The organism is Dyella sp. 333MFSha, assembly GCF_900102405.1.
GTDB lineage: Bacteria > Pseudomonadota > Gammaproteobacteria > Xanthomonadales > Rhodanobacteraceae > Luteibacter > Luteibacter mycovicinus.
Genome location: NZ_FNBR01000004.1, coordinates 169,738 through 285,080, shown reverse-complemented (window position 1 = coordinate 285,080; position 115,343 = coordinate 169,738). Strand labels below are relative to the sequence as shown.

92 protein-coding genes, 1 pseudogene and 2 riboswitches (1 of these 95 running past the window's edge) are annotated in these 115,343 nt (G+C 65.3%); of the genes and pseudogenes, 47 read left to right on the top strand and 46 right to left on the bottom strand.

The features are described 5' to 3' along the window. The 9 genes from BLT40_RS16295 to BLT40_RS16250 all read right to left on the bottom strand — a co-directional run. Positions 1-32 carry the 5' end (the start) of a DUF4142 domain-containing protein gene (locus BLT40_RS16295; protein ID WP_051944070.1) on the bottom strand. The gene continues 466 nt to the left of window position 1, outside the view, so only the first 32 of its 498 coding nucleotides appear in the window; it begins with the start codon at positions 30-32; its stop codon lies off the left edge, out of view. Between the two features lie 98 nt (positions 33-130). Beyond that, entirely contained in the window at positions 131-304 is a 174-nt protein-coding gene (locus tag BLT40_RS16290; RefSeq protein ID WP_036116509.1) for a DUF1328 domain-containing protein, read from the bottom strand. A 257-nt stretch (positions 305-561) separates the two neighbouring features. Next, positions 562-1,155, bottom strand: coding sequence for a hypothetical protein (locus BLT40_RS20355; protein WP_176809198.1), 594 nt, complete (start codon positions 1,153-1,155; stop codon positions 562-564). A gap of 129 nt (positions 1,156-1,284) precedes the next feature. After that, complete coding sequence (queF, locus tag BLT40_RS16275) at positions 1,285-2,112, bottom strand: NADPH-dependent 7-cyano-7-deazaguanine reductase QueF (RefSeq protein WP_090354979.1); 828 nt, start codon at positions 2,110-2,112, stop codon at positions 1,285-1,287. An 87-nt stretch (positions 2,113-2,199) separates the two neighbouring features. Beyond that, the gene (locus BLT40_RS16270) at positions 2,200-3,192 is read right to left on the bottom strand and encodes an aldo/keto reductase (protein WP_090354921.1); all 993 of its coding nucleotides are present in this window, start codon (positions 3,190-3,192) and stop codon (positions 2,200-2,202) included. Further along, positions 3,189-3,668, bottom strand: coding sequence for a MerR family transcriptional regulator (locus tag BLT40_RS16265; protein WP_043691804.1), 480 nt, complete (start codon positions 3,666-3,668; stop codon positions 3,189-3,191). The genes BLT40_RS16270 and BLT40_RS16265 overlap by 4 nt, the downstream gene beginning before the upstream one ends. Before the next feature lie 47 nt (positions 3,669-3,715). Next, complete coding sequence (locus tag BLT40_RS16260; protein ID WP_090354919.1) at positions 3,716-4,111, bottom strand: acyl-CoA thioesterase; 396 nt, start codon at positions 4,109-4,111, stop codon at positions 3,716-3,718. A gap of 54 nt (positions 4,112-4,165) precedes the next feature. Further along, on the bottom strand, positions 4,166-5,194 hold the full coding sequence (locus BLT40_RS16255) for a ribonucleotide-diphosphate reductase subunit beta (RefSeq protein ID WP_036116501.1): 1,029 nt from the start codon (positions 5,192-5,194) through the stop codon (positions 4,166-4,168). A 116-nt stretch (positions 5,195-5,310) separates the two neighbouring features. Next, complete coding sequence (locus BLT40_RS16250) at positions 5,311-7,827, bottom strand: ribonucleoside-diphosphate reductase subunit alpha (RefSeq protein WP_090354917.1); 2,517 nt, start codon at positions 7,825-7,827, stop codon at positions 5,311-5,313. Between the two features lie 156 nt (positions 7,828-7,983). Further along, a riboswitch (cobalamin riboswitch) is annotated at positions 7,984-8,195 on the bottom strand. Positions 8,196-8,389: 194 nt separating this feature from the next. Between BLT40_RS16250 and BLT40_RS16245 the strand changes: the two genes are divergently transcribed. Next, positions 8,390-11,227, top strand: a complete 2,838-nt coding sequence (locus BLT40_RS16245) for a hybrid sensor histidine kinase/response regulator (RefSeq protein WP_218124572.1) — start codon at positions 8,390-8,392, stop codon at positions 11,225-11,227. A gap of 42 nt (positions 11,228-11,269) precedes the next feature. Here BLT40_RS16245 and BLT40_RS16240 read toward each other — a convergent pair whose 3' ends face one another. After that, complete coding sequence (locus tag BLT40_RS16240; RefSeq protein ID WP_043691809.1) at positions 11,270-12,175, bottom strand: SDR family oxidoreductase; 906 nt, start codon at positions 12,173-12,175, stop codon at positions 11,270-11,272. A gap of 81 nt (positions 12,176-12,256) precedes the next feature. Next, the gene (locus tag BLT40_RS16235) at positions 12,257-12,766 is read right to left on the bottom strand and encodes a DUF2501 domain-containing protein (protein ID WP_090354915.1); all 510 of its coding nucleotides are present in this window, start codon (positions 12,764-12,766) and stop codon (positions 12,257-12,259) included. 122 nt (positions 12,767-12,888) lie between these two features. Between BLT40_RS16235 and BLT40_RS16230 the strand changes: the two genes are divergently transcribed. The 4 genes from BLT40_RS16230 to BLT40_RS16215 all read left to right on the top strand — a co-directional run bounded on the left by BLT40_RS16230 (position 12,889) and on the right by BLT40_RS16215 (position 21,562). After that, positions 12,889-15,441 (top strand): alpha-L-rhamnosidase, encoded by a 2,553-nt coding sequence (locus BLT40_RS16230; RefSeq protein ID WP_090354910.1) that lies wholly within the window; start codon positions 12,889-12,891, stop codon positions 15,439-15,441. 129 nt (positions 15,442-15,570) lie between these two features. Continuing rightward, the gene (locus BLT40_RS16225; RefSeq protein ID WP_090354907.1) at positions 15,571-17,262 is read left to right on the top strand and encodes a methyl-accepting chemotaxis protein; all 1,692 of its coding nucleotides are present in this window, start codon (positions 15,571-15,573) and stop codon (positions 17,260-17,262) included. 43 nt (positions 17,263-17,305) lie between these two features. After that, on the top strand, positions 17,306-18,985 hold the full coding sequence (locus tag BLT40_RS16220) for an AMP-binding protein (RefSeq protein WP_090354906.1): 1,680 nt from the start codon (positions 17,306-17,308) through the stop codon (positions 18,983-18,985). Positions 18,986-19,102: 117 nt separating this feature from the next. Next, complete coding sequence (locus BLT40_RS16215; RefSeq protein WP_090354905.1) at positions 19,103-21,562, top strand: membrane-bound PQQ-dependent dehydrogenase, glucose/quinate/shikimate family; 2,460 nt, start codon at positions 19,103-19,105, stop codon at positions 21,560-21,562. A gap of 92 nt (positions 21,563-21,654) precedes the next feature. On the opposite strand, the gene BLT40_RS16210 is transcribed toward BLT40_RS16215, so the two are convergent. Then, positions 21,655-22,860, bottom strand: a complete 1,206-nt coding sequence (locus tag BLT40_RS16210) for an MFS transporter (RefSeq protein WP_090354903.1) — start codon at positions 22,858-22,860, stop codon at positions 21,655-21,657. A gap of 70 nt (positions 22,861-22,930) precedes the next feature. On the opposite strand from BLT40_RS16210, the gene BLT40_RS16205 reads away from it, so the two are divergent. Further along, on the top strand, positions 22,931-23,719 hold the full coding sequence (locus BLT40_RS16205) for an AraC family transcriptional regulator (protein WP_079520710.1): 789 nt from the start codon (positions 22,931-22,933) through the stop codon (positions 23,717-23,719). A gap of 28 nt (positions 23,720-23,747) precedes the next feature. Here BLT40_RS16205 and BLT40_RS16200 read toward each other — a convergent pair whose 3' ends face one another. After that, complete coding sequence (locus BLT40_RS16200) at positions 23,748-24,245, bottom strand: gluconokinase (protein ID WP_079520709.1); 498 nt, start codon at positions 24,243-24,245, stop codon at positions 23,748-23,750. 86 nt (positions 24,246-24,331) lie between these two features. Between BLT40_RS16200 and ltaE the strand changes: the two genes are divergently transcribed. Beyond that, the gene (gene ltaE / locus BLT40_RS16195; RefSeq protein ID WP_090354901.1) at positions 24,332-25,345 is read left to right on the top strand and encodes a low-specificity L-threonine aldolase; all 1,014 of its coding nucleotides are present in this window, start codon (positions 24,332-24,334) and stop codon (positions 25,343-25,345) included. On the opposite strand, the gene BLT40_RS16190 is transcribed toward ltaE, so the two are convergent. The 4 genes from BLT40_RS16190 to BLT40_RS16175 form a co-directional block, all read right to left on the bottom strand. Next, on the bottom strand, positions 25,339-26,154 hold the full coding sequence (locus BLT40_RS16190) for an N-acetylmuramoyl-L-alanine amidase (protein WP_254857220.1): 816 nt from the start codon (positions 26,152-26,154) through the stop codon (positions 25,339-25,341). The genes ltaE and BLT40_RS16190 overlap by 7 nt on opposite strands. After that, on the bottom strand, positions 26,118-26,558 hold the full coding sequence (locus tag BLT40_RS16185) for a hypothetical protein (protein WP_043691826.1): 441 nt from the start codon (positions 26,556-26,558) through the stop codon (positions 26,118-26,120). The genes BLT40_RS16190 and BLT40_RS16185 overlap by 37 nt, the downstream gene beginning before the upstream one ends. A gap of 91 nt (positions 26,559-26,649) precedes the next feature. Continuing rightward, positions 26,650-27,765, bottom strand: coding sequence for a cell division protein ZapE (zapE, locus tag BLT40_RS16180; protein ID WP_079520746.1), 1,116 nt, complete (start codon positions 27,763-27,765; stop codon positions 26,650-26,652). Then, the gene (locus BLT40_RS16175; RefSeq protein ID WP_090354899.1) at positions 27,762-28,460 is read right to left on the bottom strand and encodes an alpha/beta hydrolase; all 699 of its coding nucleotides are present in this window, start codon (positions 28,458-28,460) and stop codon (positions 27,762-27,764) included. Before BLT40_RS16175 ends, zapE begins: the two co-directional genes overlap by 4 nt. A 48-nt stretch (positions 28,461-28,508) precedes the next feature. Here BLT40_RS16175 and BLT40_RS16170 point away from each other — a divergent pair, with 48 nt between their 5' ends. Further along, positions 28,509-29,111, top strand: coding sequence for an acyl carrier protein phosphodiesterase (locus BLT40_RS16170; RefSeq protein ID WP_079520706.1), 603 nt, complete (start codon positions 28,509-28,511; stop codon positions 29,109-29,111). A 10-nt stretch (positions 29,112-29,121) separates the two neighbouring features. On the opposite strand, the gene BLT40_RS16165 is transcribed toward BLT40_RS16170, so the two are convergent. The 3 genes from BLT40_RS16165 to BLT40_RS16155 all read right to left on the bottom strand — a co-directional run bounded on the left by BLT40_RS16165 (position 29,122) and on the right by BLT40_RS16155 (position 31,311). Then, positions 29,122-29,949, bottom strand: a complete 828-nt coding sequence (locus BLT40_RS16165) for a DUF3037 domain-containing protein (protein ID WP_090354896.1) — start codon at positions 29,947-29,949, stop codon at positions 29,122-29,124. Beyond that, positions 29,946-30,701 (bottom strand): HipA family kinase, encoded by a 756-nt coding sequence (locus tag BLT40_RS16160; RefSeq protein ID WP_079520704.1) that lies wholly within the window; start codon positions 30,699-30,701, stop codon positions 29,946-29,948. The genes BLT40_RS16165 and BLT40_RS16160 overlap by 4 nt, the downstream gene beginning before the upstream one ends. A 112-nt stretch (positions 30,702-30,813) precedes the next feature. After that, positions 30,814-31,311 (bottom strand): c-type cytochrome, encoded by a 498-nt coding sequence (locus BLT40_RS16155; protein WP_036118559.1) that lies wholly within the window; start codon positions 31,309-31,311, stop codon positions 30,814-30,816. Positions 31,312-31,667: 356 nt separating this feature from the next. Between BLT40_RS16155 and BLT40_RS16150 the strand changes: the two genes are divergently transcribed. The 4 genes from BLT40_RS16150 (at position 31,668) to BLT40_RS16135 (ending at position 41,997) form a co-directional block, all read left to right on the top strand. Further along, positions 31,668-32,927: an efflux RND transporter periplasmic adaptor subunit gene (locus BLT40_RS16150; protein ID WP_079520703.1), complete on the top strand. Its 1,260-nt coding sequence runs from the start codon at positions 31,668-31,670 to the stop codon at positions 32,925-32,927. Between the two features lie 71 nt (positions 32,928-32,998). Beyond that, complete coding sequence (locus BLT40_RS16145) at positions 32,999-36,247, top strand: efflux RND transporter permease subunit (RefSeq protein WP_090354894.1); 3,249 nt, start codon at positions 32,999-33,001, stop codon at positions 36,245-36,247. A gap of 133 nt (positions 36,248-36,380) precedes the next feature. Next, the gene (locus BLT40_RS16140) at positions 36,381-39,503 is read left to right on the top strand and encodes an efflux RND transporter permease subunit (RefSeq protein ID WP_036116486.1); all 3,123 of its coding nucleotides are present in this window, start codon (positions 36,381-36,383) and stop codon (positions 39,501-39,503) included. Positions 39,504-39,759: 256 nt separating this feature from the next. After that, on the top strand, positions 39,760-41,997 hold the full coding sequence (locus BLT40_RS16135) for an NADP-dependent isocitrate dehydrogenase (RefSeq protein ID WP_090354892.1): 2,238 nt from the start codon (positions 39,760-39,762) through the stop codon (positions 41,995-41,997). A 119-nt stretch (positions 41,998-42,116) separates the two neighbouring features. Here BLT40_RS16135 and BLT40_RS16130 read toward each other — a convergent pair whose 3' ends face one another. Both BLT40_RS16130 and BLT40_RS16125 read right to left on the bottom strand, forming a co-directional pair. Further along, positions 42,117-43,064, bottom strand: coding sequence for an aldo/keto reductase (locus BLT40_RS16130; RefSeq protein WP_090354888.1), 948 nt, complete (start codon positions 43,062-43,064; stop codon positions 42,117-42,119). Between the two features lie 64 nt (positions 43,065-43,128). Then, positions 43,129-43,326 (bottom strand): hypothetical protein, encoded by a 198-nt coding sequence (locus tag BLT40_RS16125; protein WP_090354886.1) that lies wholly within the window; start codon positions 43,324-43,326, stop codon positions 43,129-43,131. A 120-nt stretch (positions 43,327-43,446) separates the two neighbouring features. On the opposite strand from BLT40_RS16125, the gene BLT40_RS16120 reads away from it, so the two are divergent. The 20 genes and pseudogenes from BLT40_RS16120 (at position 43,447) to BLT40_RS16030 (ending at position 68,862) form a co-directional block, all read left to right on the top strand. Continuing rightward, positions 43,447-44,355: a LysR substrate-binding domain-containing protein gene (locus tag BLT40_RS16120; RefSeq protein WP_079520699.1), complete on the top strand. Its 909-nt coding sequence runs from the start codon at positions 43,447-43,449 to the stop codon at positions 44,353-44,355. 276 nt (positions 44,356-44,631) lie between these two features. Continuing rightward, positions 44,632-44,805: a hypothetical protein gene (locus tag BLT40_RS20345; RefSeq protein ID WP_176167716.1), complete on the top strand. Its 174-nt coding sequence runs from the start codon at positions 44,632-44,634 to the stop codon at positions 44,803-44,805. A gap of 159 nt (positions 44,806-44,964) precedes the next feature. After that, positions 44,965-47,592 carry a magnesium-translocating P-type ATPase gene (mgtA, locus tag BLT40_RS16115; RefSeq protein WP_090354883.1) on the top strand — a complete coding sequence of 876 codons (2,628 nt, stop codon included), beginning with the start codon at positions 44,965-44,967 and terminating at the stop codon, positions 47,590-47,592. A gap of 118 nt (positions 47,593-47,710) precedes the next feature. Continuing rightward, positions 47,711-48,190: a hypothetical protein gene (locus BLT40_RS16110; RefSeq protein ID WP_043691844.1), complete on the top strand. Its 480-nt coding sequence runs from the start codon at positions 47,711-47,713 to the stop codon at positions 48,188-48,190. Positions 48,191-48,453: 263 nt separating this feature from the next. Next, positions 48,454-48,930, top strand: a complete 477-nt coding sequence (locus BLT40_RS16105; protein WP_090354880.1) for a Cif family virulence factor — start codon at positions 48,454-48,456, stop codon at positions 48,928-48,930. A gap of 72 nt (positions 48,931-49,002) precedes the next feature. Continuing rightward, positions 49,003-50,019, top strand: coding sequence for a sensor histidine kinase (locus tag BLT40_RS16100; RefSeq protein WP_176809197.1), 1,017 nt, complete (start codon positions 49,003-49,005; stop codon positions 50,017-50,019). After that, positions 50,016-50,732: a LytR/AlgR family response regulator transcription factor gene (locus BLT40_RS16095; protein ID WP_090354875.1), complete on the top strand. Its 717-nt coding sequence runs from the start codon at positions 50,016-50,018 to the stop codon at positions 50,730-50,732. Before BLT40_RS16100 ends, BLT40_RS16095 begins: the two co-directional genes overlap by 4 nt. An 84-nt stretch (positions 50,733-50,816) precedes the next feature. Beyond that, positions 50,817-51,893, top strand: a pseudogene (locus BLT40_RS16090) (acyltransferase); the annotation flags it as partial. Between the two features lie 23 nt (positions 51,894-51,916). Next, positions 51,917-52,152: riboswitch (cobalamin riboswitch) on the top strand. 122 nt (positions 52,153-52,274) lie between these two features. Then, a complete protein-coding gene (btuB, locus tag BLT40_RS16085; protein WP_090354873.1) occupies positions 52,275-54,152 on the top strand; it encodes a TonB-dependent vitamin B12 receptor in 1,878 nt (625 codons plus the stop codon). A gap of 28 nt (positions 54,153-54,180) precedes the next feature. Next, the gene (locus BLT40_RS16080) at positions 54,181-54,762 is read left to right on the top strand and encodes a hypothetical protein (RefSeq protein ID WP_090354870.1); all 582 of its coding nucleotides are present in this window, start codon (positions 54,181-54,183) and stop codon (positions 54,760-54,762) included. Positions 54,763-54,788: 26 nt separating this feature from the next. Then, positions 54,789-55,391 (top strand): cob(I)yrinic acid a,c-diamide adenosyltransferase, encoded by a 603-nt coding sequence (gene cobO / locus BLT40_RS16075; RefSeq protein ID WP_090354869.1) that lies wholly within the window; start codon positions 54,789-54,791, stop codon positions 55,389-55,391. Further along, positions 55,388-56,677 (top strand): cobyrinate a,c-diamide synthase, encoded by a 1,290-nt coding sequence (locus BLT40_RS16070; protein ID WP_255364040.1) that lies wholly within the window; start codon positions 55,388-55,390, stop codon positions 56,675-56,677. Before cobO ends, BLT40_RS16070 begins: the two co-directional genes overlap by 4 nt. A gap of 14 nt (positions 56,678-56,691) precedes the next feature. Then, positions 56,692-57,582: an adenosylcobinamide-phosphate synthase CbiB gene (gene cbiB, locus BLT40_RS16065; RefSeq protein WP_218124573.1), complete on the top strand. Its 891-nt coding sequence runs from the start codon at positions 56,692-56,694 to the stop codon at positions 57,580-57,582. Then, positions 57,575-58,555 (top strand): threonine-phosphate decarboxylase CobD, encoded by a 981-nt coding sequence (gene cobD / locus BLT40_RS16060; RefSeq protein WP_090354864.1) that lies wholly within the window; start codon positions 57,575-57,577, stop codon positions 58,553-58,555. The genes cbiB and cobD overlap by 8 nt, the downstream gene beginning before the upstream one ends. Beyond that, positions 58,552-60,024, top strand: coding sequence for a cobyric acid synthase (locus BLT40_RS16055; protein ID WP_090354860.1), 1,473 nt, complete (start codon positions 58,552-58,554; stop codon positions 60,022-60,024). Before cobD ends, BLT40_RS16055 begins: the two co-directional genes overlap by 4 nt. Continuing rightward, positions 60,012-60,533 (top strand): bifunctional adenosylcobinamide kinase/adenosylcobinamide-phosphate guanylyltransferase, encoded by a 522-nt coding sequence (gene cobU / locus BLT40_RS16050; protein WP_090354858.1) that lies wholly within the window; start codon positions 60,012-60,014, stop codon positions 60,531-60,533. Before BLT40_RS16055 ends, cobU begins: the two co-directional genes overlap by 13 nt. Then, the gene (cobT, locus tag BLT40_RS16045; protein ID WP_090354856.1) at positions 60,530-61,573 is read left to right on the top strand and encodes a nicotinate-nucleotide--dimethylbenzimidazole phosphoribosyltransferase; all 1,044 of its coding nucleotides are present in this window, start codon (positions 60,530-60,532) and stop codon (positions 61,571-61,573) included. The genes cobU and cobT overlap by 4 nt, the downstream gene beginning before the upstream one ends. Beyond that, a complete protein-coding gene (locus tag BLT40_RS16040) occupies positions 61,570-62,109 on the top strand; it encodes a histidine phosphatase family protein (protein WP_090354854.1) in 540 nt (179 codons plus the stop codon). Before cobT ends, BLT40_RS16040 begins: the two co-directional genes overlap by 4 nt. Beyond that, a complete protein-coding gene (locus BLT40_RS16035; RefSeq protein WP_090354851.1) occupies positions 62,109-62,825 on the top strand; it encodes an adenosylcobinamide-GDP ribazoletransferase in 717 nt (238 codons plus the stop codon). Before BLT40_RS16040 ends, BLT40_RS16035 begins: the two co-directional genes overlap by 1 nt. A gap of 394 nt (positions 62,826-63,219) precedes the next feature. Then, positions 63,220-68,862, top strand: a complete 5,643-nt coding sequence (locus tag BLT40_RS16030) for an autotransporter-associated beta strand repeat-containing protein (protein ID WP_090354849.1) — start codon at positions 63,220-63,222, stop codon at positions 68,860-68,862. 122 nt (positions 68,863-68,984) lie between these two features. Here BLT40_RS16030 and grxD read toward each other — a convergent pair whose 3' ends face one another. From grxD to BLT40_RS16010, 4 genes are all read right to left on the bottom strand, one after another. Continuing rightward, complete coding sequence (gene grxD, locus BLT40_RS16025; protein WP_090354847.1) at positions 68,985-69,908, bottom strand: Grx4 family monothiol glutaredoxin; 924 nt, start codon at positions 69,906-69,908, stop codon at positions 68,985-68,987. A 70-nt stretch (positions 69,909-69,978) separates the two neighbouring features. Then, the gene (locus BLT40_RS16020) at positions 69,979-70,848 is read right to left on the bottom strand and encodes a UDP-2,3-diacylglucosamine diphosphatase (protein WP_090354845.1); all 870 of its coding nucleotides are present in this window, start codon (positions 70,846-70,848) and stop codon (positions 69,979-69,981) included. Positions 70,849-71,015: 167 nt separating this feature from the next. Beyond that, positions 71,016-71,630 (bottom strand): SGNH/GDSL hydrolase family protein, encoded by a 615-nt coding sequence (locus tag BLT40_RS16015; RefSeq protein WP_090354843.1) that lies wholly within the window; start codon positions 71,628-71,630, stop codon positions 71,016-71,018. Positions 71,631-71,633: 3 nt separating this feature from the next. Continuing rightward, the gene (locus BLT40_RS16010; RefSeq protein ID WP_036116445.1) at positions 71,634-72,878 is read right to left on the bottom strand and encodes an aminotransferase class I/II-fold pyridoxal phosphate-dependent enzyme; all 1,245 of its coding nucleotides are present in this window, start codon (positions 72,876-72,878) and stop codon (positions 71,634-71,636) included. Between the two features lie 118 nt (positions 72,879-72,996). On the opposite strand from BLT40_RS16010, the gene rsgA reads away from it, so the two are divergent. Together rsgA and BLT40_RS16000 are read left to right on the top strand one after the other, a co-directional pair. After that, positions 72,997-74,052: a ribosome small subunit-dependent GTPase A gene (rsgA, locus tag BLT40_RS16005; protein WP_090354841.1), complete on the top strand. Its 1,056-nt coding sequence runs from the start codon at positions 72,997-72,999 to the stop codon at positions 74,050-74,052. Positions 74,053-74,141: 89 nt separating this feature from the next. Further along, positions 74,142-76,664 carry an autotransporter outer membrane beta-barrel domain-containing protein gene (locus tag BLT40_RS16000; RefSeq protein WP_079520682.1) on the top strand — a complete coding sequence of 841 codons (2,523 nt, stop codon included), beginning with the start codon at positions 74,142-74,144 and terminating at the stop codon, positions 76,662-76,664. Positions 76,665-76,676: 12 nt separating this feature from the next. On the opposite strand, the gene BLT40_RS15995 is transcribed toward BLT40_RS16000, so the two are convergent. Genes BLT40_RS15995 through BLT40_RS15980 form a run of 4 tightly spaced genes read right to left on the bottom strand, consistent with a single transcriptional unit; the run spans position 76,677 to position 81,241 of the window. After that, positions 76,677-77,696, bottom strand: coding sequence for a Csu type fimbrial protein (locus BLT40_RS15995; RefSeq protein ID WP_079520681.1), 1,020 nt, complete (start codon positions 77,694-77,696; stop codon positions 76,677-76,679). Continuing rightward, positions 77,693-80,002, bottom strand: a complete 2,310-nt coding sequence (locus BLT40_RS15990; protein ID WP_176809196.1) for a fimbria/pilus outer membrane usher protein — start codon at positions 80,000-80,002, stop codon at positions 77,693-77,695. Before BLT40_RS15990 ends, BLT40_RS15995 begins: the two co-directional genes overlap by 4 nt. Position 80,003: 1 nt before the next feature. Then, positions 80,004-80,732, bottom strand: coding sequence for a fimbrial biogenesis chaperone (locus BLT40_RS15985; RefSeq protein ID WP_255364044.1), 729 nt, complete (start codon positions 80,730-80,732; stop codon positions 80,004-80,006). A 2-nt stretch (positions 80,733-80,734) separates the two neighbouring features. Further along, on the bottom strand, positions 80,735-81,241 hold the full coding sequence (locus BLT40_RS15980) for a Csu type fimbrial protein (RefSeq protein WP_090354835.1): 507 nt from the start codon (positions 81,239-81,241) through the stop codon (positions 80,735-80,737). Positions 81,242-81,535: 294 nt separating this feature from the next. Between BLT40_RS15980 and BLT40_RS15975 the strand changes: the two genes are divergently transcribed. Genes BLT40_RS15975 through BLT40_RS15955 form a run of 5 tightly spaced genes read left to right on the top strand, consistent with a single transcriptional unit; the run spans position 81,536 to position 85,604 of the window. Next, positions 81,536-81,946 carry a hypothetical protein gene (locus tag BLT40_RS15975; RefSeq protein ID WP_255364039.1) on the top strand — a complete coding sequence of 137 codons (411 nt, stop codon included), beginning with the start codon at positions 81,536-81,538 and terminating at the stop codon, positions 81,944-81,946. Beyond that, positions 81,943-82,137: a helix-turn-helix transcriptional regulator gene (locus tag BLT40_RS15970; RefSeq protein WP_036116425.1), complete on the top strand. Its 195-nt coding sequence runs from the start codon at positions 81,943-81,945 to the stop codon at positions 82,135-82,137. Before BLT40_RS15975 ends, BLT40_RS15970 begins: the two co-directional genes overlap by 4 nt. Before the next feature lie 4 nt (positions 82,138-82,141). Continuing rightward, positions 82,142-83,701, top strand: coding sequence for an alpha/beta hydrolase (locus tag BLT40_RS15965; protein ID WP_090354833.1), 1,560 nt, complete (start codon positions 82,142-82,144; stop codon positions 83,699-83,701). Continuing rightward, positions 83,698-84,432, top strand: coding sequence for an ABC transporter ATP-binding protein (locus BLT40_RS15960; protein ID WP_079520676.1), 735 nt, complete (start codon positions 83,698-83,700; stop codon positions 84,430-84,432). Before BLT40_RS15965 ends, BLT40_RS15960 begins: the two co-directional genes overlap by 4 nt. Then, complete coding sequence (locus BLT40_RS15955) at positions 84,429-85,604, top strand: ABC transporter permease (protein WP_036116420.1); 1,176 nt, start codon at positions 84,429-84,431, stop codon at positions 85,602-85,604. Before BLT40_RS15960 ends, BLT40_RS15955 begins: the two co-directional genes overlap by 4 nt. A gap of 12 nt (positions 85,605-85,616) precedes the next feature. Here BLT40_RS15955 and BLT40_RS15950 read toward each other — a convergent pair whose 3' ends face one another. Continuing rightward, complete coding sequence (locus BLT40_RS15950) at positions 85,617-87,728, bottom strand: TonB-dependent receptor family protein (protein WP_090354831.1); 2,112 nt, start codon at positions 87,726-87,728, stop codon at positions 85,617-85,619. A gap of 172 nt (positions 87,729-87,900) precedes the next feature. Here BLT40_RS15950 and BLT40_RS15945 point away from each other — a divergent pair, with 172 nt between their 5' ends. Together BLT40_RS15945 and BLT40_RS15940 are read left to right on the top strand one after the other, a co-directional pair. Next, on the top strand, positions 87,901-88,749 hold the full coding sequence (locus tag BLT40_RS15945) for a class I SAM-dependent methyltransferase (RefSeq protein ID WP_090354829.1): 849 nt from the start codon (positions 87,901-87,903) through the stop codon (positions 88,747-88,749). A 1-nt stretch (position 88,750) separates the two neighbouring features. Then, the gene (locus BLT40_RS15940) at positions 88,751-89,299 is read left to right on the top strand and encodes an rRNA large subunit pseudouridine synthase E (RefSeq protein WP_090354826.1); all 549 of its coding nucleotides are present in this window, start codon (positions 88,751-88,753) and stop codon (positions 89,297-89,299) included. 36 nt (positions 89,300-89,335) lie between these two features. Here BLT40_RS15940 and BLT40_RS15935 read toward each other — a convergent pair whose 3' ends face one another. From BLT40_RS15935 to BLT40_RS15895, 9 genes are all read right to left on the bottom strand, one after another. After that, positions 89,336-90,442: an ATP-binding protein gene (locus BLT40_RS15935; RefSeq protein ID WP_090354824.1), complete on the bottom strand. Its 1,107-nt coding sequence runs from the start codon at positions 90,440-90,442 to the stop codon at positions 89,336-89,338. A 71-nt stretch (positions 90,443-90,513) separates the two neighbouring features. Further along, a complete protein-coding gene (dgoD, locus tag BLT40_RS15930) occupies positions 90,514-91,665 on the bottom strand; it encodes a galactonate dehydratase (RefSeq protein WP_036116413.1) in 1,152 nt (383 codons plus the stop codon). Between the two features lie 2 nt (positions 91,666-91,667). After that, on the bottom strand, positions 91,668-92,279 hold the full coding sequence (locus BLT40_RS15925; RefSeq protein WP_090354822.1) for a 2-dehydro-3-deoxy-6-phosphogalactonate aldolase: 612 nt from the start codon (positions 92,277-92,279) through the stop codon (positions 91,668-91,670). A gap of 5 nt (positions 92,280-92,284) precedes the next feature. Then, complete coding sequence (locus tag BLT40_RS15920) at positions 92,285-93,094, bottom strand: SDR family oxidoreductase (protein ID WP_255364038.1); 810 nt, start codon at positions 93,092-93,094, stop codon at positions 92,285-92,287. Next, positions 93,091-93,984 (bottom strand): SMP-30/gluconolactonase/LRE family protein, encoded by an 894-nt coding sequence (locus BLT40_RS15915; protein WP_079520669.1) that lies wholly within the window; start codon positions 93,982-93,984, stop codon positions 93,091-93,093. The genes BLT40_RS15920 and BLT40_RS15915 overlap by 4 nt, the downstream gene beginning before the upstream one ends. Next, entirely contained in the window at positions 93,984-94,985 is a 1,002-nt protein-coding gene (gene araH, locus BLT40_RS15910; RefSeq protein ID WP_079520668.1) for an L-arabinose ABC transporter permease AraH, read from the bottom strand. Before araH ends, BLT40_RS15915 begins: the two co-directional genes overlap by 1 nt. Next, entirely contained in the window at positions 94,982-96,514 is a 1,533-nt protein-coding gene (gene araG / locus BLT40_RS15905; RefSeq protein ID WP_090354968.1) for an L-arabinose ABC transporter ATP-binding protein AraG, read from the bottom strand. Before araG ends, araH begins: the two co-directional genes overlap by 4 nt. A gap of 2 nt (positions 96,515-96,516) precedes the next feature. Next, positions 96,517-97,509: an arabinose ABC transporter substrate-binding protein gene (locus BLT40_RS15900; protein ID WP_090354817.1), complete on the bottom strand. Its 993-nt coding sequence runs from the start codon at positions 97,507-97,509 to the stop codon at positions 96,517-96,519. A 16-nt stretch (positions 97,510-97,525) separates the two neighbouring features. Then, positions 97,526-98,530: a 2-dehydro-3-deoxygalactonokinase gene (locus BLT40_RS15895; RefSeq protein WP_079520666.1), complete on the bottom strand. Its 1,005-nt coding sequence runs from the start codon at positions 98,528-98,530 to the stop codon at positions 97,526-97,528. A 105-nt stretch (positions 98,531-98,635) separates the two neighbouring features. Between BLT40_RS15895 and BLT40_RS15890 the strand changes: the two genes are divergently transcribed. Continuing rightward, positions 98,636-99,511 (top strand): LysR substrate-binding domain-containing protein, encoded by an 876-nt coding sequence (locus BLT40_RS15890; RefSeq protein WP_176809192.1) that lies wholly within the window; start codon positions 98,636-98,638, stop codon positions 99,509-99,511. Between the two features lie 52 nt (positions 99,512-99,563). Here the strand turns inward: BLT40_RS15890 and BLT40_RS15885 are convergent, their stop codons facing one another. From BLT40_RS15885 to rpsU, 6 genes are all read right to left on the bottom strand, one after another. Then, positions 99,564-107,195: a Tc toxin subunit A-related protein gene (locus BLT40_RS15885; RefSeq protein ID WP_090354814.1), complete on the bottom strand. Its 7,632-nt coding sequence runs from the start codon at positions 107,193-107,195 to the stop codon at positions 99,564-99,566. 120 nt (positions 107,196-107,315) lie between these two features. Then, positions 107,316-107,930 (bottom strand): DedA family protein, encoded by a 615-nt coding sequence (locus tag BLT40_RS15880; RefSeq protein WP_079520664.1) that lies wholly within the window; start codon positions 107,928-107,930, stop codon positions 107,316-107,318. A gap of 91 nt (positions 107,931-108,021) precedes the next feature. Then, complete coding sequence (gene dnaG / locus BLT40_RS15875) at positions 108,022-109,764, bottom strand: DNA primase (protein WP_036116393.1); 1,743 nt, start codon at positions 109,762-109,764, stop codon at positions 108,022-108,024. 61 nt (positions 109,765-109,825) lie between these two features. Continuing rightward, a complete protein-coding gene (locus tag BLT40_RS15870; RefSeq protein ID WP_036116391.1) occupies positions 109,826-109,999 on the bottom strand; it encodes a DUF1328 domain-containing protein in 174 nt (57 codons plus the stop codon). A 174-nt stretch (positions 110,000-110,173) separates the two neighbouring features. Beyond that, entirely contained in the window at positions 110,174-110,617 is a 444-nt protein-coding gene (locus tag BLT40_RS15865; RefSeq protein ID WP_079520662.1) for a GatB/YqeY domain-containing protein, read from the bottom strand. Between the two features lie 135 nt (positions 110,618-110,752). Further along, positions 110,753-110,968 (bottom strand): 30S ribosomal protein S21, encoded by a 216-nt coding sequence (rpsU, locus tag BLT40_RS15860; protein WP_029213735.1) that lies wholly within the window; start codon positions 110,966-110,968, stop codon positions 110,753-110,755. Between the two features lie 83 nt (positions 110,969-111,051). Between rpsU and tsaD the strand changes: the two genes are divergently transcribed. From tsaD to BLT40_RS15835, 5 genes are all read left to right on the top strand, one after another. Continuing rightward, a complete protein-coding gene (gene tsaD, locus BLT40_RS15855) occupies positions 111,052-112,074 on the top strand; it encodes a tRNA (adenosine(37)-N6)-threonylcarbamoyltransferase complex transferase subunit TsaD (RefSeq protein ID WP_079520740.1) in 1,023 nt (340 codons plus the stop codon). A gap of 107 nt (positions 112,075-112,181) precedes the next feature. Beyond that, entirely contained in the window at positions 112,182-112,541 is a 360-nt protein-coding gene (folB, locus tag BLT40_RS15850) for a dihydroneopterin aldolase (RefSeq protein WP_036116385.1), read from the top strand. Positions 112,542-112,567: 26 nt separating this feature from the next. Beyond that, complete coding sequence (locus tag BLT40_RS15845) at positions 112,568-113,821, top strand: mechanosensitive ion channel family protein (RefSeq protein ID WP_156108808.1); 1,254 nt, start codon at positions 112,568-112,570, stop codon at positions 113,819-113,821. Between the two features lies 1 nt (position 113,822). Further along, entirely contained in the window at positions 113,823-114,323 is a 501-nt protein-coding gene (gene folK / locus BLT40_RS15840) for a 2-amino-4-hydroxy-6-hydroxymethyldihydropteridine diphosphokinase (protein ID WP_079520661.1), read from the top strand. A gap of 107 nt (positions 114,324-114,430) precedes the next feature. Continuing rightward, positions 114,431-115,285: a DUF6159 family protein gene (locus tag BLT40_RS15835; protein ID WP_079520660.1), complete on the top strand. Its 855-nt coding sequence runs from the start codon at positions 114,431-114,433 to the stop codon at positions 115,283-115,285. Positions 115,286-115,343: the final 58 nt, after the last annotated feature.

Sequence of the window (115,343 nt, the reverse complement as noted above, 5' to 3'; positions counted from 1 at the left end):
AACGCAAGCAGCGTCACGAGAATGCGATTCATGGCCTGGGCCCTCAGTGTGGGAAATCCGTACCGCGGACAGAACAACGCCCCGGTCTGGGGCCGGGGCGCTCTTCTTTCTTACCTGGGTGTGTCGAGGCTTATATCCTCGGCCCGCGACGCAGGCCGCCGAACAGCAGCGACAGAATGAACAGGATCAGGAAGACCACGAACAGGATCTTCGCAATGCTGGCTGCGCCGGCAGCGATGCCGGTGAAACCGAAGATCGCTGCGATCAGCGCAATGACGAAGAAGATAACGGCCCACTGAAGCATGATGTTTCTCCTAGGGATGCGGGTTGGTTGATGGCGCCCCGCCGGGCGTCCATCGCCGCGTCGAGTCGGATGCCATTCGACCATCGCCGGTCTGAAAGGAGCGTCTTCACGCGGTGAGGCGGGTTCTCACCGCTCGCTGACACGGTCTACACGCATCCGGGCGGGCGCGCGACCCTGTTGCCTCATCGGCAATGCACGCCGGACCCAAAAAAAGGGCAGCTTTCGCTGCCCTTTTCCATCGCATCGGGGTCGATGAATTACTTCTTCTTGACCTCGAAGGCTTCGTTGCCCACGGCCTGGCCGTTGAGCGACACGGTGACCTTGTACTTGCCTTCCGGCCACTCGTTCGGATTCTGGATCTTGAAGGTGGTGACGGCCGGGCCGTCGGTGCTGATGGACTGGCTGATGTCGCTGACCGTGGTGGTGGTCTCGCCGTCCTGGAAGGTCCACTTCGCGTTCAGCGTAGCGCCGGCAGTGGTGCCTTCGGTGGCGACCGAAGCGTAGATGGTCTTGTCGCCCGGGGCGAAGGCGTTCTTCGCCTTGGCAACCTTCTTGTCGGCGCCGACGGCGCTGCCGAGGGTGACCGAACCGACCTTCAGCGACTCGCTGGCGGCGGCGGGCGCAGCCGGGGCGGCGGCCGGAGCAGCCGGAGCGGCAGCGGTGGTGGGCGAGGTGGCAGGCGCGGCCGGCGCCGTGGTCGCCGCCGCAGGGGCGGCAGCCGGAGCCGGGGCGGTCGCGGCAGCGGCCGGCGCGGTGTTCTGCTGCTCTTCCTTCTTGCCGCAGGCGGTGAGGACCAGCAGGCCGGCGACGGTGGCCGTGCAGAGGGCGTACGAGCGGAAGGAAAGCTTCATGTCTGGATTCCGGAATGACGAGTCAGGTTCGAACGGGGCGGTATCGGGGCCGATCCCCTTGGCCGCCGCAGAGTACAGGCTACACAACTAAAGGCAAGACCAATGAAGAACGCATGAATGTGTCATTCATTATTGGCGGGCGCCGCGCGGGTTGGCCGGCACGGCGGCCGGGTCCGTGCTGCGGAACGGATTGATGTCCAGGCCGCCACGACGGGTGTATCGGGCGTACACGGACAACTCGCGGGGCGCGCAGCGGGCCGTGACGTCCATGAAGATGCGCTCGACGCACTGCTCGTGGAATTCCGTGTGGTTACGGAAGGAGACAAGGTAGCGAAGCAGGCCCGCGCGGTCGATCGGCTTGCCGGTATAGGCGATCTGCACGCTGCCCCAGTCCGGCTGGCCGGTGACCGGGCAGTTGGAGCGGAGCAGGTGCGAAACCAGTACTTCGCGGGCGTCCCCGTCGTTCGTGACGAGAAAATCCGCCCTGGGCGGGCCGTAGCTGTCGAAGTCCAGCTCCTGCGTGTCCAGCAGCAGGCCTTCCGGCTCCGAGATCGGAGTGCCGTCCAGCTCGCCGGGCGCGTGCAGGACGATGCCGACCGGACCACCCGCGGCGGCTGAGAGATCGCGGACCAGTGTCTGGCGCAGTGTCGCCGCATCGGCCACGCGTTCCTGGGCAAAGCTGTTCAGATACAGCTTGAACGACTTCGATTCAACGATGTTGGGCGTCGTCGCCGGAAAGCGGAATTCAGCCACCGCCACGTGCGGCTTGCCGCGTTTATCCAGCCACGAAAGCTCGTAGCCGTTCCACACGTCCACGCCGTGGAAGGGCAACGCGGCTTCCGCCACGCCGATCTCATCGCGCTTGCCCTGGCGGGGAATGGGAAACAGCAGGCCGGCGTCATAGCGATCCGCGTAGACGGTGGACTTGCCCAGGGGCGAATGTTCGGGGGACGACATGGCGGCAACGGCGGCGGTAAAGGCCGCCATTATAAGGGACGACCGCCCCGCGACCGGGTACCGGTATCGGGGCGGCTGTCCGGGCGTTCAGGCGTTGACGAAGCCCATCATGCTGCTCTGATAACGATCGCCAAGCGCCGCATCCGGCGGGAACACCGCGTCGATCTCGGCGATCTCGGTAGCCGTAAGGCTGACGTCATCGGCGCCGGCGTTTTCCTTCAGGTACTTCACACGCTTGGTGCCTGGGATCGGCACGATGTCCTCACCCTTCGCCAGCACCCACGCCAGCGCCAGCTGACCCGGCGTGCAGCCCTTGTCGGTGGCGAAGCGGCGGACCTTTTCGACGATCTCGAGGTTCTTCGTGAAGTTCTCGCCCTCGAAACGCGGATTGTTGCGGCGATAGTCGTCCTCGGCGAAGTCGTCCGGCGAGGTGATCGCACCGGTGAGGAAGCCTCGGCCCAGTGGGCTATACGCGACCAGCCCGATGTCGTGCTCGCGGCAGGCGGCCAGCGTGCCGGTGGTTTCCGGATCGCGCGTCCACAGGGAATATTCGCTCTGCAGGGCGGTGATCCGGTGTACGCCCGCCGCCTTGCGGATCGACTCGGCCGAGGCTTCGGAAAGACCGAGGTAACGCACCTTGCCTTCCTCGACCAGCCGCGCCATGGCGCCGACGGTTTCCTCGATGGGCACGTTGGCGTCCACGCGGTGCTGGTAATACAGGTCGATGTGATCGGTCTTCAGGCGGCGCAGGCTGCCTTCCACCGACTCGCGCACGTATTCCGGGCGACCGCTGATGCCGCGCTTCGACGGGTCGTTCGGATCGCGCACGATGCCGAACTTGGTGGTGAGTATTTTCTTGTCGCGGCGACCGCCGAGAAAGCGGCCAATCAGTTCTTCATTGGTGTGCGGGCCGTAGGCGTCGGAGGTGTCCCAGAAGGTGATGCCCAGATCCAGCGCCGTTTCCAGTGTCGCGATGGACTCTTTCTCGTCGCCGGGGCCGTAGAACTCGCTCATGCCCATGCAGCCGAGGCCCTGAGCCGATACGTCCGGGCCGTTCTTACCGAGTTTGCGTGTCTTCATGCCTGTTTCCTGCGCGGGGAGGTGGGGGTCTTTTCGCGGGGCCGCGCCGTGGGCGGCGGGGGCGCCGTCACGGCGGGAGGCGCCGGTTCGGGGAATGACACACCTTCCTCGCCATACGCGGAGCGGTACATGGCGATCTTCTTGTCCAGCCGCGCGATCGTCTCGGTCAGGGTGACCAGTTCGTCGCGCAGAAAGGCGGCGTGGCGTGCCAGCAGGTCGCCGCGCAGGCGGATGCTGTCGGGCGTCTCACCCTGGCGGCGCAGCTCGGAATACTCCTGCAGCGTACGCATCGACATGCCGGTGGCGCGCATGTGGACGACGAAACGCAGCAGGGCGAGCTCGTGCTCGCCGTATACCCGCTGGCCGCTGCGGCGCGGCACCGGGTCGATCAGGCCGATCTGCTCGTAATAACGCAGGGTATGGACGGTCAGGCCGGTCGCCAGGGCGGCCTCGGCGATGGTCAGGTAGGTGGTCATGCCGAAAGCCTACGCCTTCGAGTGCGCTCTAGGTCAAGCGCCGTTTTTCAGGCGGTCGCGGGCAGCGGCTGCACGGGCGTCGGCTTGTACTCGCTGTCCAGCGCGATCATCGTGAACGTGCCCCGCGTGCACAGCTCGCGCGCGCCGGTGATCAGATCCTCGGTGTACATCGCCACGTCGATCTTCATCGACGTACGGCCCACCGAAATCACCGTGGCGATCAGCTCGACCATCTGGCCTTTACGGACGGGCACGTGGAAGTCGACCTGCTCCGAACGGGCGGTGACGACGATCTGGCGGGAGTAACGCGAGGCCGCCAGAAAGGCGGCCTTATCCATCCACGCCAGCGCCTGGCCGCCGAACAGCGTGCCGAGGTGGTTGGTGTGGTCGGGGAAGACGATTTCGAGGACGCGAGCCTCGGTGGGGCGGTCGATAGCGGTCATGGGGGACGATTCCTGTTGCAGTGCAGCATGCATCATACAGGGTCCCCCGTTTCCTCAGAACGACTGGTCGAACGCGACCTCGCCCTGCACGCCGACCTGGTACGACGACACGCGCCGCTCGAAGAAGTTGGTCAGTTCCTGCACGTCCTGCAGGTCCATGAAGTCGAACGGATTCTTCGAGCCATACTTCTTGGGCATGTCCAGCTGGACCAGACGCTGGTCGGCACAGTATTCGAGGTACTGGCGCATGTCGTTGACCGACAGGCCGGCCACGCCGCCCGAGAGCACGTCGGCGGCGAACTGGGTCTCGCAGGCGATGGCGTCCTCGAGCATCGCTTCGACTTCCTGGCGCATCTGGTCGTCGAAGAGGTCCGGCTCCTGCTCGCGCACGGTGCGCACGACCTCGAAGGCGAACGCCATGTGGCCGGACTCGTCGCGGAACACCCAGTTGGTGCCCGAGGCCAGGCCGTGCAGCAGCCCGCGCGAACGCAGGTAGTACACGTAAGCGAAGGCGGCGAAGAAGAACAGACCTTCGATGCACGCGGCGAAGCAGATCAGGTTGAGCAGGAACTGGCGACGGTGCTCGCGCGTCTCGAGACGGTTGAGGTTCTGGATCGAGTCGATCCACTTGAAGCAGAACTCACCCTTCTGACGGATCGACGGGATGCTCTCGATCGCGGCGAAGGCCTTGTTGCGCTCGGCCGGTTCCGGAATGTAGGTGTCCAGCAGCGTGAGGTAGAACTGCACGTGCAGCGCTTCTTCGTACAGCTGGCGCGAGAGGTACATGCGCGCTTCGGGCGAGTTCACGTGCTGGTACAGGTTGAGCACCAGGTTGTTCGACACGATCGTGTCGCCGGTGGCGAAGAACGCGACCAGACGATGAATCAGGTGACGGTCCGCATCGGACATCTTCGACTTGAGGTCGGTGGTGTCGAGCGAGAAATCCACTTCTTCCACGGTCCAGGTGTTGCGAATCGCCGCGCGATACATCTCGTAGAACTGCGGGTACTTCATCGGCCGCAGGGTCAGCTCGAAGCCGGGATCGAGAATGTGGGTATCGCGGGTGACGGGAGAAGCGGACATCGGGCTACCTCAAATTAAATACGTGTAGGAGCGCGCCCTGCGCGCGATGCTCTGGCTTTTCGCGCGCGGGGCGCGCTCCTACAGGGGTGCTGCGCCCCTTGCGGGGCGCGTTGCTTTTATTGGCAGGCTTCGCAGTACTCGGGGTTCTCGAGCGAGCAGAACACCGCGGCTTCGGCCTGTTCCTGCGCATCGGCGACCGGAGCGGCCGGCGTGGGCAGCGAGGCCGACGACGAGCTCACCGTGGTCTTCGCGATGCGGGTGGCGGGACGCGAACGCAGGTAGTACGTCGTCTTGATGCCCGACTTCCACGCGTACATGTACATCGAGGACAGCTGACCGATGTTCGGGTTTTCCATGAACAGGTTCAGCGACTGGCTCTGGTCGATGTACGCACCGCGCGCGGCGGCGAGATCGATCAGTGCCTTCTGCGGCAGTTCCCACGTCGTGCGATAGACCTCGCGCAGCGCGGCCGGAATCGCGGCGATGCCCTGCACCGAACCTTCGGCGAGCTTGATCTGATCGCGCACGTCGGCGGTCCACAGGCCCAGCGTCTTCAGCTCGTCGACCAGATAACGGTTGACGACGAGGAAGTCGCCCGAGAGCGTCTCGCGCTTGAACAGGTTGGACACCTGCGGCTCGATGCACTCGTAGCAGCCGGCGATCGAAGCGATCGTGGCGGTCGGAGCGATGGCGATGACCAGCGAATTGCGCAGGCCCTTGGCCTTGATCTTCTCGCGCAGCTCGGCCCAGCGGCCCTCGACGCCGTTCGGCGTGGCGGCCGGCCAGTAGTCGAACTGCAGCTCGCCGTTGGCGGCGCGGGTTTCGTCGAAGCCCGGGTGGGCACCGTCGCGCTCGGCGATCTCGTTGGACATCGACAGCGCGTGGAAATAGATCTCTTCCTGGATGCGCGTGGACAGCGTGCGCGCTTCTTCGGAGTCGAACGGCAGGCGCAGCTTGAAGAACACGTCTTGCAGGCCCATCACGCCCAGACCCACCGGACGCCACTTCATGTTGGCCGTCTTCGCCGTGGCGATCGGGTAGAAGTTGAGGTCGATGACGCGGTTGAGCTGACGCACGGCGGTGCGCACCGTGGTACCGAGTTTCTCGTAGTCGAACTGACCGTCCACCACGTGGCGGGCCAGGTTGACCGAGCCGAGGTTGCACACGGCGGTCTCGCCCTCGGAAGTGACTTCAAGGATCTCGGTGCACAGGTTGGACAGGTGAATGACGTTTTCCGGACGCGCGGTCTGGTTGCTCGTGGCGTTCGAGCGGTCCTTGAAGGTCATCCAGCCGTTGCCGGTCTGTGCCAGCGAGCGCAGCATGCGGGCGTACAGCTCGCGCGCCTTGATCGACTTGGCAGCCAGGCCCTCGGCCTCGGCCTTCTCATAGGCGGCCTCGAACGTCGCGCCCCAGGTGTCGACGAAGTGCGGCACGATCTTCGGATCGAACAGCGACCAGTCGCCGTCGGTCTCCACGCGGCGCATGAAGAGGTCGGGTACCCAGTTGGCCAGGTTGAGGTTGTGCGTGCGGCGCGCGTCGTCGCCGGTGTTCTCACGCAGCTCGAGGAATTCCTCGATGTCGGCATGCCAGGACTCGAGGTACACGCAGGCGGCGCCCTTGCGCTTGCCACCCTGATTCACCGCCGCGACCGAGGCGTCCAGCGTCTTCAGCCAGGGCACGAGGCCGTTGGAATGACCGTTGGTGCCCTTGATCAGCGAACCGCGCGAACGGATGCGCGAGTAAGCCAGGCCGATACCGCCGGCGAACTTGGACAGCTGGGCCACGTCGCCGTACTTGGCGTAGATCGACTCCAGGGCATCCTGCGGTGAGTCCAGCAGGAAGCACGACGACAGCTGCTCGTGCGCCGTACCGGCATTGAACAGGGTCGGCGAGCTGGCCAGGTATTCCAGCGACGACAGCATGCGATACAGCTCGAGCGTCTCGGCCACGTCGTTGCCGCCGAGCGCGCAGGCGATGCGCATGAAGAAATACTGCGGCGTTTCGATGACGAAGCGCTTCGTCGGGTGACGCAGCAGGTAGCGGTCATAAACCGTGCGCAGGCCGAAGTACTCGAAGCGGCGCGAACCGGTCGTGTCGATGGCGTCGTTGAGCTTGCGCGCATTGACCTGGACGAAGTCACGCAGACGCTCGTTGAGGATGCCCAGGTCGAAACCGGTGGAGATCGACTGCGAGAACGACTGGATGTCCTGACCGGATACTTCCTTGTCGACGAAGGCGGCGAGCAGGCGTGCGGCCAGTTGGCCGTACTCCGGTTCCTCGGCGGTGAGCGCCGCGGCGGTACGGATCGACAGCTGGTCGAGTTCCTGCGTGGTGGCGCCATCGTAGAGGCCGCCGATCGTCTTCAGGGCGACGCGCATGGGGTCGACCGCGAACAGGCCGTCGGCGCTGCGGGTCACCGCGCGCACGATCTTGTTCACGTCGACGACTTCCTGGCCGCCGTTGCGCTTGGTGACGCGCATCTGGCCAGGGTTGTGCGGGGGCGTCAGCGCGAAGGCCGGCGGCGGGTCGTTGCGGTAGCCGGCGGCAGGCGCCTTGTCCGTGGTGTTATTGGCGGAGACGGCGGCATCGGCCGTCTCGGTGCGCTCGCGCGCGGAAGAATCCATCGTGGTCATTGTCTTGGCTCGCCCCAGGTTCTATCACCCGTTCCCGGTCGGCTGGCTCGTGAGGGATGGGGCTGATGCGGGAAACGGCCGGGGACGGAGCGCGCCGCGAAGGGGCTCCGGTCCGCGACGTGCTTCCCCGCGGAAGCCGTCACCACTATCGAGGCCGCCCGGGCACCGATTGCTGGCAGGTCTTCGGACTCATGGACATGGACCTTTCGGTCCGCCTACCCGTCGCTTCCCAGCCCCTGAAGGACCAGTGCATTGAACGGGATCGTTTCCATTTACCGCTGCGGGGCAGTTCCGGATTCGCACCGGATTCCCTATTAAGTCCGACGGGCAGTCGCGCCTCTCCGGACACCAACGGGACACACCATATAGGCGGGGGTTGGCAGCGTCAACACAAGATGTAGGGTGTCGCCGCTATGTGCTTGATCCTTCGCAAGTGATTTTTTGCAACCCCTTTCCCGCGGCGCGACGGAGGGGATCATGAGGATTTTGTGAAGACCTTCTACACAAAGCTTATGACCACTAACCGATAACATCTGCGTTCTTTCATAGGATCGCTCGCTAGATGACCTCGACGTTCGCGCTGCAGGAACATGCCCTGGTCACCGATGCGTTCGATGCGCTGCCCTACGGCTTCACCGCCGTCACGGCGGATGGCGAGCTCCTGTATGCCAATGCCTGGATGACGGCACGTCTCCGCGACGCGGGTGCCTGCGGCTTTCTGACCTGGTGGAACGAGGAAAGCCGGTCTCGCCTCGAGACCGCCTTGTCGCTCGCTGACGCCGCGGGCGTCCGTGAGCTGGCCCTGGGTTCCGTGGAGGGCGCCACCTGGCGCGTCTCGATCGAGCCGTGGCGCGCTTCGGCGCTGGGCCGGGCGTCCTTCGTCGTGAGCGTCCGACCGCTGTCCGGGGAGACCGAGGCCGCGCGCACCATCGAAGAGCGCCGCATCGCGCTGATCGAGGTCAGCGACATACTCCGCGAAGTCGAAGATCCCGCCGAGATCGCCTACCGCGTGGCCGAGGTACTCGGGCGAGCGCTCCGTGTCAGCCGTGCGGGCTATGGCTCGGTGGACACGATCGCGGAAACCATCACGATCGAGCGCGACTGGAACGCGCCGGGCATCGTGACGATCGCCGGTGTCCTCAACTTCCGTGAATACGGCTCCTACATCGACGATATCAAGGCCGGCCGTACCGCGGTCGTCTCCGATGCGTACAAGGACCCGCGCACGATCCATACGGCGGACGCGCTGGCGTCGATCAGCGCCACGTCGTTCATCAACATGCCGGTGACCGAGCGTGGCGGCACGGTGGCGCTGCTCTATCTGAATCACGAGAGCCCGCGGGAGTGGCCGGAAGAAGAGATCGACTTCGTCCGCGAGGTCGCCCATCGCACCCGAGTCGCGGTGGAGCGACGTCGCGCCGAGGCCGAGCTGCTCGAGTTCGCGCACAGCCTGGAGCGTCAGGTTGCCGAACGTACGCTGGAGCGGGACCGCATCTGGCGCCTGTCGAGCGACATCCTCGTCGTCGCGGACACCGACACCCGCCTGCTCTCGGTCAACCCGGCGTGGACCGCGATCCTCGGCTGGAGCGAGCGCGACTCCATCGGCCGCTCCTATCTGGACTTCGTGCACCCGGACGACACCGGGCGCACCGGTGAGGAAACCGAGCAGCTGGCCGACGGTGTGGCTACGCTCCGTTTCGAGAACCGCTACCGCACCGCGGACGGTGGCTTCCGGCACCTGTCCTGGCGGGCGGTGCCCAGTGAGGGCATGATCTTCGCCGTGGCGCGTGACGTCACCAGCGAGCGCGCACGCGACGCTGAACTCGGCGCCGCCCAGGAACAGCTGCGTCAGGCGCAGAAGATGGATGCGATAGGCAACCTGACCGGTGGCGTCGCGCACGATTTCAATAACCTCCTGCAAGTCATCAGCGGCAATCTGCAGCTGCTTGGCGCGGATGTGTCGGGCAACGAACGGGCCGAGCGGCGCGTCGCCAATGCGATGGCCGGCGTCACCCGTGGCTCCAAGCTGGCCGCCCAGTTGCTCGCCTTCGGCCGGCGTCAGCCGCTCGCGCCCAAGGTCGTCAACATCGGTCGCTTCATCCGCGACATGGACGAACTGTTGCGCCGCGCGCTCGGTGAGGCCATCGAGGTCGAGACCGTCATCGCCGGTGGCTTGTGGAACACGCTGGTCGATCCGTCCAATGTCGAGAACGCGCTGCTGAATCTCGCGATCAATGCACGCGACGCGATGCACGGGCAGGGCAAGCTCACCATCGAAGCCGGTAACGCCTTGCTCGACGAGGCCTATGCCACGGCACACGGCGACCTGCGTCCGGGCCAGTACGTCATGCTCGCCGTGACCGATACCGGTACCGGTATTCCGAACGACATCCTCGACAAGGTGTTCGATCCCTTCTTCACGACCAAGCCGGAAGGGCGTGGAACGGGCCTTGGCCTTTCGATGGTCTACGGCTTCGTCAAACAGTCCGGCGGCCACGTCAAGATGTATAGCGAGGCCGGTGAAGGCACGACGGTCAAGATCTACCTGCCGCGTTCGACGCAGAGCGAAGATCGCGTGGTAGCCATCGAGGAAGAAGCGGTGCGCGGCGGCGACGAAACGATTCTCGTCGCCGAGGACGACGAAGCCGTGCGCGAGACCGTGGTCGGCATGCTGGGTGAACTCGGCTATCGCGTGCTCAAGGCGCGTGACGCGGAGAGCGCCCTGTCGATCATCGAAAGTGGCATCGCCATCGACCTGCTGTTTACCGACGTGGTCATGCCCGGTCCGCTGCGCAGTCCGCAGCTGGCGCGCAAAGCCGTCGAGCGCCAGCCGGGGATCGCTGTGTTGTTCACCTCGGGCTACACGGAGAACGCCATCGTCCACGGTGGCCGTCTCGACGAAGGCGTTGAACTGCTCAGCAAGCCGTACACGCGCGAGCAGTTGGCACGGCGTGTGCGTCAGTTGTTGAGCTCGCGCGTCCCGCGCACGATCGCCGAAACGGTATCGGCACCCGCTGCCGGTTCCTCAGCGTCTTCCGCCGCGCTGCGGCCTTTGCGTGTTCTCGTCCTCGAGGACGATGCGCTGATCCGCATGTCCATCGCGGAGATGCTGGAAAGCCGCGGGCACACGGCGTTCGAGGCGGGCGACGGCAACGAGGCGATCCGCCTGCACGGTGTCGAGGGCATCGACGTGCTGCTCGCCGATGTGGGCCTCCCCGGCATGAGCGGTGTCGAAGTGGCGGAGCGCCTGCGCGAAAACCAGCCGGAGCTACCGGTGATTTTCGCTACAGGCGATCACCTGGCGAATGGCGTTCAGCGCGATTCGCATACGGCGGTCATCATCAAACCCTACGGCGTCGCCGATCTGATGGAAGCGCTGGGACGGATTACCCGGGGCTGACGGCGGCCAGTGCACCGGCCGCCACGAGGACGACACCGGAAGTCAGGGCAGGGTATTGCCTCCCGTCACCCCGTACGTCTCGCCGGTAATGAAGCTCGACTCCTGGCTGGCGAGCAGCACATACAGTGGCGCGCATTCCACGGGCTGGCCCGGACGGCCCAGCGGTACGTTCTTACCGAACTCCACCACCTTCTCCTGCGGCTGACCACCGCTCGGCTGCAGCGGTGTCCAGACCGGACCCGGCGCCACGGCATTCACGCGGATGCCCTTCTCGATCACCTGCTTCGACAATGCCTTGGTGAAGGCGACGATCGCCGCTTTCGTCGGCGCATAGTCCAGCAGGATGTCCGACGGCTCATAAGCCTGGATCGAGGCCGTGTTGACAATCGTCGCGCCCGGCGGCATGTGTTCCAGCGCAGCCTTGCTCAGCCAGAACAGCGCGAAGACGTTGGTGCGGAACGTCGCTTCGAACGACGCGGTGTCCAGTTCGTCGATCGACTTGCTGAACTGCTGACGGCCTGCCACGTTGGCGAGGATGTCGAGGCCACCGAGCTCCTTCACGGTGCGCTTGACCAGATCCTTGCAGAACGCCTCGTCGCTCAGGTCACCCGGCACGGCGACGATGGTGTGACCTTCGCCGCTGAGCAGCGCGACGACCTCGTCGGCATCCTTCTGTTCGGACGGAAGATAGTTGATCACCACACTGGCACCTTCCCGCGCGAACGCGATCGCCGCCGCGCGGCCGATGCCGGAATCACCGCCGGTCACCAGTGCCTTACGGCCTTTCAGGCGACCGTTACCGCGATAGCTGGTTTCGCCGTGATCGGGCTTCGGTGACATCTCCTTTGCGAGACCCGGCGCGGGCTGCGGCTGTTTGGAGAAGTCGGGTTGCGGATACTGCGTGCGTGGGTCGCGCATCGCATACGGGTCGTTCATGACATCGGTCATGGGGAAGTCCTCTTGGGTGGGGAGGACGTCAGGTGTACGGGGCGGCGCGTCCATGCGCCGTCCACGCACTGTCAGTGTTCGTTACATGCCGGCCATCTTCCTGCCTTGCTTCAGTACGGCGTCGCACACCTTGCGGGTGAGCTGCGCCTTCAGGTCACCGTTGCCCGATGACGCGCCGCTGGCGCCACCCAGATTCAGCGACTTGCCGTCGCCCGACGTCAGGATGCCCCGTGCGCCATCCAGGTACCCTTTGTCCTGGGTGGGCGCGGTGTCGGTTTTCGTGTTCGATCCGCCCGTGAACTTGCCCAGCATCGCACTGGTCGACGAGCTGTTCGCGTCGTTGTCGGCGGCGGCGTGGTCGCCACTCAGGCTGCCGAGCAGCTTGTCCTTGACCCCGCTGGCGCCGCTGTCGCCGCCGAGGTAGTTGTTGGTCATGCAGTACTGGAGAATGCCGGCGGCGTTGCTGGCGCTGCCCGAGGTGAGCGACCCGGAACCTCCCATCATGCCCTTGAGGCTGTCGAGCTGGGCGGCGGCGGCGCTGCCCGAGGCAAGTGTGGCGGCGAGGACGATGCCGGCGATGGCGGTCTTCATGACGTGGCTCCGGTGGCGAAGGTGGAAAAGGGATAAACCTTTGCACGTTAGATGGATGTGTGCGGCCTCCTCACTGTGCCTTCGCGATATGCTCGGAAGTCATCGCGCCCGAGGCCACCCGCTTGCACGCACTCCGCCGGTTCGCTTTCGTTCTTCTGCCCTTCGCTCCGCTGGCCCATGCGACCGTCACCGTCCATGCGCCACGCGTCGAGCGCAGCGACACTCCCACGTATGTCGACGTGGCAAAGCCACGTTTTTCGTGGATCATCCGGAGCGATGGCAACGGCACGGTGCAGACGGGCTATCGCATCGTCGTCACGCAAGCCGGAAAAACCGTGTGGGACAGCGGCGACGTACGTTCGACCCGATCCTTCGACATCGATTACGCGGGACCCGCGCTGGCACCAGGCGAACGTTACGACTGGCGTGCGGAGGTGCGTACGTCGGACGGCCAGGGTATGGTGAGCTCGCACTTCGACACCGCGCTCGATGAGTCAGGCTGGCAGGGCGCGCGCTGGATCGGCAAGGCGGACGCCACGAGCCTGCCCGCGCCGCTGTTGCGCAAGACGTTTCGGGTAAACGGCAAGGTCGACCGCGCCACGCTCTACGTGGCGGCTGGCGGATACGCGGATATGTCGATCGACGGGCAGCCCGTGAGCGACGCGGTGCTGTCGCCCGGCTTCACCGACTACGACAAGCGCGTGGAAGTCGTCGCCACCGACGTGCGGCTCGATGCCGGTGAGCATACGCTGGGTGCCGAGCTCGGCCGCGGCTTCTATGGGATGACCAACCCCAACGTCTGGCATTGGGAAAAGGCTCCGTGGCACGGGCAGCCGCGCCTGCGAGCACTGCTGCGCATCCGCTATGCCGACGGTCACCGGCAGGACATCGTCAGCGACGCGGAGTGGAAGCTCGCCGATGGCCCGACGCGGCTCGACGATCTCTACGGCGGCGAAAACTACGATGCGCGTCTCGCATCTCCGTCGACATGGGCCGCCGCAAGTGAGCTGCCCGCTCCGCGCGGAACGCTCGTCGCGCAGGCCGAGCAGCCCATACGGGTCGTGGATACGTTGAACGCCGTCGAGGTGACGGAGCCGAAACCCGGTACGTATGTTTTCGCTTTTCCGCGCGTTATCGCCGGCTGGGCAACGTTCGACGTGTCGGGTCCGTCGGGGGCGACGGTCACGGCGCACTACGGTGAGAAGCTGATGCCCGACGGCACGGTCGACGCGCGCGATGAGCATCATTATTTCAGACAGGGTTTTCAGACCGACCGGCTGACGCTGGCTGGCGGGCGTGAGCACTGGCATCCGCATTTCTCGTACAAGGGCTTTCGCTATGTGCAGGTCGATGGATGGCCTGGCGGCAAGCCGCTTCCCGGCGCGGTGACCGCACAGGTCATACACACCGATGTCGCCGAGACAGGGCGCTTCGACAGCGCGAATGCCTTGCTCAACTGGATCCATCGCGCGGCCGTCGACACCATGCTCAACAATCTCTACGGCATTCCGACCGATACGCCGATGTACGAGAAGAATGGCTGGACCGGTGACGGCATGGTCGGCGTGGACATGTTCCTGCGGAACCTCGACACGGGACGCCTGCTCGCGAAATGGGTCCGCGATATCGCCGACACGCGCGGGCCCGATGGCGCCCCGTTGCTGATCGCACCTAACCCCGGCTGGGGCAAGGTGCGCGCGCCCACCTGGCACTCGGCGTACGTGTTCATTCCCTGGTCGCTGTGGATGCAGACGGGAGACCGCCGACCCATGGAGGAGAACCTCGATGGCATCTCGCGCTATGTCGCGATGGAGGACGCCCGGTCACCGGGAGGCATCGCGGACACCGAACTGGGTGACTGGGTCAGTCCCGAGACCGATCCGGGTGGCGAGAACGCCCCCGAGGACAAGCATGTCGCCGCCACGGCGTACCTTTATGGCATGGAGCGTACGGTGGCGAGCATGTATCGCCTCAGCGGCGACACGAAGCACGCGGACGGTTTCGACGCGAAGGCGGCGATCGTGCGCGATGCGTTCAATGCGCGCTTCCTCGACCGCGACGCCGCCCGGTACCGTGGGGAGGGGGACAGCGGTTACCGCCAGGCGCACAACCTGCTGGCGCTGTCGTTCGGGCTCGTGCCCGACGCGTTGCGCGAGCGGGTCGCCGCCGGCGTGGCGGCGGATGCGAAAACGCGGGGCGATCACCTCGACACGGGTGCGCTCGCGACGAAGGTGATCCTGCCGGTGCTCACCGCGACCGGTCACGCCGACGAAGCCTGGCGTATCGCGACGCAGACGACGTTTCCGAGCTGGGGGTTCTGGCGCGACCACGGGGCGACCAGCTTGTGGGAGCACTGGAAGCTCGCATCGCGCTCCAGGGGCCATTACTTCCTGGGCACCGTGGACGACTGGCTCTTTGGCGATGTCGCGGGCCTGCGGCCGCTGGAGGCGGGCTGGCGTCGGTTCGAGGTGCGTCCTGCGCTGACAGCATGGCTGGACCACGCATCGGCATCGGTTATGACGCCTTATGGCGAGGCTTCGGTGGCCTGGCGCAAGGAGGGTGAGAAGGTGGTGGCCGAGGTGCTTGTGCCGGTGGGGGCGGAGGCGGTGGTGCGGTTGCCGGGGCGGCCCGAGGTGGTGGTTTCCTCGGGGCGGCATCGCTTCGCCGCGCCGTAGCTCGCTCGCGGGACGCGCGCCTGCTCTTCGCTGGATGATGCGCTGCCGCATTCCCCTTCACATCTCTGCAATAAAGTTCGACGCATGGCTTGCCGATAACGCCTATACGGGGAATCACGGGGGTGAGGCATGTCGTCGATAAAAAACTGGTTTGGCCGCACGCGGCTGAATACGCGCGTGTGGATGGTGATGACGGTCGTGGTGCTCGGCCTCTTGGCGCAGACCGTGATGTCGGGCGTCGAAAGCCGCGCGGTGCAGATGCGCGACCTGCAGGACACGCTGACCCAGCACGTGGACGCGGCGATCGCCATCGTCGACGGCTACCACGCGCGAGCCGCCAAGGGTGAGATGAGCGACGTCGAAGCACGTGTCGCCGCCCTGGAGGCGGTCGAGTCGATGCGCTGGGACGACGGCAAGGGCTACGTGTTCGCTTTCGATTCGACGCTGGCCATGCGTATGCATCCGCTGCGCCACGACGATATCGGTAAGAACATCCGCGACGATGCGGATGGCAAGGGCTTTCACCATTACGAAGCCATGCTGAAGGCGGATACGGCCGCCGGCCACGGCTTTACCCGTTACACCCAGATCATGCCCAGGACGAAGGAACTGCGCGACAAGATCAGTTATTCGTCGTGGTACAAGCCGTGGGATCTGCATCTGATTTCCGGTGCCTACTTCGATGACATCGACGCCGCCTTCGCCGCGCAGCTGAAACGCGACCTGATGAAGTCGGGCATTATCGCGGTGCTCGCGATGCTCATCGTCTGGCTGTCCATGAGCAGCATCCGTACCACGGTCGGCGGTGAGCCGCGCGACGCGGTGGAGATCGCCGGGCGTATCGCCGGGGGCGATCTGCGCACCGATGGGACCACGTTCGCACCCGCCAGCCTGCTCGGTGCGCTGGAGCGCATGCGCGGCACGCTGTCGTCCATCGTGACCGAGGTACAGGAAGGCGCACATGTCGTGTCCACCACCTCGGGCGAGATCGCCCGTGGCAACGACGATCTGTCGCAGCGCACGCAGGAACAGGCGTCCAGCCTCGAAGAAACCGCCGCGTCGATGGAAGAGATGACCGCGACGGTGAAACAGAACGCGGAGAACGCCGTCGCCGCGGATCGCCTCTCCCGGCATGCGCGTGGCGAAGCGGAGAAGGGCGGCGACGTCGTCGCCCAGGCGATGGACGCGATGATCCAGATCGGTGATTCCAGTCGTCGCATCGCCGACATCGTCGGCCTGATCGACGAGATCGCTTTCCAGACCAATCTGCTGGCATTGAATGCGGCGGTGGAAGCGGCACGTGCCGGCGAGCAGGGGCGTGGCTTCGCGGTAGTCGCCGCCGAGGTGCGCCGCCTCGCCCAGTCCAGCGCGTCCGCGTCCAGGGAGATCAAATGCCTGATCGTCGAGAGCGGCGAGCGTGTCGAAGCGGGTGCCTCACTGGTCGAGCAGTCGTCGACCGCCCTGGCGAGCATCGTCGCCAGCGTGAAGAAGGTCACCGATATCGTCGCGGAGATCGCCGCCGCGAGTGCCGAGCAGTCGGCGGGCGTGGATCAGGTCAACACCGCGATCGCACAGATCGATCAAGTCACCCAGGAAAACGCGGCACTGGTCGAGGAGGCCGCGGCCGCCGCCAAGTCGATGCAGGACCAGGCCCAGTCGCTGCGCGATCAGGTGGCGTTCTTCACCGTGGACGCGGTCGAGCGGCCGGCGCTGAAAGCCTCGCCCGCCGAACGCGCCGCGCACGATGCCCGTTTCGGTCAGGTCGGCAAGGCGACCGCGCCGGCCGCGACCGGCAGCGATGCCTGGGTGGAGTTCGCCTGAGGGTGTTTTATGCTGGTGTCATCGCACCGGCACGAGACCCCGCATGCACCACGCTCCCAGCTACGTCCACGGCGCAAGCGCCACGCCCCTCCTCGGGGAGACGGTCGGCGCACTGCTCGACCGTATCGCCGGGCGCTGGCCCGACCGGCCCGCGCTGGTCGTGCGTCAGCAGGGTGTGCGCTGGACGTATGCGGAGTTCCAGGCCGAAGTCGCCCGCGTGGCGGCCGGGCTGCTCGCCCTCGGTCTGGATCCGGGCGATCGCGTCGGCATCTGGGCGCCCAATCGCGCGGAGTGGGTGGTGGCCCAGTTCGCGGCGCCCAAAGCCGGACTGATCCTGGTCAACATCAACCCGGCCTATCGTTCTCACGAACTGGCTTATTCGTTGAACAAGGTCGGTTGTCGCGCGCTGATCCTGCCCCGCGTCTTCAAGAGTTCGCATTACCTGGAGATCCTTACCGGTCTCGCGCCCGAGATGGCCTCCGCCCTGCCGGGCGGTCTGCGCGCGGCTGCGTTGCCCGATCTGCGCCACGTCATCCTGCTGGACGATCAAGCGGCCCCCGGCACGCTGCGTTGGCAGGACCTGCGCGCGGACGACGCCGCACGCGCACGCCTGCGGGCGATCGAACCCGAGCTGGGTTTCGACGACGCGGTCAATATCCAGTTCACCTCCGGCACCACGGGTGCGCCCAAAGGTGCCACGCTGACCCACCACAACATCGTCAACAACGGGTTCTTCATTGGTGAGGCCATGCGTCTGACCGAGGAAGATCGTCTGTGCATTCCCGTGCCGTTCTATCACTGCTTCGGCATGGTGCTGGGTAATCTGGCCTGCGTGACGCACGGCGCCTGCATGGTCATCCCGGGCGAAGGGTTCGACGCGCTGACGACGCTGGAGACCGTGGCCGAGGAACGATGTACCGGCTTGCACGGCGTGCCCACCATGTTCATCGCGGAGCTCGAGCATCCGCGCTTCCACGAGTTCGATCTCAGCTCGCTGCGTACCGGCATCATGGCGGGCTCGCCCTGTCCCATCGAGGTGATGCGACGCGTGGTTCGTGAGATGCACATGAGCGAGGTGACCATCGCCTACGGCATGACCGAGACCAGCCCGGTCAGCTTCCAGACGATCCCGGAAGACCCGCTCGACCTGCGTGTGTCGACGGTGGGCCGCGTACACCCGCATGTCGAGGTGAAGATCGTCGACGAGCAGGGCCGCGTGGTACCGCGAGGCATGACGGGCGAACTGCTGACCCGCGGCTACTCGGTCATGCGCGGCTACTGGAACGACGATGCGAACACGCGCATGGCGCTCGACGAGGCGCGCTGGATGCACACCGGCGACCTGGCAACGCTGGACGATGCCGGTTACTGCACCATCGTCGGCCGGCTGAAGGACATGATCATCCGCGGTGGCGAGAACATCTATCCGCGTGAGATCGAGGAATTCCTCTACGGCCACCCGGACATCCAGGACGTGCAGGTGTTCGGCGTGCCCGACCCGCGGCTGGGTGAGCAGGTATGCGCATGGATTCGTCTGCGTGAAGGCTCGCCGGCCACGGTCGCGTCGATCCAGGACTATTGCCGCAAGCATCTGGCGTACTTCAAGGTGCCGCATTACGTGCGCTTCGTCGACGCGTTTCCGATGACGGTCACTGGCAAGGTGCAGAAGTATCTGATGCGGGAAACGATGACCGCGGAGCTTGCCGGAAGCGAGGCGATGTAAGCCCAGCGAAAGGATGACTCTGGGCACGATCCGGCTCGTCCGCGCCTCCACCTCGGATTCACGTCTTCCGCACGAATCTGTCCGCCGGGGGAGGGCCGACGCCATGAGTGAGTCCGTATGAACCGAGTCAGGAGATTCCACCCGGCGACGCTGTTCAGCGCGCTGGTCTTCGCCCTCTGGGGCGCCGTGATGTTGCTGGGCGGCATCCGCCTCTTCGGGTCGGGCGGCTCCGTGTATTACCTGGCGGCTGGCGCGATCACGTTGGTGGTCGCCGCGCTGCTGCTGTTCCGCGTACGGCTCGCCGTACCGATCTACGCCCTGCTGCTGATCGCCACCGCGGCCTGGGCCGTGTGGGAAGTGCAGTGGGACTGGTGGCAGCTTCTGCCGCGCCTGGATGTCTGGTTCGTGCTCGGCTTATGGCTCTTGCTGCCCTGGCCGAGACGCGGGCTTGGTCACGATCGCTTTGGCGAAACGGCACGCGGCACCGGCGGCGGTTTTCTCTTTCTTTCGCTGCTGATCGTTGCCGCCGTCGGCATCGTCGGCGCGCTGCATACCGACCACGACCAGCCGGGCGAGCTTCCGATGGCCGATGTCTCGGGACCGCAGGGCGACCGTGCCGCGCGTCCGGACAGCGACTGGACCGACTACGGCGGCTCGCCCTACGGTCAGCGGTACTCGCCGTTGAAGCAGATCACCCCCGATAACGTCGGCCAGCTGCAGGTGGCGTGGAAGATCCAGACCGGCGACGTGCCCGGCCCGGATGACCCCGCCGAGACCACGGCCGAGAACACGCCGCTGAAGATCGGTGACACCGTGTATCTGTGCACGCCGCACAGCAAGGTGATCGCGGTGAATGCGGCCACCGGTGAGAAGCGCTGGGAGTTCGACCCGAAGATCCAGAGCCCCGTCGGTTTCAAACACTGGGAGCACATGACCTGCCGCGGCGTGTCCTATCACGACGATGCGAAGTATGCGGCGGCGGTGATTCCCGCTCCGGCGACCACGGCGGCCGGAGTGCCGGCGGTCGCGTCGACCGCACCGCTGCCGCCGTCGGCCATCGCCACGGCAAGCTGCCCGCGCCGTCTGTTCCTGCCGACGGCGGATGCGCGCCTGATCGCGCTCGACGCGGACACCGGCCAGCCGTGCACGGACTTCGGCCAGCAGGGGACGGTGAACCTGCGGACGAACGTCGGCCCGTTCACTCCGGGTGGCTATTACTCGACGTCGCCACCCGCGGTGACGAAAGACCTCGTGATCATCGGCGGTCACGTGACCGACAACGAGTCGACCAACGAGCCGTCCGGCGTGATCCGTGCCTTCGACGTGCATGACGGTCACCTCGTCTGGAACTGGGATCCGGGCAATCCGGACGCGACCGCGCCGATCGGGCCCGACGGCATCTACACGCGCAACTCGCCCAACGTCTGGTCGCTCTTCAGCGTCGACGAAGGCCTCGGCATCGTCTATCTGCCGATGGGTAACCAGACGCCGGATCAGTTCGGCGGCGGTCGTACGCCGACGTCGGAAAAGTACAGTGCAGGTCTCGTCGCCCTCGACGTCGCCACGGGCAAGGTGAAGTGGAACTACCAGTTCACCCACCACGATTTGTGGGACATGGATGTGGGTGGCCAGCCGACGCTGATCGACCTGCAGACCGCGGACGGCGTAAAGCCCGCGGTGATCGCCTCGACCAAGCAGGGCAGTGTGTACGTGCTGGACCGCCGCGACGGGACACCGATCGTGCCGATTCAGGAAGTACCGCGCCCGCAGGGTGCCGTGGCGGGCGACCATACGGCACCCACGCAGCCGTTGTCCGACCTGAACTTCGCGCCGCCGCAGGTACGCGAGCGGGACATGTGGGGCACCACGCCGCTGGATCAGCTCTGGTGCCGCGTTCGTTTCCGCTCGCTGCGTTACGACGGCATGTTCACTCCGCCCTCGCTGCAGGGATCGCTGGTGTTTCCGGGTAACTTCGGCGTGTTCGACTGGGGTGGCGTGTCGGTCGATCCGACCCGCCAGCTGATGCTGATCAATCCGAGTTACATGGCCTTCCAGTCGAAGCTGATTCCGAAGGAAGAGCTGGCGAAGATGGAAGTCGGCCCGGCGAAGAGCGAGACCGAGGGCGTCAAGAAAGCCGAAGGCATTCCCTACGGCATCGAGCTGTCGGCCTTCCTGTCGCCGCTGGGCATTCCGTGCCAGGCGCCGCCGTGGGGCTATGTCGCGGGCGTGGACCTGCGCAGCGGCAAGATGATGTGGCGGCACAAGAACGGCACCATCATCGACAGCGCGCCGCTGCCGATCCCGATGCCGCTCGGCGTGCCCAGCCTCGGCGGTATGGTGACCACGGCTGGCGGTGTCACCTTCCTCAGCGGCACGCTCGACTATTACGTGCGTGGGTACGACGTCCGTACGGGCAAAAAGCTCTGGGAATCGCGTCTGCCGGCCGGCGGCCAGGCAACGCCGATGACCTATGCCGACAGCAGCGGTCGACAGTACCTGCTGGTGGTCGCCGGCGGACATGGTTCCCTGGGCACGAAGCAGGGCGACTGGGTGATCGCGTACGCCTTGCCGAAATAAAAAACGTCGCGGGGCGCGCTCGTGTAGGAGCGCGCCCCGCGCGCGATCGGTCTGCCATGCCGATGTCGCGCGCGAGGCGCGCTCCTGCAGGATCAGGGCTTCCTGGGCTCCGGCAAAAACGCCGCCAACAACCCGATCAACGGCAAAAACGCACAGACCTGATAAACCGCCTCGATCCCAAGATGATCGGCCAGCTCGCCCAGCCCCGCGGCACCCAGCCCGCCCATCCCGAACGAAAAGCCGAAGAACAATCCCGAGATCATCCCGACCTTACCCGGCACCAGCTCCTGCGCGAACACCACGATCGCCGGAAACGCCGAGGCCAGAATCAGCCCGATCGCCACCGTCAGCGGCGCCGTCCAGAACAGGCTGGCGTGCGGCAGCAACAGGGTGAACGGCAGGGTGCCGAGGATCGAGAACCAGATCACCCGCTTGCGTCCGAAGCGATCGCCGAGCGGGCCACCCAGCACGGTGCCGACGGCCACCGCGCCGAGGAACACGAACAGGTGCAGCTGCGCGTTCTGCACGGACACGTTGAAACGGTGGATCAGGTAGAAGGTGAAGTAACTCGTCAGACTCGCGAGGTACACGTACTTGGAGAAGATCAGCGCGAGAAGGACGGCGATGCCGCGCTTCGCATCCTTGCTGCTCGGCGCGATGGACGCGTGCTTGCCCGCGCTCGCCTTGAGGCGTGGCAGGCCGTGATGGCGATACCACTGGCCGACGTTCCACAGCACCGCGCCGGAGAGCAGGGCCAGCATGGCGAAGAAGGCCAGGCTCGACTGACCCCAGCGGACCACCACGATCGCCGCCGCCAGCGGACCCAGTGCCTGCCCGGCGTTGCCGCCGACCTGGAACAGTGACTGGGCCAGGCCATGACGACCACCCGAGGCCATTCGCGCCACGCGCGAGGATTCGGGGTGGAACACGGACGAGCCCATGCCGAGCAACGCCGCGCCGATCAACAGCATCGGGTAGGTATGTGCCGCCGACAACACCAGCAGACCGGCCAGCGAGAACAGCGTGCCGCCCGGCAGCGCCAGCGGCGTGGGACGGCGGTCCGCGTAGAGGCCCACCAGCGGCTGCAGGATGGACGCGGTGATCTGGTAGGTCAGCGTGATCAGACCGATCTGGCCGAAGTCCAGATGAAAACCGGCCTTGAGACCCGGATAGATGGCGGGCAGCAGCGACTGCATCATGTCGTTGAGCAGATGGCAGAAGCTGATAGCGAAGATGACGCCGTAAACGGTCGGGTCGGCGCGCGGCGTGTCTGCCGCGGCGCTCGCGGGCGCTTGCATGCGGGTGTCCTGGGGCGGGGGAGACCTATGAGAACACGATGCCACCCTGTCCCGCGCTAGGATATGGGTCATGAGTATTGGAGATCGGGACACCACGGACATCCCGTTTCGCGACGTCTTCGACGATACGCCGCGGGCGGTCGTATCGAGCGGCAACGAATATCCCTCGTCGTTCGAGCTGGCGACGCACCGGCACCGTCGCGGCCAGCTGCTCTACGCGTCCGCCGGCACGGTCGCGGTGACCACGCCCGACGGGGCGTGGCTGGCGCCGTCGGAGCGCGCGGTGTGGATTCCGGCCAATACTCCCCATTCCGTGCGCATGATCGGCACGGTCAGCACGCGCAGCGTCTACATCGAACACGATGCCGCGAGCCCGCTGGGCGATGTCTGCCGGGTACTTGCCGTCTCGCCCCTGCTGCGCGCGCTGCTGGTCGCGGCGGTCGAGGTGCCTCGCGAATACGATCTGGTCGGCCGCGACGGCATGCTGATGTCGCTGCTGGTGGCCGAAGTGGGCAGGGCGCGGACGATACCGCTGGCGTTACCGCTCCCTACCGATATGCGGCTTGCCGAGCGCTGCGCGCGCTTTCTGGAGCACCCGCGGATGACCGAGGGCATCGACGACTGGGCGGATGAGCTGGGTACGCACCGGCGAAGCTTTACGCGGCTGTTCCGGCGGGAAACCGGCATGAGTTTCGCGCAATGGCGGCAGCAGGCATGCCTGCTTGCGGCGTTGCCGCGCCTCGGCGCGGGCGCGACGGTGACGACGGTCGCGCTGGATCTGGGTTACGAGAGTCCGGCGAGTTTCTCGACGATGTTCCGGCGGGCGCTGGGCAAGCCACCGAGTCACTACCGCGGCTAGAACCGCCACGCGTCAACCGCCACGCGTCTTACTCAGTGTGACACCCCGCCAGGATAATTTTCTCGATCGCCTCGGCCGGAGGCATTCCCACATTGATCCGCAGCGCTTCATCCGCTGACGGTTCCTCCAGCGTCGCCAGCTGACTGTCAAGCAAGGTCGGATCGAAGAAGTGTCCACTACGATGACCGAGCCGTTCCGCCAGCAACTCGCGCGAAGCATGCAGGTAGACGAAGCGCACATCCTCATGTCCATGCCGCAGGAAATCGCGATAGCGTTTCTTCAGCGACGAACACGCCAGCACCATCGATTCGCCGAGCGCGCGATGGCGATCCATCTCGGCGACGATGGCCTCCAGCCAGGGCTGGCGGTCCGTATCGTCGAGTGGAATGCCACGGGCCATCTTGTCGCGATTGGCCTGGGGATGAAGAGGGTCGGCATCCACGAAAGGCTGGCCAAGGCGCGCGGCCAGGCCCTCGCCTATCGTACTTTTGCCACTGCCGGAGACGCCCATGACGATAGTGATCATCGGACAAGCATGCCGCGGCGTCGGCCACTGATTCGTGAACGGCTTCGCGTACCATCAGCGATACGTCTTCCTTGCCGACAACGCTCATGAACCTCATCGATCTGCGCAGCGACACCGTTACCCGTCCCACCGACGCCATGCGCGAGGCCATGCTGCGTGCGCCGGTCGGTGACGATGTCTATGGCGAAGACCCCACGGTCAACGCGTTGCAGGAGCGCCTCGCCGGTGAGCTCGGCTTTGCCGCCGCGCTGTTCGTGCCGACCGGCACGCAGAGCAATCTGCTGGCGCTGATGGCTCACTGCGAGCGCGGCGATGAGTACATCGTGGGTGCGGATGCCCACACCTATCGTTTTGAAGGCGGCGGCGCGGCGGTACTCGGTTCGATCCAGCCGCAGCCGATTCCGCAGGCCGCCGACGGCACGCTGCCGCTGGATAAGGTCGAGGCGTCGATCAAGCCGGTGGACCCGCACTTCGCCCGCTCGCGCCTGCTGGCGCTGGAAAACACCTGGCACGGTCGGGCATTGCCTTTCGACTATCTGGCGCAGGCGCGCGAAGTCGCGACCCGTCGCGGTCTCGGCCTGCATCTGGATGGCGCGCGCCTCTACAACGCGGCCACCGCCTACGGTCGCCCGGCACGCGATGTCGTCGCAGGTTTCGACAGCGTCTCCGTCTGTCTCTCGAAGGGCCTGGGCGCGCCCGTGGGCTCGGTGCTGCTGGGCGACACGGCCCTGATCGAACGCGCCCGCCGCTGGCGCAAGGTCGCCGGTGGCGGCTGGCGTCAGGCCGGCATGCTTGCCGCCGCCGCGATGTACGCGCTCGATCACCACGTGGAGCGCCTCGCCGACGACCATGCCCGTGCCGCGCGACTCGCTGACGGACTGCGCGCGATCGACGGCCTCGATGTCACCGGTTGCCACACGAACATGGTTTTCGTCGACGTTCCGGCCCCGCGGCTGAAGGATCTCGCCACGCGTATGGCGAATGCCGGCGTGCGGCTGAGCATCGGTTATCTGCCGTCGGTCCGCCTCGTGACCCATCTGGACATCGACGATGAAAGCGTGGACCGGACCATCGCCGCGTTCGCGTCGTTCGCTTACTGACGCGGCGCCATCAGCTTGCGCTGAAGCGAATACAGGATCGCCGCGTCGGTCACGTCCAGCGCATCGGTCTCCATGGCGCGATAGTGCCGATGGAACGCGATGATGGCGTTGCGTGGATTGGAGACGTCGTAGCCGACAAGGCGCATGGCCGCGAGGCTGTCGAAGCCGGCCGGTGCGGGTACCAGCGCGGCATCGGGCCACAGACCGAAGCCGTAGCGTGACAGTGTGGCCCACGGGAAGAGCGCGCTGGGGTCGTTCTTGCGGCCCGGCGCGATATCGCCATGGCCGACCACGGCCTGTCTCGGGATGCCGAGGCGTGAGGTCAGGTCGGCGAGCAGGTTGATCAGTGCCTGGATCTGCGGTTCGGTGAAGGGCGACACCCCGTCGTTGTCGATCTCGATGCCGATCGACGATGAATTGAGGTCGGTCATGTCGCCCCAGCGCGCCGCACCCGCATGCCAGGCGCGGTTGCCATCATCGACCAGCTGGTCGATGCGGCCATCCATTTCCACCAGGTAATGCGCGCTGACCGGGCCTTCGCTGTTGCGCGTGCGCAGGACGCGGAGCGCGGCGCTCGCATCGCCGATGGACGTGTGGTGAAGCACGATGAGCTGGGGCTTGCGCGCATTGAAGTTCGGCGATGGCGTCCAATGAGCCAGCGGACTGTGCTGGGGCGCGATGGCCGGCGCGGAGGCGCAAGCTGTGAGCAACAGCGCGAGCAGGGCACCTGAAGCGGCGCGCAGGCGCCCTGCCATCATGGCGCCACGGCCGATCATTCGACGCGGAAGTCGCTGCTGGTGATGACCCATTCGATCTCGTCGCCCGCGTCGCCGATATCGTCTCTGGACGCGACGACGATCTGCAGGTCGACGCAGTCGTGCCCTTCGGACAGCCACTCCGTCTTCTCCAGCGCCATGCCGCCTTTCTTCAGGGCCGCGCGCAACGCGGGCATGCTGGTGGGAAGCAGATCGATGCCTTCGTGGGTGAGCTGGCCGCCCATGACTTCGATGTCGCAAAGCTTGTCGTCGAGGAAGCGCAGCCGGACCCAGTCGTTGCCTTCGGCGTCGCTGTATTCGTCTTCATCGTCCCAGATGTTGTCACCACCGGACTTCCAGCCGAGCGCGTCGCGGAGCTTCTTGCGCGTCATGCCAAAGAAAATGTCGGTGTCGCCGCGGCGAATGCCGCGACCCGGAATCAGCTCGCAATGTTCCATGGCGTTCCTCGTCAGGTGGCGCGGGTGACCCCGCCCGTAAAGCATGAGGCCCCAAGCATGCGGCCTTCCAGCCGTCGCTGTCCACGCTGGATCAAGGCTTATGGTCACGCCCGAGGTAGTCCTCGCTCTGCATCTCGATCAGCCGTGACTCGGTACGACCGAACTCCGCGCGCAGCTTCGTTCCGTCATAGAGCTCGGTGATCGGCGCCGCGGCGGATATCACCAGCTTGACGTGGCGGTCGTAGAATTCGTCGACCAGCAGCACGAAGCGCTTGGCTTCATTCTCGGTGAAGACGGTGAACTGAGGCACGTTGGACACGATGACGGCGGGGTAGGCCCTGGCCAGTTCGATGTAGTCCGCGACGGCACGGGGCCCCTCGCAGAGCGCGGCGAAATCGAACCACACGATGTTCCCGGCACGCTTGCGAACCGGCACCTCGCGTCCGTTGATGGCGAGTTCGCCACCGTCGATCGTGTCGCCCTGCGCCTGACCCGAGAAGATCCGCGTCAGCGAATGCTCGGCTTCCAGGCCGGGCGGCACCAGATAGACGGACGCCTGGCTGAGCGCGCGCAGCCGCCAGTCGCGCGGCGAGACCATCTCGTGGACGACGCAGTGCTTCTCGATCGCCGCGATGGCGGGCAGGAAACGCGCACGCTGCAAGCCGTCCTTGTAGAGCCCGGATGGCGGCGTATTCGAGGTGGTGACGAGCGTGACGCCACGGGCGAACAGGCCGTCGAGCAGCCCGGCGAGGATCATGGCGTCCCCGATGTCCGACACGAGAAACTCGTCGAGACAGAGCACCCGGCATTTCGCGGCGAGCTGGCCGGCCACTTCGTCGAGCGGGTTCTGTCGTTCGCCCAGCTCGCGCAGCATGCCGTGAACCTCCAGCATGAAACGGTGGAAGTGCCGGCGCAGCGCCAGCCCGGGGGCGAGGCTCGAAACGAACAGATCCATCAGGAAGGTCTTGCCGCGACCGACGCTTCCCCACAGGTAAAGCCCGGGAACCGCCTGACGCGGCTCGCTGCCGAGCATGTTGCGCAGGCGGCCGAACAAGCCCCCGGCCGGCGCCGCTACCGGCGCGCAGAGGCCGGCGTGCAGCCGGTCGAACTCGGTGATCACCGGCAGTTGGGCGGGGTCGGATTCCCACCGGTGGCCTGCGATGCCGTCCCGGTAACGCTCGCCGGGTGTCGCTGCCGTGCCGTTCATGCGGCGTGCGGCGCGGGCGGCCATTCCTTGACCGCGTTCTTGATGGCGCCCCGCAGATCCATGAGACGGCGGTGGAAGAAGTGGCTGGTCTCCTCCATTTTCACCAGATGCGGCCGCTGCGCTTCGGGGATGCTCTCGATCCAGTCGTAGACGGCCTGCGGCTCGACGATTTCGTCGGCGTCGCCCATGACCACCAGCCACGGGCACGCGGGCAGCTCGACCTGTGAGAAATCCCAGCCGCGACCGGCGGCGGGAGGCGCGACGCTGATCAGCGCACGGGCGTCGAGGCGCACGGCGTTGCGGAGGGTCACGTAGCTGCCGAAGGAGAAGCCGGCGAGCCAGAGCGCGGCGCCCGGTCGCGCCTTACGCGCCCAGTCGACCACCGCGGCGAGATCGTCGCTCTCACCCTCACCGCCGTCGAACTCGCCTTCGGACTGACCGACGCTGCGGAAGTTGAAGATGACGGTGTCCAGGCCGGACTCGCGTAGCGAGCGCTCGACCATCGTGACCACCTTGTTGTGCATGCTGCCGCCGTCGGTGGACAACGGGTGGCAGATGACGGCGATGGCATCGCGGCGTAGTTCGGCGTCGCTGGGCTTGGCTTCGCATTCGAGCTTGCCTGCGGGACCCGCCAGCGCGAAGCTCACGGTCTCGTCCGGAAAATGCTCCGGCGCTGTAGGTTGAAGTGCGCTCATGCCCTCCATGATAACCGGTGGCCGTTCGCGACGCGGCAGTGACACGCCATGAACGTCCTCGCCCACGCCCTGCTGGCGGGTGACGACGCGGCGTTGCGGCTGGGCGGAACGATGGGGGACTTCGTGCACGGCACCCCCGGCGACCACCTGCCGCCGCGCGTCCGCGACGGGATCTATCTGCACCGGGCCATCGACAGCTTCACCGACCGGCATGAGGAAGTTCGTGCCGCCCGCGAGCGTATGCCCGCGCCGTTCCGCCGCTACGCGGGGATCCTTCTGGACATGTGGTTCGACCATTGCCTGGCGCGCGACTTCGCCCGCTGGTCCGACGTGCCGCTGGAGACCTACTCGACCCGGCTACGCCAGGAGCTGCACGAGGCGGATGCGCTGCTGCCGGACCACCTGAAGCGGTTCCTGGGCTACATGGACGCCAATGACCTGCCGGCGGGCTATCGGAACGCCGAGGCGATCGGCAAGGCGCTGCGCGGGATATCCCAGCGGCTCTCGCGGGCGAACCCGGTGGCCGATGCCATGCCGCTTTTGCTGGCGGAGGATGTAGCCCTGAGGCAGACGTTCGGGCGTTTCTTTCCCGATCTCAGGGCGTTCGCCGCAAGTTGGATGGCTGACCGGCCGGCAACCGGTCCACATTGACCGGCTTCACTCAATGACTCCGGTCCAATGCCCGTTGAGCAAAGTCTACGATTGCCCTTTCGTCGTCTACTCGGACGACTTCCGCGCCCAGGTCCTTGAGGTCGGTAATAATCTCCTTGGCGACCCGCTGCTGCTTGGTTTTTTCTGATTTATCTATTGCAAACAGTAGATTACCTGGCATGTTGCCGTGCTTCTTGAGCCTGGCCACGCGCGCCACCCAGTGCGATCCGTGATCCATGATTTTGCTCGGCTCGTCTTGGGCTAAATGCAACGGCTTAATCGCAATCAAAGGACTGCCGTCCAGCGAATTGACGAAGGGGAACCTAACGTTGAAGTCCTCGTCGCCGACGTCCTCAGGGTCGAAATAGTTCTTCAGTGCTGCGCCTGCCAGAATCGTCGCGACGCCCTTATTGAGAATCTTTTCGTGATATTCCTTGGTTGCGAAGTCGCGCTCTATGAATTTCTCAAAAAGCGTTTGCAACGTGGACTCCGGATCGTCCGAGAGAATCGCGCGTGCAGAGCTGAACCGGAGGAGCGCTTCGCGAGGTCGTGTCAGTTCTTCGAAAGCCATCTTGGTCGCGGCCGGCCCATTTTTAAGGCTGGAAGCAATTCGTGATGTCTCAACCTCCAGGTAGCGAAGAGACTCGCGGTAAATGCGGGGATTGAGGCCCTCGAAGAAGTCGGTGATCCGCTTCGTCCTGCGCAGAGGTGCGAACTTGACCCTCAGCAAACCAAGTTCGGGGCACGCAATTACGATGCCAACGTTTGCAAATTCGCCGGTTTCTGCATACGGCAGAAATCGCGCAATGGCGTACTGGCAGGCAACTTGTTTTTTCATGGAAGCCTCCAGAAATCGTCCCGATTGGTTTGGGACAGCGTCAGCCGAATCGCATCGACATCAAAGTCTGTCGGGATGGTCTGCTCAGCATCGAAGTAGTGCCAATCTTCGGGTGCGGAGTTCCAAGCAGCTTCCCAGTTACTCAGTGCTTCCGCAAGCCGGATAGCATACACGCCTTTCTCGGCTAAGTCGTTAAATACTGTAGGAATGTCGTCTCGGAAGACGTGGGTTTGCACGTATGCTTCTGCCGAAAAGGTCGTGTCGAAAGCAAGGTTGTGGTCGATCGCCACCAGGCGCCGATCCGCCGGGTCCCACAGCAGATTCGGGTTTCCTCCGTCACCCGTGAGGGTGCGGTCACCGTTCTTAGTCCACCAGTCGAGAACAAGGATGTCCTTTCGCGTGTCCTTGGGGACATCCCGGATGGCTGAAAAGCTCAGTTCGCTCAGGTGCTCGACCGCTTTAGATGCAAAGACTGGTCGGGTGCCAATGTCGGCGCCCTCTGGATGAAGGTTCAACAAGGCGGCCGGGGCAATGGCGCATCTGAACTCCGGGATCGGCAACCCGAGGGCTCGGCCTAGGTGGCCGGCCATCCATTCGCAAAGATGGCTGCGCGTGCCTGCGTAGGAGCCCTTGACGTAATAAAGGTCGCCATCTTCCGCACGACAAAGAAAAGGGCGCGTCCGGCCTTGAACGCTCCGTTCAATGATCTCGACAATGCCCAGCGGGTGGAGCGAGGCGTCAGCTTTCGGCATCTATCCATAGTTCCGTCAAATCGGGCGTAGCAAGTCATGCCTCGCCCGTGAGACGCCTAACGTAACAAAAACGCTGCCTGAAGGCGCCGCCTTGGCGGCACGACAACGCTTGTCACTTGGCCTGGTCGGCCATCCACTTGACGGTGTTGGTGACCTGCTCGTCCGTCAGCGACGGATTACCGCCCTTGGCCGGCATGTGGTTGCCGTCCGGACCCGTGTAGCCCTCGATGGCGTGCTTGGTCAGGGTCGCGATGCCCTCGGCGAGACGTGCCGACCAGGCGCCCTTGTCACCCAGCTTGGGCGCACCCGCCACGCCGGCCGTATGGCAGCTGTGGCAGAGGTTGTCGTAAATCGTCTTGCCGTCGGTGCTGCCGCCGTAGGCGACCTGCGCGGCGGCGGCCTTGGCGGCGGCCTCCTGTGCGGCCTGCATGGCCGCACGGCCCGTGTCGCCGGCATAGACCGCGCCGACGGGCGCGATACGGGCTTCGGTCCGCTTGGCGACGGCCGGGTCCTCATCCTTGGGGATGCGACTGTATATAAGGTACGCCACGACCATCAGAACGATGGCGAGGACGCTGAGGCCGGCGGTCAGCAGGGAAAACTGACGCATGAAGTTCTGGTCGGACTTGCTTGGAGAACCGCTCACGCATTCACTCCACTGGATTTGGGTGTGCCGGCCCCCTCCCCGGGATTCGGCGTGCCTGCAAGCCGCGATGCGGCGTCGAACCGGGCGAGTATAACGGAACCTCCCCGGGAGTCGGCGGTCTGCCGAAACGGCCTGCTCACCCGCCAACCCGTGCCGTCAGTCATGCTGTACCCCTGTCAACCGGCATTGTTCAATGCCGTTCCCCTAACCCTATATTGTCGGCGTCGAATCTTAACCTTCAGGGGGTATAACCCCCCCTGGCGCACGGCGCGCACGGGCGACCCTGTTGTTTCGTCCGGTTATCCACCTGGGAGTGTTTCATGTCGCGTTTCTGGAAAATCGCGCTGGCCGTCATTGTCGTCGTGCTGATCGCGGGCTTCTTTGTCGTTCGCAGCCACCGTGCCAAGGAGGGCGATCCGGCCCACGCGGCCAGTGCGCAGGCCAACGGCGAGGGGCAGGGCAAGGACCAGCCACCGGTACCGGTCACGGTCGTGCCCGTGGCCAGCCAGGATGTACCCGTCTATCTGACCGCGCTGGGCACCGTCCAGGCGCGCAACACCGTCACGGTCCGCCCGCAGGTCGGCGGCCAGCTGATGAAGCTGAACTTCCAGGAAGGCCAGGAAGTGAAGAAGGGTGACGTGATCGCGGAAATCGATCCGCGCACCATCCAGTCCAACTACGACCAGGCCGTCGCGAAGCTCAGGCAGGACCAGGCTCTGGTGGCGACGGCCAAGAACAACCTCGACCGTTCCCAGAATCTGGTCAGCAAAGGCGGCCAGCAGTATGTGTCCAAGCAGGACCTGGACAACCTGAAGAACACCCTCGACCAGTCGGCTTCGACCGTGACGGCCGATCAGGCGGCCATCCGCGCCGCACAGGTGCAACTGGGCTTTACCAAGGTCATCGCGCCGATCGACGGCCTCGCCGGCATCCGCTCGGTCGACGCCGGCAACATCGTCGCGTCGGGCGATGCCATCGTCACCCTGACCGAGCTGCATCCGATCTACGTGATGTTCTACCTCCCTGAGAAAAACCTGGACCTGGTTCGCAGCTCGGTGAGTGGCGACGGTCTGTCCCAGCTCGAGGTGGCAGCGCTCGACCGTGTCGATGCGCATCCCATCGCCACGGGCCACCTCGACGTGCTCGACAACACCATCGATACCACGACCGGCACCTTCCGTCTGCGCTCGCTGTTCGACAACGAAAAGACCCAGCTGTGGCCGGGCCAGTTCGTCAACGTGCAGCTGAAGGTGCGCACCGTCAAGAACGGCCTCGTGGTGCCTTCGCAGGCCGTACAGCGTGGTCCGGATGGCGACTACGTCTACGTCGTGCAGGGCGACAACACGGTCAAGATGCAGACGGTGGAAACCGCCACGGAAGTGGGCGACAGCCACGTGATGCTGACCAAGGGCGTGAAGCTGGGCGACAAGATCGTCACCGAAGGTCAGTTCCGCCTGAAGCCGGGTTCGAAGGTGAACCCGCTGGCGCCGGGCCAGGTGCCCGCGGCGCCGACGGCGGAAGAACTGCAGAAGGCCAAGACGGGTCAGCAGGGTCGCCAGGGCGGCGGTCGCCGCGGCTGATAGCGCGCGTGGCGCGTCCATGACGGACGCGCCGCCAACGGACCGCAAGGTCCCGACACCAGGACTTACTCGTGGGTTTCTCGACACTCTTCATTCGCCGGCCGATCGCGACCTCGCTGCTGATGGTGGCGGTGCTGTTGCTCGGCATCCTTGGCTACCGCCAGCTGCCGGTTTCGGCGCTGCCGGAAATCGATGCCCCGAGCCTGGTCGTCACCACGCAGTATCCCGGCGCCAGCGCGTCCACGATGGCGGCGCTGATCACCACGCCGCTGGAACGTAACTTCGGACAGATCTCTGGTCTGGCCTCGATGAGCTCGGATTCGTCGGCCGGCCTGTCGACGATCATCCTGCAGTTCAACATGGACCGGGATATCGACATCGCCGCGCAGGACGTACAGGCGGCGATCAACCAGGCACGCGGCACGCTGCCCAACAACCTGCCGTATCCGCCCGTCTACAACCGCGTGAATCCGGCCGATGCGCCGATCATGACGCTGATGCTCACGTCCGACAGCCTGCCGCTGCGCGACGTCAACAATTACGCGGACTCGATCATCGCGCAGAAGCTCGCCCAGGTTCAGGGCGTGGGCCTGGTGTCGATCGCCGGCAATGTGCGCCCCGCCGTGCGCATTCAGGTCAACCCGGCGCAGCTGGCCAACCTCGGCCTGACCATGGAAGACGTGCGCAGCTCGCTCACGGAAGCAAACGTCAACGCGCCCAAGGGCACGCTCAACGGTAAGACGCAGTCCTACAGCATCGGCACGAACGACCAGCTGGCCGACGCCGCCGATTACAAGGGCACGATCATCAGCTACAAGAACGGTGCGCCCGTGCGCCTGACCGACGTGGCCAATGTCATCGATGGTGTCGAGAACGATCAGCTGGCGGCCTGGGCCAACGGCAAACCGGCCGTGCTGCTCGACATCCGTCGCCAGCCCGGTGCCAACATCGTGCAGACGGTGCAGTCCATCCGTCAGACCATTCCCGATCTCCAGAAGGTGCTGCCGGCCGACGTTCACCTGAAGGTCTTCTCGGATCGCACGATCACCATCCGCGCCTCGGTGGAGGACGTGCAGTTCACGCTGATCCTCACCATCTGCCTCGTCGTCGCGGTGATCTTCGTCTTCCTGCGCCGCCTGTGGGCCACGGTGATTCCGTCGGTGGCGGTGCCGCTGTCGCTGATGGGCACGTTCGGTGTGATGTCCTTCGCCGGCATGTCGCTCGACAATCTGTCGCTGATGGCGTTGGCGGTCGCGACCGGCTTCGTGGTCGACGATGCGATCGTGATGATCGAGAACATCGTCCGCTATATCGAGCAGGGTCAGGACGCGAAGACCGCCGCGGAAGTCGGCGCGAAGGAAATCGGCTTCACGGTGCTGTCGCTGACCGTCTCGCTGGTGGCCGTGTTCCTGCCGCTCCTGCTGATGCCGGGTGTCACGGGTCGCCTGTTCCACGAGTTCGCCTGGGTGCTGACGATCGCGGTCATCATCTCGATGCTGGTCTCGCTGACGCTCACGCCGATGATGTGCGCCTACCTGCTCAAGGCCGACGAACTGCCGGACGCGGAAGACGCGCACGAGCACGCGGCCGCCTCGGGCAAGCACAACGCGTGGTCGCGCATCGTCGAAGGTTACGGCAGCAGCCTCGACTGGGTGCTCGATCATCGCCCGCTGACGATGATCGTCGCCGCGCTCACCGTCGCCCTCACGGTCGTGCTTTACATCGTCATTCCGAAAGGCCTGTTGCCCGAGCAGGACACCGGCATGATCACGGCCGTCGTGCAGGCCGACCAGAACGTCGCCTTCCCGCAGATGGAAGTCCGCACCAAGGCCGTGGCCGATGCCCTGGCCAAGGACCCCGCCGTGGCCGGCGTGGCCGCCTTCATCGGTGCGGGTTCGATCAATCCGACACTCAATCAGGGTCAGCTGTCGCTGGTGCTGAAGGATCGCGGCGACCGCGAAGCGCTCGACACCGTGCTGCCACGTCTGCAACGGGCGGCGTCGGGTATCGCCGGCGTCGCGCTCTACCTGAAGCCCGTGCAGGACGTGACGCTGGACACGCAGGTGTCCGCCACGGAGTACCAGTACTCGCTGTCGGACGTGAGCTCGACCGAACTGGCCGGCTATGCGCAGCAGATGACTTCCGCGCTGCGTAAACGCAAGGAACTGGCCGACGTCGACAACAACCTGGCCGATCAGGGCACCGCGCTCAAGCTGACCATCGATCGTGACAGCGCCAGCCGCCTCGGCGTGCCGGTGCAGACGATCGACGACACGCTGTACGACGCGTACGGCCAGCGCCAGATCTCGACCATCTTCACCCAGCTCAACCAGTACCGCGTCGTACTCGAAGTCGCGCCGGAGTTCCGCAACAGCAACGATCTGCTGAACAAGCTGACGGTCCGCGGCAACGGCAACGGCGCCCTGACCGGTTCCAACGCGACCAGTTTCGGTCAGCTGGCCTCGAGCAACTCGGCGACCCCGTCGGGCATCGGCAACACGGGTAACGTCGGGTTCCAGGTCGGTGCGGGCGGCAACATTCCCATTGCCTCGCTGGCCAGCGCGGTCGTCACCACGGCACCGCTGGTGGTCAGCCATCTGCAACAGCTGCCCGCGGTGACGATTTCCTTCAATCTGGCGCCGGGCGAATCGCTTTCCAGCGCGGTGGACGCGATCCACGAGGTCGAGCAGCAGCTCAACTTCCCGCCGCAGGTGCGCGGTCAGTTCATCGGCAAGGCCGCGGAGTTCTCCTCGTCCGTCGGCGACGAAGTGTTGCTGCTGCTGGCGTCGATCATCGTGATCTACATCGTGCTGGGCGTGCTCTATGAGAGCTACATCCACCCGCTGACGATCATTTCGACGCTGCCGCCCGCGGGCGTCGGCGCGCTGCTCGCACTGATCCTCTGCGGCATGAGCCTCTCGGTCGACGGCATCGTCGGTATCGTGCTGCTGATCGGTATCGTGAAGAAAAACGCGATCATGATGATCGACTTCGCCATCGAGGCGAAGCGGACCGGCCTGAACGCGCACGACGCCATCCGCCGCGCCTGCCTGCTTCGCTTCCGTCCGATCATGATGACCACGGCGGCGGCCCTGCTCGGCGCGCTGCCGCTGGCACTGGGCAACGGTATCGGCTCGGAACTGCGCAAGCCGCTGGGTGTGTCGATCGTCGGCGGCCTGCTGCTTTCGCAGCTGGTCACGTTGTACACCACGCCGGTCATCTACCTCTACATGGAGCGGTTCTCCGACTGGCTGGCGGAGCGCAAGCGACAACGCGCCCTGGCACTGGAAGCCTCGCAGGCCCGGCCGGCGAGCCGATGACGCCAGGCTTCGAAGCCCCTGGAAACCCCCTTTTTCGCCGGACGGTTCGCCGCCCGGCGAAACCTTTTTCCGGATGGCGCGTTAGGAACGGATCACTCCGCGCCATCCCGAGCATGATGTCCCGTTCCCATCCATGAATATCTCCGGTCCGTTCATCCGTCGTCCCATCGGTACATCGCTTCTGGCGATCGGTATCTTCGTGATCGGCGTCATCTGTTACTCGCTGCTCGGCGTGGCCGCGCTGCCGAACATCCAGTTCCCGGCGATCTTCGTCCAGGCGCAGCAGTCGGGTGCGGACGCCAGCACGATGGCATCGACGGTGGCCGCGCCGCTGGAACGCCACCTGGGCCAGGTGCCCGGTGTGGAGTCGATGCGGTCGAACAGCTCCGAGGGCAGCAGCTTCGTGCTGCTGTTCTTCCAGAACGGCACCAATATCGATGCCGCGGCACGCGACGTTCAGTCCGCGATCAATGCCGCCCAGCCGGATCTGCCCAGCGGGTTGCTGAATGCGCCGTCGTACCAGAAGGCCAATCCCAACGACGATCCGGTGATCGTGCTGGCGCTGACCTCGGACACCGTCGCGCCCACCGCTCTCTACAACGTCGCCGACTCGATCCTCGCCCAGCGCCTTCGCCAGCAGGAAGGCATCGCCTCGGTGGACATCGCGGGCAGTGCGACGCCCGCGATCCGTGTCGACGTCAACCTTCGCGCGCTCAACGCCATGGGCCTGTCGCCGGATCAGCTGCGTAATGCGCTCACCGCGGCCAACGTCACCTCACCGCAGGGCTTCCTTTCGGACGGCAAGACGACCATGGCGGTGACCGCCACCGACTCACTGCATACGGCGGAGGAGTTCGGCAAGCTGATCATCGGCGTGAACAACAGCGTGCCGATCCGCCTTTCCGACGTGGCCAAGGTATACGACGGCCAGCAGGACGCGTATCAGGCGGCGTGGTTCAACGGACGCCCCGGCATCCTGATGTACGTGTTCCGCAAGTCGGACGCGAACGTCATCGACACCGTGGATCGCATCAAGGCGCAGATCCCCACGATGCAGACCTGGCTTCCCGCCGGTGTCCAGCTGCATTCGTTCTTCGATGGCACGCCCACGATCCGCGCGTCGCTGCACGAAGTACAGGCGACGCTGCTGATCAGTCTCGCCATGGTGATCATGACCATGGCGCTGTTCCTGCGCCGACTGGCACCGACCGTGATCGCCGGGCTTGCCGTGCCGCTGTCGCTGGCCGGCGCGTTCGTCGTGATGTATGCGTTCGGATACACGCTGAACAACCTGACGCTGCTGGCGCTGGTCATCGCGATCGGCTTCGTCGTCGATGACGCCATCGTCGTGATCGAAAACGTCATCCGTCATATGGACGAAGGGATTCCCCGATTCGAGGCCGCGTTGCTCGGTGCGCGCGAAATCGGTTTCACCATCGTTTCGATTACCGGCTCGCTGGTCGCGGTATTCATTCCGCTGCTGCTCGCGCCGGGTATCATCGGCATGTTCTTCAAGGAGTTCACGGTCACGCTGGTGGCGGCGATTCTCGTCTCCGCCGTGATCTCGCTGACGCTGACACCCTCGTTGTGCGCGCATTTTCTCACCGCGCATAAAAACGACGAGCCGGAGTCGAAGTTCGGGCTGGCTCTCGAGCGCATGCACGAGCGCATGGTCGGCGTCTACCGCCGTGCGCTCGACTGGACCTTGCGTCACGCCTTGCTGATGGCTCTCACGCCGTTGGTGCTGATCGGCATCACGATCGTCCTCTTCGGCATGGTGAAGGGCGGCTTTTTCCCGCCCCAGGACACCGGGCTCATCGGTGCGCGTGCGACATCCAGCTCCACCGTGTCGTTCGGTGAGATGCAGACGCGCCAGGCCAGACTGACGACCATGCTGCTCGACGATCCGGACGTGAAGGCCGTGGGCTCGCGCCTGGGTACGAGCCGCACGGGTTCCACCGGTCAGTTCAATATCGAGCTGAAGACGGTGGCCGAGGGCCGCAAGGGTACGACGTTCGACGTGCTCGACCGTCTCTCCGCGGCGGCGAACAAATACCCCGATCTCAACCTGCGCCTGCGTCCGATCCAGGACCTGCCGACCGGTGGCGGTGGCGGTTCGACGCAGGGCGGTCAGTATTCGGTGTCGCTGAAGGGCAACGACATCGTCGAACTGCAGACCTGGCTGCCGAAGCTGGTCGATGCACTGAAGAAGAACAAGATGCTGACCGATGTGGGCAGCGACATCGACGCGCAGGGCCTGCGTCAGAACATGGTGATCGACCGCGACACGGCGTCTCGCCTCGGCGTGTCGATCGGCAATATCGACGGGGCGCTGTACAACGCCTTCGGCCAGCGCGCGGTGTCCACGATCTATTCGGACATCAACCAGTACCGGGTGATCGTCAACTCGCTGCCGCAGTTCGCGGCGACCCCGGAAGCGCTCAACCAGATCTACGTGCGTTCCGACAACGGCGCGATGGTGCCGATGTCGGCCGTGACGAAGCAGGAGGCGGGCCTCGCGCCCAGCCAGATCGTGCACGAGGATCAGTACACGAGCATGGGCGTCAGCTTCAATCTCGCGCCCAACGTCAGCATGGGTGAGGCGATGGAGATCATCCAGAAGACGATCGACGGCATGCGCATGCCGGGCGATATCCGTCTGGATACCGGCAGCGACTTCCGGCGCTTTCAGCAGTCGCAGAGCGATATGCCGCTGCTGATTCTTGCCGCGATCGTCGTGGTGTATCTGCTGATGGGCATGCTTTACGAGAGCCTGATCCATCCGGTGACGATCATCTCCACGCTGCCGGCCGCGGGTGTGGGGGCACTGGCCGCGCTCGTGATCACCGATACCGAACTGTCCGTGGTGGCGATGATCGCGCTGGTGCTGCTGATCGGTATCGTCAAGAAGAACGCGATCATGATGATCGACTTCGCCCTGGTCGCCGAGCGCGAGCATCACCTCACCTCGAAGGAGGCGATCCGTGAGGCCTGCCTGGTGCGCTTCCGTCCGATCATGATGACCACGATGGTCGCCATTCTCGCGGCGCTGCCGCTGGCGATCGGCCTGGGCGAGGGTTCGGAACTGCGTCGCCCGCTGGGTATCGCCATGATCGGCGGTTTGCTGATCTCGCAGAGCCTGACCCTGTTGTCGACGCCGGCGTTGTACGTGATCTTCGCCTGCCTGTCGGAACGTTGGAAAGCGCGTAAGGCACGTAGGAAGGCCCGGCGGCTCGCGCTCGATACCGGCGCCTAAGGCATCGCCAGCGGGTTCGCTCCCACGGGAGCACGGACGCGTCTCCATCGGTTCGCCGCAGACGGGTGGCAGGCAGGCCTGTTGGCGACAGGGGCCGGGCTCAGTCGGGCAGCCCGCGGTGGCGCCCGGGCCTGTTGGCGATAGTCGCCCAATCGGGCCACAATGGTCCGGTTTCCCGCTCGCCGGTGCGCCCCTTGAGGCTTGCGCCGGCCAGCCCCCATGACCTGGCCCACTCAAGCATAAGGCTCGCCGAATCATGTCCAGCTCGCCCAAGATCATCTACACGCTCACCGACGAAGCGCCGTTCCTGGCCACCGCCTCCTTCCTGCCCATCGTCGAAGCCTTCGCCGGCACGGCGGGTGTGGCCGTCGAAACGCGCGACATCTCGCTCGCCGGTCGCATCCTCGCGCAGTTCCCCGACCGCCTCACGGCTGAGCAGAAGATCGGCGACCACCTTGCCGAACTCGGCGAGCTGGCGACGACGCCCGAAGCCAACATTATCAAGCTCCCCAACATCAGCGCCTCCGTGCCGCAGATGAAGGCGGCCATCAGGGAGCTTCAGTCGCAGGGCTACAAGCTGCCCGATTACGTCGACGCGCCGTCGACTGACGAAGAGAAAGAGATTAACGCGCGCTATGGCAAGGCCATGGGCAGCGCCGTCAATCCGGTGCTGCGTGAAGGCAACTCCGATCGCCGCGCGCCGCTTTCGGTCAAGAACTACGCGCGCAAGCATCCGCATCGCATGGGTAAGTGGTCGCCCGAGTCGAAGTCGCATGTCTCGCACATGGAAGGCGGCGATTTCTATGGCAGCGAAAAGTCGGCGACCATCGACAAGGCCGGCAGCCTGCGCATCGAATTTGCCGGCAAGGATGGCAGCAGCAAGGTTCTGAGAGAAAAGGTCGCGGTGAAAGCCGGCGAAATCGTCGACGCCGCGGTCATGAGCCGTAAGGCGCTGTCGTCGTTCATCGACGCGCAGATTGCCGACGCGAAGGCTAAGGGCGTGCTGTTCTCGTTGCACCTGAAAGCCACGATGATGAAGGTCTCCGACCCGATCATGTTCGGTATCGTGGTGCGCGAGTTCTACAAGGACGTGCTGGCAAAGCACGCCGACGCGCTGAAGCAGGTCGGCTTCGACGCCAACAACGGCATCGGTGACCTCTACGCCCGTCTCGGCAAACTCGATGAAGCCACCCGCGCCGCGATCGAAGCCGACCTGACGGCCGAATACGCCAACCGTCCGTCGCTGGCCATGGTCAACTCGGATAAGGGCATCACCAATCTGCACGTGCCCAGCGACGTGATCGTCGACGCGTCTATGCCGGCGATGATCCGCGACTCCGGCGGCATGTGGAATGCCGAAGGCAAGTTGCAGGATACGAAGGCGGTGATTCCCGATCGTTCGTACGCTGGCGTCTACCAGGCGGTGATCGAGGATTGCATCGCCCACGGGGCGTTCGATCCGGCCACGATGGGCAGTGTGCCCAACGTCGGCCTGATGGCGCAGAAGGCTGAGGAATACGGTTCGCACGACAAGACGTTCCAGGTGCCCGCCGATGGCTCGGTTCGCGTCGTCGCCGACGACGGCACGGTCGTGTTCGAACATGCCGTGGAGCAGGGCGACATCTGGCGCATGTGTCAGACCAAGGATGCGCCGATCCAGGACTGGGTGCAGCTCGCCGTGCAGCGCGCCCGTCTTTCCGAAACCCCGGCGGTCTTCTGGCTGGACAGGAACCGCGCGCACGACGCGCAGGTGATCGCCAAGGTCGAGCGTTACCTGAAGGATCACGACACCAGTGGCCTCGATCTCCGCGTGCTCGATCCCGTCGCCGCGACGACGTTCTCGCTGGAGCGCATCCGCCAGGGGAAAGATACGATCTCGGTCACCGGCAACGTGCTGCGCGACTACCTCACCGACCTGTTCCCGATCATGGAGCTGGGCACGTCGGCGAAGATGCTTTCCATCGTGCCGCTGATGGCGGGTGGCGGCCTGTTCGAGACCGGCGCGGGTGGTTCGGCGCCGAAGCACGTCCAGCAGTTTGTCGAAGAGGGTTACCTGCGCTGGGATTCGCTCGGCGAGTTCCTCGCCCTGGCCGCGTCGCTCGAGCACCTCGGCGAGCGCTACGACAACAAGCATGCCCGCGTGCTGGCGAAGACGCTCGATATCGCCAACGGCCGTTTCCTCGACAGCAACAAGTCGCCCGCTCGCAAGGTCGGCGAGATCGACAATCGCGGCAGCCACTTCTACCTGGCGATGTACTGGGCCGAGGCGCTGGCGGCACAGAGCGACGATGCCGACCTCAAGGCGAAGTTCACGGCGGTGGCGAAGACGCTGGCTGAAAACGAGGACAAGATCATCGGGGAGCTCAACGGTGCGCAGGGCAAGGCCGTCGAAATCGATGGTTATTATCATCCGGACATGGCGAAGGTCAGCGCGGCGATGCGCCCGAGCGCTACGCTCAACGCGGCACTGGATGCGCTGAACGCCGCACGCTGATCATGTAGGAGCGGCCTCTGGCCGCGAAACGCACGGGCCCCGGTCGTCATGACGACCGGGGCCCGTTTTTTTATACACGGCCGACGTCTGACGACGCGGCAGTCACTGATCGCCAGACCTCAGCTATCCGACGCCTGCTTCAGTGCGTCCAGCTGCTCGCTGGACAGCGTGAGCTCCGCGGCCTTCGCCAGTTCCGCCAACTGCTCCACCGTCGTTGCGCTGGCAATGGCGGCAGCAATGGAAGGCTGCGCCATCACCCAGGCGAGCGCCACCTGCGCGGGCTTTGCGCTGTGGGCTTCGGCAACCTGATCCAGCGCGGCAAGGACGCGATAGCCCCGGTCGTTGAGGTAAGCCTTGACCTTGCCGCCGCGTGCCTTGCTCTTGCTCAGATCCGCTTCGCTGCGGTACTTGCCGCTGAGGAACCCGCTGGCCAGCGAGTAGTAGCTGATCACTCCGACGCGCTCCCTGACGCAGAGCGGTTGCAGTGCGCTTTCGAACCCCGCGCGATCCATCAGGTTGTATTCGGGCTGCAGCGATTCGTAGCGCGAAAGGCCTTTTTCCTCGCTCGTCTTCAAGGCATCGTCCAGACGCGTCGCTTCGAAATTGGATGCGCCGATGACGCGTACCTTGCCCGCCTGCACGAGGTCGTCGAACGCGCGCAGGGTTTCCTCCAGCGGCACCTTCGGATCGTCTTCATGCGCCTGATACAGATCGATGTGATCGGTCTGAAGCCGACGCAGCGAATCCTCCACCGCCTCCCTGATGTTGACCGGCGACAGGCCGGGATAGCGGTCCCATTTGGCCACCTTGGTCGCTATCAGCACCTTGTCACGCTTGCCCGACTGTTTCAGCCAGCGGCCGATGATGGTTTCCGACTCGCCCCCTTCGTTACCCTCGACCCAGCGCGAATAGACGTCCGCCGTGTCGATCAGGTTGAGCCCGTGATCGACGAAAGCGTCCAGCAGTTCGAACGAGCGCGCTTCGTCCGCACTCCAGCCGAACACGTTGCCACCGAACGCCAGTGGCGCGACCTGCAGGGACGAGCGTCCCAGTTGACGATGCTTCATGCGTCTCTCCGATGTGGGCGGAAACCCCCATGGTGAAGCACGCAAGGTTCACGTGATGTGTCGGTCAGCAGCAGGTGGGGCACGCGGCGTGCACCGCGGTTGCGTCGACGGTTCGGGGCCATTCCTTTCGCGGACGGGCGACCGGCGCCGGGGCCCCTGCACCTGCCTGCGGCGTCGGCTCCTCGCGACCCAGGCGCATGACCAGATCGCGGTCCACGATGTGACCGTGCATGAAGGCGAGGCCGGTGAAGATCGATGCCATGAGCGTGCTCCCGTGCGGTGGAGTCGCAACCCCTTGCGACTATCAGTGGGCTAAAGGGTGCCCGTTCCGCAGGGCGCTAAAAAGCGATATGTTTGCAACCCGGCCTTGAGGAAAATTCACATGTCCCGCCTCCCGCTCGGTCTGCTTCAGGGGTTCGTCCTGGTCGCCCGTACGGGCAAGCTGTCGCGCGCCGCGGAACAGCTGAACCTCACGGTCAGTGCGTTGAGCCATCAGATCCGCAATCTGGAGGAGCGTCTCGGGCGGTCGCTGTTCGACCGGGGTCCGCGCGGCGTGACCCTCACGGCGGATGGCACCCATCTGCTCGATGCGATCGGCCATCACTTCGAGGGAATCGAGCACGCCCTCAATCGTTATGAGAGTCGCCACGAGGATGCCGTGACGCTCAGCGTGATGCCTTCCGTGGCCTCGAGCTGGCTCGTACCGCGACTGCCGAAACTGGTGGGCGCGCATCCCGAACTGGAGCTCAGCCTCTCGTCATCCGTCTCGGTGGTCGACTTCGACCGCGAGCCCACGATCGACGTGGCGTTCCGCTACGGGCTCGGGTCATGGCCGCGTACGAAGTCGGATCGTCTGTTCGGCGAGTACATCGTTCCGATCGCCAGTCCGTCGCTGGTGCGCAAGATGGGCGGCCTGCCGGACGTGTCGCTGGCAGGCTGGCCGCTGCTGGGCGATCCGTCGGGTCGGTGGAACGACTGGGCCGAGGCGTTCGGCATGCCACTGCCTTCCCGATATGTCGCCCGCTTCGACAATACCGAGCACCTTCAGCGCGCGGTGCTCGAAGGCATGGGCGTCGCGCTTGGCCGTCTGGTCATGGCGCGGTCGCTGATCGAGTGCGGGGCGTTGACCGTGTTGTGCAAGGAGCGGCTGCGGGTGGCGGAAGCGTATTACCTCGTGTATCCGAAGCGGTCCGAGTCGCACAGCGGTGTGGGGCGCTTCCGCGAATGGTTGTTGGGCGAGGCGCGTGAGTATGAAGCCCGAATCACCGACGCCGCCCCGCTACCGGCGTAGGAGCGTCGCCACCCCTTGACCGATCTTCGCTGCGGCGCGACAATTGCCCGGCTACCGAGCCGTCTCAGGTTCGGCTGGCACCCTTCTTAGCTTACCCAGGCATATGGACGTCTACCCTAGTCGACGCGCCGGCTCCCGCACGCATCGGGTCCCGGCGCTGGCAAACAACAACGCCTACGGCGACCGTACCCGGTCGGCCGGCGCTTTCCTCCGCTAGGGAAAGTCCGGCTCTCCCCGGTCGGAAGCCGTGAGCTTCCGCTATCCGAGGATTGAGCCATGAACCTCCAGATCGAAAAGACCGGCCCGCGCATGTTCGGTCGCCGTCTCGCTTTTGCTCTCGCCCGCCGTCGTGGCGCTGTCTCCGCCCCGGCCAAGCGCACGATCACCGTGCCGCGTCCGCTGGAACTTGCGGAAAGCCAGGCGAAACCGGCTGACGTCAAACTCCCGTAACGATGAACAGCGACATAGACACTACGGCGCGGCTTACGCCGTTCCTCACGTTTACCCGGAACACCGAACGTCGGCTCCGCGCCGGCGCGCACGCCTTCAGCTAAGCGCTGAGAGCCGCCCGCGCCCTACCGGACACCGCGTCCGGAAAGGCAGCGAGTCATGAAGAAGCACACCTCGCAGGCGGCCGTCGCCGCCAAGACCTTCACCACCGTCGCCGCGGACGCCTACCGTCCGGCGGACGAGTTGCTGCGCGCGCTGCATTCCCGGCCGGACGGCCTGGACGAAGAGGCCATCGCCGAGCGGCTCGACCGCGACGGGATCAACGAGGTGGGCCACGAGAAGCCGCCGCACTGGTCGATCCAGCTGCTGCATGCCTTCCGCAACCCGTTCATCATCGTGCTGCTCGTGCTCGCGGTCGTGCAGCTGTTCACCGAGGACGACTACACCGGGCCGATCATCATCGGCGTGATGGTCGGCATCAGCGTGCTGCTGTCGTTCACCCAGGAGTTTCGCTCGTCGCAGGCCGCCGAGCGGCTCAAGGCGATGGTCCGCAATACCTCCACGGTGACCCGCCGCGCCGAGGACGGCCACGCCGAGCGTATCGAGGTGCCGGTCGAGGAACTCGTCGTCGGTGACATCGTTCATCTCGGGGCGGGCGACATGGTGCCCGCCGATCTCCGCCTGTTGGCGGCCAAGGACCTGTTCATCAGCCAGGCGATCCTGACCGGTGAGTCTATCCCCGTCGAGAAAGTCGCGCCCGCGGCCGGCGCCACTCTCGCCAGCGACGCCAACGGCCCGCTCGACCTGCCCACCGTTTGCTACATGGGCACCAACGTGGTGTCCGGCACCGCGACGGCCGTGGTGATGGCCACGGGTGCGCGCACCTACCTGGGCTCGCTGGCGCACACGCTCTCGGGCGAGCGCGTTCAGACCAGCTTCGACCGCGGTATCTCCTCGGTGAGCTGGCTGCTGATTCGCTTCATGGCGGTCATGGTGCCGGTCGTTTTCCTGATCAACGGCTTCGACAAGCACGACTGGCTGGGCGCCTTCATGTTCGGCCTGTCGGTCGCCGTGGGCCTGACCCCCGAAATGCTGCCGCTGATCGTCACCGCCAACCTCGGCAAGGGCGCCATCGCCATGTCGAAGCGCAAGGTGGTGGTGAAGCGCCTCAACGCGATCCAGAACTTCGGTGCCATGGACGTGCTGTGCACGGACAAGACCGGCACCCTGACGCTCGACAAGATCGTGCTCGAGCGTCACGTCGACCTCAACGGCGACGACTCCGACGACGCGCTGGAGTACGGCTACCTCAATAGCCGCTTCCAGACCGGCCTGCGCAACCTGATGGACAAGGCGGTGCTGGCCCACCGCGACCTCGAGCCGGTGGCACGTCGCTTCCACGTCGTCGACGAGATTCCGTTCGACTTCCAGCGCCGCCGCATGTCGGTGGTGGTGGCGGACGGGCAGGGCGAGCAGTTGCTGGTCTGCAAGGGCGCCGTGGAAGAGATGCTGGCGATCTGCAGCGAGGCCCGCATCGGTGACGTCACGGAGCTGATGACCTCGGAGAAGCGCGCCGAGATCCGCGCCATGACAAATCGCCTCAACGAGGACGGGCTCCGCGTGCTGATCGTCGCCGTTCGTCGCGATCCCACCGGCGACCGCGCTTATGGCGTGGCGGACGAAGCGGGCCTCACGGCTGTCGGCTGCCTCGCGTTCCTCGATCCGCCGAAGGACTCCGCGGCGACCGCCATTCGCGCGCTGAACCACCACGGCGTGGCGGTGAAGGTCATCACCGGCGACAACGAGGCGGTGACGCGCAAGATCTGCACCGAGGTCGGTCTCGATGTGCAGGAGTCCGTCCTGGGTCGCGATATCGAACAGCTCGACGACGATGCTCTCGATGCGATGGTGGAGCGCACCACCGTCTTCGCCAAGATGTCGCCCGTGCAGAAGGCGCGCGTGGTCAAGGCGCTGCAGCGCCGTGGTCACACGGTGGGCTTTCTCGGCGACGGCATCAACGACGCGCCGGCACTGCGCGACGCTGACGTGGGCATCTCGGTCGATACGGCGACCGATATCGCCAAGGAGTCGGCGGACATCATCCTGCTCGAAAAGAACCTCATGGTGCTGGAAGAGGGTGTGATCGAAGGGCGTATCACCTTCGGCAACATCATGAAATACATCAAGATGACTGCCAGCTCCAACTTCGGCAACGTGTTCAGCGTGCTGGTGGCGAGCGCGTTCCTGCCGTTCCTGCCGATGCTGCCGCTGCAGATTCTGGTGCAGAACCTGCTGTACGACCTGTCGCAGCTGTCCATCCCCTTCGACCGCATGGACGAGGAATACCTGCGTGTGCCGCGCAAGTGGGACGCGGGCGACATCGGTCGTTTCATGGTATGGATCGGTCCGGTCAGCTCGGTGTTTGACATCACGACGTTCTGGCTGATGTGGCATTACTTCGGGGCGAACGATGTCGCTCACCAGTCGCTGTTCCAGTCCGGCTGGTTCATCGAGGGTCTGCTTTCGCAGACGCTGGTCGTGCACATGATCCGCACGCGACGCATCCCGTTCCTGCAGAGCGTCGCATCGGCGCCGGTACTGGCGCTGACCGTCGCGATCATGATCATCGGCATGTTCATTCCGTACACGGCGATCGGTGCGCGCATCGGCATGCAGCCGCTGCCGGGCATCTACTTCGCCTGGCTGGCGCTCACCCTGGCGTCCTACTGTGTGCTGACCCAGGTGATGAAGACGATCTACATCAAGCGCTACGGCCACTGGCTGTAGGGATCGCGTCCCACAGGAAGCGTCGCCCGAACGCTACGATGTGCCCCGGGCGCGGCGGGACAGACCCGCCGCGCCGAACACGGTGTCATGTGTGCTCCTCAACCACGGAGTCACAACGATGCTTCGAAACACCCTCGCTGCCGCTCTTCTCGTCCTGCCGCTGGCGGCTTTCGCCCAGACGCCGCCCGCCGCCGATCGGTACGTCGACATCGTCAACTGGCCGACCGCGGAAGCCGGCCTCGACCGTTTCGCCGGTGTCGAAGCCACGCTCAACGGTGGCTTCGACAAGATCTGCGGCGACACCTTCTGCGAAGGCGAGTTTCACAACCTCCGCCCTATGCAGCTGACCTGTTCGGTCGACGCGACCAAAAGCAGCATGAAGCAGTGCGTGTGGACCTTTGCCGGGACCACCGCTTCGGTGGTCACCAAGTCCGGTGCCGTGCAGGCCGCCGGCAAGCTGTACAAGTGCAAGATCCGTCTGCCGAAGGACATGCTGGTGGAACAGTTCTACGAGGCCATGAAGGCGGATGACGCCCTCAACGCCAAGCTCCCCGGGTCCCGCAATTCCGTCTACGACAGCCTCGTCGGCTGTCTCTGAGCCCATCGGGCTATACCGGTAAGGTTTGATACGACCCGGGCCGCCGGCTCCGCGAAAGCGGCGCCGGCGGCTTCCCGCTGTCGTCGGAGCCAGCCCTGCCGGCGAAAAGCCAACGAGGCGGTGACGCGGCGAACTTCCGTTGTGCCAGTAACGCTTCCCAACCGTTTCATCGCACTCCACGCCCGCCCCACCGCACACACTCTTGGCGACCCATCCCCACACCTGATCTCCTCGTACGTCTCACCACGTACGAGGCCTTGACCATGTCCTTGCACCCCGCATTCAGCGCATTCGCTCTCCTGCTCACGCTCCCCTGCTTCGCCGCCGACGCACCCAAAGCCGAAATCCAGCACGCCGTCGACACCTTCCAGGCCGCATTGAAAGCTCACGACGCCAAAAGCGTCTCCTCCCTGTTTCTCAACGACAACATCTCCTGGTACACCTCACTGGGTGATGCGTCCTTCACGAGCGTCAAGGCCAGACACTCCGAGGTAACCACGGCTTACAAAGCCGGCACCCTCAAACAGTTCACCGACTTCATCGGCTCCGGCAAGGTTCAGGTCGAGGAGCGCTTCCACAACATCCGCATCGATACCGACGGAACGGTCGCCTCCGTCTACTTCGATTTCGACTTCCTCGCCGACGGCAAGATAGCCAACCATGGCGCCGAAACCTGGCAGATGATCCATACGCCGGACGGCTGGAAAATCGCGGCCATGCTCTACTCGTCGAACTTCTGACCGATAGAATCGGATCCGGGCGAACGAGGGCGGCGCATGCGGGAAGACAGGAACGTAACAGTATCGCCGGGCATGGCCTGGATCGCAGGCCTGCCTATCCTCGGCTGCATGCTGGTGATGGGTTTGCCGTCGCTTGCCGATCCGAAGGTCCTCGCGTTTCGCCTCTTCTACACCGCTGCGTACCTGGCATGGATCGTCCCGCTGGGCTGGCTCCAGCGCGTGCTATGGCGACGGGCGGCGAGCGCATGGACGATGGCAGCCTGGTTGCTGCCGATCAGCTACGCGATGTCCGTCGCCAATGCACTCTTCGCCCTCGAATTTCTCGCGAGTCCGGCCATGCGAGCGCGGGTCGGCTGGGCCTGGGTGTTCGGCGGGCTCGACGGCTGCTGGCTGGCGCTGATCGCTTTTTGTGGCATGCAGGCAATGGTGCTGCACGGGGCGGAACTTCGCGCCGAAGGCCTTCGGTTGCGCGAGGCATCGCAAGCGGCCCGTGATGCGGAGTTGCGTGCCTTGCGCTACCAGCTGCAGCCACACTTCCTTTTCAACACGCTGAATGCGATCTCGGCCCTGGTACGCGACGATCGTAAGCGCGATGCCACGCGCATGATCGCCCGCCTGGGCGATTTTCTTCGCGCGACGCTGGAGCAGTCGCCCGGGCACGAAGTGACGGTCGCGGACGAGATCGCCTTTACCTCTACCTACCTGGATATCGAGAAGGCGCGGCTGGGCGACCGGCTGCGCGTGAACATTCACACCGGTCCGGACACGCTCGATGCGCAGGTGCCCTACCTCCTGCTGCAGCCGCTGGTCGAGAACGCCATCCGGCATGGCATCGCACCCCGCCGTGAGGGCGGCCGGATCGACATTCGTGTCGAGCGTGACGGAGGAACACTTCGCGTGTGGGTCGATAACGATCGCTTCGACGGGCCTTCAGCAGGAGGGCAGGGCGTGGGTCTGACGAATGTACGTGCCCGCCTCGATGTGCTCTATCCCGGCAATCACCTGCTGGAAGCTGGCCCTCGCGGCGATCGGTGGCGCACGGCGGTCACCTTGCCCGTGCGCTCTGCCGTCATGCGGACAACCGCATGATTCGCATCGCCGTCGTCGATGACGAGCCCCTCGCTCGCAGGGGCGTGCAGGTCCGCCTTAATGCGGAGCCCGACGTTATCGTCGTCGCCGAGGCGGCGGATGGTCAGGCGCTGGCCGCCATGCGTCGAACCGATGTGGATCTCGCGATCGTCGATGTCCAGATGCCTGGCCTGACCGGTATCGATGCCCTGGCGGCCATACCGCCTCCCGACCGACCGTTGGCGATCCTGTTGACCGCGCACGACTGCTTCGCTCTCCGTGCCTTTGAACTGGGCGCGGTGGATTACCTGCTGAAGCCCATCGATGATGAACGCTTCGCCGAAGCGATTGAACGGGCTCGTCGACAACTCGGCAGGGCGGTGACCACGACAACGAGGCAGGCCGAACGCTTCGCCATTCGCATCGGCGCCCGCATTCACTACGTCGCTGCGGACGAGGTCGAGTGGATCGAGGCCGACGGCGATTACGCGGCGCTGCATGTACGCGGCGAACGGTATCTGCTCCGCGAAACCCTGCATACGCTGTCCAGGCGACTCGACCCGCTGCGCTTTCTCCGGGTGCACCGCTCGGCCATCGTTCGGGTGGATCAGGTCGCCGAACTCCTGCCACGGTCCAACCGCGACGCGGTGGTTCGATTGAAAGATGGTGCGACGCTGCGCGCAAGTCGTACCTATATCGATGCCCTGCTCGCCGCGTTGCACCGCGGGCAATGAGCGCGCCCGCGAATCGCCATAAACGCGCCGTGCATCCGCCCGGACGCGCCCGCACATTGACGTGACACCCAGGGGATCCCACGCATGAACCGCACTCCCGGCCTCGACACGCTGCGCGCGATCGCCATCGCCTGGGTGATGTTGTTTCACAGTTATCTGGTCGGCGGCCTCGGCGAGGGCTTCAGCAAGCTGGAATGGTCGGGGTGGATAGGCGTCGACCTGTTCTTCGTGCTGAGCGGCTACCTCATCGGCACGCAGGTGCTGAAGTCCCTGAAGACCACCGGAAGACTCGATTTCCCTGGCTTCTACCGGCGCCGTTTCGTACGGATATTTCCTGCGTTCATCGTCGTGCTGGCGATGTATGCGTTATGGCCGGCATGGCGAGAAACGCCGGGTATGCAGCCGTTGTGGCAATTTCCGACGTTTACCTTCAACCTGTTGTTCGACAACGGCGACAACTATGCGTTCTCCCACGTGTGGTCGCTATGCGTGGAAGAACACTTCTATCTCGTCTTTCCCTTGCTGGCCTTCGCGCTGACGCGCAAACCCGCTCTGTGGAAGTTCATCACCGTATGCGTCGCGGTGGTCGCCGGCGGCCTCCTGTTGCGGGCGTGGCTGTGGTCCGATTTGCTGGGACCGGCTCGTGATACGGACATCAGTGCGGGCCTGGTCTATCTCCGTTACCTCTATTACCCCACGTGGCCGCGCCTGGATGGGCTCGTCGCCGGTGTCGCCCTGGCGGCGTGCGGGGTGTATCGCCCGCAGTGGATGGCATGGATCCATGCGCGCGGGGGCTGGGTGCTCGGCGCCGCCACCGTTCTCCTTGGCGTCTGTCTGGTCCTTTTCGACGGTGCACGCCCCCTGTTCTGGCCCTGCGTCATCGGCTACCCCCTGCTGTCGCTGGCGATGGGTGGCTTCGTCGCCGCCTTCAGCGGCCCGACCGTCTTCGCAAGGCTGCGGGTGCCCGGTGCCGGATGGCTGGCCGCCGCTTCGTACAGCCTCTATCTCTGCCACAAAGGCGTTTTTCATCTGACGGAGGGGCTGCTCGGTGACGGTCTGGCCGGTCATCGCTTCGTCCGTTTCGCCATCTATGCGTCCGCGACCCTGGCTGGCGGTGCGCTGCTTCACTATGGTGTCGAGCGCCCGTTCCTGCGCTGGCGCGACCGCCGCGTTCATGCTTCGGATACACTACCGCCGCCCAAGGTGATTCCCGGCGTCGCAGCCGGGGATTGAAACGGGAATCCGGTGACCCGCGCGATCCACGAGGTCCGCGTCATTCCGGAGCTGCCCCCGCAACGGTAGGCGAGCCAAAGGTCTGCATGAAGCCACTGTGCCCCGAAAGGCATGGGAAGGCGCCGACCGGCAGGGATTCTCCCTGCGCTCGCAAGCCCGGAGACCGGCCTTCGAGGTAACACCGGACAGGCGGAGGGCCATGTCGTGGGTGGCCGGCCGGCCTTCCGCCATCGGCGATCCCCGCTACCGTCTCCCTGTCTCTCGCCATTCATGCCGCGCGGATGGGCGCGGTAGTGCAGGAGTCACCACGTGTCGCTTCGTATTTCCACCCTCGCGGTCGCCATCGCGATGGCATGCCTCGTTCCCGCCGCGGCCTTCGCCGATGACACCTCCACCGACCTCGACAAGGTGGTGGTCACCGCGAGCCGGACCGAGCAGACCCAGGCGCAGGTGCTGTCCGCCTCCACGGTGATCGACCGTGCCGGGATCGAGCGGCTGCAGCCGCGCTCGCTGGCCGACCTGCTGCGTGCGACGCCCGGTGTGTCCATCGCCAATAACGGCGGCCCGGGCAAGTCGACCTCCGTCTTCATGCGCGGCACCGAGTCCGACCACGTGCTAGTGCTGATCGATGGCGTGAAGGTAGGTTCAGCGACCTCCGGTACGGCGGCCTTCCAGGATATTCCGGTCGACCAGATCGAGCGCATCGAAATCGTCCGTGGCCCGTTCTCCAGTCTCTATGGCTCGGACGCGCTGGGCGGCGTCATCCAGATCTTCACCCGTCGTCCGGAAGGCAGCTTCGTGCCGAACTTCTCCGTCGGCGGCGGCAGCTACGACACCTTGCGCGGCTCGGCCGGCTTCAGCGGACGCGGCGCGAACGGCTGGTACGCGGTGGAAGCGAACCACGACCAGACCGACGGCATCAACGCATGCCGCGGCCGCCCCAGCCCGGGCGGCGGCGGTTGCTACACCTACGAGCCGGACAAGGACGGTTACCGCAACAATGCGCTGTCGCTGAAGGGCGGATGGCGCTTCGACGAGCAGTGGGACGCCGACGTCAATGCCATGCGCACCGAAGGCGCCAACCATTACGACGGCACCAGCAGCAACTTCGCCGACTCGTCGACGCAGGTCGTTGGCGGCCGTCTGCGCTATACGCCGTCGAAGGACGTGAAATTCACCCTCAACCTCGGTCGCAGCGGTGACTTCTCGACCGACTACGAGAACGGCGTCTACGCCGATACGTTCAACACGCATCGCGACGTCGCCTCGGTGCAGGCGGACCTCGGTCACGTCGGTGGGGACGCAGGCCAGACCACGCTCGGTTACGACTGGCAGCGCGATCGCGTCGTCGGCAGTACCGACTACTTCGTCGATGCGCGTCGCAACCACGCGATTTTCGGCCAGTGGCTGCAGGCATTCGGCGACAGCTCGATCCAGGCCAGTCTGCGCCGTGACGAGAACAGCCAGTTCGGCGGCAAGACCACCGGCAGCCTGCAGTACGGCTACATGCTGACGAAGGACCTGCGTGTCACCGGCAGCTACGGCACCGCGTTCAAGGCACCGACGTTCAACGACCTGTACTACCCCGACTACGGCAATCCGGACCTCCGCCCGGAAACGTCCCGCAACTGGGAGCTGGGGCTGCGCGGCACGCCCACGTGGGGTAACTGGTCGATCAATGCCTTCCAGAATCACATCGACAACCTCATCGTCTTCGACTCGAGCCTGACCGGTCCGCTGTTCCCGTTTGGCGGCGCGAACAATATCGACCGCGCACGGATCCGTGGCGTGGAGCTGGCAGCCGACACCACCGTCGCCGACTGGCGCCTCTCGGGTAACGCGACGTGGCTGCAGCCGGAAGACGATAGCGACGACGACAGCAAGGGCAACCTGTTGCCACGACGTGCCCGCCGTACCGCGAATATCGACGTCGACCGCTCGTTCGGCGCGCTGAGCGTCGGTGCCAGTGTGTTCGCCTCGGGCTATCGCTATGACGACTCGACCAACCTGCACCGGCTGGGTGGCTACGCGCTGACCGATCTGCGCATCGCGTACGCCTTCGCGCCGGCGTGGTCGGTGGAGCTGGCCGGCAAGAATGTCTTCGATCGCCACTACGAGACCGCGCGTTACTTCAATCAGCTGGGTCGCAACTACATGCTCACGTTCCGTTACCAGCCCCGCTCGTAATCCGTCCCCCCGTACGAGGTACGCCCCGATGAAACCCCTGTCACGTCCGTTGTTTGTCGCCATGTCGGCATGGTTCGCGCTGATCATGATCGCCACGCGTTTTCATCACTTCGGCGATGTACTGCATCTTCCCGACGCGTCGATGGCGTTGTTCTTCCTCGGGGGTATCTACCTGCGAAAGCACCTGGCCTTCGTGGCCTTCGTCGTCCTGGCCGTGCTGATCGACTGGGTCTCGATCAGCTACGCGGGCGTGAGCGACTTCTGCATCACGGTGGCCTATTCGTTCATGCCGCTGGCGTACGCCGTGCTCTGGTACGGCGGCCGCCTGGTGGCACCGCGTTTCGACGGTTCACTGGCATCGCATGCGATGGTTTTCGCGGCATTGCTGGTCTGCGCCACGGTCTCGTACGCCATATCCAATGGTGCGTTCTACTGGCTGGGTGGCCGTTACACCGATACCAACATGACCCAGTACGTCCAGCGCTTCATGCAATGGGCGCCGCTCTTCGTGCGTGCCGCCGCGGCGTATGTGCTGGTGGCTCAGGTGGTCCAGGCGGCGGTCTGGCGCTTCGCACCGCGGGCACGGGACGCCCGTACCACCCACGCATGAGCGGCGACACCACGCCATGGAGTGACATGGACGAGGAGGCTCGTCATCGCGACCGCATGCGCCGGAAGAAGGAGCTGATCGACCGGCGTATCGCGAAAGCGACCATCGATCGCGGCGTGCTCGTGGTCAACACCGGCAACGGCAAGGGAAAGAGCTCGTCCGGATTCGGTATGCTGGCGCGGTCGCTCGGCCATGGCTTTCGTTGTGGCGTCGTCCAGTTCATCAAGGGCAGTTTTTCCACCGGCGAGGAGGCATTCTTCCGCATGTTCGAAGACGGTCCGCTCGATTACCACGTGATGGGCGAAGGCTATACGTGGGAGACACAGGACAAGGCGCGCGACATCGCGGCGGCCATGGCCGCGTGGGATGTCGCCGAGCGCATGCTCGCCGACCCGGCATACGATTTCATCCTGCTCGACGAGCTGAACATCGCGCTGGTGAAGCAATACATCCCGCTCGATCGCGTGCTCGACGCCTGCCGGGCGCGACCCGAACGACAGCATGTGGTGATCACGGGCCGTGGCGCGCCGGACGCGCTCGTCGAACTGGCGGATACCGTGACCGAGATGCGCGTCGTGAAACACGCCTACCAGGCGGGTATCCGCGCGCAGAAGGGCATCGAACTGTGAGCCGTTCGTGTCCCGCGCTGCTGGTCTCGGCACCTGCGTCGGGGCAGGGCAAGACCAGTGTGACGGCGGCGCTGGCGCGTGCGCAGGCGCGTGCGGGTCGCAAGGTACGCGTCTTCAAGACCGGACCCGATTTTCTCGACCCGATGATCCTCCAGCGCGCATCCGGCGCTCCGGTTTACCAGCTCGACACCTGGATGGGTGGCGAAGACGACGTTCGCGCGCGACTCCATGCCGCGGCGGAGGAGGCGGACCTGATCCTCGTCGAGGGCGTGATGGGCCTGTTCGACGGACGCCCGTCGAGCGCGGATCTGGCCCAGCGATTCGGTTTGCCCGTTCTTGCCGTGATCGATGGCAGTGCCATGGCGCAGACGTTCGGTGCGCTGGCGCATGGACTGGCCAGTTATCGCGACGGGCTCATCGTGCACGGCGTGATCGCCAACCGTGTCGGCAGCGCTTACCACGCCACCTTGCTGCGCGAGAGCCTGCCGCCTGCGCTTACCTGGTACGGCGCGCTCCCGCGCGATGCGGCCATGGGTCTGCCCGAGCGGCATCTCGGTCTCGTGTCCGCCTCGGAACTGGCGGATCTCGATGCGCGGCTGGATGCGCTGGCCGACGCGTTGCCCGTCGAGGCGGTGGGCCAGCTGCCACCCGCGGTCGTTTTCCAGGCACCAGCCGACCGACATTCCACGCGGCGGCTGGACGGCCGCCGCATCGCCATCGCCTGCGACGAAGCATTCGCCTTCGTGTACCCGGCCAATCTCGACGTGCTGCGTGACGCCGGCGCGGATCTGATCTTCTTCAGTCCGCTGGCGGGTGACGCCTTGCCCCCGTGCGATGCGATCTGGCTTCCGGGGGGCTATCCCGAATTGCACCTCGACACGCTGACGACCCGTGACGATCTGCGCCGCGATCTGCACGCGCATGTCGATGCCGGACGCCCCCTGCTGGCGGAGTGCGGCGGTCTGCTCTATGCCCTCGACCGGCTCACCGACACGCATGGCCGTACAGCCAGCATGGCTGGGCTGATCGCCGGAGACGCGACGATGCAGCCGCGCATGGCGGCGCTCGGGATGCAGTCGGTCGATCTGCCCGAAGGGCTCCTGCGCGGTCATTCGTTCCACTATGCGAAGGCGACGATCGCCACTACGGCGCTGGCGATGGCGAGCAACCCGAATGGCGGGCCCACCGCCGAGGCGGTCTACCGCCGTGGGCGCATGACCGCCAGCTTCGTGCACTTTTATTTCCCATCGAATATCGACGCCGCGCTGCGTCTTTTCCTGCCGTGACCACCGCCTTCGCGATGCTCGCGGCGCTGCTGCTCGATGCATGGTGGGGTGAGCCACGACGCGCGCACCCGCTGGTCGGCTTCGGCCATCTCGCGCAATGGATCGAGCGACAGCTTTATGCCGGTCGCCGCCCCCGGGGGATCCTGGCCTGGTGCCTGGCGGTGCTTCCGCTGGTCGGACTGCTCGCCCTGATCCGATACGGGGTGCCCACCGCGCCCGGGTTTGTCATCGATACAGTGGTGCTGTATCTCGCCGTGGGTCGGCGCAGCCTCGCGGAGCACGCGTTGCCCGTCGCCGATGCGCTGAGCGCGGCAGATATCGGTGCGGCGCGGCAGGCGGTCGGTCGCATGGTCAGCCGCGATACGGAGGCCCTGGATGCCTCGCGTGTTGCCGCCGCCGCGACGGAATCCGTCCTCGAGAACGGACACGACGCCGTCTTCGGTGCGCTGTTCTGGTTTCTGTTGCTGGGCGCGCCGGGCGTGCTGGTGTTCCGTCTGGCGAATACGCTGGATGCGATGTGGGGCTACCGGACGCCGCGCTATCTGCGCTTCGGCTGGGCGGCGGCGCGCATCGACGACGTGCTCGGGTTCATCCCCGCAAGGCTCACCGCGCTGACGTATGCGCTGGCGGGCGAATTCACGACGGCACGTCGTTGCTGGGCGACGCAGGCACCGTTGTGGGACAGCCCCAACGCCGGCCCGGTGATGGCCGCCGGTGCGGGCGCGCTGAACGTGCAACTGGGTGGGCCCGCGCCGTACCACGGTCAGTGGGAAGACCGTCCTGTCCTCGGCACAGGAGATGCGCCCGACGCCACCTCGATACGACGCGCCCTGCGTCTCGTCGACCGAGGCGTAGCGATCTGGATCGGTCTCGCACTCGTGGCTGGAGTAGCCACGCATGCTTGAGCACGGCGGACGTCTGGCTCGTGCGGTGACACAGCACGGCATTCCACGCGAACGCTGGCTCGATCTGTCGACGGGTATCAGCCCGTACGCCTATCCCGTGCCCGCCGTACCAGCCGTGGCATGGCACCGGTTGCCCGAGGACGACGACGGGCTCATGCACGCGGCCCGCGCCTGCTACGCGGCGCCGCATCTTCTGGCCGTTCCCGGCTCGCAGGCGGCGATCATGGCGTTGCCGCGCATGCGGCCACGCTCGCGTGTGGGCGTGATCTCGCCGGGCTACAACGAGCATGCGCATGCGTGGCGGCAACACGGTCACGACGTCCGCGAGTGTCCGGCGGATGCCTTGTTCGAACGCGCCGCCGACTTCGACGTGATCGTGCTGATTCATCCCAATAACCCTGGCGGCGACCGGTTCCGTCGCGAGGCGCTGCTCGCGTTGCACGCATCGCTCGCGTCGCGCGGTGGCTGGTTGATCGTCGACGAGGCGTTCATCGACACGCGACCGGACGGCACGCTGTGCGCCGCGGCATGCGACGGTCTGATCGTCTTGCGCTCGGTGGGTAAGTTCTTCGGCCTCGCCGGCGTGCGCGCGGGGTTTGTCGCGTCGTCGCCGGGCCTGCTGGAGGCGCTGCGTGAATGTCTGGGGCCGTGGACGCTGAGCGGGCCGACGCGCCACGTCGTGAAGGCGGCGCTGACCGACGTCGACTGGCAGATCGCCATGCGCGCGCGGCTGCACGAGGACAGTGCGCGGCTGGTCGCATTGCTGACGAAGCACGGACTGCGTCCCGACGGTGGCTGCGATCTCTTTCAGTATTGTCGCCACCCCGACGCCGCTCGTCTCCACGACGCCCTCGCGGCGCGTGCCATCCTTACCCGCCGCTTCGACGATCCGCCGGCGCTGCGTTTCGGCCTGCCAGGCGACGAGGCTGGCTTCGATCGCCTGGATGTGGCACTGACCGAGGTGCTGGCTTGAGCGCGCGCGTACTCATGGTGCAGGGTTGCACGTCCGACGCGGGCAAGAGCACCGTCGTCGCCGCGCTGTGCCGCTGGCTGCGCCGCCGCGGTGTCGCGGTCGCGCCGTTCAAGCCGCAGAACATGGCATTGAATTCAGCCGTCACGGTCGATGGCGGCGAGATCGGTCGCGCACAGGCGGTGCAGGCGCAGGCGGCGGGCGTCATGCCGCATACCGATTTCAACCCCGTGCTGCTCAAGCCGAACAGCGACACCGGTGCGCAGGTGATCGTCCACGGACACCCCGTCGGCAACATGGACGCCGTCGGCTATCACGCGTACAAACGTGTCGCGATGGACGCGGTGCTCGCGTCGCATGCGCGACTCGCCGATGCCTATGCGGCGATCGTCGTCGAAGGTGCCGGGAGCCCCGCCGAGATCAACCTGCGCGATCGCGATATCGCCAATATGGGGTACGCCGAGGCGGTCGACTGTCCTGTCATTCTGGTGGCCGACATCGATCGTGGCGGCGTCTTCGCCCATCTCGTCGGCACGCTGGCTTTGCTGTCGGAGAGCGAACGTAACCGCGTGGCGGGCTTCGTCATCAATCGCTTTCGCGGCGATACCGCGCTGCTCCAGCCCGGTCTCGACTGGCTGGAGCGTGAAACAGGCAAGCCGGTACTGGGCGTCCTGCCCTATCTTCACGGCATGGTGCTGGAAGCCGAAGACGCCTTGCCGCGGGACCGGGTGCGTCGCGAGCACGCGCGCCTGCGTGTGGCCGTGCCCGCGCTTCCACGGATCAGCAATCACACCGATCTGGACGCGCTGCGCCTGCATCCCGATGTGGCATGTGTCTTCGTCGGTCCGGGCGAGAGCTTTCCGGCATGCGACCTGATCGTCCTGCCCGGATCGAAGTCCACCCGCGCGGATCTGGCATGGCTGCGGTCTCAGGGCTGGGACCAGGCCATCCTCCGGCACGTCCGTTACGGCGGCCACGTCATCGGCATCTGCGGCGGCATGCAGATGCTCGGCCACGCGGTGCACGACCCGCTTGGCGTCGAAGGGGTCGCGGGCTCCAGCAGCGGGCTCGGCCTGCTCGACCTCGAAACGACACTGGCGCCCGCCAAACAGTTGCGCATCGTCAGCGGCCAGGTGAGTGGCAGCGATGCCACCGTCACCGGTTACGAGATTCACTGCGGTGTAAGCACCGGCGCGGGGATGAAGCATCCCGCCGTCGTGCTGGACGACGGGCGCGACGACGGCGCGCGCTCCGACGATGGACGCGTCATCGGTACCTACCTGCACGGGCTGTTCGATCACCCGGATGCCTTGCGCGCATGGCTGGGACACGCGGGTCTCGATGGGCCGGCGCCCTTCGACCTCGGCGCGTTACGCGAGGCGACGATCGACCGCCTGGCCGACACGATAGACGCGCACATGAATACGGCGGTACTCACCCGACTTTTTGGACTCGATGCATGCAGACCCTGATTCTGGGCGGAGCCCGCTCCGGCAAGAGTGCGCTGGCGGAGAGATTGGCCAGCGCGTCCGGCCGCGAGGTGGTGTACGTGGCCACCGCGCAGGCGCTCGACCTGGAGATGGCCGAACGCATCGCGCATCACCGCGCACGGCGGCCCGCGTCGTGGACCTCCGTGGAAGAGCCGCTGATGCTCGCCCGCGTCCTTCGGGAGCACGCGGCGGAGCATCGCTGCGTACTCGTCGATTGCCTCACCTTGTGGCTGTCCAATCTGCTGGGCATCGACGACGGTCGTCATTTCGGCAGTGAGCACGAGGCGCTGCTGGCCACGGTGGCGACGTTGCCGGGCGACATCCTGTTCGTGAGCAACGAAGTCGGTCTGGGTGTCACTCCCATGGGCGCGCTGAGCCGCCGGTTTGTCGACGAAGCCGGTCGGCTTCACCAGTCACTGGCCCAGCGCTGCGAGCGGGTGTTGTTCACCGCCGCGGGCCTGCCCCTCGCTTTGAAAGGAACCCTGCCATGAAGCACTGGCTCGCCACACCCGCACGGGTCCCCGATGCCGCCGCCGCCGAGGCGGCGACCTTGCGTCAGGCGACGCTGACCAAGCCGCCCGGCTCGTTGGGGAGGCTGGAATCGCTCGCCGTGCAACTCGCCGCGCTGCAGGGGCGTGAGCGTCCTCGTGTCGACGTGGTCTGGATCGCGGTGTTCGCCGCCGACCATGGCGTGGCGGTCGAAGGTGTCTCCGCGTTCCCGCAGGTGGTCACCGGCGAGATGCTGCGTAACTTCGCGCTCGGCGGCGCCGCGATATCCGTGCTGGCGAGGGCGCTCAACGCCACCCTCGACGTCGTCAGCCTCGGAACGGTCAACGATCCGGGCGACGTCGCCGGCGTACGCCGTGAAATCATCGCGCCGTCGACCGCGAATATCGCCGGGGGGCCGGCCATGACGGATGCCCAGCTCGATGCGGCGCTGATCACTGGCGTACGTAGTGTCGAGCGCGCGGTCGCCGCCGATGCGCAGGTCTTCATCGGCGGTGACATGGGTATCGGCAATACGGCGGTCGCCAGCGCGCTTGCCTGCGCCTTGCTGGGTGAATCGCCTGATGTGCTCGTGGGCGCCGGCACCGGACTCGACCAGGCGGGCATCGCGCGCAAGGCCGCGACGATCGAGCGCGCGCTGCGTGCCAACGCGGCGGCCATCACGCCGCTCGAATGCCTGCGCTGTCTGGGCGGTTTCGAAATCGCCGCCTTGACCGGCGCCTTCATCGCCGCGGCTCAGCATGGCATGCCGGTGCTCGTCGATGGCTTCATCACCTCCGTGGCCGCGCTCGCGGCCGTCGCGTTGCGTCCGGATGTGCGCCCATGGCTGATGTTTGCGCATCGCTCACAGGAGCGCGGCCACGCGCGCGTACTCGCCGCGCTGGGTGGCGAGCCGTTGCTCGACCTCCAGCTGCGTCTGGGCGAAGCCAGTGGCGCCGCGTTGGCCGTCCCGCTGCTGCGTCTGGCCTGCACCCTGCACGGTTCGATGGCGACCTTCGCCGAGGCCGGAGTGTCCGAGGCATGAGCATCGATCTGCTGCGCCACGGCGATACCGGCCAGCGAAGCTATCGCGGGCAGCTGGACGATCCCCTGACCGAGCTGGGCTGGCAGCAACTCCGCGATGCGGTGCTGGGCCATGAGTGGGATCGCATCGTCTGCTCGTCGATGGCGCGCTGTTCGCGTTTCGCGACCGAGCTTGCCGAACGGCGCGGTCTGCCGCTGCGCATCGATACGCGGCTTGTGGAGTATCACTTCGGCGACTGGCAGGGCGTGCCTGTCGAGACGATCGCGGAGACGGACGGCGATGCGCTCGGCCGCTTCTGGGCCGACCCCGTGATGCATCCGCCCCCGGGCGCGGAAACATTCGACGCCTTTCGCGAGCGACTGTCGGCGGCGCTCGACGATATCGCGGTGGAGGCGAGCGATGCGCGCGTGCTCGTCGTGACCCACGGCGGTGCGATTCGCCTGCTCCGTTGCGTGGCGGAACATCGCTGCTTCGGTGACATGGCGGGCATCGACGTTCCGCACGCGTCGCTGCATCGGGTCGCCTGGACACCGTAATGCGCGGACTCGTGACCGCGTTCGCCTTCCTCACGCGCATCCCGATGCCTCGCGTGCCGATGGGTGAGCGCGAACAGGCCGCTTCGCTGAAGTGGTACCCCTTCGTGGGACTGGTGATCGGCCTGGCGCTCAGCGCGCTGGCCCTCGTGGCGCAGCGATGGGCGACGCTACCCGGAGCCGCCGTCCTGCTTCTGCTCTGGGTCGCGCTCACCGGTGCCCTGCATCTGGACGGCCTTGCCGACAGCGCCGACGCGTGGATCGGCGGGATGGGCGATCGCGAACGCACCCTGACGATCATGAAGGATCCGCGCAGCGGGCCGGCGGCCATCGTCGCTCTGGTGCTCGTCCTGTTGCTCAAATTCTCGGCGCTGGCCTCGCTGGCCGATCCCTTGTTACTGGTGCTGCCGCCCCTGCTGGGGCGCGCGGCGCTGGTCGGCCTGTTTCTCACCACGCCGTATGTCCGCAAGGGCGGGATGGGTGATGCCTTGCGCGGCGCTTCGGCCACCGGCTGCCGGGCGTCATTCTTCATCGCGGTGGCCGTTGCCGCCTGCTTCGGCGCGCGGGGCGCCATCGCAATCGGCGTCGGCCTCGTCGTCGGCGCCTGCTGGCGGCGCGCGTGCGTGATTCGCCTTGGCGGCTTCACCGGCGATACCGCCGGGGCGATGGTGGAGATGGTGGAAGTGGCGACCGTACTCGCGCTCATGGCGACGCGCTGACGCCACTGTCGACGACACCCGGCGTCCACTAAAGGCAGATCGCTCCGGTAATCATCGAGTCTGCATCGATCGGGTCCGCCCGGTCTGGCGGGGCGAGCCTGCGCATGCCGCGTGGCTGGCCGGATGGGTGACGCAGCGCGACAGATCGTGCCGCGATGAGGCACTACACGTCGTCACACATGGAATCTGTGCACGGATTCACATTTCTGTTATGTGTCGCCACATTTTCTTCACGTCTTGCCGAAATTGCATCTCGTCGGCGTTGGCACAGACTTTGCTCTGACCTTTGCCCGTACAGGGGAAGCCGCCGCATTGGCATCCAGCCGTCTTTACCTAGCGCAGTTCCACGGAACCGTGACGGCCTGTCGCACCCAAAATTCAGGAGATCGCCGTTTTGAACAGAGTTTTTCGCATCGTATGGAATCGCGCACTTAATCAGTTCGTGGTCGCCTCTGAACTTTGCCGTTCGCGCGCCAAGGGCGCACGCTCCACCGGCGGCGGCTCCGCGATCGCCATCACCACGGGCCGTCTGGCGGCTGGTGTGCTGCTCGCCCTGGCCGGGACGACTGGCGCTTTCGCGCACACGACGTCCATCGGCTACGCGAATTCGGGCAACAACTCGCTGTCGTTCTATTACGGCACGTACCATCAGTCCGACGAAGCGACGTACACGGAAGGTTCGCTCCACCTCACCTCCACGGCCGGCTTCGACCAGACCGTCTCGTTCAACATCCTGACCGGCACCAAGCCGGCCGGCCTGGTCGACGGCGACACGAACTTCTTCTCGGACGGCACCAAGCTCATCGGCACGCCAAATCGGGTGATCGCGAACTGGCAGGGCGTGACCTTCAATAACCTGGTGCACGGTACCTACACCTTCACCTATATCCCCATCGCCAACCCGACGCAGGTCTGGGCACCGATCGACAACGTGATCCTGTCGAGCACGATCACGATCATCAATGCCGACCTCAGCACGGCACCGCACGTGGTGGCCGGCCAGGTCGTCGACCAGACCTATGCGATCGATCCGTTGATCATGGACGGCGGCACGGTGAAGAACACCGCCGACGGCACCATGAGCCAGATCGTCAGCATCACGAACAATAACGGCACGTTCGACACCAACGGCCACAACCTCACGCTCACCGGCGAGATGGATGGCCGCGGCGCGCTCATCAAGCAGGGTGAAGGTACGCTCAATCTGCGCGGCGACAACACGTCCGTCGGCGAGATCGACCTCAACGGTGGCGCGATCAACGTGCTGTCCGATGCGGCCCTGGGCGATACGAGCAACGATCTCAAGTTCAATGGCGGCAGCCTGCAGTGGGGTGCGGACTTCGACCTCAACAGCGGGCGCAACGTCACGCTTGGCGCCAACGGCGGCACGTTCGACCTGCAGACCTACGATACCGATGTCTCGAACAGCATCTCGGGCACCGGTTCGCTGACCAAGACGGGCACCGGCACGCTCACGCTGTCCGGCACGAATACCTATACCGGCGGCACCCATGTCGCCGGGGGCGACCTGATCGTCGCCAGCAGCGGGAAACTCGGCACCGGCATACTGAACGTCGACACCGGCTCCGCCGTCACGATGAACAACGCCACGCAGACGGTCGCAGGCCTTGCTGGCGGCGGCGGTATCGACCTCGAAGGCACGACCCTGACCCTCAGCGGCAACGGCGCGTCCACCACGTACGGCGGCGTGCTTTCCGGTACCGGCGGCCTGATCAAGAATGGCAGCAGCACGCAGGTACTGACCGGCAGCAACACCTACAGCGGTGGTACCACGGTCAACGACGGCACGCTCGCTTTCGCCAGCGATGCCAACCTCGGCGACGCGGCGGGTAGCCTGACCCTCAACGGCGGTACGCTCGAAGCGACCGGCACGGGTAGCACGGCACGCGACATCCACGTGGGCGGTGGCGCCATCGCGGTGGACGGCGGTCAGCAGCTGACCTCGACCGGAAGCGTCAGCGGTACCGGTGGCCTGATCAAGAACGGCGGCGGCACCCTGATCGTCGACGGCGTCGCGTCTCAGGCCGGCGGCGTGACCGCGAACGGTGGCGTGCTTTCCCTGAGCGGCACCAATACCTATACCGGCGACACGACCATCAACACCGGTGCGACCGTCCTCGTGTCTCGCGATAACAACCTCGGCGCGTCCGCGAACCAGGTCGATCTCGACGGCGGCGCGCTGATCGCGACCGGAAGCTTCGCCACGGCGCGCGACGTGACCGTCGGCAGCGCGGGTAGCAGCCTCGGTGCCAGCACGGGCACCACGCTCACATCGACGGGCGTCGTGTCCGGCAGCGGTACGTTGAACACGCAGGGCGCGGGCACGATCGTGCTTGCCGGAACGAATACCTACACCGGCGGCACCGCGATCAACGGTGGCGTCCTGCAGATCTCTTCCGACGCCAATCTCGGCGCAGCGGGCGGCGCCATCGGCCTGTTCGGCGGCACCCTGCACTCGACCGCCGACATCACCAGCACGCGCGACGTCACCACGGGCGGTGCGGGCGGCGTCGATGTCGACGCAGGAACCACCTTCAGCACCTCGGGTACCGTCAACGGTGCCGGAGCCTTGATCAAGAATGGCGAAGGCACGCTCGCGATGTCCGGCACGCTCAGCCAGGGCGGTGGCGTGACGGTCAACGACGGCACGCTGGTCCTGTCGGGCAACAACACTTACGAGGGTGCCAACACCCTCAACGACGGCACGCTTCAGATCGCCAGCGACGCCAACCTCGGTGACGCCGCCAACCATGTCGTCTTCCAGGGCGGCCAGTTGCACGTGACCGGCGATACCACGACGGCGCGCACGGTCGATACGACCGCCGGTTCCGATGCCGACCTCGTCGTCGACGGCGGGAAGACGGTAGCGCTCAACGGCACGGTGCAGGGCCAGGGCGGTCTGGTGGCATCCGGCACGGGTACCCTGGTCCTCGGGAGCGCCAACACGTACACCGGCGGTACCTCCGTGAACGGCGGCACGGTGCGGATCGGTAACGACGCGGCGCTCGGTGCCGCAACCGGCGCCATCACGCTCGCCGGCGGCACGCTGCAGGCGACGGGCGATGTCGCTTCGGCCCGCAACGTCACGGTGAACGGCGGTGCATTCGCCATCGACCAGGGCGCCACGTTTGCCACGACGGGCAACGTCGGCGGCAACGGCGGTCTGGTGAAGAACGGCAGCGGCACGCTCGAGATCGATGGCACGGCGTCGCACACCGGCGGTACCACGATCAACGACGGTACGCTGGTTCTGACGGGCAACAACAGCTACACCGGCGGCACCACGCTCAACGGCGGCACGCTGCAGGTCGGTAGCGACGCGAACCTTGGCAATACGTCGGACGCCCTGGTCTTCAGCGGCGGCACGCTGCACGCCACCGGCGACGTAAGCAGTGCGCGCGCCGTCACGGTGAATGCCGACGCGGTCATCGCGACGGATGCCGGTGCGAGCTTCGCGACATCGGGTACGGTTTCCGGTAACGGTGGCGTCACTAAGAAGGGCGACGGCACCCTGATTCTCAGCGGCGACAACACGTACACGGGTGCGACCACGATCGACGCCGGCACGCTGCAGATCGCGTCCGACACCAACCTCGGCGCATCGACATCCGGCCTGACCTTCAACGGCGGCTCGCTGCACACCACCGGTAACATCGTCACCCAGCGCACGCTCAACCTCGCCGGCAATGCCACTGTCGTCAGCGACGCCGGTACCTCGTTCACCGCCGCAGGCGCAGTTGTCGGCAACGGCGGACTGGTCAAGAACGGCGAAGGTACGCTCTCGATCACCGGCGTCGCGTCGCATACCGGCGGCACGACCGTCAACGAAGGCACGCTGGTGCTCTCGGGCAACAACACCTATACCGGCGGGACCGTGATCAACGGCGGCACGCTGAGCATCGCCAGCGATGCCAACCTGGGTGATGCCGCCAATGCCGTCACGCTCAACGGCGGCAACCTGACGGTGACCTCGAGCATCACCACCGCGCGCAATATCGTCATCGACAACGGCGGCGGCTCGATCACCACGGACACCGGGGCCACGCTCAGCCAGACGGGCAGCATCTCGGGCAACGGCACGCTGATCAAGCTCGGTGGCGGCACGCTGATCGTCAGCGGCAACAACAGCTTCACGGGCGGCACACTGGTCAACGGCGGTATCATCCGCATCGACAGCGGTTCGTCGCTGGGCACCGGCGACATCATCCTGCAAGGTGGCACGCTGCAGACCTATGCGACCCTCGGTACGGGTCAGACGGTCCTGGTCAGCGGCAACTCAGGCGTGAATGTCTCCGCCGGCACCACCACGGTGCTGTCGGGCGACATCAACACCAGTGGCGCCTCGGGTTGCTTCATCAAGAGCGGCGCCGGTGCACTGAGCCTCACCGGCAAGGCGTCGCTCGACCAGGGTACCTGCGTGCAGAACGGTACCCTCCGCGCGAACGGCACGCTCAACAGCAGCTTCGTCAATGTCGACGCGATCGGCACGCTGCGTGGCGTCGGTGTCATCAACGGTCCCGTCAACGTGACAGGCCGCCTGGCACCGGGTAACTCGCCGGGTACGCTGACCGTCAACGGTACGGTGACGATGAATGCGGGCAGCACCTTCGAAGCTGACATCGATGGCAAGGGAACCGGCACGGGCGCAGGCAACTACTCCCGTTTGCTCGTGGTAGGCGCGGGTCATCAGTTCATCGCCAATGGCACGCTGGCACCGCTGCTCCGCGGCATTACCGGTGACGCGAGCAATACGTTCACGCCGACGCTGGGCGATACCTACCGTATCGTCACCGCCGAAGGCGGCATCGTCGGACGCTTCAGCAGCCTCGACCAGCCGAGCGTCGGTCTGCCCGCGAACACGCGCTTCCTGGCCTTCTACAACCTCGCCAACAGCAACAGCATCGACCTGCGCGTCGTGCCGAAGGCGTACAGCGAGTTCCTCGGCACGGGTACCACGCGCAATACGCTGGCGCTGGCCGGTGCGCTGGACCGCGCGGTGGATGCGCAGATCGCCGGCAACGGCGCGGCCTATACCGCTGTCGTCAATGCCATCGGTGCGCTCGATACCGGTCGCATCGCCGACACCGTCAAGGCGATGGCCGGCGAAGTGCACGCCGACCAGGCGGCCGCAGCACGCGGCATGGGTCTGGCGCTCAACCGCGATGCCTTCGACCACCTGGGCACCGACACGACCAATCCGGCCAACAAGGTCTGGGCAAACGTGACCCAGGACGGCCAGCGCTTCGTCGCCGACAACCAGGGTTCCGGCTACAACGCCAGCACCAGCCACGTCACCGCGGGCGTAGACGTCTTCACGAACGACACCACGGTCATCGGTGTGGGCGCGTCGCATGGCGAGAGCAACATCATCGCCACCGGCGGCCAGGGCACCATCCGCGGCAACGCCGGCCTGATCTACGCCCAGCAGAAGGCCGGTGCCGTCATCGTCGACGGTGTCGTGTCCTACGGTTCGGACGACTGGTCGAGCCGTCGCATGGATCCGTTCGGCAATGGTTCGCTCGAGACGCGCGCGGATGGTCATGACACGATGGCCAGCCTCACGGCGCGCCTTCCGATGAATGCCGGTGGCCTGCGCATTGAGCCGTATGCCGGTGTGATCTGGCAGAAGGTGGAACGTGACGCGGTGAACGAGACGGGCACGTCGCCGGCAGCGCTGTCGCTGGACAAGCTGTCCGTGACCGGCACCCGTGCCCTGGTGGGCGTGACCGCCGGCTCGAACGCGAACGATCCGCTCGCCTCCGAGCTGACCTGGCGCGTCGGTGTCGCCGGTGGCGTGGATTCGGGCAAGCTGCTCGATCCGACGGTACGCGCCCAGCTCGCCGGCGAACAGTTCGAAACCAAGGCACCGGATGCGGGTCGCGGTTTCGTGCAGTTCAACGCGAACGGCACGATGCGCCTTGCCCGCAACACCTACCTCTACGGCGGCCTCACCGCCGAACAGGGTTCGGGCCGGACGGCATACGGTGTGACTGCCGGTGTGCGCGTCGCCTTCTGAGGCGACGCATCCGGGGAAAAAGCCCGCTCGCAGCGAGTGTAAAAAGCTCGCTGCGGCAGGTACGTAAAGAAAAAAGGCGCCCCTCGCGAGAGGGGCGCCTTTTTCTTCGCTGTCGAAAGCGATCAGTAACGCGGAACCGTCGGGTCGATCTCGCGAGCCCATGCATCCATCCCGCCTTCCACATTGAACAGGTGGGTGAAGCCGTGCGCCGCCAGACGCTCGGCCGCCGCCTGGCTGGAAATGCCGTGGTGGCAGATGAAGGCGATGGCCGTGTCCTTGGGCAGGGCGGCGAAGGCTTCGTAGCCCTCGTCTTCCAGAATGCGCGCGCCGGCCAGCGGGGCCGCCATGGCGCGACCGTGCGCCGGGCGCACGTCGACGAGGATGACCTCGCCCGCAGCGAGCTTGTCTTTCAGCTGATGCACGGTGATCGACGCGATCTCGACCGCACCCGGGAACTTGAGGCTGAGGCCTTCGCCCTGGACGGTGCTGACCCAGTCGATCACGATGCCCTTGGCCCGCTGGGCACTACCCGGATCGAAGTGCACTTCGATACCGCTGGCGACAACGACGATGTCGTGGTCGCCCGCCGGCGCCAGCTGGAAGCCGGCGCTGTGGTCCGGGCCGATTTCCAGATGCAGGGCCTGGCCCTGGGCATTGGCCATGCCGCCACGAATGGCTTCGGCGGCCTTGTCGGTAATGGTGATTTCCGGCGGGGTACGGTCCGGCGCGCTGGCGCCGAACAGCGTGTACAGCTCGCCGCTGGTGTACATCTGACGGATGATGTCCGAACCGCCGACCAGCTCACCCTTGACGTAGAGCTGCGGGATCGTCGGCCACTGGCCGTACTCCTTGATGCCCTCGCGGATTTCCGGGTCTTCCAGCACGTTGACGGTGTGGTAGGTCGGGATGATGTCGTTGAGCGTGTTGGTCGCCGCGGCGGAGAAACCGCACATCGGCTGCTGGCGCGTTCCCTTCATGAACAGCACGACCTCGTGCTCGGAAAGGAGGGATTCGATGCGCTCGCGAGTGGGTGTATCGAGGGCCATGGGGTCACCGCGGATAGGAAAGGGGCCATTTTACCGGCATCCCTCGCACATGGGCCCGTTCTCGTGACTTTCAACCTGCTAGTGACGTTTCCGCCCGCAACTCCGCCAGATTGGCCCGGCAATCGGCGAGCGGAGCGAACCCCAACACGGCTTCGGGCGAGGGCAGCACGGTCTCACGGCTCGCGCGACCCAGCGGCGTGCGGCGCTCGGTCCAGTGAATCAGCTCCATCGCGCCGCTGAAGTCCTCGACCAGGGCGGTGCAGTGCTCGACCCAGTCGCCGTCGTTCATGTAGAGCACGCCTTCCAGCGGACGGATGTGGCCGAAGTGGATGTGCCCGCAGATATGCCCGTCGAATCCGCGCTCGCGGGCATCGGTGGCGACGCGTTGTTCGTAGTCGCGAATATAGGCCAGTGCGGCGCCGACGTGTGACTTGAGGATGATCGACAGCGGCATGTACGGCAGTTCCAGTCGCTTGCGCACCGCATGCACGCGGCGGTTGGCCCAGCAGATGAAGCGGTGCAGGGTGTCGCCCAGCCAGTTGATCCACTTGCGACCGATGTGCTCGGGGTCGTACTCGTCGCCGTGGCTGATGCGGTAGCGGCGGCCATCCGCACCCTGGTGCACCGCATCCAGTTCCACCCGGATCCCGGCGATGGTCGAGCCGGCGAGGCCGCGCATCTGGTAGTCGTGGTTGCCAGGAAGGTAGGTCACCTGGATGCCACGGGCCGCCATCGCGATCAGCTCGGCGATCACCGCGCTGTGGTCCGGGTGCCACCAGTGGCGTTTGGCCAGCGCTTCCAGGTCGACGATGTCGCCGACGAGGTAGAGGCGCTCGCAGTCGAGGCTCTTCAGGAAATCGAGAAGATAGGCAGCCTTGCAGTCCGGCGTACCGAGGTGCACGTCGGAAATGAAGGCGGCGCGACACGTGAACTTGGCCATGGCGGCGATTTCCGGGGTTGTCCCGGGAGATCAGTCTCGGGGCGGGACGTAACCGGGGCATGGCGTGGGTGTTGCAGGTGTGTTGCGGGTGGGCATCAGGGGCATGCCTCGCGGCGCGCAGTTTGCCTCCGGGTTGCGGTGGTCGGTTGGCAGTGGCCTGGCGACGATCAGCCTGGTAGTTCGCGAACGGCCGCGAGTGCCTGCGGGAAAATCCGCTCCACCCACATTCCATACTGCCTGGCGGAAGGATGAAGGCCATCATCCACGAGCATGTCCGGCCTTGCGCCGGCCTCGCGCGACGCGGTCGTCACATCCACCCAGCGTGCGTGCGCCCGATGCGTTTCGTCATGCGCAATGGCATTGAACGCATCGATCTCACGCCCTATCGCCGCGCGATCCCGCCCCTCGGCAAACGCCGTCACGCCCCAGTCGGGAATCGACACGACCACCACGCGGCGCGAGTCGCCGGCGAGCTTGCCCGCGCGTTCGAGCAGAGCAAGAAACTGCTCGCGATATTCGACCGACGAGCGCCCGCGGTACTGGTTGTTGACCCCGATCAGCAGGGTCACCAGCCCGTACTTGCCGTGCAGTCCGGCGGCATCCATCGCCGACGACAGCTCGTCAGTCGTCCAGCCGGTAGTGGCGACGATGTATGGCGCAGCCACGGCCACACCATGCTCGCGCAGCCGGGCAACCAGTTGCACCGGCCAGCGACCTTCTTCGGGCACGCCCTCGCCGATCGTGTATGAATCGCCGAGGGCGAGGAAGCTCGCTTCCGCCACGGCTCAGGCGACCGCGCTCGCGACCGGGGCGGCTTCCTCGGCCATCCGCTCCAGCACGCGGTTCATCCGCACGAACACCTCCTGCAACTGCGTCGGCTCGGGCAGCAGCGTGAGACGCAGGTGCCGGCTGGCGGAAAGATTGAAGCTGGTGCCGGGTACGACCAGCACGCTTTCCTGTTCGAGCAGGCGCAGCGCGAACGCCGTGTCGTCGAAATGCGCGATGGCGTCGGCGCGGATCTGCGGAAACGCGTAGATCGCTCCGCCCGGTGCCACGACATCCAGGAACGGGCTGGCGGCGACGCTGTCGAGCACCACCTGACGCGCGCGGTGCAAGCGGCCGCCCGGCGCGGTGAGTTCACCGATGGTCGGCTTGTCGAGCAGCGCGGGACGCACGGCCCACTGCGCGGTGACGTTCGCACAGAGGCGCAGAGCGGCCAGCAGCTGCAACGCGTCGCGGTATTCCGCGGTGCGCTTCGGGTCGCCTGACAGGCTCATCCAGCCGACCCGGTAGCCGCAGGCACGGTGCACTTTCGACAGACCGCCGAAGCTGACGCAGGGGTGATCGCCGGCCACGGCCGCCAGCGGCTGGAAGGGCGTGTCGTCGTAAAGGATTTCGTCGTAGATCTCGTCGCACAGCAACAGCAGGCCATGGCGGCGGGCGACGTCGACGATGCGCTCGAGCAAGGCCCCGGGATACACGGCGCCGGTGGGATTGTTCGGATTGATCAGGACCAGAGCGCGCGTGCGCGGTCCGATCAGGGCCTCGATCTCTTCCGGATCGGGCAGGTGCGCGTTCTCGGCCAGGCAGCGGTAGTAGCGGGGACTGCCGTCGTTGAGGATCGTGGCGGCACTCCACAGCGGGTAATCCGGGCTGGGCAGAAGCACCTCGTCACCCGGCTGCAGCAGCGCGCGCAGGGAGATGTCGATGAGTTCGCTGACGCCGTTGCCGATGAACACGCGCTCCACGTCCACGCCGAACGAACCACGCGCTTTCTGCTGGGCCACGATGGCCTCGCGCGCTTCTTCCAGACCCTGCTCGTGCCCGTAGGCCTCGCTGTCGGTCAGATGGGCGCCGATGGCTTCGCGCAGGTGCGGGGGCGTGGAAAAACCATAGCGGCCCGGGTTACCGATGTTCAGTTTGATGATCGGCTGGCCGGCCGCTTCCATGTCGCGGGCGCGCCGGGTGAGGGCGCCGCGGATTTCGTAGCGCACTTCCGCCAGGTGCGCGCTGGGCTTGATCGAGGACACTTCTGACGACTTCCGGTAAGTACGGCGGGCCGTTTCCCGCCGTCGTCACCCGATCCTAACAGCGTCGCGGCGGCGTCGCGAGGCGGATTTCGGGCGATAAGCGGGCATAATCCCGCCCATGACCGACACCCAGGACCTGGCGCGCCTGCGCCATATCGGCTGGCGCGACCCCGCCTTGCCCGACGATTCCCGCCGCCTTGCCCGCGTCGTGGCCCAGCATCGCGCCGGTTACGAGCTGCACGACGGCTCCTCGGCCTTCAACGCGCAGCCTGCCGGTCAGTTCCTGAAAAGGGGGCTGGACCCGTCGCTTCGCCCGGCGGTCGGCGACTTCGTCTTCCTCGACCACGCCAGCCACCCGGTAATCGAGGAGGTGCTGCCGCGCCGTTCCGTCCTGACCCGTGCCGCCGCGGGCGAGCGATACGAGCGGCAGATCATCGCCACCAACATCGACTACGTCCTCGTCATCACCGGCCTCGACGGCGACTTCAACCCGTCGCGCATCGAGCGATACCTGACCCTGGTCGAGGGTTCCGGGGCGCGTCCGGTCGTCCTGCTCAGCAAGGCGGATACCGACGTGGACGTCGAGGGAGCGGTCGCCGCTCTCGCCGCGCGCCTGCCCGCCGAAGCGGCGGTGCATGCGATCAACGCGAAGGATCCCGCGACGGTGGCCTTGCTTGCGTCCTATCTCGGGCCGGGCACCAGCGCGGTCCTCGTCGGCTCGTCGGGAGCGGGCAAGTCGACGCTCACCAACACCTTGCTGGGCGAAGAACGCATGGCCACGGGCGCGGTACGCTCGCACGACAGCCGCGGCCGGCACACCACGACGCACCGTGCGCTGCTCAGCCTGCCCAGCGGCGGTTGCCTGATCGATACGCCCGGCATGCGCGAACTGAAGCTGACCGGCGAGGAAAACCTCGACCTGTTCGCCGACATCGAAGCGCTTTCCGCGCAGTGCCGCTTTGCCGACTGCGGACACAGCAACGAACCGGGTTGCGCGATCCAGGCCGCGCTCGCTTCCGGTGAGCTGTCGCCGCAACGCTGGCGCAATTTTCTCAAGCTGCACGACGAGCGCGAAGAGCAGGCGGCGACCCTCGAAGCACGCCTGAAGCGCAAGGCGGGTCCGCGCCCCGCCGGTAAACCGAAACGCGGCGAGTGGCGACGCGGCGACGACTAACACTTACTTTCGTCGCGCGCGCTCCCGACATACAGGCATCCACCTGCTGAATAAGTTGACTTCCTCCCTACGAGAGCGAGGAAGTCTTCATGGTCGTCCATTGTTACCGGCGCCGCGCAGTAGCGGCTGCCTTGTGCGGTGTTTTTGCCGCGTCCGCGTCGGCTACCGAGTTTCCTTACGGCATCCTCGTCGAGAAAGGCACGGCACTCACGCTCGAGCCCGGGGACCGCATCTCGGTAAGCGGCCTGGCGACCGGGCGTGTCGTCACCGTGGAGTCGCGCGGCTCGTTCGACGCCACGGACGTTTCGATCGAGAACCGCACGAGCGGCAATCCGGCAGGCTATGCCTACGGCGTGTTAGCGTTCGACGGCAGCGAGGCGTCGATGTCCGCCGGATCGCTCATCACCCGCGGTGACCGGTCGGTGGGCGTGCAGGTACAGGGCGCCTCGCGTGCCGTGTTCGCCGGGGTGCAGTTCACCACGCTCGGCGCGAACAGCATCGGCATCACCGCGCGGTCAGGTGCGGCGATCCTGATGAACCGCGCGCACCTGAGTATCGACGGACGGGACAGCACGGCGCTGGTCGCACAGGGCACGGACGCCGCCATCGTCGGGCTTGCCGACATAGAGCACCGGGGTGCGGCATCCGCGCCGGGTCGCGCGCAAGCCATCGCCGTCCGCGACGGCGCGCGGATCAGCCTGAGCGACAGCTCGGTCATTGCCCGACATGCGAATGTCGGCGCCGTCGTAATCGATGGTGAGGCCTCGGGGTTCAGCACATCGCGCAGCCATATCGTTGCCGAGGGCGAACACGCCTGGGCGCTTTCCGGTACCTCGGGGCGCGCGATCCTCACCGCGGCGGAGTTGCGTGGCAACGGAGGTGCGATCACCACGCGCGTTCCCGGCGCAGGCACGTTGCAGGTCGATCTGCTGGGGGGCTCACGCTCGGTGGGCGACATCGTCGGCGGCGATGCTTCGCTCGTGCTCAACGCCGAGGACAGCGAACTGCGCGGCGATCTGCATCGGGCAGGCACGGGATCGCTGGATGTCAGTCTTGCGCGATCCCGGTGGCTGGGGCGTGCGCGCGGTGCCAGCGCTCTGACCATCGATGATGGCCATTGGTCCCTGACAGGGGACAGCGTTCTCGGACGGCTGACGCTCGCAGGTTCCGCCCGCGTGTCTTTCCCGGAGGGCACGGGCGCCTTTTCGACGCTACGCGTGAGCCACCTCGACAGCCAGGGCGGGGACGCCGCCATCCGTCTGCGTACGCGCCTGGATGCCGGCGGCGCCCTCTCGCGGCAGGGTACGGACCGGCTACTGATCGACGGCAACGTCGACGGAACGACACGGCTCGAGGTCGCGGCCGTGGAGGGTGGCGGTGCCGGCACCGCGCCGGGTAGCTCTGGCGGTATCAGTCTCGTGCAGGTCAACGGTTCGGCCAGCGACACATCGTTCCGTCTCGCCGGCGACTACGTGGTGGCGGGACCATGGCGTTACGGTCTGAACGCATACGGCCCCGGCGAGTCGGATGCATCGCAGCGACTCGTCGCGGAGAACGGATCCGGCTTCTGGGACTACCGCCTGCAGAGCACCAGGATCGATTCGCAGGGGCGTTGGCGTGACGTGCTCGGGCGCGCGGCGGATTCGACCTCGCCGGCCATGCCTGCCCGCGACGCACTGGCGCCGCAGGTGCCTTCCTATCTGGTGCTTGCCGGGGCCTTATTCGGCTACGGCCGGGTCGCCATCGATGCCGCGGGAGCCGACACTTTCGCCAACGACGGCGGGCCGACATTCCGCGCACGCAGCTTCGGCGGGAACGCCAGCTATCGCAATTCGCTCGGTTTCACGCGCTTTGGCTTCGACAGCATCCGCCGCGACCGCGGCCTGCAGGTAGGTGGCGATCTCGCGTCGTTCGATGCCGGGACGTGGCATATGCGCTCGGGTGTGTCCGCGAGTCTCGGAAGCACGCAGGTCACCCCTCGTGCCGTCGACGGCGCGAGCGACGCCCGGGCGCAGGGTCGCGGCCTGGCGATCACCCACACGTCCAGCGGCGATGACGGATGGCGTATCGGCGCGGCCTACGCTTTTACGCATTACCGGGTCGCCGTGCGAACGCCGCGACGCGGCGAGACGCTCGCCCGGTTGCGGGTGAACAGTAGCGATGCATCGTTGTCCGCGGGCTTCCGCTGGGCGGCGCCACGGAACGTCGTCGTCGAGCCGGGAATATCAGTGCTCTGGCAGCGTCTTCGCTTCGGCAAGGTCACCGACCGCGACGGCATCATCCTGCAGCCCGGGCGTCCGGAACGTATGACGGCGCGTGTCGGAGCGCGAGCTACGCGTCTCTTTCCGGTGCAGGGGCAGCGGGTGAGTGCGTGGTCCGCGTTTCTTGACGGTCGTATCGAAGCGACACGGGACACCGGTGCGGCGCTGGCCTTGTCGGGCGTCCGCTTCGCAACGGGACATGGCGGCCGGGCGCTCCACGTGGCGGCGGGTACCACGTTGGCATTTCGCCGGGCCATCACGCTTTCCGGCGACATCAACCGGCAAGTCAGGATCGGCGGCCGGGGCGACTCCTCCTTCGGTGTACGCCTGGGTGCCGCGATAGCGTTCTGATGCCACGCGATCTCAATACGTCACGGTCACCGTCACGATGTCGCTGTACGAACCGGCCGGTTGTGCGGGCTGTATGGGTACGCGACCGTAGACAGTGAGCGTCTGCTCGGACCCGGAACCGGTTCCCGCGGCGGTATCGGTGTTGAGCGTGTTGCCCCACCGCGTCGTCCGTCCTGGGTCGGTGAACAGCTGGTACGTAACGAAATGCGTCCCATCGGTCATGCGCCTCGTCGTTCCCGACGCATTCTTTCCGTTGTCCAGACCGATCTGGTACGCCGCCCGATGGGTGCAGGTCGCGCGTACCAGCGAGGTCTGGTCGGTATTGACACGAAGCAGGCCGGAAACGCTGCCGAAGTTGAGTTCGGTCGCCGTGCCGACGGTGCACTTGGCGGCCACGTTTGCGGTGGCGGTCAGTGCCGGACCGGCCACCGTCTGTGCCGCTACGGTTCCGCCGCTGGTGCATGACGCAGGGAAGGTACCGAGCGTCAGAAGAACTTCGTTGTAGCTCCAGGTGATCGACGTGCCTGTGAGCGACCCGGCAAGCGTGCCGCTGTAGTTGCCAGGCGAAAGGCCGCTCTGCAGCGCCGGTACCTGACCGTAGATCGTGAGGCTGCCGGTGATGGTCACGTTGTTGGACAGCAAGCCGAAGTTTCGGGTGAACGTTTGCGGCGTATACGTCGCATTGTTCACACGCCCCCAGATCGTGCTGTAACTCCCGTCCTTGTACGCCTGGTACTGCATGCGGTCGGTATTACCGGTGTTGAGCAGGGTTCGTGGAGCAAAATTTCCCAGGTCGTCCGGTGCGAGGCTGACGCATGCCGAGATGTAGCTGCCGTACAGGCCACCGAGCACGCCCGAGTAGCTGCAACTGTAGTTCACGGTCGCCTGCGTGTTGACGACGGTGCCGGTCGGATCCACCGTGCCGAAGGCCAGATTGGTAATGCTGGTGATGCTGCAGGTGGTTGTGGCCTCGACGCGTGGCGCGGCGGCCATTGCCGCGATGGTCAGGAGTATGAGGACGAACCACTTCATGGCGTTACCGTCCGGCAGATCAGCGGGCCGAGTTCCGGCAGGTCGCGCGCATGTGCCGGGTAGGTCAGCGTCGTCTGGCAGTGCGCGCCTCCGGGCAGCGTCACGTTCAGCGGCGTATCGCCGCCCTGCAGGTTGTCGAGGTACACCAGGCCGTCATAGCCGACCATGGCGGGAGCCGCATCGCCCGTCGCAACGGTAGCGCCCACGGGCAGCGGCTGGCCGCCGGCATCGACGAGGATCGCCGACGCCGCACGTACCCGCTTCACGGGAAAACGCACCACGACGCCGGCACGATCGGACGGTGCGACGATGGTCTCGACCCGTTGTACACGCTCATCCGCGGGCAGGTCGATCGGGTCGATCGCCAGCCGGTTGTCCTGGTATGCGTTCAGTCGTGACACGAGCAGCAGTCCGCTGCTGTCGGTGACGCCGGTGCGGCGGTTTTCGAGGAGTACCGGAATGTCCGGCGTTCCTTCCGTCGTGACCAGCGCGAACGCGTCGTCGATGCGTCGCGCGGCGAAGGCATGGCCACCCATGAGCACGACCGCTCCGCTCGCGTCCGCATACGCATACGACGTGCTGCCGAAGTCACTCGCACCGACCGTGAGTTGTCCGCTGTTGCCGAGCCAGCCGACCTCGCCCAGTCCGCCGCCGGTATCGCCGGTCCGTCCCTGAACATGCCAGCCGAAACCGCCGTCGCCGTCGATCGGACGGCTCGCATCGACGATGCCGAAGGTCTGTTCGCGGTCGCGCTGCGCGGACGCGCTCCATGTCGTGCGCGCGTCGAGCGACATCGTCATGCCGAGAAAGAAGCTTCGGTCCGATGCCAGATCCAGGTTCTGGTTGTAACTGACGTTGACCGAGATTCCGCGACCGAAGTTACGCAGCGCGAACAGCCCCGCATAGCGTGTTGCCGGCTGTCCGCCATAGCGCAGGCGCACATAGTTGGCGCCGAAGCTCGACTCGCGCACGTTGAAACCGATCAGCGCGCGGTCGCTGGTGCGGGGCGGCGGCGAGCCGTAGCCGCTGGCGATGTCGTTATAGCGCGAGTTGCTGCGCAGGGTGTCCACGGATGCGTTGATGTAGCGCCCGTTCCACGAAAAGCCCCCGCCGTACTGGGCGCCGGCGTCGCGCGATCTCGCGTACGACCCGTTAACGACGAAGGCCCCGACGGGGTTCCACACCATGCCCGCGCCTGCGGTACCTCGTCCATCGCCGCCCTCGGTATGCGCTTCGAGTGTGAGCCGGTCGGTGATGCCTCGCCGCCACGTCGCACTACCCACGGGCGCGTCGCCGTACGAGAAGGAGTCGATACCGTATGCCTCGCGGACGGTGCCGAGTTCGACCGACCAGTCGTCGAGGTCGGCACGAAGCAGCTGGCGCGCGGCATAAAACGGGAAGGTCACCGTACTGCTGCGACCGAGCGCGTCGGTCAGAACGACCTGGGCCTGACCCGCCTGGTCCACACCGGGCACGGCCGTGAGCTGGAAAGGACCGGCGGGGACTTTGCCCGAGTACTGGCGGATGCCGTCGATATAGAGCTCAACGGACGAGGGCGCGGCGGCCTGCCCGAAGAACTGCGGCAGCGGCGTGGTGACGCGGTAAGGCTGCAGCGCGAAGTCGGTGCCATAGGCGATGCCTCCGATGCGCGTGGCGCGTGACCACGAAAGATACCCGGTGAAGGTGTCGCCGACAGTCAACGTCTGTGCGCGGTCGGGGAACGACAGTCGCCATTGCGTGTCGAGTCGCACCGTATCGCCTTGCCAGCCATCGGCGGGGGTCTGATAGCGACGCGTCAGCGACGTGTTGCTCAGTACGCCCAGTCCGTCGCTGAAAGCACGCAGTTCCGCCAGGCCGCTGACATTGCTGAGGCCATCGCCGTGAGCCGCGTAGATGTCGTAGTTGATCAGGATGCCCGTGCCGCTCGATGCCCGGGTGCCGGTGTGCTCCGGGGCGTTGAGGATCTGCGTCGGCAAATTGAGCTGACCGGTCGGCACGTCGATGTTCACGCGTTGCTGTGCGACGTCGTAGGTGTAGCGCACGCCGGGAAGGTCGGGCAGGCAGCGCTCGTCTTCGCCCGGCGACAGAACGAAGCCGAGGCCCCGAAGATCCGGTGCCAGTGCGCAGAGCGCTTCGCCGTGACGGGTGAAGTGCACCAGCTTTTCGGTTCGCGTGCCGTTGAGCACCACTTCGAGATAGAGGTCTTCGCCCGCGACGCGTACGCGCGGCGTGACCGTCGCCGGTGGCGGTGCGGGCTCCGTTTCGCGCTCCACGGCATGCACGGCAGCGGCGTCGAGGGCCAGCATGCTAGCGGCCGTCCGCGTCCACCACCAAGGTCGATTCGGCCGGCTCACCGTTGATCCTTGCGCGCACGGCACCATCCGCGTGCCGTGCGTTGTCCGGCAGTTTCCAGCTCATCGTCGCGCCGGGGAGGGCGTATCCGACCAGCCCCGGCAGGAGTGTCGTTCGCTGGCCTCTGGCGCCCTGCCATGTCACGTCGGCGATCTGCGCATGGCCGTTTCCCGTGTTGCGCACGCGCAGTCGGGGACCTTCCGGCGTGTGCTCCCAGGTGGCCTGCAATGTCGCCTTCATCGAGGGATCGCCCGTGGGCGCGAGGAAGACCGGCACCGAATAGCGCAGGACGAACTTCAGCCCGGGCTTGTCGCCCGCATCCACCGGCAATTCGTCGACGAGCACCCGGTACGCGGTCTCCGTTCCATCGGTGGGCGGCGCCACCCGACGGATGACGCGCACCAGCTGTCGGTCGCCCGGTGCGATCGTCACCATCGGCGGGCTCACCACGAGATCGCGCGATGGCTCGAGCACATCCTTGCCATCCACCTGCGTCCAGCGAAAGACGCGTACCTGGGCATGGACCGGATCGGTGCCCGTATTGGTCAGCCACATGGCTTCGGCCGACGCCGAGGCGACCAGCCGCAGGCCGATAGGTGAGACCTGCAGGCCGCTCGCTTGCGAGGCGAGGGCCGCGGCGGCCAGCGCGACGGCCAGCGCCCAGCGGAGCGGCCACGGGCACACCGTCAATACGTGATCGTGGCGGTGATGACGTCGGCGTAGCTGCCCGCCGGGAAATTGGTGTTAGGCACGCGGCCATAGACGGGGACGGTCTGCACGGTGCCGCTGCCGGTGGCCGCATACACGTTACCGCCTGTGCCCGTGGTGCTTCCCCAGACGTCGGCCGCGGTGCGCGTCGCGGCGCGATAGAGCTGGTACGGCACCTGTGCGGTGCCGCTGCTCATCTTGCGCGTGTTGGCATCGGTACCGTTCTGCCCGTTGTCGAGCGCGATGGTGTACGGCGCGCTGGGCGTGCAGTTCACGTTGAGCGCGCCCTGGTTCTCGACGTTCGTGGCGGTCGACGGCGCGGTGCCGAAGTTGACGTCCGTCGGTGCCGTCGTGCTGATGTCGCAAGCGGCGGTGATGGTGATACGGACGTTGAAGGTCGTGGTCGCGGTGGCGGCCTGGGCGGAGGTGGCGGCGACGGAGGCGGCGAGCAGGGTGGCGGTGGCGGCGATCGAGCGGAACGACATGATGTTCTCCTGTGAGGTTCGATGCGTCGTATTGCCGGCGCGTCGCTGAGCTGTGTCTCCGTCGGAAGCAAGGATCGGGGAAGGTAGGACGTCACGGGAGTGGATGATGTCGCGCCGTGCCGGAACGACTTAGCGATGCCGAATGTGCTCACCGTTATGTCAAGGTTGCTTGACATGGCGCTCCGGAGGGATCACGATGCGTGTCAAGGGTGCTTTACATCCTTTTTGCTGACAAACGATTCGTGATGGCGTTGCACGTCACGTTTCGACCTGACACGACCAGGGAGACGGGGAATGGCCATGCGTGCCGTGCACAAGCGTTATCTGCGTGAGTTCTTTCCGGCGATGTTCGCCTACGTGCTGCTGATCCTCCTGTCGGTCAGCTGGCTGAAAACGCTGGAAGGCACCGTGGCGCGCACCGTCGTGACCTTGCTGCCCACCCTCCCCGTCGCCTTCGTCATCCGGGCCATGGTCCGGGTGATCCGCGACCAGGACGAGTTCGAGCGCCGGATCGATCTTGAAGCCCTCGCGGTCGCGGGCGGCATCGGCAGCTTCGGCTTCTTTACCTTCGGCATGTTGCTCAACGCCAAAGTGCTGGCCGCGCCGCCCGCCGAGGCCGTCGCCATCTGGGTCATGCCGGTGATGATGTTCGTCTTCGGCATGGCCAAGTGTGCGTTCAGGCTGTACTACCACCGCGCACGATGAATAACCGCGTCCGAGAACTCCGTACCGCGCTGGGCTGGTCGCAGGCCGACCTCGGCGACCGCCTCGACGTCTCGCGTCAGACCGTGAACGCCGTCGAGACGGGCAAATACGACCCGAGCCTGCCACTGGCGTTCAAGATCGCCCGCCTGTTCGACCTGTCCATCGAATCCATCTTCGTTCCCGAGGAATGACGGCATGAAACGACCGCCACGCATCGCCATCATCGTTGCGATCCTTGCCGCCGTGCTCTCCGGCCGACACTTCGTGAAGGCGTCCCCGGATGAGGACGGGGCTCGCGCGTCGACGCCGGCGGCGACCCGTCCCGCGCCGCCGCGCGTCTGGCATCTGGGCTCGGTCGAGCTCACGCCCTGCGAACTGGCGCAACCGCATTCGGGCCTCTCGACCGCCGCCTGGTGCGCGCCTTATCAGGTTCCCGAGGACCGCTCGCGGCCTCAGGGGCGCAAGATCACGCTGCGCCTGGCCGTCGTTCGCAGCAGCGCCCAGGTGCCCGCCGACGACATGCTCGCCTTCATCGCGGGTGGCCCGGGCCAGTCGGCCGCCGAGAGCTACCCGGCGATCGCGCCGGCCATGGCGCCCCTGCTCGCGCATCGCAACCTGCTCCTGCTCGATCAGCGCGGTACCGGCGGCTCGCACCCGCTGAGCTGTCGCGACGACGAACCGGGTGCGCCCTCCAGTGACGACGAACCTCACGGATTCGACGCAGCCGCGGTGCGCAAGGAAACCCAGCACTGCCTCGACCAGCTGTCGCAGGATGCGGACGTACGTTTCTACACGACGACCGACGCCGTCGCCGATCTCGAGGACGTGAGGCATGCGCTGGGGACGCCGAAGTTCGACCTGATCGGCGTGTCGTATGGCACGCGTGTGGCCCAGCAGTACGCCATGCGGCACCCCGACGGTCTGCGCACCCTGGTCCTCGATGGCGTGGCGCCTAACGCGCTGGTGCTCGGCGAAGACTTCGCGGTGAATCTCGACGCGGCGCTGAAAGCGCAGTTCGCCCGCTGCGAAGCGGACGACGCCTGCCGTGCCCGTTTCAGCGACCCTTATCAGACGCTGTTCCAGCTGCGCGATGCGCTGCGCGCCAACCCGCATACCGTGAGCTTCCGCGACCCGCAGAACTACGCGTCGGTAAAGCGCGTACTCAGCGAGCACGCCCTGGCTACGGTGGTTCGTATGTTCGCCTACTCGCCGGAGACGGCGGCATTGCTCCCGCTGTCCATCGACGCCGCCGCGCGCGGCGATGTCGGTCCGCTGCTCGGTCAGGCCAAGCTGCTCACCGGCGATCTCGGCGACACCATGGACGGCGGTATGCAGTATTCCGTGATCTGCAGCGAGGACGGCGACCTGCTGACGTCACGTCCGCAGGACAAGGACACGATTCTCGGTGACACGATGATTGAGGCATTCCGTGCGGCGTGTTCGGTGTGGCCGCATGGGCATCGCCCGGCCGACTTTCACGAACCGCTCAGGAGCGACGTTCCCACGCTGCTGATGTCGGGCGAGTTCGATCCCGTGACGCCGCCGCGCTACGGTGACGAGGTGCTCAAGGGACTTCCCAACGGTCGCCACGTCGTGCTGAAAGGGCAGGGCCATAACGTGATCGCGCGCGGTTGCATGCCACGCGTGCTCGACCACTTCGTCGACGACGCCAACGCGAAGACGCTCGACGTCGGTTGCCTCGATCGGTTGCAGCCGCTGCCGGTCTTTGTCGGATTCAACGGAGCGACGCCATGATCGAGGTGAAGAACCTGCGGAAGTCGTTTGGCGACGTGCATGCCGTCAACGGTGTGAGCTTCACCGCGCGCGACGGCGAGATCACGGGCCTGCTCGGTCCAAACGGGGCGGGCAAGACGACCACACTGCGCATGCTGTACACCCTGATGAAACCCGACGCCGGCGAGGTGCTGGTCGATGGCGTGAATGCCTACGATGACGCGCTGGCGGTGCGTCGCCGGCTCGGTGTGCTGCCGGATGCCCGGGGTCTCTACAAGAGACTGACCGCTTCGGAGAACATCGATTACTTCGGCCGTCTGCAAGGCATGGCGCCGGAGCTTCTGGCACGCCGCCGCGAAGCGCTGATCGATGCGCTGGAGATGCGCGACATCGCCCATCGTCGCACCGAAGGTTTTTCGCAGGGCCAGCGCGTGAAGACCGCCATCGCCCGGGCACTGGTTCACGATCCGCGTAACGTACTGCTGGACGAGCCCACCAACGGCCTCGATGTCATGGCGACCCGCGCCATGCGGCGTTTCATGCGGCAGTTGCGCGATGAGGGTCGCTGCGTGCTTTTTTCCAGCCACATCATGCAGGAGGTGGCCGCGCTGTGCGATCGCATCGTGGTGATCGCGCACGGTCGCGTGGTCGCCGACGAAACACCGGCCGCGCTGCTGGAGCAGACGGGCGAGACCAGCCTCGAGGAGGCCTTCGTGAAAATCATCGGTACCGACGAGGGGCTTGCCGCATGAGCGCCTTCTCCGCCGTTTACTGGAAGGAAGTTCGCGAGAACCTCCGCGATCGCCGGACGCTGGTCAGTGCGCTGATCACCGGCCCGCTGCTGGGGCCGGTGATCTTCATCATGCTGATGAACGTCATGGTGAACCGGGAACTGGCCAAAGCGGACCGCAACATCGAAGTGCCGGTGATCGGCGCCGAGCTGGCACCCAACCTCATGGCGGCACTGAAAGGTGCGGGCATCAACGCCGATCCCGGCATGAGCGATCCGGAAAACGCCGTCCGTGAACAGCGTGCCGATGTCGTCATCCGTATCGGGCCGGATTACGCCAGGGCATGGAACAAAGGCCAGAGCGTCCAGGTCGAGCTGATCTACGACTCCTCGCGACGCGATGCATCGACGCCCGTGATGCGTGTGCGCAGCGTGGTCGAGAGCTACGGACGTCGTGAGGGCGCGATGCGTCTGATCGCGCGCGGGCTTTCACCGACCACGGCGTGGCCGGTGCAGGTCGCGGAGCGCGACCAGGCGACTTCACAGTCGCGTTCGGCGCTGATGTTTTCGTTCCTGCCTTACTTCTTCACGCTCACGGTGTTTCTCGGTGGCATGTACCTCGCCATCGACCTGACGGCCGGCGAGCGTGAGCGGCAGTCGCTGGAACCGTTGTTCGTGAATCCCGTCGCGCGCTGGAAGATCCTCGCCGGCAAGCTGGCCGCGATCAGCACGTTCTCGCTGGTCAGCCTGTTCCTGACGATCGCCGCGTTCATGACCGCGCCCTTCTTCATTCCGACGGAGAAGCTGGGCATCGCGCTCGATCTGGGGCCTCGCTTCGGTGCGCAGGTGGCGCTGATCATGCTGCCGCTGATCGTGCTGATGGCCGCGCTGCAGTCGCTGGTGTCGGCGATGGCCAAAAGCTACCGCGAAGCGCAGACGTACCTGTCGATCCTGATGATGATCCCGATTCTGCCCAGCGTGCTTTTGTCGGTGATTCCGGTGCGCGCGGAACCGTGGATGTATGCGGTGCCTTTGCTGGGGCAGAACCTGGGGATCGTGCAGTTGCTGCGTGGCGACGGCATGCCGGCGTGGCAGATCGGTACCTGCCTTGCCGGTGGGTTTGCCGCGGCGCTCGTGGCCGTGTGGGCCGCGGCGATGTTGTACCGGTCGGAGCGGCTGGCGATTTCGGGCTGACTCGCTCCTGCCTTACCGCCAGCGCAAGTCCACGCCCACCAGGAACGTCCGTCCCGGCGCTGGCTCGTAATAGCGCCCGTTGCCGTCATTGACGATCACCGAGCCGACCACATGCCGGTCGGCGAGGTTGTCCACCCGCGCGAACGTGTTGATCCGCCACGGGCCGTCATCCACGATGTACCCGCCGGACAGACCGAACAGCGCGTATCCCGCGGCCGACTCGGTCCCCAGGTCGTTCACCGAGGTCGAGCCCATGGCATTCATATCCAGCCCGACCTGCCAGCCACGCTCGGCACCGTACTTAAGCGCGGCATAACCGTTCGAGCGTGGCACACCGGGAATGCGCGTCCCCGCGGCCACCGGCGTATCCGGCGTGGAGCAACCGGTCGACACGCAGGTGAGAAACGGCGTACGGAAGGTCGCCTGCAGGCGCGTGTACGACGCGACGAAGTCGAGGTTCGGGGCGAGCTCGGTGCGGAAGGATGCCTCCAGCCCCTGACGGCGCGAACGCGCGATGTTCTGGTAGGTCGTGCGACCCCCCAGGTTGGTCGCCACGGCCAGCTCGTCGTCGCTGTCCGCACGGAACACGGCAAGGCCGGCTTCGGTGTGGTCGGACGGCTGAAGCTTGATGCCGACTTCGCCGTTGTGCGAACGCGAGGGCTTCAGGTCGAAGGCGAGACCCGCACCGCCATCGGCGCGATAACCGAGCTCGGAGAAGGTCGGCGTCTCGAAGCCGCGACCCCAGTTCGCGTACACATGTGCCCACGGCGCCGCACGCCACATCACACCGAAAGCCGGCGTGGTCGCGCTGTACTTCGTCGTGCCGCTGTCATCCGGGTTCCCCGCGGCGATGTATCGATCCGTCGAGCGGAAGCGCACCTCGCTGTGGCGCAGGCCGCCCATCAGACTCCAGTCCTCGGCGACACGCCACGTGGCCTGTGCGTACTGGTCGAAGTCGAACACGCGGTCGATCTCGTCGCGACGTTTCGCGCCCTGTACGCCGAGGGAATTGCCGATGTAGTTGTTGTAACCCTGGCGATGCTGTTCCTGGTTGTCGTAGCTGATGCCACCGGCGACCTCGAAGGGCCGGCCGGCCAGCGTGTCGCTCCAGGTCCACCGCGCGTCGCCGCCGCCGTATTCGTTATCCAGGTCGACGACGCCGCCGGAGTTGCCTGGCTGAGCCGCCTGCGTCGCCTTGGGAATCGACAGGTACTGGGTGACGCTGCGCTGGCCGTAATAGCCCATGACGCGCAGGCTGTTCGCGCTGTCGATGCGCTGGTCCCAGATCAGACCGGCCTGCTGCTGATCGGTCGACTTGCGCGTGTTGTACGTCTCCGCGACCGAGGCGACCTGCTGCGGGTCGGCTTTCACCTGGGCCCGGGTCAGACCGAGCGGATCCTGCGCATCCGGCACGTCGACGGTGTTCACGACCAGCGTCAGCTTGCTGTCGTCGTCGATCTTCCAGCCGATCTTCGCGTTGCCGGACTCGCGGCGCGCGGCGCTGTGATCGCGATAGCCGCTGGTGCGGAAATGGCTGAAGTCGATGTTGTAGTCCACCGGGCCTTCGGTGCCGCGCGCGTTGACCGAGCTGCGGAAGTTGCCGTTGCTGCCGCCGGCCACACCGAAGCGCAGCTCCGGGGTCTCGGTACCGTCGGCGGTGAAGATCTGCACGACGCCGCCCGACGCATTGCCGTAGAGGGCCGAGAACGGCCCGCGCAAGACTTCGATCCGGTCGGAGGAATCGAGGTTGAAGTGCGACACCTGGCCCTGGCCGTCCGGCATGGTCGCCGGAATGCCGTCGGTGTACAGGCGAATGCCGCGGATGCCGAAGGTGGAACGCGCGCCGAAGCCGCGAATCGACACCTGGGCGTCCTGCGCGTAGTTCTGGCGGTCACGGGCGATAATGCCGGGAATGGATTGCACGCGCTCCGAGAGATTCACGTCCAGCGAGCCATCGGGAGGCGTCGTCACCACGTCGATCGCCGCCGGAATATCGTAGGGAGACTGGGCGGTACGGGTGGCCGTGACCACGACCGGTGCCAGCGTGGCTTCCTGTGCGGCGGCGTTGCCGGCCAGCGCGAGGAGTACGCCAGCGGCGAGCGGGCGAAGGGGGAAAGAGCGCATGTGTGAGGATCCCTGCGGAACAAATGCTGCAATGCAGAAGGCGCCCAGTGTAACGGCACGGATGTTTTCGCGCTTTCACCGGTCCGCCGCAGACGAACGGAAAGGCAGGTGGCAGGGCCGGATCGCCGTGCTAGCCTTCCCGGCCACATTCCCACAAACACCCGGTGTCGCCATGAAGAAGCTCGCATTCGCCTGCGCTGGACTGCTCGGTCTGGCCCTCTCGCACACCGCGCTGGCCGCCGACGTCGACCAGCCTGCCCAGACCACGCCGCCGGCCAGCGCCGGTCAGCTCAGCTCGGCCCAGCTCGACAAGGCGATCGCCGGCAGCTGGCGTTCGCCGGAGAACAAGGCGCGCGACGTCTACCGTCATCCGAAGCAGATGCTGACGTTCTTCGGTATCCGTCCGGACATGACCGTGATCGAAATCTGGCCGTCGGGTGGCTGGTTCACCGAGATCCTGGCGCCGTACCTGCACGACAGCGGCCACTACATCGGCGCGATCGAGACCGGCTCCAAGGGCGTGGCCTCGATGCAGAAGAAGTTCTCGTTCGCCCCGGCACAGTACAGCACGGCAAAGATCGTGGAGTTCAACCACAAGGCCCCTGTGCTGGGCGCGCCGGGATCGGCCGACATGGTGCTGACCTTCCGCAACGTGCATAACTGGGCCGCCGATGGCAGTGCCGAAGCGATGTTCAAGTCGTTCTTCACGGTGCTCAAGCCCGGCGGCGTGCTCGGCGTCGAAGACCATCGCGCCGACGCGGGCAAGAAGCTCGACGACGTGGTCAACTCCGGCTACCTGCCGACCGACTACGTGATCAAGCTCGCCACCGATGCCGGCTTCAAGCTGGACGCGCAGAGCGAGATCAACGCCAATCCGAAGGATGACCACAACCATCCCAAGGGCGTCTGGACGCTGCCGCCGACCTACGACATGGGCGAGACGGACAAGGCGAAGTGGGCGGCGATCGGCGAGTCCGATCGCATGACGCTGCGCTTCGTGAAGCCCGCTTCCGCGAAGTAAGGTGCTGGTCGCGCTCAACAAGCCCTATGGGGTGCTCTGTCAGTTCACCGACGAAGCCGGCCGGCGCACGCTGGCCGACTTCGTGCCGCAGAAGGGAGTCTACGCGGCGGGGCGACTGGACCACGACAGCGAAGGCCTGCTGCTTTTGACCGATGACGGTAAGTTGCAGCATCGCCTGGCCGACCCGAAGCACAAGCAGCCGAAGACGTACGTCGTGCAGGTCGAGGGTGTGCCCTCCGCGGAAGCCCTCGAGCGCCTGCGTCGCGGCGTAACGCTCAACGACGGGCCGACGCTACCGGCGGGGGTCGAGGCGATAGACGAGCCGGAGTGGCTGTGGCCGCGCGATCCGCCGGTGCGTTTTCGCAAGACCGTGCCGGACGGATGGTTGCGGATCGTGCTGCGCGAAGGGCGTAATCGCCAGGTGCGGCGGATGACGGCGGCGGTAGGCCTCCCCACCTTGCGGCTTATCCGCGAGGCGATCGGCGACTACCGCCTGGACGGGCTGGGCCTGGGCGAGGTCCGGGTCATCGAGCCGCGCTCTCTCAGGTAGGAGCGCGCCCCGCGCGCGACATCTTCGGCCTCACGTTCACGTGCCTGCGCGGAGGTGTAGCAGCACGGCACGATCTTCGATTTCATAGTCACCTTGCCTGCCCGTGGGTGCGACGAGTTCCATTCTGGTCAGTCGCTTCAGCGCAGCCTGGATCTTCGCAGTCGTCAGGCTCGCGTCGATGTCAGGCCAGCGGCTCAGCCAGGCGACGGATTCGGTGCTGTATACCGATGGGTGACCGGGTTGCGCGAGCATGTTCATCAAGGCGAGTTCGAGTGGTCGCAATTCTTCGAGCAGCGCGCCCGCACCCGCCTCCGTGTGCGACTGCATCCACTTCGCCATCGCGGCATCGATATCGCCGTTGCCCGCGATCAACAGGTGCAGGATCACTTCGTTGAGGAACTCGGGCGTCCGGCCAAGGCGTTCGAACGCGTTTCTGAGCGCCGCCTCGTCGATCCGGGCGCGGGTACGTTCCGCGAGAAAAACCATTCGGTCTTCGATGAAGTCGTCGCCAAGGTCGGGCAGCTGTACGGGCATCGCAGACGCGAACAGTGGCGCTCTTTGCTGGCGGAACATATGGTTCAAACCCTCGCGGGAGGATCCCGTGTAAAACACCAGTAGTCGCCCTTGCAGTTTCTGGATGACCGTCCGTAGTGCCGCGACGAAGTCTTCGCGCTTTGCTCCGGCCAGCGCCTGGACCTCGTCGAGCACGAGGAGGGTGACGTCTTTCTCCGCGAGCGCGGACAGGGCGAAGTCGAGCCTGTTCTCCAGAACGGCATCGGGCGTGAAACTCACGGGCTCGAGTGTCGATTCGACTTCGGCGGCGCCGGCGCTCGCCTTGGCGCGAAGCTGCCTGAAACGTAGACGTCGCTTCCAGCCGCTGCGTCTTGCCTCGAGGAAAGCCTCCAAGCCCTCGACGAGCGCAAGTTCCGGCTCGCCTCTTCGCCTCCAGAGATCGATATACAGCGTCTTCCAGCCGAGCTCATGAGCAGCCGGGATGAGCTCGTGCCGGACGAAGGAAGTCTTACCCTGCCGTCGAGGGGCAAACAGCGTCACCCCTTGCTTCAGTCCGCTGGTCAGGATCTGAAGGACGTCCTCAACGAGTCCTTTCCGGGGGAAGTACGGCAGTTCGAACGACAGGCCCATACCAGTTATCCATAATTATTCAAACTTGAATAATTATGGATAATCTCAGAAACGTCAATTCGCGCAATGGCTTACCATTCGGCGACCGACCCATCCTTATGCCGCCACAGCGGATTCCGCCACTCCGCGGCCTCGCGGCTGCGTTCGATGATCCGCTCCTCGTCCACGTCGATACCCAGACCCGGACCGGTGAACGGCTGCGCGTAACCGCCGTCGTCCAGCTTCAGCGCATCCTTGTTGCGGACGTAGTCGAGCACCTCGCCACCCTTGTTGTAGTGGATGCCCATGCTCTGTTCCTGCAGCGTGGCGTTCCAGCTGACGAAGTCCACGTGCAGGCATGCGGCCAGGGCGATCGGGCCCAGCGGGCAGTGCGGGGCGAGCGCCACATCATAGGCCTCGGCCATGGCGGCGATCTTCACGCACTCGGTGATCCCGCCCGCGTGTGACAGATCGGGCTGCAGGATCGAAATGCCGCCGCGCTCGAGGACATGCTTGAACTCGTAACGCGAGTACATGCGCTCACCCGCCGCGAGCGGAATGGACGTCTGTTCGGCGATGCGCGGGTAGTACTCGGCAAGTTCGGCCAGCACCGGCTCTTCGATGAAGAGGGGGCGGAACGGCTCCAGTTCCTTCACCAGCACCTTGGCCATCGGCGCGGAGACGCGACCGTGGAAATCGAGACCGAACTCGATGGTGTTACCGAAGGCCTCGCGGATCTCGGCGACACGGGCGACCGCGGCATCCACCGCCTTGCTCGAGTCGATGATCGCCATTTCTTCGCAACCGTTCATCTTGAACGTGTCGAAGCCATGGGTCAGGCGTTCACGAATCTGCGCGATGACGTCCGCCGGGCGATCGCCGCCGACCCAGCAATAGGTCTTCATGCGATCGCGCACGCGCCCACCGAGCAGTTCGTAGACCGGGGCATCGAGCACCTTGCCCTTGATGTCCCAGAGCGCCTGGTCGATGCCGGCGATGGCGCTCATGAAGACGGCGCCGCCGCGGTAGAAGCCGCCGCGATACATCGCCTGCCAGATGTCGTTGATGCGCGCGGGATCCTGTCCGATGACGAATTCGGACAGCTCCTGCACGGCGGCCTCGACGGTGCGCGCGCGGCCTTCCACCACGGGCTCGCCCCAGCCGACGACGCCTTCGTCGGTCTCCATCTTGAGGAACATCCAGCGAGGCGGAACGCGATAGGTGGTGATCTTGGTGACTTTCATGCTCAGACCGAACGATAGGCTTTGACGAAGGCGGCGGCCTGGTCGCGCGTGCGGGAGACGGGCTGTCCTGGTTTATACAGGTCGCCGCCCAGACCCGCGCCGATGCAACCGGCGTCGAGAAACTGTCCGAGATTATCGGGTGTGACCCCACCCACCGCCAGCAGCGGCACATCGGGTGGCAGCACGGCACGAATCGCCTTGATGTACGACGGTCCGAGGTTGGTCGACGGGAACAGCTTCAGCGACTGCGCTCCGGCGGCGAGGGCTGCGAATGCCTCGCTCGGCGTCATGAAACCGATCGCCGTGTAGAGGTTGCGTTCGCGCGCCTTGCGGATGGTCGCCGGATCCGTATTGGGCGTGACCATCAGATGGCCGCCCAGATCGGCCACTTCGGATGCCAGCTCGGGCGACAGCACGGTCCCCGCGCCCACCAGTGCACGCTTGCCGGCCGCCTGGACGGCCAGCGGGATGCTGCGTCGCCAGTCCAGGGAATTGAGCGGAATCTCGATCGCATCGAAACCGGCTTCGATCAGCGCCTCGACGTGGTCGACGACCTCGTCGGGAGTGATGCCGCGCAGGATCGCGATAAGGGGAAGAGCGGTAGGCCAGGCCATGACGATTACTCGTGGTAAAGCTGCGAACGACCGCCGTCGATGCGGATGTCAGCGGCATTGATGTAGCGGGCCTCATCGGAAGCGAGGAACAGCGCCGTATAGGCGATCTCCAGCGGTTCGCCGATGCGCTTATTGGGCAGGATATCGGTCTGCTTGCGGCGCTCGGCCGCCGGATCGGCGGCGGCGGCAAAGCCGGCTTCCGCGATCGCGGTGAGGACCAGGCCGGGCGAGATCGAGTTGACCCTGATGTTGTGCGGCGCGTACTCGATACCGAGTGCCTTGGTCAGGCCGATGAGGCCATGCTTGGCGACGGGGTAGGGGAAGCAGTGCGGAATGATCTTGTGCCCATGCACCGAGGCGATGTTGACGATGCTGCCGCGACCAAGCGACAGCATGCCCGGCAGAACGGCCCTGGCACAGTTCCACGCGCCTTTCAGGTCCACCTCGAAGCAGCGGGCCCACTCGTCATCGGTGAGCGACAGCGGCTCGTTGAAGACGTTGATACCCGCGTTGTTGATCAGTACGTCGGGCGCGCCGAAGCGCTCCGTCGCGGCGGCCACCATGCGCGTGATGGCCTCCCCGTCGGTGATATCGGCCTGAAAAAGCATCGCGTCGTCGGTGTTCAGCGATGTAAGCGTCTCACGTGCCTGCGCGTTGTCCTCGAGCACATTGAGCACGACCTTCGCCCCATGCGCCGCGAACAATCGAGCCGTCGCCGCACCGATGCCCTGCGTCGCACCTGTCACGATGGCGACCTTCCCAGACAGGCGGGGAAGCGGCGTCGTGCGCGGGTCCGCGGTCATGACAGCGCTCACGTGATGACCTTGTGCCCGTAGCGGGCTTCGGGAAGACCGCGACCGCGCGGGGGCGTGCCGATGAAGATCGCACCGTTGAGCGGCTCGTCTTTCAGTACGGCCTCGTCGAGACCCTTGTACGCGGACGTGATCACCATCCGGTCCAGCTCGGCACCGGCGAAGCTCACGCAGCTGGGCTGGCGTGCGGGCAGGTCGATGGTGGCATCCACTCGACCGTCGGGTGCGTAGCGCACCACGCGGGACGCCGCCCACTGCGCATTCCACAGATAGCCTTCCGCATCGATGGTCGAGCCGTCCGGCTCGTGACCGGCGCCGAGCTCGGCGAACCCACGGATGCGGTCGACCTCACCCGTGCTGTCGTCGTAGTCGCAGGCCATGATCCGTGCCGTCGGCGAATCGGTGAAATACATCGTCTCGCCGTCGGGGCTGAAACAGATGCTGTTGGTGATGGCGGCCTTGGGCAGCGACAGGCGGCTGAGCCCGCCCGCCGGCGTGTAACGCCAGAACGAGGCGATCTGCTCGGGGCCGCGCTCGTTGAGCGTGCCGAAGATGAAGTTGCCACCCCGGTCGCAGCGACCGTCGTTGGCGCGGGTGCCAGCGATATCCGCCTCGATGTCCTCGAGTACGTGCAGCTTGCCGTCGCGCGTATCGAAGCGCGCCAGCTGCTTCTCCAGTGCCAGCAGCAGTACGCCCGGCTCATGGGTCAGGGCGAAGCAACAGACGCGGGCGGGGAGCACGTGCTCGCGCACCACGCCCGTCGCAGGGTCGTAGTCGTAGATCGTTGACGCGGAGATGTCGGTCCAGCGGACCAGTCCCATCAGGTCGTCCCAAATCACGCCCTCGCCATGGGCCTGACGCTGCGGGGACAAGGGTTTGAACGAATCGGTCATCAGCGGGTTTGCCTGCGGTTCTTGAGCTGGTCCACGAGGACGGCGATCAGGAGGATCGTGCCGCGGACCAGATACTGGTAGAAGGCGTCGATGTTCATCAGACTCATCGCATTCTGCACAGTTCCCATGATGAGAACGCCAACGAGCACGCCGCTGATGCTTGCCCGGCCGCCCATGAGCGACACGCCGCCCAGCACGCAGGCCGAAATCACGTTGAGCTCGAAGCCCTCACCCGCATTGGGCTGACCGCTGGTCATGCGCGAAGCGAGGATGATGCCGGCCAGTGCGGCGACCAGGCCCTGAATCAGGAAGATCAGGATCCGCACGCGGTCCACCGGCACACCGGCAAGACGCGCGGCATCGGGATTGCCACCGATGGCCAGCGTATTGCGGCCGTAGATCGTCTTGTTGAGCAGTACACCGAAGAGGACGAAGCAGCCCAGCGTGACCCACACCGGTACGGGCAGACCGAACAGCTCCGCGCTGCCCAGGGTGAAGAACGCTTCGCTGGTGACGCCGACCGCCTGGCCCGAAGATGAGATGAAGGCCAGACCGCGGACGATCTCCATCGTCGCCAGCGTCGTGATCAGCGCGTTGATCTTCAGCTTGGCGATGACCGCGCCGTTGATGAAGCCGATGAACGCACCGGCCAGCAGGCTCGCGCCGATACCCAGTGTGACGCTGCCGGTGGCGTTGGAGACGATGGCGCAGAACACGCCGGCGAAAGCCACCGTGGAACCGACCGAAAGATCGAAGTCCCGCGAGGCCAGGCAGAACATCATGGTGCAGGCGACCATGCCGATCTGTGAGACGGACAAGGCCAGGCCGACGATGTTGTCCCACGAGAAGAAGTACTGCACGGTGACGCTCAGCACCCCGAACAGCACGATGAAGATACCGATCAGGCTGTAGTCGTCGATGGCCTGCCAGAGCAGGGCGCGGCGGCGGTCGTCGCGTGTTTCGCGCGTCGCGCCGATGGCGGCGGCGTTGGGTTCGGTCATGGTGAAACGGTCCTCGTCGGAATGGCGCTGGCGCCTTCATTGAGCGCGGCGGCGAGGACGTTCTCCTCATTCGCCTGGGCGCGGTCGAACTGTGCGGTGATGCGGCCGCGGCACATGGTGACGACGCGGTCGGAGACGCCGAGAACTTCGGGAAGCTCGCTCGAGATCATCACCACGGCGACGCCACGGTCGGCCAGTTCGTAAAGCACGTTGTAGATTTCGTTCTTGGCGCCGACGTCGATACCGCGGGTGGGTTCGTCGACGATGAGTACGCGGAGGTCTTTCTCGGCCAGCCAGCGCGACAGCACGGCTTTCTGCTGATTGCCGCCCGAGAGCAGGCGGATCTCCTGCCGACGATGCGGCGTACGGATGCGCAGGCGATCGATAAAAGTGTCGGCGGTGCGTGCCTCATTGCGGTCGTTGACGAACAGCCCCGCCGTGAGATGGTTGCGTCGCGCGCTGATGTTGATGTTTTCGGATACCGAGCGTACGCCGATGATGCCGTCTTCCTTGCGGTCCTCGGGGCAGAACACCAGGCCGTGACGAATGGCGTCGCGCACATGCGATGGTTTCACCGCACGCCCGTCCACCGTGACCTCCCCGGCGGTGCGGCGATCCGCACCGTAGATCACGCGCATCACCTCACTGCGACCCGCGCCGACCAAGCCGAAGAAACCGACGATCTCGCCGGCCTTCACCTCGAAGCTCACGGGCAGCTGCACGGCGCGGCCGGTGACGGCCTTGACGTCGAGACGCACCTTGCCGTGCGCACGGGGGCGATAGCCGAAGATATCGCTGATCTCGCGACCCACCATGCGCTGCACGAGCTGGTCGCGGGTGACGCCTTCGAGCGTGTCGAAGTCGGCGACCTTGCGGCCGTCGCGGAAGATCGTGGCGGCATCGCAAAGCTCGAAAATCTCATCGAGGCGATGCGAGATGTAGATCATGGCCTTGCCCTGCGCACGCAGGTCGTTGACCAGGCGGAACAGCACCTCGGTCTCGCGGTGCGACAGCGAGCTGGTGGGCTCGTCGAGGGCGAGGATCTTCGCATCGCGAAGGATCGCCTTGACGATCTCGACCATCTGCCGCTGACCGATCGACAGCTGTTTCAGCTTCGCACGCGGGTCGAGGTCGACACCGAGTGCGTCGAGGCGCTCACGCGTCCAGGCCAGCGCCTTGCGCCGGTCGACCAGCCCGAAACGCGTGGGCAGCCGACCGAGCAGCAGGTTCTCCATGACCGAGAGCTCCGGGACGTACTGGAGTTCCTGGTGGATCACGGCGACACCGGCGTCGATAGCGTCGGCGGCCTTGCGGAAATGCATGACCTGACCGTCGATCGCCACCTCACCCTCGTCGGGGATGTATTCCCCGCCGAGAATTTTCATCATCGTCGACTTGCCGGCACCGTTCTCGCCGAGCAGTCCGTGAACGGTGCCGGCACGCACGGCGAAACCCACGTCGCCGAGCGCGCGCACGCCCGGGAACGTTTTCCCGATGTGGCGAAATTCCAGGCGTGGCGCGTCGCTCATCATCAGAGACCCATTTCCTTGCGGACTTCCGTCACGTTGGCGCGCGTGACCAGCTTGCCGGTGGTCAGCGTGAGCGGCGGCGGGGCCTTGTCGTTCTTGATCCATTCGTACATGTTCACCGAGGTCTCATAGCCATGACGCTTCGGGCTGATCAGTACGCTGCCGAAGAAGCCGGTCGGCTGGGCCTTGGCAAACTCGTTGAGTGCCGACTTGCTGCCGCCGATACCCACGCCGATCATGTTGTCGGCACGGAAGTTACGACCTTCGGCGGCACGTACGGCACCGAGTACGGCTTCGTCGTTCAGGCCGAACGCGACCCAGTGCTTGAACTTCGGGTTCTGCGTGATGGCGATGTTGGCCGCGTTGAACGCGTTCTCCGTATCGGTCTTGGCTTGCGGCGCGTTGATCACGTTGGCCTTCGGGAAACCCGCGGCGGTGAGCGCGGCGATCGCGCCGTCCGTGCGGTCCTTGGCGGTCGGCAGCTGGTCGTACGAAATACGCAGCGCGCCGGTATCTTCCGGCTTCCAGCCACGCTTCTTCATCTCGTCGGAGATCGCCTGACCGACCTGCTCACCGATCTTGGTCGCCGAGATGCCCATGTGCGGCACGGATTCGATCGGCTTGCCCGAACCGTCGACGAGGCGATCGTCGACGGTCATCAGCTTGAGCTTGTCGATCCTGGCCTTGGCGACGATCGACGGCCCGAGCTTGACGTCCGGCGTACAGATGACGAAGCCCTGCGCATGCTGGGACTTCAGGTTGTCGATGGCGGTGAGCACCTGCCCGCCATCGGGCGCGGCGATCTTGACCAGGGTGAAGCCTTTTTCCTTGGCGGCCTGTTCGGCGTACTTCCACTCGTCCTGGAACCAGGGCTCCTCGGGCTGTTTCACCACGAAACCGATTTTGACCGGCTCGTCGGCAGCGAATGCCGGTGCCGAGCCGATAGCGAGTGCGACAGCCAGGACACGTAGGCCCAGTGCGATTTTCGTTTTCATGCGTTCCCTCCTCGGATTACTCATGGTCGACCAGCCCACGGCGACGGGCCACGGCGATCGCGCCGGCTCCCGCTAGATCGCGTTGGTCGTCGTCGCCCAGCACCGTCACGGTGCCGGAGAAAAAGTCGTCGCCTTCGACCAGCCGCGCGATCGCCTCGCGCAGGATCGGCTTGCCACTGACGACAAAGCGCGTACCCGGACTCATCCGGATCGCGCTGGAATTCTTGAGGGTGAGCAGGTCGGAACCCAGCACCGCGCCCAGCAGGAAGTTGGCGCGCGCGTTGGCGTCGTACACCGCGAACTGATCGAGGATACGCACGCTGAAGCACGCACGGCCCAGGCCGATCTTGTTCGCCGAAGCGGCACCCGCCAGCAGCATTTCCGGATCGATGCGTTTGGCGAAGCCTTCCTTCAGCGAGCCGGCCAGAATCGTGTCGTGCGAGATCACGTGCAGCAGCTCACCGGCCAGCGTCGTGACGCAGCCGTCGATGCGCCCGTTCTTGTCGATACTGACGAACTTCGAGTGCGAGCCCGGCAGCACGATGACCGTGGGTTCGTCGAGGCCCAGACGTTCGACCAGCGCGAAGGATTCGGTCTCCTCGCCGCGCATCATGTCCATCGCCTCGCAGTTGTGCAGGCCGATGTGGTCGACGGCGTTACGCACACCCGGCACGAACCAGATCGGCGCGTGCCATACGTTTTCGAGCAGCGACTCGCGCATGGCCTTTGCCAGGTCGTCGATGCTCGCCGGTGCCGGTACGTGCGGAATCTCGCAGAGCCCGACATTGGAGGTGATCATGCCTGAGGCGAGTACGCGGCCGATGTCGCCGGCTTCGAGCTTCGCGTTGGCGAGAGCTTCGGCGATGGTCTCGCGGACGCCTTCCTCCAGCTTGCGCGTATTGCCGGTAATGGCGGTGTCGCGTACGCCGACCTGCCGGGCACCGTGTCCAACGACCTTGCCGTCCTGCCAGACGGTGACTCGCGTGTTGGTCGTGCCTGTGTCGATGGTGAGGATGTTCATCGAGTGTCCGTGGGAAGAGCGCCACGGATTCTTGGCGTTCGCGAACGAGGCAGGCAAACTAGAATTTGTCGGGGTCTTCCCCAAAAAAAATTTGATGACTTCGCAATGAAGCGCTCCCTACCCCTCAATGCCGTGCGCGTCTTCGAACTTGCAGCGCAGCATTTGAGCTTCACCAAGGCCGGTGAAGAACTCTCTCTGACGGCGGCCGCGGTGAGCGCCCAGGTCAAATTGCTGGAGTCGTATCTCGGTACGCCGTTATTTGTGCGGAGCAACAATCGGCTGTCGCTGACGGTGGCCGGTGAGAATTATTTTCCCCGCGTTCGTGACGCGTTTCGTGCGCTGCAACATGCTACGGACCAGGTGATGGGGGAGCGTCCGGCCTCGTTGAGGGTCTCGGTGCCGCCCACGTTCGGTACGAAATGGCTGGTGCCGAGGTTGTTCCGATTTTTCGGAAGGCATCCCGGGATCGCTGTCGAGGTCGTGACGGACGGTGCCGAGGAGGGTGGCTGGGACCTCGCGATCGACGATCGGCTGGGCGAGGGTCTCGAGCAGGTCATCCTGGCGAGCAGCGGCTACACGCCGGTGTGTTCGCCCGCTGTGGCGGCTCGTGTCGGGGAGCCTGCCTCGCTGCTCGACCAGATGCTGTTGCATGAGCGGTCCAATCGCCGCTCGGCGGCCGCGGCGAGCTGGGATCAGTGGTTCGAGCGCGCGGGGATCGAGCCCGGAGCCATCGCGCGCGACATGGGCTTTGGTGACGGCACGATGATGCTGCAGGCGGCGATCGAGGGGCAGGGCGTGGCGCTGGCGCAGGAACTGCTGGTCGCATATGACCTCGCCGCCGGGCGACTGGTCGAGCCGTTCCGGATCGAGCTGCCATTGCAGCACACGTATTACCTGGCGGTGTCGCGCGATGCGGCGTCGCGCGAGGAGACGATGGTCTTTCGCGACTGGTTGTTCGCCGAAGTGTCGGTCGGGGCGTGAGCGGTATCCACGCCGTGACGTGGTACCGCCAGTGTTCACGATCGGCTTCGGGTCATTCGTCAAGGGGATGATTCGAACGAGCGTGCTCGGTGATTTTCCACTCCGCACCGGAGATGTCCACGACAACGCGGTCGTATACCCCTTTCCTGGTATCGGTCGAAGCTTCGTCCAGCAACTTCCCGTCCTCGCTTACCATGGCCAGGACGATATCGAAGATGGCGTATTGCCCAGTAACGCGCGACGTTAACGAGCCGAGGATGGCCAGCGTCGTATCGTTCGCAATGGCATCCGGCATGGATTTTCGGTAGTAAGCGGCAACACTGGCAGCCTTGGCCTGGGGACCGAACTTCGTGGTGCCAACGATGATCTCGTAGAAGTTCTTAAAGAAAGCCACAGCTATCGCTGGGTCGATCTCGGCTGGATTCTCCTGATATGTCGCCACCGGGCTGGCCAGCGGAGATCGGCCCAGAACCTTGCTGCCGGGTGTGTTCGCAAGGGCGCTGGCTGCGGCCGCGAATGCGGCTCCCCCATCACGAGCCGTGTACTTGACGCGGAAAATGACGTCGGTGAGTCGCGAGGCGCCTTTGCCCAGCACCGTCTCCCACCCGGTCTTGATGCCGGGCAGCTCCAGTCGCCATGTTGAGATGGCGCCCGTGCCTTCGAAGGGCAGTAGCCGGCAATCGTCAAAAAGCAGCGAGGCCAGCACGCTCTCACCTTCCGCCGTCAGCGCGTCGGCGGTCCGTGTCGACACCGCGGTCTGCTGATTGGCCCGCACAGAGGTGCGTAGCGCCTCGTGTGTGCCGGTCTCGGGTTTGTAGAGGCGTTCGAGTGCCTTCGTGTCCGCCTCAGTAAGAATGGTGCTGCTGATCTGTGTGAGTAAAGCGGGTACGTGGCACGTGGGCTCGACGGCGTCCACGCCATTCAGGACGAGCGTGACCGAAACATGCTGGATCTGGCGCAGGTAATGTCCCGGATAATCCTGATCGAACAACAGCGACGGCAGCGAGAACACGAAGCCCCTGCCGGACAGTCCCTGGCGCAGCGCCGTCACGTCATCGCCACCCTTCAGCCCCGCAAGCGATATATCTCGCTCCATCAGTATCCGCCGCTCGTTTTTGCGAAGGTAAGCGGAGTCGATCATCAACAGGTCGCGTTGAAACGATTCGCCGGCCAGCATGCCTTTCCACTTGTCGGACCACGCTGCGGAACTGACAAACTCGCTGGTGAAATCGCCCGTGTCGCGTTGGTAAGCAGCCTCCGCATCCAGGCACAGCGCGAAGACCGCGTCATATGCCATCGAATAAATCGATGTCAGTTGGGAGATCATCCAATGATAGGTCGGCCCGATGGCGAAGCCAGTCGTCATGAATACGTATTCCTCATCCATGAGGCGCAGCTTGGTCTGGGCTTCCTCCAGCGCAAGACCCGCCGCCGCCACCGCAAGGTCCTGCACCGCTATCTCGCTGTCGCAGACCGACAACTCGGCCTTGGCGGTCGCAATCTCAAATTTCCATTCCGCCGTGCGGCGAGCGAACTCGGCCTCTTTGAAAGCCGCCTGCGCCGCCACGTCCATCATGTCGGCCGCGTATTTCACGGCCTGGCTCACTGCGCCGGCGATGGCTCCTGGCTTAGCACCCCCTGAGGCCACCCCGAAGATGGTCGGATAGACTTCGCTCCCTTTCTCGACGCTGCCGAACACCCCAGCCTGGGTGCGCAAGAAACCGGCCGTCGTGCCGAGCACGAAGCCAGCGGCCTCGTTGTGGTAAAGGCCATTGTCCACCAACTGTTCGAAATGCTTCTTGCGCTCGAGGAGAAGGTCACGACCGCGCTCAAGCTTTAGTCGCTCGGCTCGTGCGGACGTGAGCCCGTTGTTCTGAAGATTGATGGTGAAGCGGTGAAGATCGATAAGGTTCTTCTGCTGCATGACCGCCAGGTCGGCGTCGAACTCCGCCTCATACACGTGGAACAGTTGCTGGCCCATCTCCGTCAACCAAGCCGCCGCCTCCCGGGCCTTGGGCATGATCTCGCCATATCGGTAGCCCGGCGCGGTCAGCGTCCGGGATGGTCTGCCCTGGCTCGATGAGCCCGTGCGCGGATTGAGCAGGTAATTGAGTGAGGTCTCGCCCGCGTACAGGGGAAGTAACCCGGGTTTGCCGTCGAGGGTCAAGCCATGGCGTAGGTTGTCCATGCGACGTACGAGATTCCGGTGAGCCTGCGTGATCCGCCGGTCTGGCGAGGCATGCAGGGCTTCCATCGACAGCGACTTCAGTTCGGTTACCTGCCACCGCTCCGGGGCTAACGGTTCCGGTAGCCGACCGATAAGACGCATTGCCTTCTCGTAACACAGCCACGCTTCCACCAGTGCGTCGCGCGTCATTTGTCGGTAGAAACTGTCGCCTTCGGCGAGCCATAGGTCGACGAGGAAAAGGAACGTCGCGCGACGATAGTGGTCGAAGTTAAAGTCGGCCAATGCGTCCGGATCCTGCACATAGGTCTGGCTGGCGAGCGCACCGCCCTTGAGGGTGAGCGGCACGGCATTCCAGTACCTCGACATACCATTACCGCCATCAGGCAAACCGCGCTGCGGATCGAACAGGTGCCTCGTACACCATTCCTCAGCGAGACGGAATTGCCTTGTTTCGCGAAGACGCCATGCGACCAGCCATGGGACGTGGAAGAAGAGCTCCCAGAAATACACGCCGTTGCAACCACCGAAGTCGATAGGCGACGACGAGGCATCGCTGGTCGCGCCAGGCTCTTCCATCGTTTGCGTGCTCCAGGCGAGCACGCGCTGAACGGAGTGTGTGGCTAAGGCAACGAGGCGCTTGCCGAAAAGGGTGCTGAGGGGAATCGCTGTCGGTGGCAGCGTGCTCCCTCCTTGCGCCTTACGATTCGCCTCGGTGAAGTCCAGGCTATGCATGCGGGACGCATTGCATCGCATGACGACCGACGGCACACCATCGTCGGGTTGAAGCTCGTCCGCCAGCAGGTCGACAATCGCCAGGCGCGCAGTTCGCGTGGCATATGGTTCCGACTCGGGCTTCAGGCGGCTGAGCGTCACCGTGATTTCGAATGGATCGTTGAGCTTGCTTCGCTCCACGAATAGTTCACTCGTCAAAGCGGCGGGACCATCACCAGCCTTACATACGAATTGGGCAAGTTCCGCACCCTTACTATCGGTAACGCGAACGAGCGTGTCAGCCAAAGCAATCCCGGAGGTTGGAAAGTTCCACTCCCACCGCCCCATCGAATACCGGAAGTCCCGGTTATAGACACTTACCGAGCCCAGCAAGCTTTTTGCTTCCTGGTAAGAATAGTAACCAAAGTTACCGGACCACTTTGCGAAGGAAAGTGAGCGGCTCGATCCGTCCGAGAAAGTCAATTCGGCCGTTTTGCCGGGTGCTCTGCTGTATCTTCTCAGCTGGAGGTAGCCAGGCTTCGACGGTGAGAGCCAGAGGTTGGTATCGTAGCTGTCGGTAGACGGCATATCGCTAGGTAAAGACGGTAACGCCATGTTCCCTTCTATCCCGTACGAGACACGTATCCGATCCCCGTTCGCCGCGGGATCTAATTTGATAAAAGGAATGTGAAGAGGTTCTGAGACAGGACCTTTGATATAACTCTCAAGAAGAGCTTCTTTATCCTTTTTATCCGTGCTCGCAATCGCTTCGGCTTCTGCCCTCCATTCATCTTCAAGTTTCGTCAACGTCCGATTTAACTTTTCATCCGCAATGACGTTCTGGCTTTCGCCAGCTAACTCGTCGCGTATGATGGTGGTAGCTCCCACATATCGATGCTGAATGACCCTGGGGTCGTCGAACATCCTGCTCCACTGGTCGACGAGCTTTGCCTCGCGTGGGCGTCCGACCGGGTCGTCTGTATCGATCTCCCGCGTTTCGACGAGAAGAAGATCCTTTGCGGCGATGTAGTAATCGCTGTTGCGCGCGTAAGTGGCCTTTTTCTTCTTCCAGGACACGTCGGTATCGCGTGTGACCAGTAGAGCGACCAGCCAGGGATCGTCCGTACGTGGGCCGCTTTCGTCCACCATCACGACAATGCGGGGTTGGTAACTCAGCGTTTTCATCAGGGTCTTGTCAGGTTGGCCACCGCACCGTTCAGGCCGACCCGCCGGATCGGTGCCGTCGAGCCGAATAAGCTCGTTGGCCGTGCTCCATTGACCATCGGTCTGCAGGTAGGCGTAACACAGCCGGAAGACATAGACGTCGCTTGTCTTGTTGTCGAAGTTCGCGGCGGTGCCGTCACGCTCCAGCCACACGACGTATCGGCGCCCTGCAATGACGACCGGGCGAACCGCATCGATCGAGGTTCGCGGGTCGTTGCCGAAGTTGGCGCTCGTTTCCTTGTTGAGAGGTGTCTGCACGATGACGCCCGTGGCGGGCAGCGTGATCTTCTGCCATTCTCCCCAGGCCAGCATGCTGGGTGCGCCGCGGGTGTCCCGTATCGACATGTCCAGTGTGCGCCAGTAATACTCCGCCGGCTCCACGTTTGATCGGCCGATGAAGTGAAACGTGTCGTTCTGAGGATCCACCCCGTCGTGATACGCGGATAGCGGCTGGATATTGCTGACGCGCTCGAAGCCGGCCAGGTAAGTCAGCATAGCGGTCTGAATCTCGTCGGCAGCGAACTTACCCTGCCCCACGAGTTTTTCAAAAGCCTCGAACAGGCTTGATTTGCTGCTCCGGCGGGATGGATCGAGAAAGCCCGATGGCTGGCGCTTCATCGTGTTATAGGTCTGCCATGAGCCGAACTGGCTGCGCCAGGCGCGCCACGCCTTGCGTTCGCTGACGAAGTGTTCCTGCCATGCATAGCCATCCTCCAGGCGCGCATACACGCGATGGATGTACTGCTGCAGGCTGGCGATGGCGGCGGCGACACGCGTCGTACGAGGCTCGCTTCCCACTTCGACGTCGATGAGCAGGTAGGCGGACAGGTCGACACGGCGCACCATCTCCGGCAGTGGTACGGGCTGCGAGCTTCCGAAATGCAAAAGCCACGTGCAGAGTGCGTCGCGCCAGGCTTCCGCGAGCGTGCCATCCAGCACGGTACGCTGGGAGGCGTCCAGGGTGGTACTCAGGCCCGCAGCCACGCGCTCGACCTGCGGCGCGTCCGGCGTCCCTTTCATGTCATTGAGATCCTTCAGCGTAGCGACCGAAATTCCCAGCTCACGCTGCAAGGTCAGCAAACGCATGACATAGTCGATGTCCGCCACGTCTCCCGCGATGCCGGCAACGGCCTTTTTTCCGATGCTCCTGGTGAGCTCGCGGATCTCCGTGGGGGTGGCGCCAAGCAGTCTGGCCAGGTTCGCTGCCGCTTCGTCAATGGCAGGCGGCTCCTTTTCATGGGTGCGCTTCAGGTACGCCAATGCATCTGGCTCGTCGAAGCCAGTTGCAAGCATTCCCACCCAGTCCCGGTAGCGGCTTAAACGATAGAGCATGTCAAGCCTGATCGAATGTGTCGGCTTGCCGTCAGAGCTCCGCAGGTTGAACCATTCCGGATGAGCGACGAGGCCATCGAGACACGTGCCGCTGAGACCGAACATGCGGACCACCGAAGCGATACGGTGAACCCGATGCCAGCGCTGCGTCATGTCGCTGGAGAATGTGCTTGCGTCCGCGGCACCATCGACGCGGTTGTTTAGAGCCATCATGGCGTCGCCGAGCAACTGGTAACCGCTGACGCCGGCCCAGGTCAGGACGGCCGGGGCCTGGGCGACGTCAAGTGCGAATGCCGTGCGCAGCAATTGACTCGCGACCTCGTTCTGAGACGCGGCGGTATCGGCGATCGCATTGCCGAGTTTTGACACGTAGTCCTCGACGGGCGATACGGTGTCACGCTTTTTCAGCTTCGTCAGAAGCCCGGACAGCTTGATACGCAGGGCTGGACTCTGCATGGCCTGTGCGACGGGAAGGATCAGTCCGTTGTTGTCCACGAACTCGTTCAGGACCTCGCTCCACGCTTTTCCACCGAGGTCGTAGTCGACCTCGGTGTCTCGCATGAGCTTCTTGATCGTCAGCGTATCCAGCCGACTGGTCGACAGCGATTGGGCAGCATCGGCAAGAGCCGCCAACCAGGCGTTGGTGGCGGTGGTCGGCGCCGTGTCGTCACAGAGCGGCTCGAGCTTAATAAACGAAAGATGGTGCTGCCGGGCCCAGTCGGCCGCGTTCCAGAGGGCCGGTATGACATCGAGGATGTCGAAAGCATCCAGCGAGCTGGTTATAAACGGGTTACCCGCGATCTGGGCGTTGTAACCGTTGGTCTGCCGCTCGAGCAGGTCCAACATGGCGAGCCCTTCTTCGATGCTAAGGCCGAGCAGACGCGGTAGCGACGTCAGGCGGTAGCAGGCGGAGATCACTGGCAGCGTGCACGCCCTTGTTTTCTGCACCGCTTCGACACGTTGCAACAGTTGTTCCAGCAACGTGGTATCGATGCGCAGTGCGGTGGCGAACGCGGCGGTGTCGTCTGCCGTGAACGGCTTGTTGGTTACCTTGATCAGGCTGTCGAGCAGCGCAGGCGTACGACCGACTGCATAGACGGGGAGGTTCCCGATAAGCGCGGCGAACCCGTCCGGGGTGATCTCTGTGCTGGCTTTCAGATGGCCGTAGAGGCCTAGCGCGCGTAGCGTCTGCTCGGTCGGTAAGCTATCCGCCGCTGCCTTCTCTGCAGCGAGCGCGCTGCGAAGCAGCAGATCGGCTTCGGCGTACGAAACGTTGAGGCGCGTGCGGACCTGCAGCAGGCGCTGCATGCGATCCATGTGCTTCGCTGTTAGTCCGGCGATTTCCGTATCCATGGCGTCGGCGGATCCGGCACGCTGTTGTATCCATAGGGGGCCGGCGCCTGCATTGATAAACGCAGCCCCATACGCTTTGCTGGACGGCTTGCCCGTGCCGTCGGGAGCGTATCGGGCGAGAGACACAGCGGTGGCTGCATCGGCTTCCTTGGCAACGCCGTCTACGGCCAGAAGATGGCGTACATCACGACGTTTCAGTCCCGCGGCTTCCATGAGCGTCTTCACCGCGCTCAGTTCGCCAACGGTGGCGCCAGCTTTTTTGCTGAACAACGCTGCCGCGGACGCATCCGTCGTCACGGCTGGCCCGATCAACATCTTGCGCACGGCTGGAGAGAAGCCGCAGCCCATTGTCACTGCGTCGCGCAAGCCTTTACTGGGTTTCTCCGTGGCGACGAATGCCGGGAACTCCGGATCCGAATGGCGCACTGCCCGCCATAGCGGGATGCCGCGCAGGTGGAGGATGCTGAGTACGCGATTCCATGGCGCGTCATAGGGGAGCCCGATGGGTGTCGTGGCACTGACCATGCGCTCCTGGACGCTCGTGGAGCTGCCGGTGCACAGGACAATGCGCTTCTCCAGCAGCTCGTTAACGAGATCGAGCGTGGAATATTCCCGACGGAGCGCCGCGCTATCGAGAGCGAGGTCGGGGAGGTCTGGTCGTCGCATCGCGAGCAGGCAGGCTTTTTCGGGGGCGGCGCCCTCTTCGAGCCGGCTGCTCAACGTGAACAAGTCGCTGAGATAAGCCACCGGGCCCGTCTCGTCGTCGACGGCTCCTGCCACCGTCAGCAGATTCGCATTCTCGGCGAAGAGTGCGCTGTACGTAGCCGCGTCGATGGTGGCGGATTGAGCATTCGTGACGTCGCTGTCGCTGCTCATCAGGGATCCTTCCCTTGGTTAAGGCGACGGAACGTCGCGTATCAGGACGCTAGCAGTTGCATTCAGGCAGTGATATAGACCGTTTGTTGTAGGTGACCCGCCGCGAATCACTACGGAGGCTTAGCGCTCGTCGGCCGATTTGTGCTTTCGCCACCAGATGACGCCCAGGCCGATCAAGGCCGCGGCAATGGCCAGGTAAATCCCCGTCTGCCCGCGACGAATCCACATCGACAGCCATTCGTGGTTATGCGCGCCGAAGTAACCCAGGTAGACCCAGATCGGCACGCTGATGGCGGCGGCAAGGCCATCGAGCAGCAGAAAGCGGAAGAAGCCCACGCGATGAGTGGCACCGGCGGTGATGAACACCGCGGTACGCATACCCGGCAGGAAGCGGGCCACGAACATCATGCGGTTGCCGTACTTCTCGAACTTCTCCTGCACTTTCGCATAGCGCTCGGGGGTGAGCAGGCGGGCAACGACACGCCAGCTCATGATCCGGCCGCCGAAATGCCGGCCGAGCAGGAACATCGTGGAGTCGCCGAACAGCACGCCCGCCATGCCGACGCCCACCATGGTGTGGACGTCGCCGTAGCCGAGCCCGGTGATGATGCCGCCGGCCACGAGAGTGATGTCCTCGGGCAGCGGGATACCCGCGCCACAAAGCATCAGCGCGAAGAAAACGGCGGCGTAGCCGTTCCTTCCGAAAAAATCGACGAGGTCGTTGAGTAGATCCATCAGTGGCGCGTAAAGCCGGCTGGGGCCGGTCCCTTCGAGGAACGAGGCGGGGATGATCCCATGGATCGTGTTATGAGAGCGGTGCGCCGCATCATTCGCCCGCCGTGCGGGCCGGCGCGGCGCGGGCCGCCAGGAGAACGCGCAGTTCCGCCTTCTCGGTGTCGTCCAGCACGCCTTCGCGAACCCGGGAGATCAGATACTCGCGGCGTTGTGTCGTCGCCTGGCGCTCCATCTGAATCAGCGCGTCGTGGAACTCCACACGCTGCATCTCCGGCTCGCCGATGACCTCGGCCGACATCAGCTTCTGCAGCGAGGCGTACTCCGGACGCTCCATGAAGTACTCGACCAGCACGGCCGGGCGGATGCCGGGACGCGCGCGGGCCACATCGAGCAACTCGGCCAGCAGCGCGACGCCAGGCCGGTCGAGGCGGAGAAACGGGTAGGGCGGCTCCACCTCGGCCGCCAGATCGGGCTGGGCGAGCAGCAGGGTGATCGCGCTGCGGACCAGGCTGCGCTGGACGTTGGTGGGGCGGTTGGCGTCCTGGCGCGGGGCCGGCGGCTCAGGCTCCAGTACGGCACGGGCGCCGGTGCGGCGCTCCAGCTCCTGGCCCATGAGATCGCGGAAGGCGCCATCGGGCAGCTTGGCGATCAGCGGGCGGGCCCGCTCGGCCAGGCGGGCGCGGCCGTCGAGGCGGGTCACGTCCACGTCCCGGGCCAGTTCCTCAAAGAAGTACTCCGACATCGGCATGGAGTCCTTCATGCGCTTCTCGAAGCCTTCCTTGCCTTCCTTGCGGACCAGGGTGTCCGGGTCCTCCCCGTCGGGCAGGAACAGGAAGTGGGCCTGGCGGCCGTCGCGCATGCGCGGCAGCACCGATTCGAGCGCTCGCCACGCGGCGGCCTTACCGGCACGGTCACCGTCGAAGCAGAAATAGACGTCGGGGGCGGCACGGAACAGGACTTCCGCGTGGTCCGGCGTGGTCGCGGTGCCCAGCGTGGCGACGGCGATGGGCAGGCCGGCCTGATGCAGGGCGATGACGTCCATGTAGCCCTCGACCACCATGATCCGGGTGACCTGCTGGTGCGCCTGTTTCACCTGCCACAGCGCGAACAGTTCCTTGCCCTTGTGAAACAGGGCGGTCTCCGGCGAATTGAGGTACTTGGGGCTCTGCTCGGACGACAGCACGCGGCCGCCGAAGGCGATGACCCGACCGCGGCGATCCAGGATGGGGAACATGACCCGCTCGCGGAACCGGTCGTATCTGTTGCCGCGCTCGTTGCTGGCGACCATCCCCGCTTCGTTGAGCAGCTGGCGCCGACGGTCATTCGTGCCCAGCGCCTTCATCACGCCGTCGAAGCCAGCGGGCGCCCAGCCGATGCGAAAGCGTTTGACGATCTCCTCGTCCAGTCCTCGGCCGTCGACGTAGGCCTTCGCCTCGGGGCTGCTGCCCAGCTCGCGCTGGTAGAAGCTGGCCGCTTCGTCGAGGAGGGTGTAGAGGTCGCTGCGGTCTTCCCGTGGCTTATCGTCACGGCCGCCCTCGTAGGGCACTTTCAGGCCGGCGGACTGGGCGAGTTCCTCGATCGCGTCGGGAAACTCGAGCCGGTCGTAGTCCATGATGAACTTGATCGCGCTGCCGTGGGCGCCGCAGCCGAAGCAGTGGAAAAACTGCTTCTGCGGGCTGACGTAGAACGACGGCGATCGCTCGTTGTGAAACGGGCAGCACGCCGTCCATTCGCGCCCCGCCTTCTTCAGCGGGACGCGCCGCTCGATCACGTCGACGATGTCGACGCGGGTCAGCAGTTCATCGATAAAGCTGTCGGGAATACGGCCACGCATCAGTCGCCTAGGATGCCACGCATCCGCTTCCGTATGGAGTCCGCATTCCCTTATCGGGCGATCAGAACGCCAGGTGGAAGACGCCGATGACCGCCAGGATCGCGATCACGAACAGGATCAGGAAGATGGCGAAGCAGACCTTGGCGATCGTGCCGGCGATGCCCGAAATCCGGCTGAAGCCGAGGGCGCCGGTGACCAGGGCGATGAGGCCGAAAATAATGGCGTATTTGAGCATGGGATCTCTCCGTCGAGCGCCGGAGGAACGTCCTGCCAGCCGCGGTGCGGAGCATGCTCACAAATGTGTAGGCTCGCCGTGAAACGGCGAGGCATGTAGGAGCGCGCCTGCGCGCGAAGCCCACTCCGCGTCGGGCTCGGGTCGCGCGCGGGGCGCGCTCCTACAAGTACTGGCTCAGGCGAGTCTGGCCTTAACCTTACCGGCCACCGCGCCCATATCGGCACGCCCGGCGGCCTTTTCCTTCACCAGCGCCACGACCTTGCCCATATCCCGGGCGGTCGTCGCACCCGTCTCGGCTATCGCGGCGGTGATCACGTCGTCCAGCTCGGCGTCGGTGAGCTTGGCCGGGAGGTAACCCTCGATGACGCTCATCTCATAGCGCTCGATGGTCGACAGGTCGGTACGACCCGCCTTGTCGAACTGCTCGATCGAGTCGCGGCGCTGCTTCTGCATCTTTTCGAGGACGGCCAGGACCTGGTTATCGTCCAGCTCGATCCGCTCGTCGACTTCGCGTCGCTTGATCTCGGACTGCATCAGGCGGATAACTGCCAGACGGTCTTTCTCGCCGCCCTTCATGGCGGCCTTCATGTCTTCGGTGATCTTGGCTTTCAGACTCATGGCATTTCTCCGGGACGACGAAAAGCCGGCTCCACCTTTCGGCGAAGCCGGCTCGGTTTTCCGCCTGATTGCGGCGGCAGCGGGCGAACGCGCCAGCCGCGGATCCAACACCCGACCGTGAGGCCGGGGAGGCAATCAGTACATGCGGGTCCGGCGCGTCGTGTCGCGAGACAGACGGCGGAGGTGACGCTTCACGGCAGCAGCGCGCTTACGCTTACGCTCCTGGGTGGGCTTTTCGTAAAATTCGCGCTTGCGCGTTTCGGCCAGGACGCCAGCCTTCTCGCACGTACGCTTGAAGCGGCGAAGGGCAAGCTCAAACGGCTCGTTCTCGCGGACTTTAACGCTCGGCATGGAAACTCCACTTGTTTAAACTGACCCGTCTACCCGGGTGAGCCGTGGATTATAACGTGATCGATTCGAAAAATTCAAAGCCCGTGTTAGGTGTGGAAACGTCCTGTGACGAAACGGGCGTCGCCCTGCTGCGCTGGGACCCGGAGAAGCCGGGCCGCGGCCTGCTTTCCCATGCCTTGTTCAGCCAGATCGCCCTGCACGCCGAGTACGGCGGCGTAGTGCCCGAGCTGGCCAGTCGCGACCATGTCCGTAAGCTACTTCCCCTTGTGCGAGAAGCACTTAAGGACGCGGGTCTGACACCGTCGGATCTCGGTGGCGTGGCCTACACGGCGGGTCCCGGCCTTGTGGGTGCCCTGCTGGTGGGCGCGTCGGCGGCCCGCGCCATGGCCTGGGCGCTCGGCGTGCCGGCCATCGGTGTTCACCATATGGAAGGTCACCTGCTGGCGCCTTTGCTGGAGGATGACCCGCCGGAACCGCCCTTTGTGGCGCTCCTGGTCTCCGGCGGCCACTCGATGCTGGTCGAGGTGAAGGCCATCGGCGAGTACCGGATTCTTGGCGACACGCTGGATGACGCGGCGGGTGAGGCCTTCGACAAGACCGCCAAGATGATGGGTCTGCCGTACCCCGGCGGTCCCGCGCTGGCCAGGCTGGCGGAGCAGGGCACGCCGGGGCGTTTCCGCTTCTCCCGGCCGATGACCGACCGCCCGGGGCTCGATTTCAGTTTCTCCGGCCTTAAGACCCAGGTCCTGCTGGCCTGGCAGGCCTCGGACAAGACGGATCAGACCCGTGCCGATATCGCGCGGGCCTTTGAAGAAGCCATCGTCGACACCCTGGCGATCAAGTGTCGCCGGGCGCTCGAGGCCAGCGGTGCCAGACGGCTGGTGATCGCGGGCGGCGTCGGCGCCAACAAGCGTCTGCGCGAGCAGCTGGCCGAAGCCGGTGCGAAAGACGGTTTCCGGGTGTATTTCCCAAGGCTGGCGTTCTGCACCGACAACGGCGCGATGATCGCTCTGGCAGGAGCGATTCGCCTCGCGGCGGGTCAGCAGCAGGACCGCACGATTCAGGTGCACCCGCGGTGGAGTCTCGAAACCCTTCCAGCCGCCTAAGGCTCATGTAGGAGCGCGCCCCGCGCGCGATCGCCCCCGGGGCGTATGTTGCACAAATCGCCCCGGTCGCCGACCCTGTACGCCCCTTCGCACCACCAGAACCCCTCATGGATATCGTCTTCATCGAAGACCTGCGCATCGACGCGGTCATCGGCATCTACGACTGGGAGCGCCGGATCCGGCAGACGCTGTCGTTCGACCTCGAAATGGCTTTCGACAACCGCAAGCCGGCCGCCAGTGACGACATCAACGAGACGCTGAACTACAAGTCGATTTCCAAACGCCTGCAGACGTATGTGGAGTCGTCCAGCTTCGGCCTGGTCGAGACACTGGCCGAGCGCTGCGCCGAGATCGTCCGTGAGGAGTTCGGCGTGTCGTGGGTTCGCCTGAAGCTGTCCAAGCCCGGTGCCGTACGCGGGGCGAAGGCCGTGGGTGTCCGCATCGAGCGTGGCACCCGACCGGAATGATCCACTTCGAGAAAACATTGACCGTCATGGAAGATTTTGTCGCGTCGCCCGAGCTGAAGCGGGTGGCTTTCGTCGCAGGCCTGTTCGTCGTGGCCTGGCTGGTTGGCCTGCTTGGCCGCGTGTTCCTGCATCGCGTCGTACGTGTCGCCACCCGTCATACCGCCTGGCGCTGGGACGACGCGCTCTATGAGTACGGCGCGTTCCGCTGGCTGGCGCGCATGCTACCGGCCATCGTCGTCTATTACGGCATCGGGATGTTCCTCTCGATCGCCGACGACGACATGGGTGCCTTCATCCGCAACCTTGCGGTCTGCTGGATGATCGTCTGCGTCATCGCGTCGCTGGGTCGCGCACTGATCGCATTCGAATCGCTGTACAGCGCTACGCCCGCAGGTAAGCGTTCGATCAAAGGCGTGGTGCAGCTGCTCCAGCTGGCGCTGTGGATCGTCGCCCTCGTTTTGGTGATCACCAAACTCACCCATCAGAGCATCGGCCTGCTGCTGTCCGGCATCGGCGCGATGTCGGCGGTATTGCTGCTGGTTTTCAAGGATACGATTCTCGGCTTCGTCGCCGGGATCCAGCTCAGCACCAACGACATGCTGCGCGTCGGCGACTGGATCACGATGACGTCCGCCGGTGTCGACGGCGACGTTATCGACATCACGCTGCATACGGTCAAGGTGCGCAATTTCGATCGCACCATCGTGACGGTGCCGACGTGGCGGCTGATCGCCGAGTCGTTTCAGAACTGGCGCGGCATGCAGGATTCCGGTGGCCGGCGGATCAAGCGCGAGCTGTTCATCGATGCCGCGGGTGTGCGGTTTCTCGAGGACGAAGAGCTCGAGCGTTTCGGCAGGATGCATCTGCTGACCGCCTATCTCGAGCGCAAGCGCGAAGACATCCGTCGCTGGAACGAAGCGCTGGGTGACGCCGGCAAACTGCCGGTCAATCGCCGTCGCCAGACCAACATCGGGGCGTTCCGTGCTTACGCGGATGCATACCTCAAGGCGCATCCCGATGTGCACGACAAGATGACCCGCATGGTGCGTATGCGCGATCCGGGTGCCCTGGGCATCCCGCTGGAGATTTACGCGTTCACCAATACGGTGGTGTGGCTCGACTACGAGCGCATCCAGGCGGATATCTTCGATCATCTGATTGCGATCCTTCCCGAGTTCGGGCTGCGGCCGTTCCAGCAGCCGTCGGGTGGGGATCTGCGCGAGGGCTTCGCGTCCATGCGGTCGGCCGCCGTGGTGACGCCGGTCGCGGCGGAGGACTGACATGGGCCGCGCGTATCTGAGTCTCGGTTCCAACATCGACGCTGCGCGCTGGCTGGGTGCGGCGGTCGCCGAGTTGCGGGCGCGCTTCGGTGCGCTGGATGTCTCGCCGGTGTACCGCAGTGCCGCTGTCGGTTTTGACGGGCCGGACTTCCTCAACCTCGCGGTGGCGCTGGACAGCGACCTGGGGCCGGAAGCGCTCAATGACTGGCTGCACGCGCTTGAAGATCGGCATGGACGGGTCCGGGGCGGCGAGCGTTACGCCGACCGGACGCTGGATGTCGATATCGTCCTTTATGACGATCTGGTCCTGAGCGGGAAGGGGCACCTGGAGCTGCCACGGGGCGAGCTTCGGCATGCGTTTGTGCTTAAACCGCTGGCGGATATCGCGCCGGACGTGCGCCACCCTGTGGATGGACGGACGCTGGGCGAACTCTGGGCTGCCTTTCCGGCGGAGAGTGAGCCGCTGGTGGTCGACGAGGCCTGCACGGTCGCCGTTGCCTGAGAAAGCCGTCGGTCCGGACGTCCTGTCCCGTGACAGACAGCCTACGGTGGCGGCTGGCCAGCCAAGGTGATACAACGCGTTCCACCAAGGGGTTCTAAGGAAAGGATATGGGTAAGTTCGCACGCAGCTGGGCGCTGATGAAGTCCAGCGCCACGATCCTCCGCCAGGACAAGGAGCTGATGCTCTTTCCACTCCTGGCCGGTCTCGCCTCGCTTCTGGTCATCGCGACCTTCGCCTGGCCGGTGATCGCCATGATCGGATCGAATCAGGTCGATCTCGAAGGCCAGCGCCATCACGTCTCGCCGCTCTTTATGCTGGTCAGCTTCGCGTTTTACTTCGTGCAGTATGGCGTCGTGATCTTCTTCAACGTCGCGCTCGCCTCCGCCGCCATGATCCGTCTCAACGGTGGCAACCCGACGCTCGGTGACGGCCTCCGTGCCGCGATGGGCAAGCTGCCGAACATCATCGGATATGCCCTGATCGCCGCCACGGTCGGCATGATCCTGCGTGCGCTGCAGGAACGTCTCGGCTTCGTCGGCCGCATCGTCGCCGGTATCCTCGGCTTCGGCTGGACGGTCGCCACCTTCCTCGTCGTGCCGGTGCTCGCCGCGCAGGACATCGGCCCGGTGGACGCGGTGAAGCGCAGCACCTCGCTGCTGAAGGAAACCTGGGGCGAGAACCTGATCGGCAACGCTGGCATCGGCCTCGCCGGTGGCATCCTCACCTTCTGCCTGATCTTCGCCAGCGCCGTCTTGTTCTTCGGTGCCGTCGCGACGCATTCGGTGGCGTTGATGATCACGGTCGGCGTTGCGGCGGTCGTCAGCCTCGTCGCGCTGAGCCTGTTCCAGGCGGCGATGCACGGCGTGTACTCCGCTGCGTTGTATCGCTTCGCGACGGAAGGCGACCCGGGTCAGGGCTTCGACCGCGCTCTGCTGGAATCGGCGTTTCGTCAGAAGAACTAAGGCACCGCTGTGATGACGAGGAAGGCCCCGACCACGTTCGGGGCCTTCTTCATTTGTA

Bases quoted from the DNA above. Each gene is read 5' to 3' on its own strand.
- BLT40_RS16290 (WP_036116509.1), bottom strand. From the start codon at position 304: ATGCTTCAGTGGGCCGTTATCTTCTTCGTCATTGCGCTGATCGCAGCG.
- BLT40_RS20355 (WP_176809198.1), bottom strand. From the start codon at position 1,155: ATGAAGCTTTCCTTCCGCTCGTACGCCCTCTGCACGGCCACCGTCGCC.
- queF (WP_090354979.1), bottom strand. From the start codon at position 2,112: ATGTCGTCCCCCGAACATTCGCCCCTGGGCAAGTCCACCGTCTACGCG.
- BLT40_RS16270 (WP_090354921.1), bottom strand. From the start codon at position 3,192: ATGAAGACACGCAAACTCGGTAAGAACGGCCCGGACGTATCGGCTCAG.
- BLT40_RS16265 (WP_043691804.1), bottom strand. From the start codon at position 3,668: ATGACCACCTACCTGACCATCGCCGAGGCCGCCCTGGCGACCGGCCTG.
- BLT40_RS16260 (WP_090354919.1), bottom strand. From the start codon at position 4,111: ATGACCGCTATCGACCGCCCCACCGAGGCTCGCGTCCTCGAAATCGTC.
- BLT40_RS16255 (WP_036116501.1), bottom strand. From the start codon at position 5,194: ATGTCCGCTTCTCCCGTCACCCGCGATACCCACATTCTCGATCCCGGC.
- BLT40_RS16250 (WP_090354917.1), bottom strand. From the start codon at position 7,827: ATGACCACGATGGATTCTTCCGCGCGCGAGCGCACCGAGACGGCCGAT.
- BLT40_RS16245 (WP_218124572.1), top strand. From the start codon at position 8,390: ATGACCTCGACGTTCGCGCTGCAGGAACATGCCCTGGTCACCGATGCG.
- BLT40_RS16240 (WP_043691809.1), bottom strand. From the start codon at position 12,175: ATGACCGATGTCATGAACGACCCGTATGCGATGCGCGACCCACGCACG.
- BLT40_RS16235 (WP_090354915.1), bottom strand. From the start codon at position 12,766: ATGAAGACCGCCATCGCCGGCATCGTCCTCGCCGCCACACTTGCCTCG.
- BLT40_RS16225 (WP_090354907.1), top strand. From the start codon at position 15,571: ATGTCGTCGATAAAAAACTGGTTTGGCCGCACGCGGCTGAATACGCGC.
- BLT40_RS16220 (WP_090354906.1), top strand. From the start codon at position 17,306: ATGCACCACGCTCCCAGCTACGTCCACGGCGCAAGCGCCACGCCCCTC.
- BLT40_RS16215 (WP_090354905.1), top strand. From the start codon at position 19,103: ATGAACCGAGTCAGGAGATTCCACCCGGCGACGCTGTTCAGCGCGCTG.
- BLT40_RS16210 (WP_090354903.1), bottom strand. From the start codon at position 22,860: ATGCAAGCGCCCGCGAGCGCCGCGGCAGACACGCCGCGCGCCGACCCG.
- BLT40_RS16205 (WP_079520710.1), top strand. From the start codon at position 22,931: ATGAGTATTGGAGATCGGGACACCACGGACATCCCGTTTCGCGACGTC.
- BLT40_RS16200 (WP_079520709.1), bottom strand. From the start codon at position 24,245: ATGATCACTATCGTCATGGGCGTCTCCGGCAGTGGCAAAAGTACGATA.
- ltaE (WP_090354901.1), top strand. From the start codon at position 24,332: ATGAACCTCATCGATCTGCGCAGCGACACCGTTACCCGTCCCACCGAC.
- BLT40_RS16190 (WP_254857220.1), bottom strand. From the start codon at position 26,154: ATGGGTCATCACCAGCAGCGACTTCCGCGTCGAATGATCGGCCGTGGC.
- BLT40_RS16185 (WP_043691826.1), bottom strand. From the start codon at position 26,558: ATGGAACATTGCGAGCTGATTCCGGGTCGCGGCATTCGCCGCGGCGAC.
- zapE (WP_079520746.1), bottom strand. From the start codon at position 27,765: ATGAACGGCACGGCAGCGACACCCGGCGAGCGTTACCGGGACGGCATC.
- BLT40_RS16175 (WP_090354899.1), bottom strand. From the start codon at position 28,460: ATGAGCGCACTTCAACCTACAGCGCCGGAGCATTTTCCGGACGAGACC.
- BLT40_RS16170 (WP_079520706.1), top strand. From the start codon at position 28,509: ATGAACGTCCTCGCCCACGCCCTGCTGGCGGGTGACGACGCGGCGTTG.
- BLT40_RS16165 (WP_090354896.1), bottom strand. From the start codon at position 29,949: ATGAAAAAACAAGTTGCCTGCCAGTACGCCATTGCGCGATTTCTGCCG.
- BLT40_RS16160 (WP_079520704.1), bottom strand. From the start codon at position 30,701: ATGCCGAAAGCTGACGCCTCGCTCCACCCGCTGGGCATTGTCGAGATC.
- BLT40_RS16155 (WP_036118559.1), bottom strand. From the start codon at position 31,311: ATGCGTCAGTTTTCCCTGCTGACCGCCGGCCTCAGCGTCCTCGCCATC.
- BLT40_RS16150 (WP_079520703.1), top strand. From the start codon at position 31,668: ATGTCGCGTTTCTGGAAAATCGCGCTGGCCGTCATTGTCGTCGTGCTG.
- BLT40_RS16140 (WP_036116486.1), top strand. From the start codon at position 36,381: ATGAATATCTCCGGTCCGTTCATCCGTCGTCCCATCGGTACATCGCTT.
- BLT40_RS16135 (WP_090354892.1), top strand. From the start codon at position 39,760: ATGTCCAGCTCGCCCAAGATCATCTACACGCTCACCGACGAAGCGCCG.
- BLT40_RS16130 (WP_090354888.1), bottom strand. From the start codon at position 43,064: ATGAAGCATCGTCAACTGGGACGCTCGTCCCTGCAGGTCGCGCCACTG.
- BLT40_RS16125 (WP_090354886.1), bottom strand. From the start codon at position 43,326: ATGGCATCGATCTTCACCGGCCTCGCCTTCATGCACGGTCACATCGTG.
- BLT40_RS16120 (WP_079520699.1), top strand. From the start codon at position 43,447: ATGTCCCGCCTCCCGCTCGGTCTGCTTCAGGGGTTCGTCCTGGTCGCC.
- BLT40_RS20345 (WP_176167716.1), top strand. From the start codon at position 44,632: ATGAACCTCCAGATCGAAAAGACCGGCCCGCGCATGTTCGGTCGCCGT.
- mgtA (WP_090354883.1), top strand. From the start codon at position 44,965: ATGAAGAAGCACACCTCGCAGGCGGCCGTCGCCGCCAAGACCTTCACC.
- BLT40_RS16110 (WP_043691844.1), top strand. From the start codon at position 47,711: ATGCTTCGAAACACCCTCGCTGCCGCTCTTCTCGTCCTGCCGCTGGCG.
- BLT40_RS16105 (WP_090354880.1), top strand. From the start codon at position 48,454: ATGTCCTTGCACCCCGCATTCAGCGCATTCGCTCTCCTGCTCACGCTC.
- BLT40_RS16100 (WP_176809197.1), top strand. From the start codon at position 49,003: ATGGCCTGGATCGCAGGCCTGCCTATCCTCGGCTGCATGCTGGTGATG.
- BLT40_RS16095 (WP_090354875.1), top strand. From the start codon at position 50,016: ATGATTCGCATCGCCGTCGTCGATGACGAGCCCCTCGCTCGCAGGGGC.
- BLT40_RS16080 (WP_090354870.1), top strand. From the start codon at position 54,181: ATGAAACCCCTGTCACGTCCGTTGTTTGTCGCCATGTCGGCATGGTTC.
- cobO (WP_090354869.1), top strand. From the start codon at position 54,789: ATGGACGAGGAGGCTCGTCATCGCGACCGCATGCGCCGGAAGAAGGAG.
- cbiB (WP_218124573.1), top strand. From the start codon at position 56,692: ATGCTCGCGGCGCTGCTGCTCGATGCATGGTGGGGTGAGCCACGACGC.
- cobD (WP_090354864.1), top strand. From the start codon at position 57,575: ATGCTTGAGCACGGCGGACGTCTGGCTCGTGCGGTGACACAGCACGGC.
- cobU (WP_090354858.1), top strand. From the start codon at position 60,012: ATGCAGACCCTGATTCTGGGCGGAGCCCGCTCCGGCAAGAGTGCGCTG.
- cobT (WP_090354856.1), top strand. From the start codon at position 60,530: ATGAAGCACTGGCTCGCCACACCCGCACGGGTCCCCGATGCCGCCGCC.
- BLT40_RS16040 (WP_090354854.1), top strand. From the start codon at position 61,570: ATGAGCATCGATCTGCTGCGCCACGGCGATACCGGCCAGCGAAGCTAT.
- BLT40_RS16035 (WP_090354851.1), top strand. From the start codon at position 62,109: ATGCGCGGACTCGTGACCGCGTTCGCCTTCCTCACGCGCATCCCGATG.
- grxD (WP_090354847.1), bottom strand. From the start codon at position 69,908: ATGGCCCTCGATACACCCACTCGCGAGCGCATCGAATCCCTCCTTTCC.
- BLT40_RS16020 (WP_090354845.1), bottom strand. From the start codon at position 70,848: ATGGCCAAGTTCACGTGTCGCGCCGCCTTCATTTCCGACGTGCACCTC.
- rsgA (WP_090354841.1), top strand. From the start codon at position 72,997: ATGACCGACACCCAGGACCTGGCGCGCCTGCGCCATATCGGCTGGCGC.
- BLT40_RS16000 (WP_079520682.1), top strand. From the start codon at position 74,142: ATGGTCGTCCATTGTTACCGGCGCCGCGCAGTAGCGGCTGCCTTGTGC.
- BLT40_RS15995 (WP_079520681.1), bottom strand. From the start codon at position 77,696: ATGAAGTGGTTCGTCCTCATACTCCTGACCATCGCGGCAATGGCCGCC.
- BLT40_RS15990 (WP_176809196.1), bottom strand. From the start codon at position 80,002: ATGCTGGCCCTCGACGCCGCTGCCGTGCATGCCGTGGAGCGCGAAACG.
- BLT40_RS15980 (WP_090354835.1), bottom strand. From the start codon at position 81,241: ATGTCGTTCCGCTCGATCGCCGCCACCGCCACCCTGCTCGCCGCCTCC.
- BLT40_RS15975 (WP_255364039.1), top strand. From the start codon at position 81,536: ATGGCCATGCGTGCCGTGCACAAGCGTTATCTGCGTGAGTTCTTTCCG.
- BLT40_RS15970 (WP_036116425.1), top strand. From the start codon at position 81,943: ATGAATAACCGCGTCCGAGAACTCCGTACCGCGCTGGGCTGGTCGCAG.
- BLT40_RS15965 (WP_090354833.1), top strand. From the start codon at position 82,142: ATGAAACGACCGCCACGCATCGCCATCATCGTTGCGATCCTTGCCGCC.
- BLT40_RS15960 (WP_079520676.1), top strand. From the start codon at position 83,698: ATGATCGAGGTGAAGAACCTGCGGAAGTCGTTTGGCGACGTGCATGCC.
- BLT40_RS15955 (WP_036116420.1), top strand. From the start codon at position 84,429: ATGAGCGCCTTCTCCGCCGTTTACTGGAAGGAAGTTCGCGAGAACCTC.
- BLT40_RS15950 (WP_090354831.1), bottom strand. From the start codon at position 87,728: ATGCGCTCTTTCCCCCTTCGCCCGCTCGCCGCTGGCGTACTCCTCGCG.
- BLT40_RS15945 (WP_090354829.1), top strand. From the start codon at position 87,901: ATGAAGAAGCTCGCATTCGCCTGCGCTGGACTGCTCGGTCTGGCCCTC.
- BLT40_RS15935 (WP_090354824.1), bottom strand. From the start codon at position 90,442: ATGGGCCTGTCGTTCGAACTGCCGTACTTCCCCCGGAAAGGACTCGTT.
- dgoD (WP_036116413.1), bottom strand. From the start codon at position 91,665: ATGAAAGTCACCAAGATCACCACCTATCGCGTTCCGCCTCGCTGGATG.
- BLT40_RS15925 (WP_090354822.1), bottom strand. From the start codon at position 92,279: ATGGCCTGGCCTACCGCTCTTCCCCTTATCGCGATCCTGCGCGGCATC.
- BLT40_RS15915 (WP_079520669.1), bottom strand. From the start codon at position 93,984: ATGACCGATTCGTTCAAACCCTTGTCCCCGCAGCGTCAGGCCCATGGC.
- araH (WP_079520668.1), bottom strand. From the start codon at position 94,985: ATGACCGAACCCAACGCCGCCGCCATCGGCGCGACGCGCGAAACACGC.
- araG (WP_090354968.1), bottom strand. From the start codon at position 96,514: ATGAGCGACGCGCCACGCCTGGAATTTCGCCACATCGGGAAAACGTTC.
- BLT40_RS15900 (WP_090354817.1), bottom strand. From the start codon at position 97,509: ATGAAAACGAAAATCGCACTGGGCCTACGTGTCCTGGCTGTCGCACTC.
- BLT40_RS15895 (WP_079520666.1), bottom strand. From the start codon at position 98,530: ATGAACATCCTCACCATCGACACAGGCACGACCAACACGCGAGTCACC.
- BLT40_RS15890 (WP_176809192.1), top strand. From the start codon at position 98,636: ATGAAGCGCTCCCTACCCCTCAATGCCGTGCGCGTCTTCGAACTTGCA.
- BLT40_RS15885 (WP_090354814.1), bottom strand. From the start codon at position 107,195: ATGAGCAGCGACAGCGACGTCACGAATGCTCAATCCGCCACCATCGAC.
- BLT40_RS15880 (WP_079520664.1), bottom strand. From the start codon at position 107,930: ATGGATCTACTCAACGACCTCGTCGATTTTTTCGGAAGGAACGGCTAC.
- dnaG (WP_036116393.1), bottom strand. From the start codon at position 109,764: ATGCGTGGCCGTATTCCCGACAGCTTTATCGATGAACTGCTGACCCGC.
- BLT40_RS15870 (WP_036116391.1), bottom strand. From the start codon at position 109,999: ATGCTCAAATACGCCATTATTTTCGGCCTCATCGCCCTGGTCACCGGC.
- BLT40_RS15865 (WP_079520662.1), bottom strand. From the start codon at position 110,617: ATGAGTCTGAAAGCCAAGATCACCGAAGACATGAAGGCCGCCATGAAG.
- rpsU (WP_029213735.1), bottom strand. From the start codon at position 110,968: ATGCCGAGCGTTAAAGTCCGCGAGAACGAGCCGTTTGAGCTTGCCCTT.
- folB (WP_036116385.1), top strand. From the start codon at position 112,182: ATGGATATCGTCTTCATCGAAGACCTGCGCATCGACGCGGTCATCGGC.
- BLT40_RS15845 (WP_156108808.1), top strand. From the start codon at position 112,568: ATGGAAGATTTTGTCGCGTCGCCCGAGCTGAAGCGGGTGGCTTTCGTC.
- folK (WP_079520661.1), top strand. From the start codon at position 113,823: ATGGGCCGCGCGTATCTGAGTCTCGGTTCCAACATCGACGCTGCGCGC.
- BLT40_RS15835 (WP_079520660.1), top strand. From the start codon at position 114,431: ATGGGTAAGTTCGCACGCAGCTGGGCGCTGATGAAGTCCAGCGCCACG.